The following is a 115,343-nucleotide window of genomic DNA, read 5'->3' as shown; positions in this document are numbered from 1 at the left end:
CGTTCCTCATCTAGATAAGTTATATATTGAGATGGGTCGTCTGTGTGTAGGCAGACAAGAAGACCCTCACAAATGGATTAACCCAGAGTTTCACGGTTGGTATGTGGGGCGTGAATTCATGATTGCTGTTGACGTGCAGACAGGTATGTTGAAGGCGTTTGATCAGTTTATCGAGCGTTTCTATAGTCGCTACCACCCCTACTATAACGGCAATATACCAGTCATTCATCCCCAACCCGTAGGCATTGCCGTGACCAATAGCCAAGGGGTATTTGTGGGCTGGCACGCCATTACCTTGATACGCATCGCTCTCGATCAAGACAGCATCATGCGCGTGTATTTTTATAATCCCAACAACGATAGCGGGCAGGATTGGGGGCATGATGTGGTGGTATCAACCCAAGGAAAAGGAGAGCAATACGGCGAAGCTTCCCTGCCCTTTGAACAGTTTTTGTCGCGTTTATACCTATACCATGACGACTCTATTGCAGTAGGCACCTCGGCCGAACTGCCTGACGATGCGATCGGTCGCATCAAGCAACTCGCACTCGATAGCTGGGCAAAAGACAGGCATGTCGCCTCTGCCTCACCCGCTGCTGCGGCACCACCCTATTGAAAAGCACATTCAATGGCTTTTTCTACCTAAGCCACAAACGGTCAATAATTAGACAGCAACACCTTTAATTCTGTCGATACCGCCCTCATCACGTTTACTAGGCTTAGAAATAAAGGTGAGGATATTGAATGAAAACGCACACATCACGACTCACCCAACCACCTCGGGAGCACAATGCGCAAGGAGAGGCGCGTCGAGTCGGTGTAGAGCTTGAACTAAGCGGTATGGAGCTCGACGAAATCGCACGTATCGTCGCAGATAAGTGGTCGCTTACGGTTGAAAAAGGAGGCCGTTACGATCGCCATCTAACTGGGGATGACGCGGGCGATTGGGTTGTTGAGTTAGATTATGCCAAATTAAAACGCCTTGGCCAGAGTGATAGAAGCGAGAAAACACTGGCCAATAAACTCGACCAGTCCGCTGAAGACGTCTTAGCGTGGGCTGCCAAGCTGGTCGTGCCGGTAGAAATTGTCACGCCACCTCTCCCGCTAGACCGCCTCGATAGCGTCGAGGATTTAATTGCTTCACTGCGTCAACAAGGTGCCGAAGGAACTGAAGACAGTCCAGTTTATGCATTTGGCATGCAGCTCAATCCAGAGCTGCCAGATCTAAGCGCCAAAACGATTTGCGCGCACTTGAAAGCATTTTTATGTTTGTATGACTGGCTTTTAAAACGGGCCGACATTGATCTGTCGCGGCGCCTAACCAACTATGTCGACCCTTTCCCGAAAGCATATATTGAACGCGTGCTAGCGGCTGATTATTGGCCGGATCTGAATACTCTGATTGATGACTATCTTGCCGATAATCCCACGCGAAACCGTGCGCTTGATATGTTGCCCTTGTTCGCGCACCTCGATCCTGAGCGCGTCAATTCGGCCGTCAACGACGGGCTGACTAAGGCGCGACCCACTTTTCATTATCGGTTGCCAGACAGCAAAGTCAGCCAACAAAACTGGGGCATTCACGAAGCATGGAACGACTGGGTGGAGGTAGAAAAACTCGCCGCCGATCCTGCGCGACTGGACGCATGTTGCAAAGCCTATTTGGGCTATCTCAACGATCCATTAGCGCGTATCGTTAATAACTGGGCGGAAAAGGTGCACAATTTATGGATAAACCGGTCATCGCAATAACCGGCCCGAGCAAAGGCGCAAGGCTGCCACGTTTTTTTGTCGCCGCGGCAGTCAAACTTTATGGTGGCAAACCGTTACAGTTGCACCCCGGCACCGCCTTAGATCCAGACGCCTATCATGGCGTAGTGATTACTGGCGGGCACGATGTCGAGCCTGTTTTGTATGCTGCGGAGCCCGAGGTCAAACCCAACTACGACTCTGAACGCGATGCCTTGGAAAGCGCGGTTATCAAAAGCGCGCTGGCAAGCCAAAAGCCCTTGCTGGGGATTTGCCGTGGTGCGCAACTTCTCAACATTTGCTTAGGCGGCACCTTGCACCAAAGCTTGCGCGAGCAACGTAAAAAAACCTCTCATCGCTGGACAGTGTTCCCGATGAAAACCTTGTGTATATTGCGTGATGTCAACGGCCATATACAGCAACGGTTGGGGCAAGGCAGACGCAAAATAAATAGTCTACACAACCAAGCGATTAACGCGTTAGGCGAGGATTTAACGGTAAGCGCACGTGATTTAGATGGCATTGTACAGGCCATTGAGTCGCCTAACCGCCCTTATACACTGGGGGTACAGTGGCATCCAGAGTTCTTGCTTTATCTTCGCTGTCAGCGTGCACTGTTTAAGGGCTTAGTCGAGCACGCAACGTGCTTCCAGCAGCGACAAGCGGCATCTCAGTAAAGATGTTTGTTAGTTGGTGAAAAACAAAAACGCCGAGGCACATTCGCTCGGCGTTATCAGGTAGCGACTAACGCTTTGACCGCGCATTTAGTCGCTTCTCTATCTGACGTTTTTCCCACTTATCACCAAAAAGATCGACAATGCCCAGAGCATTAACACCGTGGCTGACCACTGTAACCCCCCATCCCATTGCCACCCACCATGCCCAATAATAGCCGGGGCTAGTTTGCCAGTTGATAATAAACAAAATCGCCATTACGACCACATAGTGCGTCAAATGAGAATAAAACCCGCCGAGGGCACGGACGCGATTGGCAATCGCTCTTTCTTCAGGACTGATTGAAGTATCTGCCTGCATGTCTGCCTCCTTTTGCAAATCAGTAATATCGATATCAAACACAGCAGCCAACGATTTCAGCGACTCCAATCCGGGTTTGTGGCCGCGCTCGATACGTTGAATCGTTCGAACACTTAACCCACTAAATTGTGCTAATTGGTCTTGCGACCACCCTTTTTGAACTCTGAGTGCTTTCACGTTCATCCTTGCTCCTTTGTGCTCTTCCCTATCGACACTATGCAAAATGGGGGCGACATTACCACGACAGCACCCCGACACCTTAACGACAGTTATTTAAAATCAACAGCTTACAAACAAAAACCACCCGATAGCCAATCTGCATATTTTACCCTTAGCAAAAGGTATCAATATACAAGGCTTCGACCTTATCGCGCGCCCACTGCGTTTTACGCAAAAATTTCAACGATGATTTCATCGAAGGATCGTTAGAAAAACAGTTCACATTGATATGCTGGTAGAGGCCTGACCAACCATAGTGTTCAACCAAACGGGTCAAAATGGTTTGTAGGGTTAACCCGTGCAGCGGGTTATTGGGTTGTGTATCCATAAGGGTTCTCAGCAACTCGAGCACGCGCTCGTCAATAAAAGCGCTACTTTACGTGACGATATTGCAAAACGCGAATTTAACCACGGTAGCTCGCCAGCTTATAATCAAGGTTTAGCTTAATCGCCGGCCATTCGCTTTCGATAATCGAGAACACAACGGTATCACGGTATACGCCATTCACGATCTTGTGGTTACGCAACACACCATCTTGTTTGGCCCCTAAACGGGCAATGGCCGCACGCGATGCCTGATTCAACCAGTGGGTGCGAAACTCAACGGCAATCACCCCCAAGCTTTCAAATGCATAAGCGAGTAATAACCGCTTACACTCGGTGTTTACCGACGAGCGGTGATAACTGCTGGCGTACCAAGTGTAACCAAGTTCCACGCGCTTATTGGCGGCATCCGCATTGGCCAATCGTGTTGACCCAATCACTCGCCCCGATTCTTTCTCAATCACGGCGAACGGCAATGCTTTATCTTTCGCTTTTTCGTCCAAGGCGCTAGCGATGTAGCCTTCCACCGATTCCGCGTTCGGGACCGAGGTATACCAGAGCTCCCAAAGCTTGCCATCGGTAGCGGCTTCGACTAATGCATCCGCGTGCGAGGCAGATAAAGGGATCAAGGAAACCGTGTCACCATGCAACATGATGTCATCTTGGATAAAAAAGCGTTCCATGCTCATGATTTAGTCCTTATGGTTGGAAGTCATAATGAAAGGTTATGGCTGCTTGTCGTAAACGGCGACACCCTCTGGGATTTGAAACCACTCTTGTTTCTCGCTAACCCAGACATGAGCGGTCGGTTGAATCAATCGAGTATCCGATAAGGTTGAAGGCTTGAGTTTTATCTTGTCGGGTTCATCGGGGTTAAAATGATAAATACGGTTGCCGCACGTTGGACAAAACTTTGCACCGTTGACGTTGCCGCTATCTGAGAGTCGACGCCACTCTGCCATTTCACCCTCAAATTTTACCGAGTCTGCACGCACTACCGCAGTAATACTAAATGCACTTGTGGAGAGTTTTTGACAGGCTTTACAGTGGCACGCCACGACCATTAACGGCGCAGACAATAACTGATAGCGTACGCCGCCACATTGGCATTCACCCGTGATTGGATATGTCATAAGTCCTCACTATTTTTCATTCCGCCACTTTGGCGTATACCACAGTGCTAGAAATCGCACCGCTCGGCAGGATACGGTCATTGATAAGTATCGCTTCTTGATGATACCCACAGCGCTTGGCTACCGCTCGGCTGCGGGTATTTTCGTAGGCAGTTTTGATTTCGACACGCTTGGCATTAAGGTCATTAAACGCGTACTGCTCTAGCGTTCGCACCGCTTCACTCATATAGCCAAGGCCTTCTTTGGAGCTCCGCAGCCAATAGCCTATTTCAAAATAAGGAATCGCGATGTTGCGGATGATTAAGCTGATCACACCCACCAATTGCCCCGTCGATTTTTCAAAAATCGAGTAGCGTAGTTCATTGATAAACATGTCGAAGTCATCAATCGCTTGTTGGGTGTTTTCAATCGAGCTCGATTCGGTCAACGCGTGCGGAAGCCAATCCATAAAAGGCGCAAGGGTGTGCTGACTTTCCAACACGGCTTCTAAGATGAAAGGCTGATGGGTCATATTGGGTGCCACCAGCAACAGACGATCGCTGTCGAGTTGGTCTACGCGCGGGGAATCATCCATTAATGTCCACCCAGTACCGCGCCAATGATTCATTGAACACTTCACCATTGATGATGTTTTCCAACGTGCCGCCATTGGCTTCAATTACTTTGCGCGATGCCATATTGTCTTCATTCGCGGTAATTAGAGCGCGAGTGATCCCCAGCTCTCTTGCCTTGGGCAGCGCTAAGGCTAACATTTGCTTGCCGCATCCGCGTCCACGGTATGACGGCGCAATATCGTAACCAATGTGTCCGGCTTCTTGAGATAGAAATGGCGTATTAATGTGATGGCGGATCCGAATCGCGCCAATGATTTGTTGCTCAGCATCAAGCAGCCAAAAATGACTACACGGCACATAACCTTTACGAAGGTTTTTACCCAATGCCTCATCCGATAACCGAGTCACGTAAGTGGGGAAATCGTCTTTCCCCGGCCGATAATAATCGGCATTGTCGGGGTCAAACTGAGCAAAATCATCATAAAAACGTGTAAAGGCTGCTTGGTGATTGAGTGCGGGGCCGACTAATTCCATGTGCTTGTTCCAATTCCTGTCATAGAATAAGGCTATCTCATTGATATTGAGAAATAAACCCTTATTGATCGCCTTTCATCTACCGCCTTAGCGCACCCCACACGCCACCCAAAAGTGATTGAATGGTTGATTGCCGCGCATCATTGCCAACGCATCACCGCATCAAACGTTTGACAATGTTGAACCGCTTGCTCCGCCTCTTGCAGATAAACTTGTTGGGCACTTGAGGTTGGATAGGTTAAATACTCGGAACATTTCGCACTTTGACCGTTACCCACCACAATCTTGGTGCCCGGTTGCAAGGTGCACTGCACCAATTTATCGAGCGGCGACCATTGATAACAAATCTCATAATCTTGGCGATAATCCGCCACCAAGCCAGACGGTTGTGATAACGCCCACCAGTGACCAAACTGACTATGCGGGTTGGTGCTATTCCACGCGCGATATACTGTCACCCCTTCAGTCGCCTGATATACCTTGCCTTGGCAAAGCTTCCCTTTCAATGGCTGACCCAACGACGACGCCAGTAACGCAGGATCGTCCACAGCGACAAACTTGTCTGCCCATGCGCTTGGCAACGCCGTACTACCGACACATTCTGCAGCGTCGGTCGTTTCATTATCAACGGGCGCACTGGTACACGCTTGCAGTGTCACCATCAGTGCGCCAAGCAGTGCTTTTTTCATCATCCTTGCTCCCATTCGTGTTGTAATATGGCGTAAACCACCGTATCCCACCACCGTTCTTTAAAGAAACGATGCTGATGAAAATGGGCCTCTTGTCGCATGCCAAGTGAACGACAAAGCTTGGTTGCAGCAAGATTATCGTAAATGGTCTCAGCGTATAACCGATGCACACCCAGAGACTCAAAACCAAAGTCGGCCAGCGCGACAGCCGCCTCTCTCATTAGCCCCGCGCCTTGCGCCTCTACAGCTAGGCCGCATCCGATGGAAGCTTGATGGTTGTCCTCAAGCCTTAAACCGACGGTGCCTATACATTTTTCTGATTGCTTGCAGATAACCGCTAACTGATAAGCCACGCGTGGATTTGTGTTGGCTTGTTCGATAAAGCGCGCGTGTAAGTCTCGGTATGTCTCCGGCTGGCAGTCCGTTTCGCTATAAAAGCGCTGGTACTTCTGGTGTTGCGTTAAGTGAACAAACGCCTCTTCATCGCTCGGCTGCATGTCACGCAGCACAAGTCGACGTGTTTCAATCATAAACATCCTTGTCTCTCTCGTTGTTTTAGTTCAGCGCCTTAACCATGGTGGTGGCGCCTGAAAAGCCGACTAACCATTTTAGGTGCGGAAAGCGCTCTTCTTTAGTGGCGACAAAGCCTTTGGCTTGATAAAGCTTGCGGGCTCTGGGGTTGCTATCAATGACATCTAATCGAACGCTTTCAAAGCCATGTGCTTGGGCATAATCCATAATGGCATCCAATAATTGGGAGCCAATCCCCTGACCACGTATCGCGCTATCAACAGCAATGCCATCCATCACCAATTCATTGTGTGCCGCTTTACGCTCAAACAGCGCCAATATCGCGCAGGCCCAAATGCCTTTGATGGGCCCCAAACTATCGATCAACTGTTTCGCGTCCATGCCCTGTGTCAGTGCGCCGGTTTGAGTTTGAAACCCTGCCAACCCCACCACCTTGCCGTTTTGCATAGCGGCAAACGAAAAGTCTGGGACAAAACACTGAGACAACACCGCCACGCGCACTGCCTGATTGGGGATTACCCGTGCGAACTTCATCCCAAACGCCTGCTCATATAACTCAGCGACGTTTTGTGCTTGCTCAAGCGGCCATCCTTGCCGGATCGCTATCTCCATTGGCTCCCCTCTGTCTTCTTCAATAAAAAAACATCCACACATTTATCTTGACGTGAAGATTTTTGGTATTTATCTTTACATCAAGATAAATGGTTAATCACAACTTAATCAGTTCAGCATGGTTTAACCACAAGCGTATGACAGCCACCTTTTTACTGGCTATTGCGCGGCATAAGGACACACAGGAGTCATAACATGGAGACTAAAGTAATGAATATAATCGTATTTGGTGCCACGGGCGATATTGGTAGTCGAATTGTATCGGAAGCGTTGCAACGCGGCCATAAGGTCACGGCAGTGACACGTAACGAGGCAGCATTCAGCAAGCTACCCGACGGCGTAAAACCTGTCGCCGCCAATTTGAGCGATGCGGACAAGGTGGCATCGGTAATGGCTGGTCATGATCTTGCCATTACGGCGTTACGCCCACCGACAGGCGAAGAAGCGCAATTACCGGTGTTAACCCAAGCCGTCGTCCAAGGCGCAGCCCACCATCAAATGCGCGTTCTGATTGTCGGCGGTGCCGCTCGACTGATGATTCCGGGCACTGACGGTGAAACCGTGCTAAACGCCGAAGGATTTCTCCCTGCTTCAGCGGTTGAGATTGCACGCGCGTGCCAAGTGCAATATGAGCAGTGCCTCGCCAGCCAAGATGTGATTTGGAGTTATCTCTCGCCTGCCGCCATGATCGCACCCGGTACTCGCACCGGTCAGTACACATTGGGGACAGACACCTTAGTGACAGATAGTGACGGACAGTCTCGCATTTCAATGGAAGACTTCGCGGTCGCCATGCTTGATGAGGCCGAAACACCTAAGCATCTGCAGCAAGCATTCACGGTGGGCTATGGCACCTAACAGGTGCTAGATCGTAAACGTAAAAAAGGAGCGCTGCGTTGAGCGCTCCTCACTATTCGATCTTTTCTTACCAGCTTAAACCACTGACAGCTCGACCTTAATATTGCCGCGCGTGGCATTGGAATACGGGCATACCTGGTGCGCTTGCTCGACCAATGACTGCGCGGTCTCTTTATCCAGATCACCGACAGAAACCGCCAACTTCACGGCAATGCCAAAGCCGCCATCACCATCGGAACACGAGCCTTTGATTCGCTTATTTGTCACATCGCCAAACTATTGCTTGGTCCTGCCACCCTTTATTGAGACAATCGTTGCTGTTACTTCGACAATTACGGACAACAATGAAATTACTAGCTCGCAATCTTGCTCGCACCACTACCGAACACCAACTTCGTCAGCTGTTTTCTGAGTATGGTGATGTTACCGAATGTAATCTGGTGCTGGACCAAGAGACTGGCGAATCCAAAGGCTTTGCTTTCGTGACCATGCCTGATGACACACAGGCGAAAGCCGCGATGGCGGCGTTGCACTTAACCAGCGTTGCGAAAAGCAAAATCCGCGTTAAAGTCGCAAACTAAGCAAAAGGCTCCCTTGCACTTACATTGGCTATGAGGCGAGAGCGATAGCCAGCACGATCACACGTGTTGGCTTTTGTTTATGGTCGAAACTTCTGTCCATGGGCGAATACTATTCAGCTGATCTTCGAGCTCATGTTCAGTAATTTCAGTATCATAGGCCACTTGAGCACGCAGCCAATAGCCCTTCGACAATCCAAAAAAACGGCATAAACGCAGGTCTGTATCAGCCGTTATAGCCCGTTTACCAGCAATAATTTGACCAATACGCTGTGCGGGCACTCCGATTTCTTTAGCCAAACGATATTGCGAAATCCCCATCGGGGTCAGGAACTCTTCTTTTAGTAACTCGCCAGGTGTGACAGCTTCTACAGTACGCATGAGCGACCTCTTAGTGATAATCAACGATTTCGACATCTTCCGCACCACCTTGAACCCAGCGAAAGTAAATGCGGAACTGATTATTGATTCGAATGCTAAATTGCCCTTTACGATCACCCTTTAGCGGCTCTAGTTTGTTACCAGGTGGTATTTTGAGATCATCTAAATCGGTTGAGATTTGTAGCTGGCGCAATTTTCTAAGCGCGACTCGCTCAAAATTGACGAAGCGCTTTACCCGCTTTCCCTGTGCTAGCTTTTCAGTATCTTTGCAATTAAACGTTCGAATCATAAACCCAATAGTAACGGATAACGTTAATAACGTAAAGCGTCATTAAACGATAGCTAATTGACAGCCTACGCCCGACTCGTCACTATCAAGCTTTCGGTATCTAGTGACGCTTGATCAATCAACATGGCAAAGCCAAATAAAAAAGGGCCCACCAAAACCATCGATATTTTCTGTAAACGCTGTAATGCACCACTGTTTAAATACCGCAAAGGCGGCAAAGGTGCATTGGTGAAGTGCTTTAAAGAAAGGATTGTTGAGGATGCCACCACCACGCCGTGTCACTGCCCCCAATGCGAACAGCCCTTTGCGCGTGACACCTTGGTGCGAGGCACACCAGCCTATAAATTTATTGGCGGTAAGGTATGGTTCAAATGAAGATAACCCCTTTAGGCAATACGTTAGGGGCGCAAATCGATAATATCGATTTATCCCAGCTTTCCGAGGCTGAGTTTGCGGCGCTGTACCAAGCATTTTTACGCTACAAAGTGCTTTTCTTTCGCGAGCAGCCTCTATCTACCGACGAACATGTCGCACTGGCAAAACGCTTCGGCGAGCTTGAGCCAGCTCACCCGTTTTTTCCGCACCTGCCCGACAACGAGCAAGTGGTTGTGATTGAAACCAGCCGCGGTAATCCACCCAGCCAAAGCTATTGGCACACCGACATGACATGGCAAGCGGTGCCGCCCAAGTGCTCGGTTTTACACGCGCAATATGTACCAGAACATGGCGGGGATACGATTTGGTGTGACATGGCAGCAGTATGGGCCGATCTCACCGACGAAGAAAAAATCGAGCTACGCGAGCTCGACACCATTCACGCACTGCACGCCTTTGAAGGCAGTCGTTACGATCATCAAGACGCCGAGGGCCAGAGTGTGGTCTCGAAACGCGCTCAAGACTACCCACCCATTCGCCGTGCCATGGTGCAAACCCACCCAGAAACCGGCCAAGAAGTACTATTTATTAACGAGCAATTTACTCGCACGATTGCCGACTGGCCAGAGGCTGACAGCCAACAACGGCTTGCGACACTGTTCAGTCAAGCACGCCAATCGAAATATCACGTTCGTTTTCGCTGGCAAAAACACTCGGTGGCAATCTGGGACAATCGCGCCACCCAACACTACGCAGTAACCGATTATGGCGACACACCCAGACGATTACACCGCGTCACAGTTCAGGGTGAGCGTGCTCAATAACACCTAACGGCGTTCAAGTGAGGGTATATTCATACAGATTGTTGCTATGCCCATACAGTATGATTTGGTGTTGTAGCTGAAACCCGAGCTTTTCGAGCAAGCGGTTGGAGGGTTGGTTGTCCGGTAAGGTCACCGCCTGAACCGTAGTCAGTCCGCTCGCTAACAGAGTTGCTTCAAGCACCGCCTCGGCGGCTTCTGTGGCATATCCCTGCCCGGTATAACGCGATAAAAACGCGTAGCCTAAATCTGGATATGCCAACTCATCGCGCTTGAGCACACCGCACATGCCGATGGGCTCACCATCTTCCCGCCGTTCTACCAGATTCAGGCCAAAGCCATATGCTTGATAACTCGCAAGCGGCCCGTGACGGAGATACTCGATCGCATCTTGCTCAGTACGCACCTTTTTATCTGCGATATAGCGTATAAACGACGCATCATTAAGCAGCTCCACAATAAACGGCGCATCGTCGAGATGAAACTGTCGCACATTGAGCCTTTTTGACCGGCATATCAGTGTCATAAACCACTCGCCTACTGAAACATTCTATCGCGCCATAATCGCATATTGGCGCGAATAAGTATCTACGCCGGCAACCAACACTGATAAAAATCGGTCTTCGCATGTTTGGGGTTAGCGCGAACAAATTCCCAGCCGTGCTGGCGATAAAAGGCTAACGCACGATGGTTATCACGGCTCACAGAAAGCATTGCTCGCCGACACCCCGCGTTTGTTAAGGTGGTTTCGATATAGTGCTGCAGCAAAGGGGCAAACCCTCGACCACGAAAAACAGGTGCAAGGTAGATGAGATGCACATAACCAGTCTCAGGCTCCGGCGACGTACTGCGAAATTCAAGCTGCCCAGCCCATTCTCCATCGACAAAAATATGCCGATAAAACCACTCGGGCTGATTCATGCGTTCACTCACCCGTTCATAATAGCCCGTTAGAAAGTCTTCAAACCCCTCATCGGAGCCAAAGCTACACACAAAAGCGTCCCGACGTGCAGCTACGCAATTAGCAAAATCGGTTTCAAGATTGATGGGACGGAAAGTCAGGTGCATGGGGGTATCCTTACTCAAGATAATCTCTATCTCCATGACGCGCGCAAAAGTTAGTGCTAGATAGCACGGGTCATCGTTAACTCATCAACAGAATGACCATCGATTCGATAACAATCCGACATATTGCCAATCACTTTAAAGCCACATTTTTCGTATAATTTTTGAGCGGGTAGATTATTAGAGAGCACGTTCAAGTCAAGCCATCTGACATGCTCTGTGTGTTGACAAAACACCACCACGGCATTAATTAATGCCGCCCCTACTCCTTGTCGCCTAATACGACTTTCAACTCCCATCCCAAGCATAACGCGATGAACCTTGTACGGTTCGTTATACTGACGCAAGTCAATATGACCAACAATGGTATTATTCTCTTCTTTAGCCAACCATAGTTTTCTCCAGCCTGTCTGCCCCACCTCAAACTGAAAGCCATCTTGAAACTTCGCTTTTAACTCTTCGGATACATAGCTACATGCTTTAGAAAGCGGCTGGAAGCTTGGCGCACTGTTGGTGTTATTTTCTTCAAGCTGAGCATTCAGATAGACAAAGAATGCTTCTAAATCTGCTGTCGTTGCCTCAACGATTTTCACTGGCTAGTTTCTCTGTTACATAAGTAATAAAAAACATGGCGATACTCGCTCGATGTTAGGTTTCGAACATTGATTACAAACCACCTTTTTCTTTCTCTCCGAGGAATTGACTAAAGCGTAATAAATAGCCATCGGGATCTTGAACCAAAAACTCTCGTTGACCGCAAAGCACTGTCCCTTCGTCATACCAGTTTTCTTGTTGATCTTGATAAAGAGACGTTTCAGACGCAACCAAGCGTTCTAGAACCGGCGAAATATCACTTAACTCTATTTGAAAATTAACACCTCGTCCGAGTGGGTAGACGAGTGCCCCTGTCTCCCATCCGGCGTCGTGCATTTGTTCAATCATAATATGAACCTTCTCATACTCTAAGTAAGCGAATTTTGGTGTGGTGCGTTGATTTCTAATTTTGAACCCAAGCAAATCCTGATAAAAATGGAGTGACCTTTCGAAATCACTAACAGTTAACTCTGGCACCATTGGGTTCCAATATTCTTCCATAAAATCCCTTTATATAATAAACAACGAACTTTTTACTCTTAATCACTTGACGAGCTTACTTGCATCAAACACTAAGTGACGTTTGGTTTACTAACATCACTTAACGAATGTTTTTCTTCAAAGTTATTACACTTGATATCTACTTCACGAGATAATATATCTGCGATTTTTGATGGTTCATAAAAGCTCGCTGACGGAATACGTATCAGTTTATGATGACCATAAAGCGCTTCATTTACGTACAGATCGCGTTCCTGTCTTTTCTTCCATTGATGCGTCGCATCATCTAACTCAATCACAGCGAGTATTCTTGTCGTTTTGTCAGTTATCACAAAATCCATACGCTTTGCCCATGTACGAGAGTTATGTCGGAAGTTGACGGGCTTAACGAGCGCCATAAGGGACACTTGGCTGTGAATGACATAGTCAGAGGGAAGTGCCTTTTGGAGTGCAAAATAAAGTTTCTGCTCGTTTCTAGTCGCAAGGTGTGATTGGCGTTTATGTTCAACTCTCTCAAATCGGCGTTTATACGGATTATTATCATCTATTTGATTATCAGCGTATTTTGAGCTCTCCATTTCTTGACTAAGAGACGGCTCCTTTCTCTTCCAACGAGTATCCGTTGGTTGGCTAGCCTTTGTAAACTTCCACACCAGATAGATAAAAGCGATAAAAATACCGAGGTATACCATTATCAACACCCCATAATTGTGCACCGAAGAAGTAATTCCATTGTAATTTTATTGAAATGACAACTCGTTGACTTTTTCCCTTGCTAACTCTTCTTGTTTGCTCAAAAAATCAAAAAAGTTAGAATTGCTTATAAATGGATTTTTCGCCGGATTAGCACTTTGCTTTTTATGGTTTAAAAACAGGTCGTTTTTGTGTGGATGATTCGCCAAGTTAACTGTCACAGCGGGAGGCTGTGATGCAATAGCTCTAATTCGGTCCATACTTTCGAAGAATTGCTTAGCAAGCTTAGAATCTTTGGCATTGATACTATGCCCACCAACAACAAATGCGCGATGCGCCACGCCTTTATCCTTAACAAAGAAGTCTATCGAGTAATCTCCGGCCGTATGGCCTGGTGTCGTATAAAACGTAAACGTTTCTTCACCAAGTCTTAGTACCATATTGTCATGTACAACAACATCTACGCGTGGAGGTAAAAATGAATTTATTCCATGACTTTTTCGTGATTGCTCAATAACCAGATCATGACCGCTCTTTGTCATCAATACCTTTGCACCATAATGAGACTGAAGGTACTGAGCTCCGCCAGCATGATCTGAGTGACCATGAGTGACAAAGATATGTGTTACCTTTTTATCCTCAAGCCCTAATTTACTGAGATTGATAGGAATCCATTTTGAATAAGGGAAGTCTAGCGTATCAATGATCACTAAGCCTTCACCTGTTTCAATAGCATATGACGAAACCCATTTATCTCCAACATAATAAACATTGTCGAACATTTTAAAGGGCGCAACATAGCCGTTTTTATCATTCATTTCAGGAGCCGCATCACTTGCATACGAGTTTAAAGTAACAAGTAAAAATAGTATTATTAATTTTTTCATTTCTCTTCTTATAAGTTAAATAGCAAAAAATAAATATTTAATCAGTAAAATAAAACACTCTTCTCATTCATCAAACAGGCCCACGAAGCCCAATGAGATTTCCAAATGGATCAGTGATTTGGCACATCGATAGTCCATGCTCGATCGCCATTGGACCGCGGTATAACTCAGCGCCGATTGCCTTAAAGTGATCTAGAGCGCTTAACAAGTCATCAACCAGCCAATACAGCACAGTTCCGCACTTACCATTGCGGACTTTTTCATCGGCTTGCACAATTTCCAACTGAAAACCATTTAAGTCGAGGGCGGTAAAATCAAAGTCTGGATAATACATAGCCGTTGCATTAGGAAAAGCCTTGCGATACCACTCTAGCCCTTCATTAACGTTAGGTACATGTACAAGCAATGCAGAAGGGTAAACGGACATACCATTGGAATAACCTTGTCTAGTATTCATTGAAAGTGACTCGCAAACTTCTCGATAAAAGATTAACTGTCGTAACCCAGTAATTCATAAAGTCGTCTCAGCAATCAGCCGACGCCGCTATCGTTAGTGTGATTTAGGCTCAATTAACATGATCTTACATGTGCCCTTTGAAAGTGGTTTGTGCTCAACATCTTTCGGAACTACTAGCATTTCTCCAGTGTTAATCGTTACCAAACCATCTCTAAACTCAACTCCCATTACTCCTTCAATAACGATGAACACTTTGTCGGCTGGGTGAACATGCCAAACAAACTCATCCTCTATTTTTACCAGTTTGAACTCACAATCACCCATTTCAGCAACTAAATTAGGTGACCAGACCTCCGGCATTTGCGAGAATTTTTCTTTAAAGTTAATCGGCTTAACATTCATTTTATTTCCATCCTTCATTCAAATGTGTATATTTATAGCTAAAGGTTTTAAGCGAATTACCATTTACCACATACTAAGCCGTTTTCTATCGCAACATAAAGCTGATGCTTCGTTCGACTTGAAAACTGCGAAAACCATTCTTGACGGTTCTCTACTGTGAACGGATCTACCTCAAATCGAGCATTGGTATTTTCGATATAATAATTAAAAATGTCGGTAATAGCCGACACATCTGTATGCTTGCCAGTCCTAATTTCCATGCAATATCCTTACTCTATATCGTCGATGTTCACCATCACTCGAATTATCAAGACGACACTGTCTAGCTAGGCACTGTTTTAGGAGAAAAAAGTTGAGCTCGCTAAACACCACTTTTCTCTTTATTCAGAGATTAATTACAAAAAATTGCCATTATTGCCTGTGAACGTGAGATGATGGTGAGCTTAGGTTCAATGCTCAGAGACGGCGTGATGTGGGATAGAGATCTCACCAAAATTTAACGATTGACGACATGCTCGTTTGTTAGCTACTGATTGCACACTTAAAGTTTTGATATCTCGTCAGAGCAAAACTCAACTAGCAGACCATCCTCGAGCCAAACCTCATACAAAGGACCACCAAAGTGTTTTCTAAAGCGATGAGCTAATTGATGTTTCTCTGCTATTTCGACTAACTCATCTACCGTTTTGTTTGCTTCGAGCATAAAGTGAGAAGCATGAAAATTTTGGTTTTTACCTTGATCTTCATAAATTGCAGCTAAGTCACCGAACGTCAGTTTATACTGCGCTAGAATGAACTCTATTAGCTCATTATCACTCTCACTCCAAACACATATCCATGCTCCAGTCATTGTCTTTGACGGAAATGCTTTAGCCTCTCCATTAGTAAGCTCAGCTAAAATCTCAGAGCTGCGCTTCGGTTGGAGTGAGTTAATAGATAAATGCTTAATTTTATTTTCATTAAATTTCTCGATCTTCCCTAAGATAGCCAGCGCCCGCCTAAGGCGCTGACAACGCATTACCACTAAACTCAATCACAACAACCATAACCACCACGGCTCAATGGGACTGGAAACGCCACGCGTTGCACTTCCATTGAGGTGTTTGTTATCAGGATTTTGCCAGCTTATTCAAATCATTACCTTCAAATCGGTAATACTCTTTTTCTCTAATCAAATTGGCTCCGATTGATTTGTAAAACTTTCCTGCTGTCGGATTCGTACTTTCTGCTGTCCAATCTAGGCGCTGACAGTTATGAGTAATAGCGATAGTAGCCAAGTGTTTCATCAATTGAAGTCCGATACCTTTACCACGAGCAGAGGAAGATACAAACAGGTCTTTCATATACATCTGGCCTGATAATTTTGGTGCCGGAAACATTATTGTGTAAGTTGCAAAACCCAAAACCTTATCGTGGTCAAAGGCTGCGATCACTTTTACGCCTGAGTGCTCAGAAAATAATTGATGACTAAGATAGTTGGCTAAGTCCCGTTCTGGCGCAGCCTTATCCCCGAAATAGTACTGCTCAAGTTCAATGAAGATCTCAACTAAATCAAGGCAATGGTGTTTATCAACTCTTTTGATTTCTACAGACATTTACATCCCTATAAAGAATGACATGACGACATGAACTCCCCCTCTTGAAGATCTGCCACACCTAGTTGCGGCCTTTAATACCGGAGGCAACCATGTCTACTCAATTCTTTTGTGGCGTTGATCTCGCTAAACACCACTTTTTTCTTTATGCAGTTATTAACTACAAAAAATTCGACAAAGTTTTACGATTGACGACATAGTCGTTCGTTATGTAAGTGGTTTAAACTTTTTTGTCATACCTTCGCTGGATGGAGAGACTAGCTTGTAACCTAACTTCTCGTAAAATGCAGGCTCATCTGCAATCATTGATACATAAGAACCTTCTAAAGCAACTGATGATAAATAGCTGTCTATATACTCCATAACTTGCCGACCAAGCCCTCGACCTTGGTAAGACGGATCAACTGCAACGTCCACTACCTCAAAATTACATGCACCATCGCCAACGACACGCCCCATTGCGATTAGATCATCGCCATTTCTTATTGAAATACCGTATAAACTATTTGGTAAAGCGATTGTGGCCGCTTTAAGAGATTTTGGAGAGAGACCGGCTTTTACACGCATATCACAGAATTCTTTGGGGCTAGGTAATTTTTCTTCGAATTTTATTGTCATCATTATGCTCCTATTGATTCACCTGAAGCATACACATTACCACTGTATAAATAAACAGTTTTACGATCACTCTGTTAAGCACGTATAACGAATGGCATGATATCGCTATTGAATAGGTACCATACGTGGGTACGGTTTTTATGGCATTGAACTCATTAAGTATCATTTTTCTCTTTACATGGTGGATGACTACCAAAAATCGCCATTATTACCTGTGTAAGTAAGATGGTAGTGGTCTTACGTTCGATGCTTATAGACGACGTGATGTGGGATAAAAACCTCGCTAAATTTTAGGATTGACGACATACTCGTTTGTTATAACGCAACTTCACCTATCATTTTAACCGCAAGCAAGGTCAATAAAGCCTGGATTATTTTAATAATATAACCATTTTTTGTACTTAGTCGAAGCTTCGTTCCTATAAACGAGCCTAAAATAGCGCCCAAAACCATATAAACAATAAGATCTAAATCAGAAAACATGCTCTCAGTGAACGACAAGTACACGGGGACTTTTGCTAGGTGACTAATTGTCATAAATAACGCGCTTGTTGCTATGATTTCATCTTTAGATTCCAGTTGTTTTGTTAACACGCTCAAACTCAACGGTCCAGTTGCACCTACTACCAACCCTAACCCTGTTTGCAAAAAGCCGATCAGATAAAAGCTTTCGTATCGACTGACAGACGCTGAAAACTTTGGGCTCCATAGGTTGAGTAAAATATACAGGCCAATTGCAGCTGGGACATACTCCATTGAAATATGAGACAAGCCATACCCGATCATCAACGCACCGATGACTGAACCAAGTAAAAAGCGAGGAACAAGCTGCCATCTAACATGTTTCAATGAAAACAGCATACGTGACGAGTTACTTGCCAATTGAACCAAGGCATGAATTGGTATTATCAAAGCAGGGCTTAGGAAGACAGGAAGGACTGAAATTAGAAGCATTCCACCGCCAAATCCAACGATGCCAGCAACCATGGACGTCAGTAATGCTATTAACCCCAATAGATATTCGATCTTCGATTTCTCCTTGCGCTATAACGCCGCGCACAGCGGCGAGCGACGCGAGTCCGGCCGCCACAGGTGGCAAACTGCTGCGCTTTGTTATGAAATTTGATTACTTGCATTTGTAGAACGAGCGATTGCCAATCTTCTTGAAATCGACCTTTTCTTTGTCTTGTAAATGGCGAGCTAGCGTTGCAAATAGCCAACCAGTTTCGTTGTCTATTTTGTTCCCTTGTGGGTAGGCAGATTTTTTCAGCTGTAACTGGTCTTTGATATAGGTTGCTGGCACCCAGCCTTCGCTAAAACTGCCTTGGGACTCTTTAATGAAGGCGGCCATTTCGCTAGCCATATCATCAAAAAGCGTATGAATGTTTTCTTTATGGCTCATAGCTTCCTCTAGTTTCATAACAATGTATTAGTGCGCATGCCGCCTATCCCAACTAAGGCGTTTACATTATCCCCTAGTGATAAAAACTAGCCCAGAATTCGTTGCCACGCAGGAGCGTGGGAACGAGATATAATGTCTAATAGCCCTGTCACATGATTGGCAGGCAGCGGTGAGACCGCAGTAAGAGACCCTCTATATGTGTTTACCGTAAGCAATGACTTAATGGCGGAAATGACCGAACGAAGTAGACGACTTTGTTGTTCGAGAGCATTGGCTGCTGCGCAGCCAAAAAAATGCTATTGCCTATTGACCGGAGAAGGGCTCATATGTGTTATAGCCCGGCTTGAGGCGAGTACTTTTGCAGTAGTGCGGCTCTAAAATTTTGCAAGCTTCCTAAAAACGGAGTATGTACCTCTGTAAACTCATCCACTTCACTTTTTTCAACGCCGGTTTGACCCATAGCAATTTTCAAGACAAAAGTTAACACTGGATAGTATGCGCCTTGCAAGTCCTTTAGCTCCTCCGAAACCTCACAGAAATAGATAGCTTGATACATTTCAATTTTGGACAAAGGGCTATCATTGATGTCTGGCGAAATTTTTTTGAAAGCCTCTGTTCGTGACTTCTCAAGCCAAAGTTCTAGTTCAAATGTATGGCTAAATATGGCTTCTAACTTTTCTCTTAGCAACACTTTATGTCCTAGTTGCTCCTGAAGCTCTTTGGCGACTACAGCTTTTACTTTTTCTGCAGCCTCAGTAGTAACTTCTAGATGAGCGACAATATCTTGTTGATTTGCTTTTGTTGCCAAATCCTCACCACGTTTCTTGTAGTAAGATGAAACCAACGAAGTGATCGCAGCGGAAATGACTGATATTGCAATAATCACTACGTATATCTGGTAATTGTTGAATATAGTGTCGCTGACGATTTCTTGCGCTATCGCTTTGATTAAATCTTTATCCATAACCTATTTCTCTTCGGGGCTATAACATTGCATTAGTGCGCGTGCTCGATTTTTCAAACCCGTTATACGCATCTCTTATCGCCTAAGCTACTGTTATTAATATCACTTTTAACGCTCTAAGCAATCAACTCGTCTACGAAAGTGTGCATGCCGCCTATCACGGCTCAGGCGTTCACACCATCCGAAACGATACCAACTAACTCATAACGCGTTACCACGCAGGAGCGTGGGAACGAGGTGACCAGCCCGCAGTGACAATGAATTGGCTTTAACCCCCACGCTACCGCCCTCTGGTTGGCGGCGTCCAAAAGGCCATGTATGGGCGAGAATTTTAGGGGGCTTAGATTATCAAACGCTGGGTAATGTGTTTAGACAAAGGCGTCTAAAATGTTGGCGTGGTCAGGGTTTTGGGGATTTGTGGGGGCATAAATGCAAAAAAGCCGCTGAATAATCAGCGGCTTTTCAGTATGTGGCGGAGAGATAGGGATTTGAACCCTAGAAGGGCTATTAACCCTTGCCGGTTTTCAAGACCGGTGCTTTCAACCACTCAGCCATCTCTCCGGAACGCGGCGTATATTATTGGGTTCGCTGTGGCTTGTAAACCCTTTATTTGCCGCTTTTGGTCTGTTCGCTCAAGCCGTGATCAGGTTGGCGATATTGCTAGCAAAAGGCGATTAGCTTGCCGCCAATCGCCCTACTTTACTGAGACACTTTAACCGAGTCTCGTTACCGCGCAGTACTTATAGCGCGATAAAAATACCCGCCAGAGCCGCACTCATTAGGTTAGCAAAGGTGGCGGCAATCACTGCGCGCACGCCTAAGCTTGCCACATCTTTGCGACGCTCCGGCACCATCGCACCGATAGAGCCGAGCTGAATGGCAATCGAGCCGATATTCGCAAAGCCACACAAGGCAAAGGTCACAATGACTTGGCTTTGCACCGACAAGTTCGCTTTGATATCAGCAAACGATAAGAAGGCAACAAACTCGTTAAGCGCAATTTTCTGGCCAAGTAAGTTACCCACGGTGAAGATCTCGTGCACCGGTACACCGGTGAGTAGTGCCAGCGGTGAGAACAGGTAGCCAAACAGCATTTCTAGGCTTAGACCGTCAATATCGACCAACTCACCTAAACTACTCAGCCCAGCGTTTAGCATCGCAATCACGCTGATAAAGGCCACCAGCATGGTGCCCACAGCCACCGCGACTTTCATGCCGTTCATCGCGCCGCTGGCGAGGGCGTCAATCGCATTGGCTTGGTCGCTGTCACTGATCTCTACATGGTTTTGTTCTGCGGGCGTCTGTGTTTCCGGCACAATGATTTTTGCCATCAAAAGTCCGCCGGGGGCAGCCATAAAGCTCGCGGCAATCAGGTATTTCAAATCCACACCCATCGCCGCATATCCGCCTAACACACTACCGGCGACCGAGGCCATGCCTCCCACCATCACAGCGAAGAGCTCAGAGCGTGTCATTTGGCTAAGAAAAGGGCGAACTACCAAAGGAGATTCGCCCTGAGAAAGAAAGATGTTGCTGGTTGCCACCAGAGACTCTGCTCGGCTGGTACCGAGTAATCGCTGTATGCCACCGCCGAGAAGTTTAATAACCCACTGCATAATGCCGAGATGATAAAGGAGGGATATCAGCGCACTGATAAAAATGATTAGCGGCAGAACTTTAACAGCGAAAATAAACCCATCGTTGGCGAGAGGGCCAAATACAAACTCAATGCCTTCGTTGGCAAATGAAAGCAGCTTCGCCGCGCCATTGCTCATAGAGCCCRGCATGGCTTGTCCTACTGGAATGTAAAGCACCAGTGCGGCAAAACCCGCTTGTAGGCCAAATGCCCCAAGCACTGTACGCCAGTTGATCGCTTTACGGTTAGAGGAGAACGCATAGGCGCACAAAAACAGAGCGACGATGCCGGCCGCACTATAGAGAAGTTGCATAAATAGAATACCTTGCCGTGTTGTGTTGCACTTGCGGTACAGATGAGTACGACACGCTGCCAAGGTGGCAAGAGGTTCCATCATGCGTTTCATCGTACCGCGGGTTCGGTGAAGGTGGGCCCAACCTTGGACACTTTTTCTTCAGCCGCGAATCGCGACACAGCCACTCTTTGCCTTTGGGCTGGCGAAGAGCGCATGTTGGGCGGGCATTCTATTGTGATTTGAATCGCATTTCCAGCTAAATTTGGCCTTTGATCACATTTTATTCTCAGCCGCTCACTGAGCGCTACGACGATGGTCGGATAGGCTGCGAGACGGTTTTTTGGCAAGATTGATTGACACAGATCGCTCATATGTTATTGATAACCTGCTATTGACAATAAAATTAATCAAATAGCGATAAAAACAAACACAACAACGCAATTATTATAAAGGAAACAATCATGCAAACCGTCTCTCCTCATGAGGCCGGGTCGCGTTTATCTGTGATCCAACGTGTTCGCGCCTTGGGGCCGGGCATTATGATGGCCGCTGCCGCCGTGGGTGGCTCTCATCTGGTTGCCTCAACCAAAGCCGGTGCCATTTATGGTTGGCAATTGGCCGCATTGATCCTGCTGGTAAATCTCTTTAAATACCCTTTTTTCCGCGCAGGCGTACAATACACAGCAGGAACCGGCGAAACCTTAGTAGAGGGCTATGCCCGCCTTGGCCGCGGGTATCTGTGGCTTTTTATCGTGCTCAGCGCGGTATCCGGCGTGATCAATACAGCCGCACTGACTTTATTTAGCGCCAGTCTGCTGAGCTATTTTGTGCCGTTTGATCTCTCCCTGACCGCCCTTTCCATCATTATTGTAATGACTTGTTTGGTCATTCTAATTGCTGGCCATTACAAGGCATTGGATTGGCTATCTAAAGTGATCATGGCGACGCTCACCTGTGCCACCTTGGTCGCGGTGACTGTGGCAATCGGCAACCCTGTCGCGGTTGAGTCTAATTTTCAGGCTCCGTCCATTTGGTCAATCACGGCGATTGGCTTTATCGTGGTCACCATGGGTTGGATGCCCGCCCCGATTGAAATTTCTAGCATCACCTCGGTGTGGCTAAAGCGTAAAGCGCAATCTGAGCCCATTAATGCTAAAGCGGCGCTGTTTGATTTTAACGTCGGCTATATCGGCACCGCTGCATTGGCGATTGTGTTTCTATCGCTCGGTGCCCTGCTGTTGCATGGCAGTGGGGTTGAATTAAAGCAATCTGGGATTGGCTTTTCGCATCAATTGGTTGGCCTGTATGCCGCCACGATTGGTGAATGGTCCCGCTACTTGATTGCGGTGGTCGCTTTTTTCTGTATCTTCGGCAGCACCATTACCGTAATTGACGGGTATGCGCGGGTCGTGTCTGAATCGCAGCGCTTATTGCGTCGCCAGCCACAAGCCTCGCCACTGGTGACTCAAGGCTGGATGTTAATCACGGCCGTGTTAGCGCTCGGTATTGTCGCGTTTTGGACCGGTGCATTGCTAACCATGCTCGATTTCGCCATGATTGCTGCATTCGTGACCACGCCGTTCTTTGCATTGCTCAACTATATTTTGGTGACCAAACACCGCTTACCGCCTGAAGTGACCATGAGTAAGTCGATGCGCGCACTGGCGATCGTGGGCCTGATATATTTATTCGGCTTTTTAGCAGTATTTATCTGGTGGAAGTGGTTGATGTAACAAAGTTTACCTTGTTCACGCTTAAAGGGCTGGGTTAACATCCTTTTACAACTTCACCATCGGCGTTGAGCACGGATAAGGTATTATTTGCTTTATAAAAGCCAGTCATGGTTTAGGTTAAGGACGTGGGTAGCTTGAAAAAGTGAACGACTGCCCACATAACTGTCGTATTAAGAAATGGATTGTTAACCCAACCGGGAGAACGTTATGAACGATCGTATCGTTTCGCACAGCCAGTCACAGCAGAGTGCGTTATCTACTAACAAAGTGCTACGTAACACGTATGCGCTGCTATCGATGACACTGATCACCAGTGCTATCGCGGCCTTTATCGCTATCGCTGTCGGCATCGGCCCAATGATGTCGCTAGGTATGACCCTAGGTGCGTTGGCGATCGTGTTCTTTGTGCTACCTCGCACCATGAACTCCTCCGCGGGTATCGTGTGGACCTTCGTGTTCACCGGCCTTCTGGGCGCCTCGTTAGGCCCAACACTGACCTATTACCTGAGCCTGTCGAGTGGCCCAGGGATTGTGATGCAGGCGCTTGCTACCACAGGTATGGTATTCCTTGGCCTGTCGGCTTATGCTATCACATCGAAGAAAGACTTCTCTTTCATGGGTGGTTTCTTGGTTGCCGGTGTGATTGCCCTATTGGTGGCGATGGTTGCGAACATCTTCCTACAGATCCCAGCGCTGAGCTTGGCGATCAGCACCATTGCGGTACTGATTTTCTCAGCCTTTATTCTGTATGACACCAGCAACATCATTAACGGCGGCGAGACTAACTACATCCGCGCCACCGTGTCGCTGTATTTGAATATCTTCAACATCTTCGTTCACCTGCTGAGCATTCTTGGCATCATGAACGACGACTAAGTGCCACACAAAAATTGTGTATGCACCACCAAAGCCGGCTATTGCCGGCTTTTTTTATAGCAGCACGCACAAGCGTGATGAAGAAACCTGTCCGCAATAAACGTCAGTTGCACTCATTCCAGTCGCTCGCTATGCTTTGCAGCCTTATCAACGGCGAGAACATCCGCTGGGATGACGAACAAAGGCAAGACTATGTTGGTGTATGAAGGTGAAACCGTTGCAACGGATGCGCAAGGGTATTTAAAAAACGTAGACGATTGGCACGAAGCGCTGGTTCCCTTGTTGGCTGAGCAAGAAGGCATTGCACTGACCGAGGCCCACTGGGAAGTGATCCACTTTGTCCGCCATTTTTACCAAGAATACAACACCTCACCGGCGGTGCGTTTATTGGTAAAATCGATGGAAAAAGAATACGGCCCAGAAAAAGGTAACAGCAAATACCTGTTTAAGCTCTTTCCGAAAGGCCCGGCCAAACAAGCGACCAAATTGGCAGGCCTCCCCAAACCCGCCAAATGTTTGTAACTAAGCCGCTTTAAAGACTGTCCTATGACCTACTGAATGGCAAACCCATCCACGGAACGCCATTCAGTATCTTCGTGTTTAACCTGATTCACGCTCGCGGTGGGCGGCCCTTGATCTAACCATGCAATAAGGGCATCAACCGACTCTTCGCGGCCACATGCCAACACCTCAACACGTCCATCTGGCAAGTTCTTCGCGTACCCAGTCAAAGACAGTTTTAATGCCTCGTGCGCGGTGTGATAACGAAAGCCAACGCCCTGAACGTGACCTGTGACATAGGCCTTGACGCATTTTTGAGACATCGGTCACCTCCACTGTATTTCCATTGCATAATGACATCTGTATAACGCTACATGAGACAGTCGTTTGACAGGATTACGTCATGAAAGAAGTAGCGTTTCGATGGATTGATAAATACCTCATCCACCTTCGGCTCCAAGAAAAATTTTACCTTATCTTTTTCCTTCCCCTCCTCGCAATGATAGTGATAGCTCTGACACTCGATGCAGCGTCGGACACGCGAGTGGCAACCAACATGCAGGCGGAAGGCCAAGCCATTCAGGCCCTAGTGGCGAAATACGATTTGCCAGCGCAAGAAGTACGCACGGTACTACAAAACCAGCAAAGCGGGTTTACACTCACGCCGTCGGGACAGCTTGACTATCAGCCAGATGGCACCTTGTTTACCTACCTTGGCACACTCGATTGGAGCTTGCTGCTTGGCATGGTGGTGGTGATTGCGCTGTTGACCTATTACATCATGACCTTTATCGGCGGCGCGATGTACACCATGAACCAAGCTCTCTTAAAGCTAGCAGATGGGGAACTCAGCTACCGAATGAACTTCTTCCCAGTAAGGGATGAGTTCAGCCAGATCGCGATTACCATCGACAAAGTGCTTGAGCGTGAGCAAAACATGGTGAAAGCCATTCAGCAAAGCGCAGAGATGATGGATAGCTTGTCATCGAGCCTGCAGCAGCGCAGCGACGAAAGTGAATCACTGGGTGAAAGCCAACGTCAGTATCTTGATTCACTCGCCAGTGCCACCGAGCAAATGGCGGGATCGATTCGTGAAGTGGCGAGCCACGCCACCGATACGTCTACTCAGACCCAAGAGGCTACCGAGGCGGCTCAGCAAGGGCGTCAACAAGTTCAGCAAACCATGACGGCGATTAACGCGCTGGCCAGTGAGATTGCTCAAGCCGCTGATAAGGTGACCGAACTGAATCAAAATGCTGAGCAAATTGGCAGCGTGGTGACCACCATCAACGCCATCAGCGAGCAGACCAACTTATTAGCCCTGAATGCGGCGATCGAGGCTGCCCGTGCGGGCGAGCAAGGGCGTGGCTTTGCGGTAGTCGCCGATGAGGTGCGCACCTTGGCAAGCCGCACTCAAGAGTCCACGGTCGATATTCAAACCATGATTGAGTCGCTGCAAACGCATACCACTGAGTTGCGTCGCGTTATGGAGGGCACCGTCGAAAATGCGTCTGCCAGCGAAGCTGCAGTGCAAGAGATTGATGCCGAGATCAGCCAAATCGCCGCTCGTAGCAGCACGATTTCTGATCGCAGTACCGAAATTGCAGCCGCCGCCGAGCAGCAAGGCAACGTGGCGAGCACGATTTCACAAGATGTGGAACAAGTGCGCAGCCAGTCCACGCAAGTCGCACAAATGCTGCGAGATTCTGCTACCGAAGTCAGTGAACTTGGCACGCAAGCGCAGCAATTGAAAACCTTGGTGGCAGGGCTTCGTACCTAACCCCCTTGGTTCACGCCCGCATGCTTCCTATTACGCGCCCGACTCTGGGCGCGTTTTTATTGCAATGACACCAGCCTTGCTCGACAATACCCGCCCTTTTTTGCTTTATCCGCAAGTCACGTCATGATGCAGGTGCCTTACTCAGCATTTTGACGTGTTTTGCACCACCAAATTGTTAGGAACGTCCATGACTGCCACTGTGTATCTCGCCAAAGGCCGCGATAAGTCCATCAAACGCCTCCACCCTTGGATTTTCTCGCGCGGCATTGCCCGTATCGAAGGGAAACCTGCTTTAGGTGACACGGTCACTGTTTGTGATCATCAAGGTGAGTTTTTAGGGCTAGGCGCCTATTCACCCCAATCCCAAATTCGAGTTCGCATGTGGTGCTTTGAAAAAACCACCATCGACAGTGACTTTTTCCTAGCCCGTATCCGCGCGGCAAAACCGCTACGCACCATGCTCGCTGAGCGTGATGGACTCACCGGTTATCGACTATTGGCCGCTGAGTCTGATGGCGTCCCCGGCATCACCGTCGACAAGTACGATAACTACTTGGTGTGCCAATTGCTTAGCGCCGGCGCGGATGCTCAGCGTGATAACCTCGTCACTGCCCTGCGCACCGAGTTTCCAGAGTGCCATATCTACGAGCGTTCCGACGTTGCGATTCGTAAAAAAGAAGGCCTTAAACCGCGCACCGGCGTTTTACACGGTGAGGAGCCACCTGCGTCCGTCATCATCGAAGAAAACGGCGTAGCGATTGAAGTCGATATTGCCAATGGCCACAAAACCGGTTTTTATCTCGACCAACGGGATAGCCGAGAACAAGCGGTGAAATACATGGATGGCAAACGGGTCTTAAACTGCTTTTGCTACACTGGCGGTTTTGGTTTGTATGCGCAAAAAGGCAATGCTAAGCAGGTCACTAATGTGGATGTGTCACAGCCCGCGCTCGACAAAGCGAAAGCCAATGCGGCGCGAAACGGCTTTGATCTCACCCGTGCTGAGTTTGTGAATGCCGATGTGTTCAAGCTGCTGCGCACTTATCGCGAACAAGGCGAACGCTTTGATGTGATTGTGATGGATCCGCCTAAATTTGCAGAGTCGAAATCTCAACTGACCGGCGCATGTCGCGGCTATAAAGATATCAATATGCTCGCTATGCAGCTTCTTAATCCGGGCGGTGTGCTGCTCAGCTACTCTTGCTCAGGTTTAATGGATGCGGGTCTATTCCAAAAGATACTGGCAGACGCGGCATTAGATGCCGGTAAAAACGTGCAGTTTATTGAGCGCTTTGCACAAGCGGCGGACCACCCCACTCACAGTGCATATCCAGAAGGTTTTTACCTCAAAGGCTTTGCGTGTTTGGTGCAATAACACACGGTCTTTAACTGGTGTGCGGACGGGCGCAAAGCGCGTCCGCACTTCTGGACATATCTGTCTGATGAATCTACGTTTAAGTAAGTAGCGACTCGACAGGAGTGTTCAGATGCTAAGCCCCATTAAGCCCAACGACGAAGCTCAACGCCTCAAAAAATTACAAGACACTGGCGTGCTTGATACCGAAGACGAAGAGCGCTTTGATCGCATCACTCGCTTAGCCAAACGCCTTTTCGATGTCCCTATCGCCCTCGTCAGCCTCATTGACGATGATCGCCAGTGGTTTAAATCCTGCTTTGGCCTTAACGTGCGCCAAACGCCACGCGATATCTCTTTTTGTGGTCATGCTATTCTGGGCGATCAACCCTTTGTGGTGAAAGACGCCAGCCTCGATCCACGCTTCGCCGATAATCCCCTCGTTGCGGGCGAGCCACATATTCGCTTTTATGCTGGATACCCGCTCTCGCTTGGCGACGGGAGTAACATGGGCACCCTGTGTGTGATTGATGATAAGCCGCGCCGTTTTAGCGATGAGGACTTGCGCTTTTTGAAGGATTTGGCCCTACTCGCCGAGAGTGAGCTCTCCTCAGCGCAAACCGCATATACCGATGATCTCACGGGAATATCTAATCGACGCGGCTTTATGCAGCTAGCCAGTCGCGCCGTACAGCACTGTCAGCGCATGAATTCGCCGTATTCACTGGCATTCATCGATTTAAACGATTTTAAAATCATCAATGATACTTATGGTCATTCCGAAGGGGATATCGCCCTTCGCCATATGGCTAATCTGCTGCGCGCCAACATGCGCGAGTCCGATGTGTTTGCGCGGTTTGGTGGCGATGAGTTTGTGGTATTTCTCTCTGGCGCTGGGCGTGAAGCCGCCGAGCAAGCACTCGAGCGTTTTGCCGGTGTTGTGGAGCGGTTTAATCAAATCAATCGCCACACCTACCCTATCTCATTCAGTTATGGCGTGGCGACCAGTTCCATGTCGACGCCGCGCAGCTTGGATGATCTACTGGATGAAGCAGACACCAAGATGTACCAGCAAAAAAATGCCAAGGTGTAAGCCAAAAAGCGGGGTGTCATACCCCGCTTTCGGTTAATGCCCGTGCGAATACCAGCCTATCCCTCTTAGGAAGAAGACAGCGCCGCTGCAATGGTCTCCAAACTGCTCGGATCGTCAATCGTCGAGGGGACTTGGTAAGATTCGCCATCCGCCATCTGACGAATAATACGACGCAAGATTTTACCTGAGCGTGTTTTAGGCAACTTCTCCACGATAACCGCGTGTTTAAAGCAAGCTATCGCGCCAATTTGATCCCTCACACGCTGCACCAATTCCCGTTCTATCTCGCCACCCACAGAGACAAAGCCATCTTTCAACACCACTAAGCCGAGCGGCAATTGGCCTTTGAGCTCATCGTGCATGCCCACCACCGCACATTCGGCGACCGCGTCATGGCTTCCCAGTACTTCTTCCATTTCGCCAGTCGATAAACGGTGACCCGCGACGTTAATCACATCGTCAATCCGTCCCATCACAAACACATAACCATCTTCGTCCATGTAGCCACCATCACCGGAGACATAGTAACCGGGGAACTGGCTGAGATAGCCGGCTTCAAAACGATCGTGGTTGCGCCACACCGTGGGCAGGCAGCTAGGCGGCAGAGGACGCTTCACGGCAATGTATCCTTGCTGGTTTGGTGCGGCAATCTCGCCCATTTCATCGAGGATACACACCTGATAGCCAGGACTTGGCATGGTTGCCGAGCCGGGCTTGGTCGCAAAGCAGGTTAACCCTAATGGATTGCCTGCAATCGCCCAGCCGGTTTCGGTTTGCCACCAGTGATCAACCACGGGTCGCTGGGTCTTTTCTTCTACCCATTCCAATGTGGGCGGGTCAAGCCGCTCGCCGGCCATAAACACCGTGCGTAAAGATGCCATCGGATAGCGCGCAAGGTGCTCACCGTTTGGGTCTTGCTTTTTAATCGCTCGAAAGGCGGTAGGTGCCGAAAATAAGATGCTGACGTTATACTCATCACACACGCGCCAAAACGCACCCGCATCCGGTGTACCGACGGGTTTGCCTTCAAACATCACCGTAGTGCAGCCGTGTAGCAAAGGGGCATACACAATATACGAGTGCCCCACGACCCAGCCGACATCCGATGCGGCCCAAAACACTTCACCGGGTTTGACGTTGTAAATCGCGCTCATGCTGTACTTCATCGCCACCGCGTGGCCGCCATTGTCGCGCACTACGCCTTTGGGTTTGCCCGTGGTGCCGGATGTATAGAGGATATATAAAGGATCGGTGGCATTGACGGGCACCGGCGCCGCAGGAGTAGCTTCAGCCAATAGCGCCGCCCAATCAGCATCACGCGGATTGTCTAAATTAGAACGACACATCGCACGTTGATAGACCACCACATGGTCGGGTTTGTAGCGACTGTCCATGATGGCCTGATCAACCATCGGCTTATAGGCCAAGGTTTTCGCGCCCTCAATGCCGCATGAGGCGGTTAGCACCACCTTAGGCTCCGCATCTTCAATCCTTACGGCCAGCTCGTTCGGGGCAAAACCACCAAACACCACCGAGTGGATTGCCCCAAGCCGTGCACAAGCGAGCATCGCCACGGTCGCTTCTGGGATCATGGGCATATAAATCACCACGCGATCCCCCTTTTCAACCCCTAACCCTGCCAGCATGCCCGCAACTTTCGCAACGTAGTCACGCAAGGCCGCATAGGTATAGGTGGTTTTTTTGTTGGTAACCGGTGAGTCATAAATAAGTGCAGTTTGTTCGCCCCGACCTTGCTCGACATGGGCATCGAGTGCCATATAGGCGGTGTTCATGCTGCCATCGGCAAACCAGCGCTCAATGCCATTATCGTCTTTGCTAAGAATGGTTTGTGGAAAGGTAAACCAATCGAGCTGCTTGGCCTGTGCCTGCCAAAATCCCTCGGGGTCACGACTGGCCCAATCCGCATGGTGTTGGTAACTTGCTTCTTGCATAAGCGGCTCCTTATCGCCCACCCTTGGCAGGCGATACGTTTGCAGGCAATGGATTCATTCCGCGTGCTTAGTTAATCACAAACAACGACATAAACTCATGCACCGGGGTTTTCTCCAGCGCGGCCTGATCGCTACACAAGGCAACGATTTTTTCACTCTGTGCTCGCGGGAAACGAGTCGCCAAGTTGGTGCGGAATTTTTGCTCCAGCACAGGGATCCCTTCTTCACGACGGCGGCGATGACCAATTGGGTATTCCACCGCGACTTGTTCAGTACTGCTGCCATCGGTAAAGAAAATTTGGATCGCATTGGCAATCGAGCGCTTGTCAGCTTCAAGGTATTCCGCGCTATAACGCGAGTCTTCTTTGATCACCATTTTTTGCCGTAGCGCATCAATACGCGGGTCGGCCTGATGGAAGGCGTCTTCGTAGTGCTCGGCCACTAGATTGCCGTATAGTAAAGGTACTGCCACCATGTATTGCAGGCAGTGGTCACGGTCAGCCGGGTTAGCCAATTCCCCTTCTTTGGAAATGATGCGGATGGCCGATTCATGAGTGGTGATTTCAATACGTTCAATCTCGTCAACACGGTCTCTCACCTGTGAATGTAAAGTCACCGCCGCTTCCACCGCGGTTTGGGCATGAAACTCAGCAGGGAAAGAAATCTTAAACAGCACGTTTTCCATTACGTAGCTGGCAAAGTCTTGTTTGACACTAAAAGCGTTGCTGTTAAACAGCACATCGTAATAGCCCCACTTAGGTGCGCTGAGCACCGACGGCAAGCCCATCTCGCCTTTCATGGTGATCATCGCCAACCGCACCGCGCGAGAGGTGGCATCGCCCGCTGCCCACGATTTGCGTGAACCGGCGTTCGGCGCATGGCGGTAGGTGCGCAGCGCACAACCATCTACCCAAGCTTGTGAGACGGCATCAATGATCTGATCGCGATTACCGCCCAACATTTTGGTAACCACAGCCGTTGATGCCACGCGCACCAATAAAACGTGATCGAGCCCGACGCGGTTAAAGCTATTCTCAAGGGCGAGAACGCCTTGGATCTCATGGGCTTTGATCATCGCGGTCAATACATCGCGCATGGTAAGCGGCGGTTTGCCTTCGGCCACGGCCACGCGGCTTAAGTAATCGGCGGTGGCCAAAATTCCACCTAGGTTATCGGACGGATGGCCCCACTCGGCGGCGAGCCAAGTATCGTTAAAGTCGAGCCAGCGAATAATACAGCCGATGTTAAACGCGGCAGTGACCGGATCAAGCTCGTGGGAGGTGCCCGGCACACGCGCGCCATGGCGTACTGTGGTGCCCGGCACCAGTGGACCTAGGTGTTTGGTACATTCAGGGAAACGTAGCGCCAGCAAGCCGCAGCCAAGGGTATCCATCAAACAGTTACGCGCGGTGTTGTAGGCTTCTGCCGAGGCAATCGGCGTGCTATCGACATAATCAGCAATTTGCACCAATAAGGCATCGGGGTCGGGGCGCTGGTTCAATTCTACGTTGTTGCTCATGATCAATTCCTTCTGTGGTTTCAATCGGGTGAATGCGCGCTGATTAGGGGCGCTGATCGATGGGTAGCCAATCTTGGTGTTCAGGACCGTCGTAATCGGCACTGGGGCGAATAATGCGGTTATTAGCGCGCTGCTCAAACACATGCGCCGCCCAGCCCGTTACTCGGCTCATAACAAAAATCGGGGTAAATAATTTGGTCGGGATCCCCATAAAGTGGTAGGCCGAGGCGTGATAAAAATCGGCATTGGGGAACAAGCCTTTTTCGCGCTTCATCACTTGCTCAACCCGCTCAGACACGTCATAAAGCCAAGCGTCCGGTGCGTTTTCGGCAAGCTGTTTCGACCAATGCTTAATAAGCGCATTGCGGGGGTCTGATTCACGGTAAATTGCATGGCCAAAGCCCATCACCTTGTCTTTGTTGGCGAGCATTTGCATTAGCCCTGCTTCAGCGTCGTCAGGCGTGCGCCACTGCTCGAGCATCGCCATCGCCGCTTCATTGGCACCACCATGCAATGGGCCGCGCAAGCTGCCGATGGCCGCGGTAATGCAAGAGTGCAAATCAGACAAAGTGGACGCGCACACACGGGCGGTAAAGGTCGAAGCATTGAACTCATGCTCGGCATACAGCACCAGCGAGCAATGCATCACGGATTCATGTAGTGGCGACGGCGTTTCATCAGTGAGCATTTTGAGGAAGTAACCGCCAATGCTTTTCACCTCCGGCTGATAGGTATCGACTCGTACACCATCATGCGAATAGCGATACCAATAGCAGATAATGGCCGGCAACATCGCCAACAGAGTATCGGTTTTATTCGCTTGCTCACTAAAGTCGGTTTCTTGATCCAAGTTACCCAGCATCGAGCAACCAGTACGCATCACATCCATGGGGTGCGCATTGGCAGGAATTCGCTCCAGCACGGCCTTTAAGGCGTCAGGTAACCCCCGCTTGCCGACCAAGGTTTCTGTGTAGTCAGCCAGCGCTTGGCGATTGGGGAGTTGGCCTTTGAGTAGCAGGTAAGCCACTTCCTCAAATTGGGCGTGATTGGCTAAATCGGTAATGTCGTAACCGCGATAGGTTAATCCAGTACCGGTTTGTCCCACCGTACACAAGGCGGTGGTACCGGCACTTTGGCCACGAAGGCCTGCGCCAGAGAGTATTTTGTCTTTGGGTGCGACGGCGACATTTGTCATGATTGGCTCCTTTCCTTTGATGCCATCAGATTCAACCGCTGCATGAATCCGTGAACGTGGCGATAATTCCAGTGTGGCGTAACCGACGTTTTCACACCGAGGGTGTGCGTTCGTGATCACTCTTTTCCAAATAAGCGATCCAATTGTTGTTCGTAGGCGTGATACCCCAAGAAGTCATAGAGGGCATCACGGGTTTGCATGGTGTCGACCACGTTTTTCTGGTGGCCATCATCCAGCAAGTGTTGATACACATTGAGAGCGGCTTGGTTCATGGCACGAAACGCAGAGAGCGGATACAGCACCATGCTGACCCCGACGCCCGCCAACTCTTGGCTGGTAAACAGTGGGGTTTGACCAAACTCGGTGATATTCGCCAGCACCGGCACCTTGACTTGCTCGACAAAGGCTTGGTACTGCTCGAGTGTTTGCATGGCTTCGGGGAAAATCATGTCCGCCCCTGCTTCTACGTACGCTCTGGCGCGGGCGACGGCACTGTCCATGCCTTCCACCGCCAAGGCGTCGGTGCGCGCCATAATCACAAACTCAGGATCGGTCCGCGCGTCCACCGCGGCTTTAATGCGGTCGACCATTTCAGCTTGGCTGACAATTTCTTTATTGGGACGATGACCGCAGCGCTTTTGCGCCACTTGATCTTCCATATGTATCGCGCCTGCACCGGCCCGCTCCATTTCGCGAATGGTGCGAGCAATATTGAGCGCGCCGCCAAAGCCGGTATCAATATCCACTAGTAAGGGCACGTCGGTTGCTGCGGTGATCCGGCGGACATCTTCCAACACGTCGTTGAGAGTCGTGATCCCCAAATCCGGTAAGCCGTAAGAGGCGTTAGCAATCCCACCTCCGGATAGATAAATGGCTTGATGCCCCACCTGCTCTGCCATCATGGCGCAATAGGGGTTAATTGTGCCGACGACTTGCAGCGGAATATTGTTGCGCACCGCTTGGCGAAAACGTGCACCTGCACTCATAGTATTCTCCTTGTGAACTCATGGCTTAGCGGATTAGTTAATCGGCAATTTGCTGTTCAATCAGTTGGCGACTGCGCTGAATATGCCGACGCATCAGCATTTCGGCCAACTCGGCATCGCGCTCTCGAATTGCCGCTAAAATTTGTATGTGCTCTTGCAACGCTTGCTTTGGACGAGAGTGTGCCCGCGGCGATTGAAAGCGATACATTCGCAGCAAGTGGTACAACTCGCCACACAACAGGTTGATCAGTTTCTGGTTATGGCTGGCTTTGATGATGCAATAATGAAAATCAAAATCGCCTTGTTGGTGAAAGTAGGCCGCCCCTTCCACCCGTTCGATATAGGCATGGTGAGTGTCGAGCACTGCACTTAACTGCTCAATTTCCGCATCGGTGATGTGCGCGCAAGCCAGTCTTGCGGCCATACCTTCTAACGCTTCTCGCACCGCATAAATCTCAGCCAGTTGACGATGGGTGAGAGTCACCACCCTTGCCCCCACATGTGGCACACGCTCTACCAATCCCAGGGCTTCGACCCGCATCATGGCCTCGCGCAGTGGCCCTCGACTGACGCCAAATGCGGTAGCCAACCCCGCTTCCGATACCTTGGTGCCCGCTGGATAGGTGCCGGTGACAATCGCTTCGATAAGCTGCTCGGTCAGGCTGGCTGACTTGGTGGGATCTCGTGGCTTAGCTGGCGACGATTGAGCGTGCTGCGCGAGAAATTGGTCACTTGTCGACAATAAAGACATAAATACCGCCTAAAAACTTCAATATAGCCAGAATAGAACAATATTGTAGACAATGTAGATTAGACTTTGGTCTGTAGCGGCGCCTTTTTATCGTGATCAAAACCACAACGTAAATGATAATGTACGCATTGGATTGTTATTCACTTGTTATCAAACGGGCGTTTGACTCGACCTATTGCGAGAGCGGCGTATGGTAGTGCGGTCGTTTTAATAGGGATAGAACGCAAATATGGATAGAAATCATTCCAAGCGTGAAAACGTATTAGCACTGCTTATCGGCAGTAGTTTGGTGTCACTCGGCATCTTCTTTTTTAATCAAGTAGGATTACTGACCGGCGGTACCGCTGGATTGGCGCTGTTTTTACAGCGGGTCACTGACTTCAGTTTTGGTGAGCTTTTCTTCGTGATCAACCTGCCTTTTTATTGGCTCGCCTACACCCAAATGGGGAAACGCTTTACCTTAAGTACCTTGGTTGCGGTCAGCATCGTCTCATTTTGCGCCGATCATTTAACCGCAGTGCTCACCATCAACACCATTCATCCTGTCTATGCCGCGCTATTTGGCGGCGGGTTAATCGGCATGGGCATGCTAGTGATGTTTCGCCATCAATGCAGTTTGGGAGGATTTAACACCTTAGCGCTGTTTTTGCAGCAGCGGTTTGGCATCCGCGCGGGAAAAGTGCAAATGGCGCTGGATTGCTCAATTGTGGTGCTGTCGCTGCTAGTGGTCGAGCCTTGGCTAATTGGCTTATCGGTCGCTGCCGCAATCACGACCAATCTTGTCCTTGCCATGAACCATAAACCCGGACGCTACCAAGTTCAGCCGCCCCAAGCCGCATAGCGGGCGTGAATGACACGGAAAACACAGATAAATATAGATAGAGGCGGCCTTCCGCCTCTTTTTTCAATCACTTCCTCTGCGACACCTTGTCCCCAATCGTTACGGTAGCGCCTCGACATCTAAATACGAATCACTCTTACAATTGATTGCTGCACATGCTAAATTTCGCCTTTTAGGCGCCAATCATAAGGAGTGTTGATGAACGCGGCCGATCCTAGCTTTGAAGTACCACAACTGCCTGCCGCGGTTGCACTGTCCCCTTTTCCCACTGCTTTAGGCTTGTCAGTGATCCCTGATGATGTGCAAGGCGTGTCGCTTCGGGAACAACTCACCACACCACAAGGTCTCGCACAATGTTTTGCCGCGGTAAACTCGACCTATGGCGATGCCGATAGCCGCGCTCAAGGCACGCTTTTTATCGGTGCCTATGCCTATGAGTTTTTGCTTCCGGTGCTGGCTAGCTGGTTTCAGGCTGGACAGCTCCCCTCGCTAGACTTAGATAACTGGCACGTTAAATACCAACCTACCCGCGTCACTAAACCGAATGGCAAGGAGCTGGTGTATCACAAGCCACATTTTTATCTCAATGCCTTGATTGGCTGGAAACAACCGGCGGCAGAAGAGTGGCTAACTATTTTGCACGGCGCGTTATTACGCCACTTTTCACCTATCGTCGATGCGGTCGCGGAACAAAGCGGTATGCGTGAGGGACCACTTTGGAAAGTGGTTGCCGATTCAATCTGTATTGCCTTTTTGATGGTGGGTAAACATCGTGATTGCGAGCAGGCCGCACGTGAAGCCGCGCTGTCGATCGTCCATCAACGTGGCACCCCGCTTTATAGCAAGCGCAGTGGTTTTCACGATGTGACCGTCTACGACCCGAACGACACGCAAACCGTATTACAAACCCACAGCTTCCGATTGCGCGGCGGCTGCTGCCGGATCTTTACCGTGGATGAACACAGTTATTGTTCAACCTGCTGTTTTTTAAAGCCTGACGAACAAGCTAAGCGCCTCGCAGAAGTTGCGTGTCAGCGTGAAGGCGTGGGGCTGGACACACAGCCTCGCTAACTCAGCGCCACATCGACCCAAACAAGACGATGATCGGAGTGAGCACGCGCATGCTCTTGGCCGTTTTTATCACAAATCAGTGGGTAGTCGGCATCATCAGGCGCAGGCCAAAATACGCCGGTGGCTAATACCGCGAGCTCTCGCGAAGGTAGGACGTAATCGAGACGTAGCCCGCCGTTGTGGGTGGCGATTGCCCTCCCTTTACCATTGATAAAGCGAAAGGCGTGAGACTGGGCCGCCTCACTTTTTGGCACCTGTGCGCCGACAGCGACCTCGGGGTGCACACGCGGATGATTGAGCAAAGCGCCAATGGCTTGCTTATCCCCATCGCCGTAGCTCGGATCTGCATTTAAATCGCCAATCACCACAAACGGCGTCTCGGGGGAAAGACCGCCGTGAGTGCCCTTGTCGTCCACCAGCCAGTCGGCGTTATCCAAAAGGCCAATTAGTTGGTGAATTTCATCACTGTTGCGCCGCCAATTACGCTTTTCCGGTCCATCAAACACCGGTGGTGTGGGATGACAGGCCACCACTTGTATTCGTTCATCACCAACCAGAATCGGCACTGACACCAAGTTTTTCGAGGCGAGACGTAGCGCCTGTTGTGCTTGTTCGGTGTAATAGTCAGCTGGGAGTTGATGGTGAGGTAATTGATGCCACGCAAAGTGCTGCCAAGTGCGAATCGCATCGTTTTCGATGGGATAACGCGATAAAATCACATAGCCAAATTGACCATGATAGTCGCCAAAGCCATGACACTGCTGGGCATTCGTTAAACGTTGATGCTCACTGACCGGCACCGTGAGCTTTAACCCTGTGTTGGTGGCGGGCAAGTAGCGATACGGATAGTCAATCGGCATTTCACCGTGTTGCGATTCAGCCAGATGCCGCTCACAAAATGCGGCGAGCGCACCATCGTCGCCACCGTTGCCCGGATGATCAAACTCGCAAAGCACCACCACATCGGGGCGCACTCGTTGTATGGTTGCCGCGAGGTTTTTGATTTGCCGGCTAGGGGTGGGCGCTAACATCTTTGCTTTGATCTCGCCGGCCTGACGTCCCGCTAGAGACAGGTTGAATTGTGCCAACCTAAGGGTTGAAGGTGCTGTCATAACATCCCAACAATGCGCTACATGATGGGTTATTTTAACAAGCTATCGAGGGCACGACGAATTTGTCGCGCATCTTCTTCAGCACGATGCGGTGCCGGCCCCAATGCCTCCATTTCGCGGCTAAAGTCACGCCGATCGAGATCACTGTGCTTTTTTAGCCATTGATTCACCTCCATTAGGGTGAATGAAGGACGCATGTAGCAGGCTTTGTAAAGCCGCCCCATCCAAAACAGATCCCATTGACTGTCGCACAAAACATGATCAAAAGGCGCGAGGGTCTGGTTGAGATGCTGGCATACATCGAGCACACTGATGCCTTCGCTAAAAAGGCGTTCACGCGAGATCCCATGTATTCGGGTTTCGGCTTCTTTGTCCCAATGGTGCCAATGGCCACTGGCGGTGGAAGGGTCAATCAAAAAACTGTTGCTGTCGCCACTTGGCAACACGTATCCCACTTCGATGGGATAAGATGATAACGACAAACCGGATGCTTCAAAATCCAGTGTCACCCACATACGCGTACTCCTTGCTCATAAACTCTCCTGCATGACTAGGCACTTCCTTTGCCTTGTTAGTTAACTGTAGCCTTTTTGTTGCTACTTCGGTGGGTTGTCGCGCTACTTTTGCGTGCTTGGTTAACTTGTGACTGAAAATCCTGACGTTTTTCATTGAATGCGTCAGTTTTTTCTTATTATGTGACACTATAAACAGTGCTGTGCCAAGGTTTTGTCAGCGGTACGCTATATTTCACTACCGGATTGAATTAGGCTTCGATAACACCCTGCTAAACGCAGTTTGACGTTAAACCGCCATGTTTTAAATAGGAAGCAGCATGAAACAAACGTCTCGCACCATGTCCGCGCGTAAACACGTTGCATTAGTGGCGCACGATCACTACAAAGACGCCTTGAGTGAGTGGGTTAAAAAACACCAAGATGTGCTGAGTCAGCATGAGCTTTATGCGACCGGCACCACCGGGCATATTCTTGCGCGCGAAACCGGATTAACGATCACCCCATTGATCAGTGGCCCGATGGGGGGTGATCAACAACTGGGCGCCATGATTTCTGAACAAAAAATCGATGCGATGATTTTCTTTTGGGATCCGCTCAATGCCGTGCCGCATGACCCGGATGTTAAAGCGCTACTGCGTGTCAGCACCGTATGGAATATTCCCGTTGCCACCAACCGCGCCACCGCAAGCTTTTTGATTACCTCACCGTTATTTGGTCAAGAAGTGGATATTCAAATCCCTGATTATCAAGCTTATTTAGACGAGCGCTTATAATCTTTTACCCCGCACTGTCCGTCGATGACTAATGTCGTCTATGGGTAACAGTGTGGGGACTGTCTCACTGATACCCTTTCAGTTCCGCCACAAACGATGAGGCACGGCCTTTTTGGTGTACTAGCCACACTTGTTTTTGGGCACGCGTCAAGGCGACATAAAACAATCGCCGTTCTTCCGCGTGCTCAATCGGCTCTTCATTTTTTCCCAGTAACGCCTCATCGAGTGAAAGCGAGCGTGGTTTGGCGGGAAATACGCCTTCATCCATGCCGAGGATGAACACATAGTGCGCTTCTTGCCCCTTACTGGCGTGTGCAGTGGTATAGCGAAGCGTCAATGATGGATAAGCTTTTTGCCAGCTTTCTAGCGCGTCAGGACGAAGGGCGTGGGTGCGACCTAGCAGCATCACACTCACCGCGTGCTCTGCTTTGACGTGTTTTTTAGCCAAACTTGCCAGCGTTTTTTCCAACGTATCGTCCGTGATCACCTTGATCGATTTGGGCGTTTTCGCCGATGCCTTGTCTCGCGCGTAATCCAACTGTTTACTGAGCTGCTTGGGGTTTTTCTCAATGAACTGCTGTGCCACACCCCCTAGCGTAGACGGATAGCGATAACAGGTGGTCAGCCAGCAAATTTCACTGTCACCGAAACGCTGTGCAAACTCTGTGGTTAAGCTAACATCGGCACCGGCAAAGCGATAAATAGCTTGCCAATCATCCCCCACCGCATATAACGAGGCGCGCGGTGATTGGGTTTTAGTGTCTGTCTTGCCATGACACAGTGCCTCTAACATTGCCAACCGTGCCGGCGAAATGTCTTGGTATTCATCGACCATGACAAACTGGATGGGCGTGGTGAATTTTCGCTGCTGAAACAGCTTGGTGGCTTGGGTAATCAAGCCGTCAAAGTCAACGGCGTTGTCCGCTTTTAGCACCTGTTTGTAGGCTTGGTACAACGGCCAAATCACGGCAAGTTCATTTTTTAGGGCGGCTTGCTCCTCAAAGCTTGCCAGCTTATCGGTCAACGCACGCTTGGTGGTATTGGCTTGGATCACCCGTGAAAGGCGCGACCAAACCCAAGTGTGCAACCGGCTGTCATGGGCACACGCAGTCAGTTCAGCGTTCTTATCAAGTGGCAGTGTTTGTTGCTGATGCAGTTTATCCCATGCTTTACGGGGAGAGGGCTGTTGCCACTGTTCGGCAAGTGTTTGAGTCAGCCACGCCGCTTTGGCGGTATCATCACTGGCGAGTGGAGAAATCATCGGCGCCTGCCCTTGGTGATCGGCAAGTTGCTGGCGGGCAAAGCCNGTAGTGACATTCACCTCATGACCGGTTTTGGTCTTTATCCGCATTTTCAGTTCTTCAGCGGCATCACGACCAAAGGCCAGCAGCAATAGTTGCTCTGGTTTGGCTTGACCACTTTCAATCAAGTAGGCGGCGCGTGCCACCAATACGCTGGTTTTGCCGCTACCGGGCCCCGCCACCACTAAGGTATGAGATTCATCGGTAAGCACGGCGGCTCGCTGCCCGTCATTCWATGGCGATGATTCGATGCGATCAAACCAAGTTTGCCACTGATTGAGCATCACCGCTTGCCATTGCTGATTGCGCGCCTTGAGCCACTGTTTATCTCCCTGCAAAACGGGAGCCAGTGTCGTCGCCATCACTTCATCTAAGTTAGCCAAGAATGAGGCTGGGATCCCCTCGCCTTCTAGCTTGTCGACTAAAACTTGTTGCGCCTCGCGTAGTTGCGATAAGCGAACATAAGCGGGTGCATTAACCAATTCATCATACTCTGCCAGCAAACTGGGCCGGATCATCGCTAGCCGTTTTTGATAACGGGCAATATAGGCTTGATAACTGCGATAGATGGTTTGCCCTGCCTGCTGGGCACGGTGCCAAGGCAAGCCAAAAACCTCAAAAGGCAACGGATCGCCCTCGTCGGTATAACCGGTGAGCGAAATCGTTCCCCACAGCAACCCGCGCGACACCGTGAGCTGCCCATCCCATGCCGAAAAAGGAATATATTGCCGATGGTGACGAGATTCGAGCAGTAAGCCGTCATCTTCGAGCTGCAAGCTGTAATGGTCGCCATAGACAAGCCATTGTGCCCAGCGGTTTGCGGAGAGTTTCATGCTCATGAGTCAGTGCGTAAAAACGCGCTTTCCAGCCTTGATAAGATGACAGGCATGCTACTGCGCAACTCTCGATAAWTCAATTCACTAGCAATGTGGCTTTCCGCCGCATTACCTATAGCACGCCATGGATTTGACTTGTCGCAAGCTATTTCTAAAAAGCGCGCTAAAACGCGCGGATGACGCTTAGTTTTTCAGTGTCTTTCTGCTATCTTGCCCTCATTGTTGGCTTAATCCGTGTTTTTATGTCCTTTTCGTTGCCACGCTTTCCTTCGATGCCACTGACGCTACGCGAATACTGGGCGAACCATCGTATCAATGACAGTATCCGCGTCCTAATCGCTTTAATGGGGGTTGCCTTTTACGCCGGATACGCCGGTCGTACCGATATTGTCACGCCACTGGTGCTCGGGGTCATCGCTTCAGCATTAGCGGAAGTCGATGATCACCTATGGGGTCGGATAAAAGCCTTGGGCGTGACGCTCACCTGCTTCGCGGTCGCCTCTTTCTCGGTTGAATTGCTTTACGATTGGCCTTGGCTGTTTGCATTAGGGCTAACCGTTTCCAGTTTTGGCTTTATCATGCTGGGGGCCATTGGGGAGCGTTATGGCACCATCGCCTTTGCCTCATTGCTACTGGCGGTATACACCATGTTGGGGATGGAGCAAGGCAGTGATCTGTGGCTTCAACCCATGATGCTGCTCTCAGGCGCATTTTGGTACGGGTTACTATCACTGGCTTGGATTGTGATTTGGCCGCACCGTCCCGTGCAGCATCGGCTCGCGGCGGTCTTTCGCCAAACCGCCACGTACATGGAAACCAAGTCCAGTTTGTTCCATCCGGTCGCCGAATTGGTTCCGCAACCTACCCGCATCGCCGCCGCCAACCAAAATGCGCAAGTGGTGGCCGCACTCAACCAAGCCAAAGCATCATTACTGGCGCGAGCACGACGCGGCCGTCTGACACAGCGGCATCAAACCTTGCTGCAAACGTATTTTATTGCCCAAGACATTCACGAGCGGGTTAGCTCCTCCCATTATCGTTACCAAGATCTTGCCGCCCACTTTTTCCACTCGGACATTTTGTTTCGCTTCGAGGCGTTGCTCAATGTACAAGCACGCGCGTGTCGTGAAGTGGCACAAGCGCTCTCGTTAGGGATCGGCTATCAGCACCATCATGCGGGACAGCAAGCATTAACGGCGATCCAGCAATCAATGGCTTATTTGGCTGAACACGAAGACAATCAGACTCGCATAGCATTGCTGAATCAGCTGCAGTTTTTATATAAGAACTTGGAGACGGTTGAGCAGCAGTTGGCGAGTTTGAGTAACCTCGCAGTTGATAGCCGCGCCCAAGAAAATGAATTAGCTGATCCTGATGCGCGCTCTGTTGGTGAGATGCTCTTTCGCATTCGCCAACAACTGACGTTTCGTTCGTTGCGTTTTCGCCATGCGGTGCGCTTGTCGTTATCGCTCCTCGCAGGCTATGGCGTGATTCAAGGCCTCTCGCTTGAGCATGGCTTTTGGATCTTGATGACCATTCAGTTCGTTTGCCAAACCAATTACTCAGCCACGCGCAGTAAGCTTAAAGAGCGGATTGTCGGCACCGTGGCAGGCTTGCTACTCGGGGTGCCAGCCTTGTACCTGTTTCCCGATCCCAGCAGTCAATTGGCCTTGATGGTCGTCACTGGGGTGCTTTTTTTCGCGTTCCGCACCGTTCAGTACACCCTAGCCACCTTGTTTATCACCTTATTGGTATTGATGTGCTTTAGCCAGTTCGGGGAAGGTTTCGCAGTGATCTTACCGCGTTTGGGCGATACCGTCATTGGCTGTTTAATTGCCGTTGCGGCGGTCCGTTATGTGTTGCCGGATTGGCAAGCGCACCGCCTTCGCGGGATCATGACAGAAGCCTTGCAAGCCAATCGAGACTATTTAGCCCACGTGATTGCCCAATACCGAGTAGGTAAACGCGACACCCTTGCCTATCGGATTGCGCGGCGCCAAGCGCACAATGCGGATGCGGAGCTGACTACCGCGATCAGTAATATGTTGGCGGAGCCCGGCCGCTATCGCACCAACATCGAAGAAACCTTCCGTTTCTTATGTTTAAACAACGCGATGCTAAGCTATATCTCTGCCCTTGGCGCGCATCGAAGCCGGATGGATGATGAGGTCAACCATCAAAAAGTGGCCCAGCTTCACCGTGATATCCACCAAGGGTTAACCCAATTAACCGAGCTACTGGCCCAGCCTACCAACCATGATGCACTGCTGGCGTTACAAACCACTGATGACATGCATCAGACTCACGGCGGCTACGTAGAGCCTGTCGATAACACACCGCTGACGATGGTATTGCAGCAATTGCAACTGATTCAGCGCATGCTGCCAGAGCTTAACCAGTTGACACTTACGCTACGCCAACAAGCTCTGAAGCAAAGTCGCGCATAATTAACGGCGGGGCCGAGCTCCCGCCTTCGGTGACTCACCTTGTGTACCAATACTCACGTTGCGTGCGAATACTCGGTTTGCACGCCAACGTTAAGTCAGCGGGATGTCAATTTACAACAATTTACGTTGTTGACGGTTGAAAGCCCCAGTCGCAGACCGGATATTATTAATACAGCCACCTGAAGTGACTTAACGCTATACCCAAATGACTCGTTTGGAAGCCAGGGTATACACTTATATTTTTAGCGGCTCGTTTAGCCGCATCGCCCGCCTGGAGCAATTATGGCTATTCATGTAGGAATCATCGACTCGGACCCAGTCCGATTGGTCACCCCCGTGTTACACCAGCAACTGCCGGTGAGCAAGTTGGTGTTAATAGGCACCCTTGAGCAAGACCTAGAATTTGAACGCCTCACCCGCGTACTTGCGCCAAAAGGCATCGAAACCGAGTTTTTTGAAATCTCCGATGATATCAATATCCGTGAATTAAAAAGCCAAGTGAAACAACTGGCCGAACAGCTTAGCACCACCTCTGAAGATATCCTTTTTAACGCGAGCTGTGGTCTGCGTCATCAACTGCTGTCTGCTTATGAAGTTTTTCGCACCTATCAATGGCCCAGCTATGTCATTGAGCCTTATAGCGATGAATTATGCTGGTTGTATCCAGACGGGTTGCCACAACAGCAAGTCGAAGACCATATTAGCTTGACCGAATACCTCACGATTTTTGGCGCCCGTTGTGAGCGTCATGATGAAGATGTAGTGGGTTGTTTAACCGATGATATTTATCGTTTGGGCGAAAAATGGGCCAGTAATGCTTATGAATTAGGACCCGGCTTGGCGACACTGAACTATTTAGCCACCACGTGTCGCAAGGAACAGTGCCTTGATGTGACGTTAAGCGAGAAACAGCAAGGCTACCGTGAACTCGGTATGCTGCTTGACGATCTGACTGAAGCTGGGCTCGCGACATACCAAAATGGGGTGCTAACCTTTAGTTGCGAGGAAGCACGTCGCTTTGCCAATGGTGAATGGTTAGAAAGCTACGTGCATTACACCGTCACGTCCATTCAAAAAGAGATGCCAACCATTCAAGATAATTCACTCTCCGTACAAGTATATCGCCAAATTGGCGAGCGCGAAGTGCGTAACGAGCTTGATGTGGCTACCGTGGTCAATAACAAACTGCATATTATTGAGTGTAAAACCAAAGGCATGTCGAGCGATGGCGATGACACCTTGTACAAGCTAGAGTCGCTGCGCGATCTGCTTGGTGGTTTACAGGCGCGAGCGATGTTGGTGAGCTTCCGTCCGTTGCGCCATCACGACATTACCCGAGCTACCGATCTGGGCTTAGCACTGATTGGTCCAGATCAACTCGGTAATTTACGTACCCATCTCTATGATTGGTTTGTCGCCGCCGGTGGCACCGTCGCGATTCGCACTAGCTAACTCGCGTGCTCAGATTGGCCATCATAAAAAAACGCGGCGCTCATGATGAGCACCGCGTTTTTTTGATACCGCAATGTCTGAATTACAGCAGTTTACGAGCAGCTTCAACCACAATCTTGATCGAGCGCGCTTCGGTTTCTTTAAGCGTTGCGTGGTCAGGGATCTCTTTTTGGGTACGATTAATAATCACACCTGCTACACAGCCCGCACGCAGACCGGAGCTAGCACACATGGTAAGTAGCGTGGCGGATTCCATTTCAAAGTTCAGCACGCCCATGTCTTGCCACTCTTGCATCGAGCCTTGGAAGCGACGTACAACACGACCACTGAAGGTGTCGTAGCGCTCCTGGCCAGGATAGAAAGTATCGCTTGATGCAGTCACACCGGTATGAACCGTTGCGCCATCTTCATCAACCGCCGCTTTCATGGCCGTTGCCACATCAAAGTTAGCCACGGCTGGGAATTCCATCGGTGCAAAATGGGTGCTCGCGCCATCAAGGCGAACAGACCCTGTGGTGACGATCATATCGCCGACATTAATGTTAGGTTGAATGGCGCCGGTAGTACCGACACGCAAGAAGGTGCGCACACCCAATTGCGCCAGTTCTTCAACCGCAATCGAGGTTGATGGGCCACCGATACCGGTTGAGCAAACCACCACAGGCTTGCCGTCTAACCAACCTAGGTACAAGGTATACTCGCGCTGAGAGGCAAGAAAGGTTGGGYTGTCCATCAGGTTGGCAATTTTTTCTACTCGCGCAGGATCGCCTGGAATAATCGCAGTAGTGGCGCCTTGTAGGTCGGCATGGTTAACGCCAAGGTGGAATACAGGGGTATCAGACATAATCAGTCTCCTCGCTGGATGCTGTCAGCAGCATCTTCAAATGATTAAAGGCCTGCCAAAGCAGGCCTGAACTCGAAGTTGTTATGCGTCTAGGATACCCAATTCTTCGGGTATTTATGTGACTTTTATCGACCTATTACACTGTCATTCCTTACAGATTTCAGAGTTTAGAGATCGCTATCACTTTATGACAGCATATGCAGACAAGCGCTGTCAGCTTTATTGGCGCTTATCTCGCAACAGCCGTAATGCGTTCAACGTGACCAGCGCCGTCGCGCCACTGTCCGCTAACACCGCCACCCAAAGCCCGGTGATCCCCAAGACACTCGTGACCAGAAAGACACCTTTTAGACCTAACGCAATGGTAATGTTTTGACGGACATTCGCCTGCGTTGCGCGCGCCAGCTGTAAAATCCCGGGCAATTCAGTCAAACGGTTATGACTTAATGCCGCATCAGCCGTTTCAAGCGCAACATCCGTACCACTTCCCATCGCTACGCCTAATTGCGCCGCTTTCATCGCCGGTGCGTCATTAATACCATCTCCCACCATAGCAACACGATAGTGTTTCGCTAGGGCTTCAACAGCATGAACTTTATCTTCCGGCAATAAGCCTGCGCGAAAGTCGATACCCAGCTCTCCTGCAATCTCTGCTGCCGCAGCCGGATTGTCACCGGTTAGCATCACCGGATGAATACCTAAATCACGTAATTGGTTGACGGCTTGCTTGGCATCGCCCCGCAGGGTATCACGCCAGCCAATCAGACCATGCGGCGCACCCTCGACCATGACGACCGCCACCGTGACACCTCGCTGTGCAATCTCACCGGCTTGGTGTCGCTGATTCGGTGTCAGCATGTCATCCGTCAGTCGGTCGAGTGCGATCAGACTAATCCGACACCCATCGACATCCCCTTTCACACCCTGTCCCGCTTGCGCTTGGATGTTGTGTGCGTCTGGCACTTCAATGCCTCGTTCGGCGGTATAAAGCACCAAGGATTTGGCCAATGGATGATGACTACCTCGCTCGATTGCGGTGGCATACTTAAGTAAGTCCTTCTCGTCACCTTGCCATGTCAGCACATCGGTAACGGTCGGTTTCCCCTCTGTGAGCGTGCCGGTTTTATCAAAAGTGACCGCATTGACACTGGCGAGCATTTCTAACGCAGCACCGCCTTTAATCAGTGCGCCTCGACGCGCTGCCGTCGCCAGACCTGATGTGATCGCTGCCGGTGTTGAAATCACCAAGGCACACGGACAGGCAATTAATAGCAGAGCAAGGCCGCGATAGAGCCACTCTTGCCAACTGGCAGCAAAAAACAACGGCGGGACCACGACGACTAATGCGGCAAGCGCAATCATAGTCGGTGTGTACCAACGGCTAAATTTATCGATAAACCGCTCAATCGGTGCTTTTTTCGACTCAGCCTGTTCGATTAAGCGTAAGATCCGGTCAATCGCATTTTCGCCTTGTGCGGATGTGACTGTGAGCTGGACCGTTTTATCAGTCGCAAGGCTGCCTGCCATCACGGCATCACCGACCTCAATATCAACCGGGATGGGCTCTCCCGTTAGCGCACTTTGGTCAAAGCTTGCCATTGCCCCCATCAACTGGCCATCTGCAGGCAAACGCTCACCAGCGCTAATTTCGATCACATCGCCCGGTTGCAGTGCGCTCGCCGCCACGGTTTCACGCTCACCGGATGAATGAACGCGAGTCACTGTCTCAGGAACCAAGGCCATCAGTGACTGAATGCCATCTCGTGCTCGTGAGGCGGCATAACCTTCTAGCCTTTCACCAATCAGGAACAGTACCAGCACCATCGCAGCTTCGGTGGTCTCACCCAAATACAAAGCCCCGAGCGCAGCGATACTCATCAATGTTTCGATAGAAAAAGGTGACCCGCTTTTGACCAGTCGTATCGCTTTGCCCACGATCGGCGCCAGTCCAACTAAGGTCGCCAAAGTAAACAGCGCTCCCGATAAAGGTTCAGACCAATAATGGAGTCCCCACGCCACTATCATGACCGCAATTAGCCCGAATAACAGCGCATCTTGCCGCCACTTTTTCCATCCGGTTAACTCAGGTTGTGTTTGGTTGAGAGCGACGAGAGGAAAGCCCGCTTTTTGGGCGGCTTGTTCAACAGCACGCTCGGTAGAAGCCTGTGCATCATCGGTAAAAGTGACACGCAGTTTCTCCGTCGCAAACATCACCTGTGCTTGCGCTACGCCTGACGTTGCCAGAATGGCTTTTTCGAGTTTCGCGGCACAGCTTGGACAGTCCATACCGGTCACGCCCCACTCGTGCGCATTCACTGAATCGATTGATGTGCGCTCAGAAGGGGTGTCTGCATTTTGTCGCTGAGCATGCGCGTGGCAATGCTCATCCGGATCATCATCGCCGGCGTTACCCTCGCCCTCCGCATGACTGCTGCAACACCCGCTGTCTGGTGCACATTGTGTGGTTCCAACCGCAGAAGTGGTCGGATTCTGATGGTGATGGGGTTGATGACAATGATGCGATCCACAGTGTTTACACATAGTCGGCTCCTTACTGACGGTATATCGAACGTTTATACCTACTATAAGGGTTGGAGCCCACTCCAGAGTCAAGCGATGATCGAAACTAATCGCATTTGTCTTACGTTGTGGGTCGGGGAAAGTGCTTGAATAAAGGGAAAGCGCTGTGATGTGGGGAAAGAAAGAGAGAAAAGTGCGCTCAGTGATCAGCACTGAGCGCGTTCGGCTTACTGAATAATAAAAATGTAGCCCTGCAGAATGATAAGGTTGACAATATCGATGAAGAAAGCACCGACAATGGGCACCACCATAAAGGCTTGAGGCGCTGGGCCAAACCGATTGACAATCGATCCCATATTCATCACGGCTGTCGGCGTGGCACCTAGTCCAAAGCCACAATGGCCACCGGCGATAACTGCCCCAGTGTAGTTACTTCCCATCAACTTAAATGTCACGTAGTAGCTAAATACACCGATCACGATCGACTGAATGGTAAGAATAATCAAAAAAGGCACAGCTAGGTCGAGAATATTCCAAAGCTTCAATGTCATCAGCGCCATGGCAAGGAATAATGACAATGATACTGTCCCGACCATATCAACCGTTTCTGATTCCAACTTTCTAAATTTAAAGATCTCAAGGGTATTAGTAACAATCACACCCAAAAACAAGGCATATACAAAGTCCGGGATCATTAACCACTGAATATTGAAACTATTAACCCATTCTGATAAATAACGCGCGCCCGTAATACAAAGCAATAAGATGAATAAGACTTCGATCACTTTCTTCGCAGTTACTTTGTCTTCTTCATTTTCGTTATAGGTCACCAACTCAGGATACTTCTGATGTGTCGTCGTGCCACGACCATATTCTGATTCCAATTGGTGCTTATTAATCAAGCGTTGAGCAACCGGGCTGCCGATAATGCCACCAATGACCAAACCGAGTGTGGCGGAGGCCATTGCAATCTCGAGCGTGCTCTGGATACCGTATTCATCGGTCAATATCTGTGCCCATGCCGCACCTGTGCCATGCCCACCAGACAAGGTAATGGAGCCAGCCACAAGGCCCATCAGTGGATCCAAGCCAAGCATCGATGCAAAGCTCACCCCAATCGCATTCTGAATAATAATGTAGAAAGAAGCGATAGCGAGGAACCAAAATACTTTTAACCCACCTTTCACCAATTGTTTATAATTAGCCGCTAAACCCACAGTGGCAAAAAACATTAGCATAAAGGTGCTTTTTAACGGCAAGTCAAATTTAAAATCTATACCGTTTGAATGCAGCACTGCAATAACACAGGCAATAATTAATCCGCCGACAATAGGCTCGGGGATATTAAATTTACGTAATGCAGGAATTTTTGAATTAACAAAATGGCCTAGAAAAAGCACACCAATGGCGATCAAAAATGACTCTAGTGCACCAATAGAATTGAGTTGATACATATAACCTCTTTGTTTCTCTCATCACATCCTCCCTGATAATCCAATTTGACCTTTGTCTTTTACCTCATGTTATTCACGTTGAAGTCAATGCTGGCTTCCACATCCCAACGACATCTCAGCATCCTGCTTATCGTTTTTAGTTGTTTGACACTGCGAGTATCTTCAACAGTTACGTGACGCCTCGGTATGTCTGATTCGCGGCACAATAGCAGAAATCTGTGATTTTGGCACCAAGTATCGAACTTTATGCGTCAATATCGCTGCTAATCATTGAATTAACGATGTTATTTACCTCACAGCCAGTGAGTAATGTTGTCGACATTTTCAGCAAAAATCGCCTACATTCGCATCTGTTTGCGACAAATTACGGAGGCGGCGTCGCAGATCGATCGCTAACAACACACCTACAGGTATTGCCAATGCCAAATTAGAGGCCGGATAGGCCAGCCAAACCCCATCCAATTGCCAATATGACGCAAAGAGAAACAAAAACGGAAGTTGCAATGCAATATTGCCGATACTGATCATCAGCGCGATACGTCCATGATGAATGGCTTGAAAGTACGCGGCGGCAACGACAATAAAGCCGTCGAGAAACAGAAGGATCAGATGCAACCTTAGCCCACTGACCGTGCTGTCCAATAAAGCCGGATCGCCACTACCGACAAAGACGCGCGCTAAGGTGTTGGGTAAGCCATTGATCACTGCCACAAAAACAACACCCGTCACTAAGACACAAGACAACGCCATCAATAAGCACCGCTTGATCCAGTGTGGCTGACTGGCACCTGCGTAAAAGCTCACTAAAGGTTGCATCCCATTGGCCACCCCTTCGGCTAGCAAGTAGTACACAATGACCACATAGCCGATCACGGCATACGCCCCTACCGCCAATTTTCCGCCGTGCAGCATTAAAAGGTGATTGTGAACCGCCACCATCACAGCGCTATAACCGTACATAATCCAACTCGCCGCACCAATTGCACAGATATGCCGTGTGATTGACCAAGCCTGTGACCATGACGGCCAAATAACTTGCAGCCGACTCCGCCGAGAAAAAAAGTAGCTGACGCCCACCAGCGTCACCGCCGCTTGCGCTAACGCGGTTGCAATTGCAGCGCCGGTTAATGCCCACTCAAGCCAGACGATAAACACCAGATCAAAACCAATATTGAGCAACGCGCCTAACATCATCAATCGTGTCGCCAAGCCGGGTTGATCGTCGTTACGTAATAAAATGGGCACCGCCATCGAACCGAGGGTAAACACATTGGCCCAAACCAGTACATCTAAGTATTGCACCGCAAAAGCCAGCGGTGCCCGCTCCGCGCCTTGAAGTGCTAGTAAATATTCGCCCCACGCGACCAGTGCGAGGCTAAGAAAAACACTGAAAAGTAGCACTAATCCGATCGCGACCGCGAGCGTGTGATCTCCTGAGGGATCATGCCCTTTTCCTCGTGCAGCACTTATTTTTGCCCCTGCGCCAACACCGACCATCAAGCCTACCCCCAACATGCCTGCGATCAATGGCCAAATTAGGTTAATTCCTGCCAAGCCATCAGCACCCATAACCTGACCGATAAAAATGCCATCAATGACTTGATAAAGACCATTGACCAACATAGCTGCTACGGTAGGTAACGTATAGCGCCAGAACTGGCGTGACAGTGAATGAGGTTGTGCTGGCATTGTCAGATGGTGCGATTGGGTATGATGGCGAGTATCATACCCAATCGCCGATACGGTGCTGAGTTGGGATCAGCACAGTTTGGTATAGCGCACGTGCTGGTGATATTGATAAATTACATTGTTTCTTGGCACGAAAGCACGCAAAGATGAACGCCTTAGCCGCTTCTCCCCTCAAAGAAGCGGCATAAGACGCTTTAGTCTTTCATTTAGACGGGATGCGTGAGGCACTCTCCCATTTGAGTACTGATCGCACGGAGCACGTCTCGCCGAGTGATAATCCCCACCAGTTTACCGTCATCGACCACTGGWTAAAGCTTGGGCTTGGTAGGCATCATCATTTCGGCCAGCTTAATGATGCTGTCTTCTGATTGCACCGCGAGTGCATTCTGCGTCATACAATCAGACACAGAGTGAGAGTCTTGACAGTGATAACTGTCTCTGAGCAATTGCTGCAGCATATCTTGCTCAGAAATAAAACCGACTAGATGCTTGTTGGCATCAATCACAGGTCCACCGGTTTGTTGGCTCCGCAGCAATTTTTCCAGCGCACTGGATAATGGCATATCTGGCGAGAATGTCACCGGCCGCTTGTTCATATAATCTTTGACTTTGATCGACTCCATGTCGCCCCCTCTTCAATGCTTAACTCACGCCATATACCTGCTAACCACGTCATGTCGAAAAGAGTATGCCGCGCAGCACAGCTATGGTTATCCCGTTCTTTAAGTGTTGTCTAAGTTGGCGAAATGTCTAAATCACTTTGAGCAATTTGTGTGATTGGACAAAGCAATGATATGACGTGATTGCTTTATACCGGCTTCACACGCCTCTCAGCCTCACTTGCAACAAGACAAGCTCGCACGCCCTTCTCTTTTTGTTTTGTCACAAATTGTTAAATAAAACAGCCATAGGGGTAGCTAGGGTTTCATCGATTTCATACCGTATCAAAAATAAATGGATGGTATTCAAAATGATGGCGATTCACGCATGGGGATGGGAAAAAAACGATGAAAATTATTGCGGTTTACAGTAACAAAGGTGGTGTGGGCAAAACGGCGACGTCGGTGAATATGGCACATTTGATGGCAGAAAGCGGCTATCGCGTCTTACTTTGCGATCTCGACCCGCAAGGCGCGTCATCGTTTTACTTTAAACTCAAGCCATCCAAGTATTTAGGACAAGACAGCTTCTTTACTCGTGATAAGAAGTTTAAAAAGTCCATTCAACCCAGTCACTACCCTAATCTTGATGTGGTGCCAGCGCACCATGATTTTAAAGACTTCGATATTTTTCTAGCCTCACAGAAAAGCGGGTCAAAAAGTCTCTTCAAACGTCGATTTAAAGCGGTCAAGGATGACTACGATATCGTGATACTCGATTGCCCACCCACTCTATCCGCTCTGTCTGATGCGGTATTCCGCCATTGTGATGAACTGCTTACCCCCGTGATCCCGACGACGCTCTCTGAACGCACGCTTGAGCAGCTTTATCAATATTTTATCGCGCATGATTTTGATGTGGCGCGTATTCACCCCTTTTTCTCGATGGTGCAGAAAACAAAGCGCTTACACGTCGACACCATGCATCGGATGCAGAAACAATACCCTGCTATGTTGGATTCTCATGTGCCCTTTAGTAGCGATGTAGAAAAAATGGGCGTGACCTGTGCGCCTGTCACCGATATCGGCAAGGGAACCGCTGCAGCCATGTATTATCGTCGATTATGGCGGGAGTTCGCAGCGCGCGTGCTTTCCGATCAACACGCCGCATAGACGAGTAGAATGAACGCGGAGCCATTCCACATCACCACCCTAATAACTGATACAACTCACCGGTTCTCACGGCGCGATGGGCATGCTCAATGGTCCCTTCGCGCGCCCACGACTCAATGACCGGCGCAATGATTGGCTGCACTTGGCTCCAGTTTTGTCCGGCTTGTATGTCCGGCAAGTACAAGAGCCGCAGTAACAAGCCGTCTAAGCCCGTTAATAGTTGTTCCGGCGTGCGATCATTAAAAATGGAAGGAAACACGTTATCGTCGTCATTGGGTAGTCCCATGATCTGGGTCAGCTCTTCAACCACACAGGCAACTAACTTACCTTTTGATCTTGCCAAATCAACCGGGATCACAACGGCTGCACGCCGTATCCAGCCGTTTTTATCAACGGCAAAGTTAGCCGCACAGACCGCTTTGCGTAATGGGGTGACATCGTTGGTTTTAAAGTATTGCCGCGCATCGTCTAAAAAGCGTTGGTGGTTGGTAAATACAATGGTCAGATTAGCGGCTTTAGGGTGCGAAGCCGGTATAAAGTTTATCCCCGTCAAGCTTTGCAAATGATCAAGGTGGTAGCGGACGAGTTTATCGTGAAGCTCGCTGTCGCTGACGACATGCGACACGGTATAGCGCACAGAGTCCTTCCACTTACGAATACCATGTTCACCTTTCACATATTCACTCTTCAGCGCAATTCGGTGAAAAGCATCAAGTATATAGTTAGGCTGCTGCCAAGGTTGACTTGTTGCAAAGGCACTCAGTGACATGCCCCATAAAATTATCCCGATACCAAGTCGATAGATCCAAAACAAAGTAGATCGCTCCATGATCATGCTAAACGGCCAAGACAGCGTAGCACAGCGCTTATTATTCACTGAAAAGTAAGTTGTTAAATTTATGTTTCGTCACTCAATGCCTGCTTTTTCTTACCTTATCTGTTGAACATGGAATGGGCGTACCATTTTTCTAGACATTTTTTGAACCAGATCCTCAATTTGATAGCGATCACATTTTTAGTTATTGAGTAATGTGGATAGTAACAGGCGATTTGACTCACTAACTCGAGGATTCTATGCGTAAAACACCGCTCGCACTCTTGCTCCCCTTTGCGTTTTCCGCTCAAGCCGCCACTATCGTTGACGCCTCTGATTTGGATCTTAGCCAAGCACTAGACGCCAATACGGCACGCTCAGCAATGACAGCAGCCCCTGCACTCAGTTTTCGTGAAAAGTCGCGTCTGCAAGTGGGCAATCAATCACTGGTCCGTAAACAGCAACTGCACCATGGCATCCCGGTTTACGGTTATTCCGTGGTGGAAAACACCGCCGCACGAGGCTTTGCGCCAAGCGTCAAAGGTGACGTTGTCACTGATATCGAACAAGATATTGGTGGCACACTCCCCATGATTAACCAGCAGCAGGCTATTGCGATTGCTCAAGGCCAGACAAGCCAAGGCGCTCGTCATTTTCACCAAGCGAATGCAAATACGGAATTATTGATTTGGTTAGATGCACAACAAACAGCGCGTCTCGTCTATAAAGTTGACTACCTTGCCAGTGATAACGGTCATCCTTCTCGTCCGATGAAAATCGTCGATGCGAAATCGGGAGATATATTAGATAGCTGGGAAGGCATCGCCCACCTAGAAGCTGGCGGCCCCGGCGGTAACCAAAAAAGTGGACGCTATACCTTCGGCCCTAATACCCAACTGGGTGGCTTTGAGGTCAACCGCTACTGTCAAATGGATAGCCCCAACGTTGTGACGGTCAACATGAACAATCAGGAATGGGGCGGAAACGTGCACCAATTTAGTTGCCCCCAGAACAACTACCGTCAAGTTAATGGTGCCTATGCACCCATGAACGATGCGCAGTACTTTGGACAAAAAGTCTTTGAAATGTATCAAGATTGGCTCGGCGTGCGCCCTATCCGTCAAAAGCTCACCATGCGTGTTCATTATGGTCAGAGCTATGGCAATGCATTCTGGGACGGACAACAAATGACCTTTGGTGACGGCAACGGCAGCATGTATCCGTTAACCACTTGGGATGTGATTGCCCATGAGGTCAGCCACGGTTTTACTGAGCAAAACTCAGGGCTCGAATATCGCGGCATGTCGGGAGGCATGAACGAGTCGTTCTCCGATATCGCCGCCGCGGCACTCGGCCAGTATGTTTATGGCGACTTCAACTGGAAAATGGGTGAAGACGTGATGAAATATAGCGATGCGATGCGCTATTTCATCAATCCAAGCCAAGATGGACGCTCCATTGGTCATGTTAACCGTTACTATCCTGGCATCGACGTGCACTTTAGCTCAGGTATCTTCAACAAAGCGTTTTACCATCTTGCCACCAGCGCAGAGTGGAATATTCAAAAAGCGTTTACCGCGTTTGCCACCGCCAACCAATTGTACTGGCAACCTAACTCGAGCTTCCAACAAGGCGCTGATGGCGTATGTGAAGCCGCGAAAGCGCTAAACTATTCTGCCGGCGCTGTCAGCCAAGCCTTTGCCGAAGTTGGCATCCAAACCCAAAGCTGCCAAGGAACCGGTGAAACCCCCACCCCAAATCCAGATCCGCAACCGACGCCTGACGTCGAACCACTCACTTTCGATCAGCCGGTGGAGCTTCACGGCTACGCAGGCACGGCTCACCAGTTTGTGATTAAGAATGCGCCACGCGGTACGGTATGGCTGCAAACGTATCGTGGTCAGGGTGACGTTGAGTTATATACGGCGGTTGGCCGTCCTGCGAGCGCCGAGGATCATGACTGTGCGTCTACCAACGCGGGCAACGAGGAATACTGTGGCTTTAGTGAGATTCAGGGAATGGATCTATATGTCACCGTCACCAGCAAGGTGGATTACTCCACAAACGTGATTGCACGCCTTGATGACCGTGGTATTGAGCAAAACCGCTGTAGCAACGTCCCTAGCTGGGGAACCTACAACTATTACTACTCCGGCGTCAGCGTTCAATACCAAGGGCATCTGTTCCAAGCGGCACAAGATAACTGGGGCATTGATCCGTTCTCGAATCAATGGGTTTGGCAATATCAAGGAAGCTGCCAAGGCTAATATCGCTGTTTTGTTGATTTGCGGCTAGCCACGGCTGGCCGCTCTTTTATGAGAGTTTCGCACACCATTTCCTCACGACTGTGATCACTCCAAGATTCTGCCCTCTCCCTGAAAGTGACATTCGCATTACTGCTTCTTTACATCTATGTTAATGATTATTGGTGATAATCAGATAATTGGGCAGATTGAATGCATCTGACGATTTTTTCTAACACATTTCGCGCCAAGCTTGTGGCGCTGCTGTTCTTATTGTGTTCCCCACTCGTTTGGGCCATGCAAGGCAATGCTGAGAACATTCAGTATCCTAGCATGATCATGGGATTACTCGGCGGGCTGGCGCTGTTTCTCTATGGCATGGACAAAATGTCTAATGCCCTCAAAAGCGCCGCTGGTAGTCGATTAAAAACCTTACTCGCCAAACTAACCACCAATCGCGTGGCTGGGGTGCTCACCGGTGCCGGCATTACCGCCACGATTCAATCATCTTCCGTTACCACGGTATTGTTAATTGGTTTTATCTCAGCAGGCCTGATGTCACTTGCCCAAGCGACTGGGGTCATTATGGGTGCCAATATTGGTACCACGGTTACTGCGCAAATTGTTGCCTTTAAGATCACCAAAGCGGCGTACGTGATGGTCGCTGCGGGCTTTCTCACCCAATTTATCGCCAAAGCGGACCAAACCAAACACTACGGTAATATGCTGTTCGGCCTTGGTTTGATTTTTCTGGGCATGAATGTGATGAGCGATGCCATGTCACCGCTGCGAGATTATCAGCCCTTTATCGACGCGATGGCAACCATGGATAACCCTCTGCTCGCGATCTTACTTGCGGCGCTGTTCACCGCATTAGTTCAATCGTCTTCAGCAACAACCGGGATCGTGATTGTCCTTGCAGGACAAGGCTTTATTTCATTGGAAAGTGGTATTGCCCTTGCGATGGGCGCCAATATTGGTACCTGCGTGACAGCACTTCTCGCCTCTATCGGAAAATCCCGAGAAGCCAAACAAACCGCCAGCATTCATATTCTTTTTAATATCATCGGCGTCATGATTTGGCTGCCACTGATCTCGCTATTAAGTGATTGGAGCGTCGCGCTCTCTCCAAGTCACCCACAGCTGACAGGAGTTGACCGTTTAGGTGCTGAACTGCCGCGACAAATTGCCAACGCCAATACATTGTTTAACGTACTAAACACACTGATCATGCTGCCATTCGCTAGTGGTTTTGTTTGGTTAGCGAAAAAGATTGTACCACGCTCGAAAAAACCACTCAGCAGCGACCAGCCCATTATCACGCCCAAATATCTGGCGAAAGAGTTATTGATGACGCCGGATATTGCGATGGATCAGGCGCAACTTGAGATCGGCCGTATTGGACGGCGGGTCTGTAATATGATGAATACCTTGCCGCCACTTACCTCAAAACTGGCAAGCCAGCCACAACGCGACGCAGCGATCGCCGCATTGAAACAAATTGATGAAATCGAAAATCAGGTCGATGCCCTGCACGGACACATCTTGTTTTATTTAGGCAGGCTGCGTAAAGAACCACTCAGTCACGCGCAGAGCCAACGACAAATGGCGTTAATTAGCATGACCGACCAACTGGAGAGCATTGCGGACCTGATTGCTAATACGCTAATCCCGATAATGGAAAAATCTCTCAACGCTGAAATCACGATCAGCAATAAAATGCGTGCAACCCTTGATGTGATGCAAGAAAAAGTGACCCATGCGTTGCTGGATTGTGTCAATGCGATTCGGCGAGGCGACGATAAGCGCGCTAAGCACGTCTTGCATGCGAAGCGCGAGCTGAACGCCCTGCTTGATAAAGTTCTCGCCCATCAAGCTGAGCGTCTGGTGGAGGATGATGCCAACCGCTTACAACTGTTTAGTATTGAGATGGAGTGGACCGAGTCTCTCAAACGTGTTTATACCGTCACTAAACGGATCGCGAAGTTGCATCTGCGCGAAAAAGAAGCTTAGCGCTTTATCGATTGGGCAATATTGATGCATGAATAGCAGAATAGACAAAGAAAACGGAACCAAGCCCTAACTTTTGGGCTTTATAACCCAAGCATGTCGGTAAAATCGTTATAACGGCTCCGCCTAATTATATCTAGGAGCCTGAAATGTATACATTATTCCCTTCCCGACCTAAACCTTTATCAGCACTGATGGCCCTCGCCGCATTCAGCAGCACCAGTGCATGGGCTGATGTTCAATGTGACATTGYCGATTTAGCGGCCAGCAACACGCCACTCCAAGTCATTATGAGTGCTGAACGCAGTTGCTTTACCAGCTGGTATGACACCACGTCTATTCGATACAGCAACCTCTACCAAGAAACTTTTGTAAGCAAAGTGGCACAGCGTTTATCGCAGACCATTGCCAATTATCAGGGTGAGGACGACCAAGCCCGCCAAATTGCTAACTTAGCTGAGTATGTACGTGCAGCCTACTATGTTCGCTTCTATGGTGACAAGGCGAGTCCTGACTATTCTGATTCGCTAGATGATCGTCTTGCGGATGCCATCAATAGTTTCTTACGCTCGCCTTACGCCACGGCAAAGGGCAGCGCCCAAACCGATGCTTTACATGGTTTAACGCTGATGGCCGACAGCATCAAGCGCTTGCCGCAAACCCTAGACCTACAAATTCAACTGCTTGAAAATCTGAAACAAGACCGCTTAGACGAACGCCGTTACGCAGATGCACTCAATAACCTTTTCCGCGCCATGGCGGGCCACCAATCTCGTCAAGCCTTTTACGATGTGCTCGCTGCTGATCTTTCCTTGATTGACCGCCTTTACCAGTTCGTCGTCAATCATCCTCAGCTCTCCAACAGCGACCACGGGGCGTTATTGGTATCAAACACTGTCCGCGAAATGGGACGACTATTGATGGCGCCCCAAGCCAGCGTGCGAGATCGTGTGATTAGCCATTATCGTGATCTATTACCCCGTTTCCCACTGGGCGGAAAAAATGACGCTGTTTGGGTGGGCATGGTAGAAATGGTGGATGCTTATGCGCCCGATAAGATGGCCGAATTAGGTTTGTCTGATGCCAAAGCCACGCTGGAAGCCAAAGTAATGCCTTATCGTCACCAATGTGACGGTCCGGCGATCATTCGTTCACAAAGCATGACGCAAGCGCAATCACAACAGGCATGTGAAAGCCTGCACAACAAAGAAGTGGCTTTCCACCAAACCGTTAACTCAGGTTATCAAGCGGTCGCCGACGATCTGAACGACAGCGTTGAAGTTGTGGTGTTTGATAACCCGTCCGACTACAAAACCTATTCCTCATTTTTGTTTGGTAACTCGACGGATAATGGTGGTCAATACTTAGAAGGAAACCCTGCCGCCCCGGACAACCAAGCCCGTTTTATTGCTTACCGTAATGATAATGGCCAATCGCTTTCCATTTGGAACCTTGAGCACGAGTACGTTCACTATCTGGATGGCCGCTTTAATATGTACGGCGATTTCAATGACGTGCTTCGTCACGGTCATACCGTGTGGTGGCTAGAAGGCTTTGCGGAGTATATGGCCCATGGTGATGACTATGCCGAAGCAATACGCTTGGGCAAAGAAGGCGGCTACTCACTCAGTGACGTTTTTGCCACCAGCTATCAGAATGATGTTAATCGCATCTATCGTTGGGGCTATTTGGCGGTACGCTTCTTGTTTGAAAAGCACCCAGAGGCTGTGGAAGCTTTGCTTGATGCCGGTCGCACTGGGAAATTCGAGCAGTGGGCAAATTTAGTCAAAGACTATGGCCATCGTTATGACCAAGAGTTTGCGCAGTGGCTGACCACCTTGGAAGACACCGATGGCAGTGAACCACCGCGTCCAGACCCTGATCCCGAGCCCAAGCCAGAACCAGAAGTAACAACACTGTCTCTCGGTCAAACCGTCACCATTAGTGGGCAAGCATACAGTGAGCACCTGTATCAAATTGATCTAGCCCACTCTGCCAGTGCGCTGACATTTAGTATCAAAGGACAGGGCAACGCGGATCTGTACGTGGCGAAAGGCCGTCAAGCGCACTATTACGATTTTGACGCTACCGAGTGGAACCAAACCAGTAATGAAACCGTGACGCTTACTGATGTGAAACCGGGTCGGTATACCTTAAGTGTCACAGGGCGCGGTGACTTTACCGATGTCACTGTCAAAGTGAATGCTGAGGGCCAAGTACAACCTGACCCAACCCCAGAACCACAGCCAGAAACACCGGCTGGCACCGATGACTTGCGCCCGACGCAACTTAACGTTGCTAGCCCGAACAGTATTAGCGTTTATCAACGTCGCTATCTCTATGCCGATGTACCAGAAGGCGCCACCAAGGCGCAAGTGTGGGTCATGGCTGATGGTGACGCTGGAGATGTGAGCGTATTCGCCGCCGAGGACTATTGGCCAACGCAAGCACAAAACCAAGCGGCCTCAGACGTACCAGGCAGCAACCAGTACATCGAAGTCGACTTGAGTGACCAGCAGCGTCTGCACTTGCTACTTGCAGGTGACGGAAGTCGTAGCCAAACCGATGTGCGTGTTTATTTTCGTTAAGCGTTAAGCACCATGTTATTAAGCGCCACCGCCGAGTGGCGCTTTTCTTTGATAGCCATAGAAATGGAAAAAGAATAGAAAGAGGAAAAACGCTTAAGGGATGATTTCTGTTTTCTCGCTCCCACAAACTGAGATAATGCCGCAATGACTCGCCTTGTATCACGGTTAACGAATAATAAGGAGAAACCATGACCGAATGGGAAAAAATGTGCCAAGGACTTGTGTTTGATGACAGCGATGGCTCCATTGATATCCGGCGAGACCATGCCACACGAACCTTGCAAGCATTCAATCAAAGCGTAGAGACTGCAACAAGAAAGCAACTACTCAACACGCTATTACACACCATCGGCGAAGGTTCGGTGATCCAGCCGCCATTCTATTGTGAATTTGGCGAGACCATCCAGGTTGGCAGCAATACCTTAATCAACATGAATGTCACTATGTTGGATGGCGCTCCGATCACGATTGGCAACCATGTGCTAATTGGCCCCAATACCCAGTTTTACACTCCCACCCACTCTCTCGATTATCGAAGCCGTCGAAAATGGGAAACATGGTGTAAACCCATTGTGGTCGAAGACGATGTATGGATTGGCGGTAACGTGGTAATCTGTCAAGGCGTCACCATCGGGGCTCGCAGCGTCATCGCCGCCAATGCGGTGGTTAAGCACGACGTGCCACCTGACAGCCTTTACGGTGGCACGCCTGCACGCTTGATAAAGTCGCTTAATCACCACGATTAATCAATATTGCGCCAGCCACTTGGCGCATTAAGCCCCCAGCGAGCAAACTCGGCTCCACTGTATATGGCGCGTCCTTGTTTGCCATGAATCACCGAAATAGAGGACGCCTCTTCGCCAGCCAATATTCGATTGACGTACTCTCCCGCCTGAATCCCTTGCGATTCACCAAATAACACTACCCCTCCTGCGGTTTGGCCTTTACCCACTGAAAAGTCCCAGAAGCCAAATAAAGGGATCGCACTATGTTGGTTGGTCCAAGCTAATACCTTATCCGGATCGACGACATTGCCATCGTTATCACGGATAATTTGATAGAGCCCCACAATGATGATGTCATAGCCATCGCTGTCTTTGACTGAGGCTTTCCACGCGTCAAACGTCTCATGGTTTTCAATCGTGGCATCAATCCCCAGTTTACTCTTCAAACTTTGATATTGGTTACTGATATGGTCGGTGGCGATGGTCGCGGTCGTCCCTGCATCAAACATGATTTTGACGATGAGTTTGTCTTTACCCAACATTTGCCCAATCTCTCGCATACTGCGCGCAAATAGCGGGCGCTCGAGCACACCGGTTACTCTCGCCTTACCGCTATATTTGGCCATCAACCGACGTGGGTTAGAATTGATACCTAAAAATACAATATCGATATCCTCATTTTGTAAACGCGGTAACATGTAGCCCAACGCATTATCGTCACCCAGTACCACGACATCTGGCGCGACCTGTTGATACATAGCGAAGGCTTTGTCAGCTTGACTGTCATAATCGGCTTTCGGTAAGCGTTTAGTATCCATCTCAAAGGTATGTAAGGTCACATCATCGCCAAGCGTACTTTCGAGCCCACGAATGTAACTTTCATCCCAGCCGTATTCTTTGTGATAGCTCTCAATCAACAGGACGTCGGCAGCCCATAAAGGACCCACTGAGGCAGCATAGAACACTATAACCAGTAGCCAGTTTTTCATACTCACACTCCGTCTTTTTGTTCTTTCACGTTATTAACCCTAGTCAAAGGATGGATACCGAGAAAGCACATAACAGGAGTGAGAGCGCAGTCATGAATCAAAAGGGAAAAAAGCCGCCACATTCGTGACGGCGGTAGATAAGTGCTTATCGAGGGATAAAGGTATTTTTGTAAAATCCTTGGAAGCCCGAGTTCGGCACATAAAATTCGACCCCACCGAATAAGCGCAGCGCTTTACCCTCGCCTTGGGTCTGTTGCTTAGGTTCGATAGCTCCAAAACGTTTATAACGACTTTGCGACACAAGAATAAATTCGTGTCTACCATCATTGTCCCCTGCTGGTGGCGAGTAGTGACCGACAATATGAAGTCCCACACTATGAGCTCCCTCAGGTAGCGGCATATCTTGCAGTAAACGCACCTGAGTAAAGTTGTGTTGTTCATCACGCTCGATAATTGTTTGATATAGGCGACGATCTTCTTCTGCAACACCATCCAGATCAAGCGTATAGAAGATACTCACCATGTCGCCAGTACAAACGAGCGTTAACGATGGGAAGTAGTCATCCGGGTATCCATCGGTAAAATCTTCGCTGATGAGTGACACCTGTCCATCTTTGATTTGATACACATGCTTGTCTTTGCATACCACAATAAAGATGCATGACTGCTGCTGGTGCACCGCAACAATATCAATAACGTCCTGTGTGCGAGATGAAGGAAGCTGAATAATGTCGCTACTTTGTGGGGCATTTTCGATGCCTTGAGTAAAATACAGATACTTCGAATAACTCTTTTCGCATAAAAATAATGCTTGGCTATTCGAGTGACGGTCAACACATTCACTTGCTATTGTGCAGCGATCTATTTGCCAATCTGGGTTCCATTGTTCGTAGCTTAGGCTATCAGTAAACCCATCGTTGAAAAATCGATCGGTGCGGCCAAACTCAGGGTAATCGAAATTACGGCCGAAGTAATAAGTACGGCCCGTTATCTGAGATGACACCATCGCGTCTAGATAGTTGCGGGTTTCACGATCTTCAACTGATTGAATGTGCTCCCAGTCAGTATTCATTGTCTTGACATCAAACGGCCTAAAGCAGGTATGCGCATCCCAATATATCCGAGTGCGGCAAATATACTGACCAACATCGGCATGAATGAGGTCTGCAGGGTGCACCACTTGATTGGTATAACGCTGTATTGGCGAAGGTTCGGGCTTAGGCTGACGTAATGCATCGAAAATCCATTGTGCAATCGCGATCACGATCCCTACGATGGCGACCACAATACCTAGCGGTCCTGCCAACACACTCCCCATCAGTGCCGCGACCGCGAGCCCAAATGCAGCGCCCGATATCAAGAAGTTAACTGAAGCCCACACAATATCCGCGGTATCACCGCTGGCAATCGCTTGACCGAGATTCCATCCAGCAATGCCGACCGCAATAAAGGCGAGCCCCACAAAACATTTACTCACCAGACTCGATACTTTGCCGAGAAATAATGACTCCGCAATTCGGCGTTCAACGTTCACAAACTTGGCAACCCGGCCGGTCAGTTTACCCAGAAACTGACTAAATTTAGACATGACTTTCGCGAGTTCATCGGTTATCGGTGTCCCATTACCGAATAAGAAGTGTGTCACTTTAGTCGCAAGGATCTCATAGCTAATTTGCAACGAGGTTTCGATAAATGCGGCGCCCAGCCCGATAAGTTCAACGGGACTATCCCACTCTTCTCTGTCTGTCGCGGATGCCCAAGTGAAATGTCCCACACCCAGCAACAAGGTCAACGAGGATAGAACAACGTCAGTCATACTTCGCTGGCCGCTGACCGGCGTTGCCAATTCAGGGTATTGTCTCGTCAACGCTTGCTGAGTAGCGTCGTTCCCCAAGGTCTCATCGCGTAACCCAAGTCCTTTAAACGTATTCCAAACGGTTTGCACGCCACCATTATTGCTAAAGAATTGCCGCCAGAACTGGCTTTGAGTCGACGAGTCATTGTTCTGCAGAATACTGGCAACGGCGAAGAAATTCTCCTCATTGGCGAGCACGGAATATTCATCACTCTCACTCCCCCAGCGCAAACTAAACGCGACACCGTTGATTACAGTGCCGAATAGCACTCGCTCGATTTCACGCAGGGCGTCCTCGGTTTTGGGTCGGCCTGCCGCAATGTTTAAAGTGCGTATTTTTGCACTCGTCGCATTCACCTTTTGAACCGCAATATTGAAGCGGTTATCGGCATTGTCGTTTACCGCACAATCGTTAAGCAGCGACTCAAGCGTGCTATCTTGCTGGTAGTATGCGATCAGCTCATCTAACCAATAAGACGCATTTTGTTTGTACTGACCCAGTGCATTACCTTGACAATAATTTGTCGCGATCGCGTAAAGCTCATCAATGATTTGTTTGAAGATTTCCCCTTTCTCTGCCAAGTCGATATTGGCATGCGCTTTGATCATGTCCCAACTGTTGTAGGCAAGGCGATCATTAACGTCCACATTCTCTTGCCCTTTGTAGCCATACTGTAAATATTGACTGATGTATTCAGCCATATAGTCATTAAAGTAGGTTTGATAGCGCGCATAAACATCACTCACTGACTGTTGATTATCATGCATGGCTAGTACATCGTCATTTGGCTCAACCGCACCGCCTATGTCGGCGCTCAGACCACCGTGATGGATCCGAAAGTTATGCTTCATCATATTCTGAAACATCACATGCGCGAGGTAGTTAGCTTCGTCTGTGGACGTCTCGAAATCCACTCGGTCTAACCCTAAACCGCGATGTTCTGAGGAATCCGTGTAAAAACTGATCGCATCAAGCTCACTGAGCCCTGCTGAAGTGGTTGGTGCGATCCACTGTGCCGCTTTGACAGATTTTGGTAACACGGCACCCGCCGCTATGGTTAAAACAGCCGCCGACGAATGGGTTAAAAAACGACGACGACTTTGGGAGCGAAGCCCTTCCCAGACATTGCATTTGCTTTTCATGATTGTCCTCTTCTTAATCGGGATTATCTTGAATGGATAAAAAAACCCGCATCTTCGGATGCGGGTTTGAGGTTATTTAACCGGTTTGATGGTCAACTCGGCATTGTCGAAGCCGAGGCTCGCAAGTTCATCGGGGTCAAAGTTAGAAATCAATTCCACCCCATTTGCCTCGCCAGTCGTGGTCATTGGCGAGATGGAACGCTTAACGCGAGTGGAAGCCGCTTTGCCAATCGGCTTAGCTTGGCCAAGTTCAATGGTCCCTGCATACTGGGATTCCGCATAAAAATCACCCGACACATAGGAATAGAACGGACGCAAGCTCTTCCCTGTTGCCCACTGCATGCTTTCTAGGCCAAATTTTTCAACTGCCCAGCTCCAGTCCCACCATTTCACTTCGCCAGGAATGTAGCGGTGATGCCATTGGTATGCGATATCCGCAGACGGCTCACTACTACGTCCCATCGTAAAGGTGTGGCGTACTGTAGGACGACTTTCAGGGTGCGAATGCCACGCGTTACCGCTCCAACGCAAGAAACCGTCAAAAGTCACGTCATAACTAATATCGGCGCCAAAGCGGTACGGGTAAGAAATGCTCGACCGATAAAGCTCAACGCGAATAGGTATCTCGGAGTTCGCCGGGACAAATGGACGTGCTTGTAACGTCACCTGCTCACTGCTCGAGCCACCATTGCTGTTAGCAAAGCTTTGATTCGCCTCAATTGAGATAGTGAGCTTGGTTTTACCTACCAATGGCCACTTAAATTCGTTTTCTGTTTGTACTTTTTGCGCAAATCCATAGGTGTTGGTTTTCGACCAATTGGTGGCCTCATCGACTTTGAGATCAACCACCACTTGTTGAGGCTCGTCGAGGTTGTTGCGGGCGACAGCAGAAATCGTTTTGACTAACTGTTTATCGGACTCAACCACATCACCATGCCAGAAATCACTGTCATTTAAGGTATAAGCAAAGTTATCCACTTTAATGGTGGTCTTATCGCCACAGCGGTAGCCATCACACCCGCCATCGTTGTTACCGCGGATCAACCATTGGTCGCCAGAACGCCAAACGTTCATATCTTCACCGACGTAATCACTGTGATTACCACCTACCCATGCGTAACCAAGGTAATGCGCGAGATAGCTCAGCGGTTTGACAAATTCGCTGCGGTTATTGACCAATGAATATTGGACATCGAGCTCAGTCCCTTCTGGTACGCTTTGAGCGGCGTAATCCGGAATCTCGCCCTCATCATTGATGGGGTAACACCATGTATCTTTCGTTTGGCCGTAGTGTTTGATTTCACCGTTATAGCCGCTACCCATGATCGCCCAATCGCCTTCGAGTCCAGCGATTTGCCATTTCCCCATGCGATCCATCAAAAAGTGGCGATGGGTACTTGCCTCGTCTGCCGTTAAGGGCCGATAGTTGGCTCGACATTGATCATCGCCTAAGGTATCGAGCACAATTTGGTCAGGATAGACTCTCGCCTGTGCAACTCCCGCACTGACGAGTACTGCGATGGTGGAGAGAGTCAAGGTTGTTGTTCGTGAGATTGTCGCCATTTGACGTCTTCCTTTTGTTAGGTGTTATTAGAGTCTGCCGGCCATTCGAAAGCTGACCCTTTGACCTTTCCATAGCCAATAACAAAAACAAAATGAAAAACGATGATTTAAATTCCCTTTATAGTTCATTACGTTAAGCTGAATTCACATTTATTCTCATAACGTAAAATGTGATATTTATTCAGGAACAAAACTCACCCTAAAAAAGCACAGAAAGCCAATTAGAGTTAATACACTATTATTTAGGTATGGATATCTATGATAGGAAGTAGAAATAATAAGACGTTGCAAAATCTACTCGACAAGGCTTAAAAAAATAAAGCAAATACTCTATTTTTATTCCCCAGCGAGAAATTGCTCAATTTCATGAGTGGCATGCTCAATATTGAAAGGCGAATATCGGATAAGCACACTGCGATTCGTCTTTCTTGAGACAAAATGAACAGTGGCGTACTTGTGCTTTTTTTCTATGTAAACGAGACAATCACACTGACTGTGGGTTAAAAATTGCTCCATTGGAAAATCAAGTCGCGTTTCTTGCGGATAAAAAACGTAAAGGCTTCCTACACGTTTCTGCGTCAGCCCGCCTCGCTGAACCACATCGCTCCAACGCCAGCCATTGATTTTTCCTACCACAAAAACGCTGCTCGCCACACATGCCAATAACATCAACGCCATCATGACACACTGGCGTATCGGTTTACTCGATACTGCCTTATTGTCAGCGCCCTGCCTCGAGTCGCTAGCAGAAATACCCGTTGCAGCATTCGTCGTGGCAGATGCTACTTTAGTTTGCTCTATGGTTGCCTGAGACTCACTGACAGTCTTGGTTTCTACCATGCCCTCGACCATGCGATAGCCTAGCTTGGGCACAGTGACTACCAACGTCGGATCCGCGCTAATCGCCATTAGGCTTCGTCTTAGCGCACTGATTGATTTGGCTAACGATGTTTGACCAATGTATTCATTTCCCCACGCGTAACAAATCAAGGTTTGCTTACATACGGTCTCAGGGGCATGCAGCAACAGGCACTCCAACACCAAGGCTTCGCGGAAGCCAAGTCGGGTAGATTTGTGGTCTTGATGAAGTTTCCTAGCAACAGCGTCGAAGTAAATCATAGGATTTTTCTTTTTGATTATAAAAAACTCAATAAATCATTGCGATAGTAAACATTTTAATTAGAAACAAGATCACATTTTACATAAAAGTGAGACCCACCCTATTAATATAAAAAATAATAACCGCAATAAAATTAGGCGATTAGACGTATAAAACCGATAAAAGATCGCCAATAATTGTTTGTTTCCCATACAAAACAGATAAATAAATCAGACACAAATTTTGCAACGATGTCAAATTATTGATTAGTGAGAGTTATTGCATAGTGAGCTATATAATACTGAGTGTTTACTCAAAACAGGTTGGCAACAATAATGAAATATATTTATAAGATAACGATGGCAATCGCCCTACTTATGATGTCTTCAACAGGCTTTGCTGCCATCGGACAATACAACATTGTGTTAGTGCATGGTTTTCAACCCGCACAACTAAAAACACGTCCCGATCATGATGAGGTCGTGCGCGATGGCGGCGACTATTGGCAAAACTTTTGGCTACAGCATGCTGATGCTCGGATTGACTGGCCTGCCCATGAGCGCATTGAAGGGAAAATAGCCTCCGATTATCTTTGGCCTGCGTTGAAAAACCTTTCCGAGCAAGAAACCTGTCTGTCCGGCTGTATTTTAGTCACCCACTCTACCGGCGACCTAGTAGCACGCTATCTGCTCGATAACCAAGAAAACTGGCTGAGCAACGCAGGGCTAGAGCCCCTCAATATTGTCGGCACCTTTGATTTTGCTGGCGCAGGTGGCGGTGTTGAGTTAGCTAACATAGCAGTAAACGTTGCCGAAGGTGGTGGCTGGCTAAACCATGCGATGAAAAAAGCCGTGTCACTTTGGATGGGACAAATGCCAACCAAAGACAATATCGGCGTACTGAACGACTTAAAAGTAGCCAATGCACGCCAATTGGCGATGTGGCCAGATAACCGAGTGCCGCGTATCCGCTTTGTGGGGAATGGCTCTGACTTCTTAGGCGCCACGTCTCCCTTTATTCCGGGTAGTGATGATGGCGTGGTCGCCGCCCACTCAGCCTGTGGCGCCGCGGATGCCGATGAGTTTGATAGTTGCTCCACCAAGATAGAGTTTGACGGTAAACTGGATTACGTCCATAAAGGCGTTAAACGCTTTATGCCGTTGCACTATCCGCTGTTGATGGGCGATAAGTATAGTCACCTCACCATTTTTAACCCTTGGCACAAAGGGAAGGTGACAGCGACAGATCCAGAGCTTGTGCTCGGCGATAATTCGCGGATTACCGTCGAAACCGTGGATAAAGATGGCTGGTTTGGTAAGAAATATCGCTTTGTCCGTGATTCCGACCGCGACACCTTGTCCGAACTCGTTCACGCCCTTCCGCAATAATCTCGGTCAAGCTGTGACCTGACCAACAAAGCTGCTCTTTTGTTTAAAAAGAGCAGCTGGTCAGATTTATTCGCTTTTATTAGCTGTGTTAGTTTATTCGAGAATGATTAATTAGGGATTGCTATGACTAGACTGCTACTCGCAGTAACCTTGGTGGTATCCATTGGAATTACTGCCTATTTATGGCTTGATGTTCCCGACGCTCCGCCCGCCACACTGACTGCTGAGCAGAACCATCAATTGCCGTCGCCCGACACTGCCAAATACGAGTCACCGATTCGAGAATCTAAACCTCGAAATGCGCAATATCGTCCAGAGGAACCCGATATCGTGCAAACCTCGATGACACCAACACTCAGCTATATAGCGGCCGATTATGCGGAGCAAATCCAGCACCCCTCCTACTCGATCCCTATTCCATCGAAGCAAAGCCCTTATCTACACTGGAATCGATATGTTTCAACGCCGATGCCGATTCTCGATGGCTCGGTGAAAGCGGCATTAAAGCTCAACCAATATCGCTATTTTTATCCGGAAAACATCCAAGCCTCACTGGTCACCCCAGCCTCTCTTAATCACGCGACCTTATCGGTCATTGATGTCCAGTCCAATCAGGAATTGACCCGCCTCGATGTTACGGATACCCAGTGGAGCATTGAGCCTGAAACCGATTGGCCTATTGAACTTCGCCTCAAAGCGGCACTCAGTTTTGATGGTGGCGACGATGTGCTCACCGCCGACTTCCGCCTCTACCAACCCATTGCGGAAGTGAAAGGCGTTAAACCAGTTTTCGGGCGCGGGCCAGATATGGTTATTCCACTCGTTTTAGATATCGATAAAGGCGGTATTTATCGAGTGCGTGCCAATTTATTTACCGCTGACGATCAACCCGTTGCGGTGTTAACCACCAAGACACGCCTCAGTGAGGGAGAACAATCTCTGGAGCTGCGCGCATTTCGGGCTTCAATGAGCGGCTATGGTGATGAATGGCAACTGAAAGACGTCGTTATTGAACGTATGTCCGGCTATCCCGGTGAGCGGGCACAATTTGGCATCAGCCCAGAAGACCATTATTTCCTCGGCATTTTTGATACTGGGCAACTATCTGACGAGCCCTATCAAATGACTGAGCAAGAGCGGAKGCAGTTAGAGTTTTTACAGCATGCCGCTCAACGGTCTTAACGGCTCAACTTTCCATCTGAGTGACTTGCTCTCGTGCGGTATGAATACATCGACGCACAACATGAGCGGTATTAGTCCGCTGCCACGCCAATACGACGTGACTCACTAAGGGCATGTCTTCAACCGCGACCACTGCGACATGGTCGCTCAGTTGCGTAGTCAATGATTCAGGCACTAGGGCAATCCCAAACCCCGCAGAAACCATCGCCGTTGCCGAATGCAATTGTGGCGCTAGCGAGGCATTCGATGGCGCCAATCCTGCCCCTTTTAGGGCATCCACTAAGGCATCATGTAATCCTGGGCCAATATCACGCGGAAACAGAATAATCGGGTCACCGCCTAATTGTGACAACGTCACGCTTTGCTGCTTAGCAAAGGTATGATTAGCAGGTACCACCAGCTTAAATGGATCAGGAAACAACGGCGTATGTGCCACGTGTTCACTGGCATAACATGGTAAGCGTAGAAAGGCGAGATCGACATCCTGCTGACGTAAGGTTTCCACCAACGCTGGCATGGGCAACTCTATCGGCTGAAAATCAATCTCTGGATGGGCCTGCTGTAATCGCCGAACCAGTTCTAACACGGCTTGGCTCACCACCGTGGAGCTGGCAAATCCAAGCCGAAGCTGATTCCGCTCTCCTCGCGCCACTTGTTTGACCCGCTGCACCGCATGATCCAACTGCGCCAAGATTTTCACCGCATCATCATAAAGCACCTGACCAGCGGGTGTTAACGCCACCCCGCGGGATAAGCGTTCAAATAAAGGCACACCCACCTCTTGCTCTAGCTTTTTAATTTGTTGACTCAGTGGTGGTTGCGCAATGCCCAATTTTTCGGCTGCGCGGGTGAAGTGTCGGCACTCTGCCACCGTTACAAAATACCGTAAATACCTTAGCTCCATGACCCTACCTCTGAGAAGTCTCTGATATTCAGTATCTTACCACGTTTTTTATGTGCCATATCTTTTCGATATCAAAGCCAACCTTTTTTGTATTGGATGCTATCCACGTCAGCTCGCATCATAACCATAGGTTTCACGCAACGAACCGTTTGGTTATCAGAACGGTCGTTAAACACGGTTAACGAGGACGCTTTATGAGCACCCAAACCTGCCACTGTGCCGAGCACATTGCGGCCGCCTACGTTGAACATCACCAAAACACGGGGGAAGGCGAAATCTATCAAACCTCCCTGATGAGTGCCTTGATTGATGGCATCTACGAGGGCGACACCACCATGGCCGATCTCCTCAAACATGGCGACTTCGGCCTCGGCACATTCAACCAACTCGACGGTGAGCTCATCGCCTTTGATAAAACCATATTTCAGCTGCGCGGTGATGGCTCGGCGCGTCATGCCGACCCGGACCAAAAGACCCCCTTTGCGGTCATGACCTTCTTCAAGCCAGAGATCAGCCAGTCTTTTGATCACCCCATGTCGCGCCAAGAGCTGCATGATGTCATCGATAGCTTGGTGCCAAGCGATAACATTTTTTGTGCGGTTCGTATCGATGGTGCCTTTGAGCATGTGCGCACTCGCACTGTGCCCAAACAAACTCCGCCGTACAAACCTATGCTTGAGGCCATCGCTGCACAACCTGAGTTTCGCTTTGACCATGTTAATGGCGTGATTGCTGGTTTTCGCAGCCCACAATATACCCAAGGGATCAATGTCGCTGGCTATCACGAGCACTTTATCACTGACACACGCCAAGGCGGTGGCCATGTCCAAGACTACGAATTGGCTTGTGGCACCTTGCAAATTGGACGGGTCTCTAAACTGGTCATTGATCTTCCGACCAATGCCAGCTTCCTCGGCGCGAATTTAACGCCGGACAACATACACGCCGCTATCGAACAAGCAGAAAAATAATATCACCTCCCATTGGGAGGCAACCTCACGAGGAGCCCAACATGACTAAAAAAACACAGTGGGACAATGGCGCACAACTGATCGCAAATCACCTAGAGCGCCAAGGTGTGGAATACATTTTTGGTATTCCTGGCGCCAAAATCGACCGTCTCTTTGACGCGGTTGAAGACACCAACATTAAGATGATTCCCGTTCGTCACGAGGCGAATGGTGCTTTTATGGCAGGCGTCGTCGGCCGTCTAACCGGTAAGGCGGGTGTGACTATGGTGACCTCTGGCCCAGGCTGTGCCAACTTGGTCACCGGTCTGGCAACCGCAACCTCAGAAGGCGATCCCTTGGTCGCATTAGGGGGCGCGGTAAAACGGGCCGATCAACAAAAACAAACCCACCAAAGCCTTGATACAGTGAGCGTATTCCGCTCCGTCACCAAATACAGCGCCGAGGTTCAAGCCAGCACTGCTGCGTCTGAGATCCTTGCCAATGCCTTCCGCTCAGCAGAAAGCGGCCGCCCCGGCGCTGCCTTTGTCAGTCTGCCCATGGACATTCTCAACGAACCCGTTGAAAGTGATATCCTCGCACCGACCTTCCCCGCGCAGCCCGGCATGGCAGATACGCGAGCCATCAGCGAGGCAGCCAATAAAATCAAAGCAGCGAAAAATCCTGTGTTTCTCCTAGGCTTACAAGCCAGCCGCCCCGAGAATGCCGCCGCTATTCGTACTCTGCTCAATCGTACCCAATTACCCGTTCTCGGCACCTATCAGGCGGCAGGTACTGTTGATATCAGCTACTACCAGCGCTTTGCGGGTCGGGTGGGTTTGTTCAACAACCAGCCCGGTGATCTATTGCTCGCAGATGCAGACCTTATCATCACCATTGGCTTTAGCCCGATTGAATACGATCCTGAACTTTGGAATACCCAACACACAGACATCGTGCATATTGATGTCGAGCCTGCGGAAATCGAGCATTACTATCGCCCCAGCGTTGAGCTCGTTGGCCAAATTGAGCCTACCCTGAAAGCACTCACCGAGCAGCTCGATCATCACTGGCTGATGCCATCTACCACCGTCGATGTGCTCGAAGAAGTCGCTCACCAACGTCAAGCGATTCGTGCTTATAGCCATTCACACCAAGAGTTTGCTTTGCATCCGTTACACCTAATCAAAGTGATGCAGGATGTGATCACCCCAGACACAACCTTGTGCTTGGACATGGGTAGTTTCCACATTTGGATTGCTCGTTACCTCAACTGCTTCCGTTCCCGTCAATTGTTGGTCTCGAACGGTCAACAAACCATGGGCGTCGCCCTTCCTTGGGGAATTGGTGCTAGCTTGCTCAATCCCGATCGCAAAGTGGTGTCCGTTTCCGGTGACGGTGGGTTTATGCAATCAAGCATGGAGCTTGAAACTGCTGTGCGCCTCAAATGCAACTTGCTACACATTATTTGGGTGGACAACGCCTACAACATGGTAGAGATGCAAGAGGTCAAAAAATATCAGCGCTTTTCCGGTGTGAAGTTCGGCCCGATTGACTTTAAAGCCTACGCCGAGGCGTTTGGTGCCAAAGGTTTTGCGGTCACACGCCAAGAAGAACTTGCCAGTCAATTGAAGCAAGCCATGGACACCGAAGGACCCGCCGTGATCGCGATTCCCGTCGATTATAGTGACAACTACAAGCTAATGGCCCCTCGTGAGGCCGGCAGTATGGATCCGGTATTCGCCTAATAGACAAGTACTTTTTTCAAACAAACGTGCTCCTGCCGAGCAGTATCGTGCGAGGAGCCATATTAAAACCCAAAGATGCGTGGTTTAGCGCCGTTTAAAACAAGTCTCTTATTGAGCCCTATATAATATTCGAGTCAGTTCAAATATTTAGCACATAGGGCTCATTGCTTAAATCAACACATTTCTTAACATGAAGAAACTATCACAACGAGAATGGAGTTCACTATGGCAACGACCCCTCGCACGGTAACGTCTCCGAAAAAATTCATCATCGGAACCGGCCTACTGGCACAATTACCAGAAAGCATTCAAGACTTTGGTTCTAACGCTTACATTATTTGCGATGAGTTCTTTCTCGATCAGGTGAATCAAACATCGCTTCCTGCCATTGAGCGCGCAGAAGGCTTAGCGGCTCATGTCGAGAAATTTCAATACGAATGTACCCAGCAAGAAATCGACCGCAACCTTGGCATCGCTGAACAACAAAAAGCCAATGTTATTGTCGGTATTGGTGGAGGGAAAACCCTAGATTGCGCCAAAGCCGTCGCGTACGAGCGTAAAGTGCCGGTGATTTTATATCCGACCATTGCCTCAACCGATGCCCCCTGCACCGCCTTGTCAGTGATCTACAAACCTGACGGTGAGTTTGATCGCTACTTATTCTTACCACAAAACCCAGATGCGGTAATTGCCGATACGGGCATTATTGCCAACGCGCCAGCACGCTTCTTTGCGGCAGGCGTAGGTGATGCATTGGCTACCTACTTTGAAGCACGCGCCTGTTATCGTGCTGACGGCGTTAACTTGGTCCAAAAGCGCCCTTCACGCACGGGCCTTGGCCTCGCTCAGCTTTGCTATGAGTTACTCAGCGAAAACATTGATGCCGCCATGGATGCCTTAGCCAGTAAAGTCAGCACTCCAGCACTTGAGCAGATGATCGAAGCAACGATTTATCTCAGTGGTGTGGGCGCAGAAGCTGGTGGTCTTGCCGCCGCGCACGCGGTGAATAATGGAATGACCGCGGTGGCCGATTTGCACCATGCCCAACATGGTGAAAAAGTCGTCTTTGGCTTACTGACGCAATTGGTACTGGAAAATGCCCCTAAAGAAGAAATGGATAATGTGGTTAGAATTATCAAAACAGCGGGTTTGCCACTCACGCTCGAACAAATGGGACTAAAAAACTTTGTTGAAGAAGAGTGGCGTCAAGTTGCACGCATCGCATGTGCAGACGGTGACACCATGGGCAATATGCCAATGACAGTCAGCGAAGACGATGTCTATCACGCCATGTTAGCCGCGAATAATATGGCAAAGCGGTATTCCGCGGCCTAAACACATCAACCAACTGACTCACCAAGCGTCCGTTTTACCGGGCGCTTTTTTGATGGCGCACTGTCAATCCACGCGCTGCGAAAAAGCACAGGACGTTACGCAAGGTGGAAGTCAATCACAAACAACGGCGGGCGTTCTGGGTAGATTTGCAAAATCAGCGCTTTCAGCTCAGTCAGCGACATCCCTTCTTGTTCAGCATGGCGGGCATTAATGTCCTCGAAAGCAAGCGGTACAACGCTGTCGATAATAATGTCGCAAACATAATCATCGGTTTCTAGCTGATGCACCGCGACGCGCGAACCGGGTTGATAGTGACTTTCGGATTCATCACGAATGGTGATGGTTTTAACACCGGCGGCCACCATGGGCGTTAAGGTGGAGAAAAAGGTGATTTTGGTCGGGGCAGTCATGTTGTTTTCATCCAAAACTGTGGTGGCCTATAGTGCGATAGGATTAAAAAAGCCCGCGCGCACTTGCACGCGGGCTTTCCATGCCTTGCGACGTTACGCCATCATCGGCACCAATACAAGCGTGCCAATAATCACAGTAATTAACCCACAGATAACTGGCACCGAGGTGCGTTTAACCACTTCAAACGGGCTGAGTTTTGCCATCCCTGATGTCGCCACAATTACTCCCGACACAGGCGAAACCGTGCGGCCTAAATTAGACGCTTGCAACATGGGGATAATCAAAAACGCTGGGTTAAGCCCCATCTTCGCGGCTAACGAGGGTGCGAGTTCAACAAACGCATAGAAAGGTGCATTGCCCGATCCGGTCGCAATCGCTGCCGCTACAGTGAGCAGGGTTAGCAATAACATCAGCGCGATGCCACCGGCGCCGGCGCTTTCCGCTAGGCCCAATAAGTTGTCTATCGCACCAATCGACATCAAGCCTTGGGCGAATACGCCGGCAGCCACCAACAACATCACGACGCCTTTGAAGGCATCCGCCATGCCTTCATAGCAGGCATCGAGATCTTCTAGCGTTCTTCTACCATCAAATTTCTTGGTCGCAAAGTCTACCAATGCCCCCAAGAAGATCGACAAGACCACGATGGTATAAATATCAAGATACAGTCCCTCGATAGTTTTCCCATTGAATAGGAACACCCCGATAATGGGTAAAAACGGCAACACTGCGTAATAGGCAGGTGCGTGGGTTTCTATCTCAGAGACATCCACACGTTCCATCGGCGTGTTTTCTTTTTTATCCAGATATTTATTCCAAAAGTACGCCGCGGCTGCCATCACGATGATCGCACAAATAGAGACTGGCAATACGGTTTCAACCGCAAACACATGGAGAGGCAACCCGGATTTTTCCGCCGCAATCACCACATCGCCCGACGTGGGTGACAAGATAATGGCAGCAGGTGACGCACACACTGCGGTGGCAGCAGGACGAGAAATGCCCATCGCGGTCATCATCGGGAACAAGGTTGCCATCAGAAGGACACCTAACCCAGTTGCAGAGCTGACAGCCAGCGACATCAAACACGCCACGATGTAAGCCGCTACGAGCAGCACATAAGGTGACTTAATCACCGAGAGTGGCTTAGAGAACTGTTTCACCACGACGTTGTTGGCACCAATGTGCGACATATAGGCCGCAAAGCCACACAACAACATAATTTGCATCCCAAGGCCGCCACCCCGGTATTGCAGCATGTATTTCACGTATTCAAGCGAGTCGGTAAACAGGTTGCCCGTCGACGTTAGTTTAGCCGGCAGCACACTGTGCCCGATTAACCCAGTGATAATCAGTAATAAAATCCCTGCGGTAAGCAAGGTACTTGCAGCACGATAACCTTTGACAATGAAGTAGCCCACAGCCACTGTTACAACGAGCCCAATGAGCAGTTCTAGCATAATTCACTCCGCCAGATGATAAAGATAAAAGAATGGGATGGAATTTACTCAGCTCACTGTACTAAACCCCTGCCTGTAGCACGACAACAACCAAACCCGAGCTTGATTTAAGACAAATAAAAAGCCGCCTCTCAATGAAAGGCGGCTTGGCGATCACAGTTTATCTTGATTCGGTTATCGACTAGTGGTGAAGATCAAAACGGTCCGCGTTCATCACTTTCACCCACGCCGCGACAAAATCATGCACAAACTTGGCTTGGTTATCATCTTGCGCGTAAAACTCAGCGTAAGCGCGCAATATAGAGTTTGAGCCAAACACGAGATCGACGCGACTTGCCGTCCACTTCACCGCACCAGAATCGCGTGCAATGATTTCATAGCGGTTGCGACCAACAGGTTTCCATTGGTACGCCATGTCCGTCAAGTTGACGAAAAAGTCATGACTTAGCTGACCCACACGGTCAGTCAACACACCTTCCTGCGTACCACCATGATTGGTGCCCAGTACGCGCATACCTCCCAGTAGCACCGTCATTTCAGGGGCCGTGAGTCCCATCAATTGGGCACGGTCGAGCAGTAACTCTTCAGGCTGGACGGTGTAGTCTTTTTTCAGCCAGTTGCGGAATCCATCTGCAACCGGTTCTAGCACCTCAAACGACGCCACATCAGTCTGCTCAAGCGTGGCATCACCACGACCGGGCGCAAAGGGAACGTCGACGGGGACGCCAGCCGCTTTTGCCGCTTCTTCGATGCCTTGATTGCCTGCCAGCACGATGGTATCGGCCAAACTAATCTGATGCTTCTGGGCTATATTGCTCAGCACGTTGACTACCTTCGCCAAACGCTCCGGCTCGTTCCCTTGCCAATCTTTTTGCGGCGCTAGGCGGATCCGCGCGCCGTTCGCCCCACCCCGCTTATCGGATTGACGATAAGTCCGCGCACTATCCCATGCGGTCGTCACTTTCTCTGCCAGTGTCAGGCCACTGTTGGCAATATCCGCTTTTACCGACGCGACGTCATAATCGGTGCGTCCTGCCGGTACAGGGTCTTGCCAAATCAAGTCTTCACTTGGCACATCTGGGCCGATGTAACGCGATTTAGGCCCCATGTCGCGGTGCGTCAGTTTGAACCAGGCTTTAGCAAAGGCATCCGCTAACTGCTCGGGATGTTGATAAAAACGCTCCGCAATGCTGCGATAGATTGGGTCCATTTTGAGTGCCATRTCGGCATCCGTCATGATGGGATTACGACGAATAGAGGGGTCTTCCACATCGACAGGTTTATCTTCTTCTTTGATGTCGATGGGCTCCCACTGCCACGCACCTGCTGGGCTTTTCTTCAATTCCCACTCGTAGTTAAACAACAGATAAAAGTAGCCGTTATCCCATTGCGTGGGATGGGTGGTCCACGCCCCTTCAATGCCACTGGTGACCGTATCGCGACCAATGCCACGCGCTTGATGGTTGTTCCACCCTAAGCCTTGCTCTTCAATCGCTGCACCTTCCGGCTCGGGGCCGAGCTGTTCCGCATCGCCATTGCCATGACACTTACCGACAGTATGGCCACCTGCGGTGAGTGCAACCGTTTCTTCATCGTTCATCGCCATACGCTCGAAGGTGACACGCATGTCTTGCGCGGTTTTAAGCGGATCGGGATTGCCATCCACCCCTTCTGGGTTGACATAAATCAGCCCCATCATCACCGCTGCCAATGGGTTTTCCAGATCGCGTTCACCAGAGTAGCGGCTGTTTTCAGCATCACTTGGCGCCAGCCATTCTTTCTCTGCGCCCCAGTAGGTATCTTTCTCAGGGTGCCAAATATCCTCGCGGCCAAATGCAAATCCATAGGGTTTTAAGCCCATCGATTCATACGCCATCGTCCCCGCCAGCAAAATTAAATCTGCCCAGCTTATTTTGTTGCCATATTTTTTCTTAATCGGCCACAACAGGCGGCGGGCTTTATCGAGATTGGCGTTATCCGGCCATGAGTTTAAAGGCGCAAAACGCTGGTTACCGGTCGCACCGCCACCGCGGCCGTCGGCAATGCGATAGCTCCCCGCGGAGTGCCATGCCATGCGGATCATCAAGCCGCCATAATGTCCCCAGTCGGCGGGCCACCAAGACTGACTCTCGGTCAGTAACGCTTTCACATCCTTTTTTAATGCATCGATATCGAGAGTTTTAAGCGCGGCGTGATAATCAAAATCATCATCAAAGGGGGAGGTTTTACTGTCATGTTGATGAAGAATGTCGAGGTTTAGCGCGTTTGGCCACCAGGTTTTGTGTGCCATCGCTTCCGAGGTTTTGCTGCCGTGCATGACAGGGCACTGCCCTCCCGACGTTGAGCGTTGTTGAGACATTGCTTTCTCCTTGCTCTTATTGTTCGACAAGCTTTCTTCACAGGGAATCAGCTTGCGTATTGCGTTAATAGGCAATCAGGCGAAGTGTCTGATTGTCCCGACTAATACAACGTTAATAGGCATTAGACATCCGCGCTAATCTGTTTTGCCAATTACTGTGATTGCTGACACCAGAGTTACCAGTCAGCATACGCTTAATGCCACACCGCTAATGCATTGATAAATAGACACTACTTTTCCTAACACCTTGTATGGCCACCAAAACACAATGGCAGCATGACTTCGTCAAATCGACGTCAAGAAAAAAGCATTATATTTCAGTGTGTAACGATTAAACTCCATCCCCCACAGAGAATTGTCTTCATCGACTGATGGAAAATAAAACAAAGCAAGCTAGCCTAGTTTTGCAGGCAGAATTTTGTTGTTGCCCTAGCGATTGAAGATCATTCAATCACGATTCACATTGTCGCAATTAGGAACACAATTATGAACGCTTCAGATGCACAAAACCTGACATCCCAATTTGATACTTGGCTGAATAACCACCAAAATTTGGTTTCTAACCAACAGCAATTGCAGCACAGCGCGCTCTTTGCGGTACCGCGCGATGGCGACAGCACAGTATCAGGTCAAAATACCATCGGTGCCGGTAAAAATGCGCAAACAGAATCGGCGCAAGGTAAGAAATTGGATGATGCCATTAGCGCTGGCAATCACAGTGAGATTGTTCGCTTGCTTACCGAGTCTACCGGTAACGCGGTATCGAGCATTTTAGGCTTAGCTCAAAGCCGCACCGGCTGGAATCCGCTAGACCCAGATAATGACAAGAATGCCGAAGGGTTTCAGGAGTTTGTGAGCTCCATTCTTAAAGTGCCCTTTTTTAATGTCACCCAATCAGAGCGCACCACGGTGCATTACGAAGAAGAGAACTACAACTCTCTGATTGATAAAGTCGTTGGCCTCTACGACGGGATCACTGAGCAAGATGTTCCGCTGATTAAAAACAGTATTGTGAACCTTGCCAAGGCGTGTACTAGCCGAGTGAATACCCAAAACACTAAAACCTTGTTTGTCCAAAACACCATGAACGCGACTGGGACGGACATTGTCGTCGGTATTCAGCAAACCTTTATGATGATGGAGCGCAGTCACAGCTCAGGTAAAGGTGCGCCTAAAGATCAGTACAAAACTGAGATCACTGTGAATGTGATGGAACTGACCTTTAAAGGTGGACTGTGGAATGAAAGTGCCGCGGAGAAGCTCGCCGATAAATTTGTGAAAAGCTGGGATGACTGGCTGGATGGCACCACAACACCCGCTTCACCGAGCGCGGACCAAATTCAGTTCTGCTTTGGTCCGGCACATCGCGCACGTCAAAAACAAGAAGCGGACGCGATTAAGTAATCATCCTCTGCTCCCTTCATTAAACGCGGGAGTATTGGCCCACTAACAAGCAGTGACGTAGCGGTACAATCAAAAACCGCTATGTTACTGTTCAAGCATACTACGTCGAGCTAAACGTATTAATCGCCTGTTGTGGAGGCGTTATTAAAGCTTCCTCGGTAGACGTTTGCACTGTATACGTACCACTTTTCTTCAATTTGATGGCAAATATACAAAGCGCGAAATTCTATATCTTGGCTTGCCGTTCTAATGCGCCAACCAATAGTGACAGCGACCTGATCAGTATCCAAAGAGTGCTGGTTTAGTATGTTGAATTTTGCTTCTAGGTATCCGAAGCTAGCCATATCTTCACAATTTTTTGTCAGTTTTTTAGTCAGTGAAAGATTGTCACAAAAAACATTTACCCCATCTGAATCTGATATTGCACAAGGAAGCCGATATAGATCGGCGATTGCACGTGGATTGAGTGCATCCCATGCAGCATTATATTTTTTAAAAAGTTCTTCCATGTTTTTTACTCTGTCGCACAAAAAACGTCAATTAGATAGACACACGGCAAGGCTAAGTTTTTAATACGCCCACTCACGGTTTTGTAGTACCACACGATAACCGTCCAGATCTTCAAAGGTACGCCCGTCTTTATCCCAATAGCTATTGTAACTCGGCACAGGTTTAAACCCAGCGGCTTCAATTTGTTGACACGCAGTCTGCCATGCAGCGTGATCCGGCAAGTAAAAGACCAACAGGTTTTCCTGTGACGGTGCTGGACCGACATGGGTGCCGCGATGATGGGTAAATTCAAGGTGATAGTTATGATGTGGGTGACCAATAATGGCGCCATCAAAATCATTATGGCCAGAAAACGTCGCCAATAGCTCAAACCCTAGCCCATCGCAATACATGTTGGTAATGTCGGCCAAATTGTCGGTGGGTCGTGCCACCCGCATCACGGTGTCTTTATCAATCATTGTGCTGGCTCCTCCGGCTCGCAATTCAATGTTTGCATCATGGTGATAGAGTCTGGGGTAAACCCCAGCGCATGGTAAAACGCCTGCGCATCCTGATTAAACGTCATCACTTCTAGTTTAATCACAGTGGCATGATTGTCTTTCGCCCATTGGGTACAGGCCGCCATTAACGCTTTACCTGCACCGGTTCCGCGCGCATCACGGTCAACCACAATGGTATTCACATGACACATGGGATCGTCGACCAGATGAGGAATGTGTTCAAACGACTCCAGCCTTGCCGACAAAAAGCCAATCACTTTGTTTTGATGCTCTGCCACCCAAAAGTACTTATCCGCTTCTTGCAGCGCTTGCTGCAAAAACGCCCGACCGCTTGGGCCAGGCGTTGCAAACAGATGCGGCGCATGTTGATGGTGCATGTCACCAATTTGTACATTCAGGGCGAAGATGGCATCCAAGTCCTCAACCGAGGCACGTCTCACTTGCATCCTTGTGTCCTTTAAATCCTTTTGTGTATTAGGCGATAAAAATCTGCCCTAATACATAACCGAGCGCACAAGCGCTCACCACGCCAATTAAACCGACCGCCATAAATGAATGGTTGAAATACCATTTACCAATTTTGGTGGTGCCGGATGCATCGAAGTTCACAGTCGCAATATCAGAAGGATAGTTGGGAATAAAGAAGTACCCATACACGGCCGGCATAATACCGATAAGCAGCGCAGGATCGAGCCCTAACCCAAGACCCACCGGCAACATCATCCGTGCGGTCGCGGCTTGCGAATTAACAACCACTGACACGATAAACAAGGCAAGTGCAAAAGACCACGGATATTGAGTGACCATCTCCACAATTCCCGACTTAAATTGCGGCATCGCGTATTGGAAGTAAGTGTCTGACATCCAAGCAATCCCGAAGATAGCAATGGCCGCCACCATCCCAGATTTAAACACCACGCCATTCGGCACATTACGCGGATCTGTTTTGGTCGCCAGTAAGATGATCCCGCCAAAGCAGAGCATCATCATTTGAATAACTACCGACATGCTGATGGCCTTACTCTCCCCTGCCACTGTGCGGATCTCTGGCCACATCGCGATAATCACAATGGTGACGATGGCACCAATAAACAGCAATACCGCATTGCGCGCGGAACGGGGTAACACCTCATCAAGTGACGTCGCTGTAGTATTTTCGATTCGCTCACGCCATTCGGGGTCTTGCAAGCGCGCTTGGTAATCCGGATCGTCATCCAGCTCTTTGCCACGGCGCAAGCTGTACAGAGACATCAGCAAGGTACCAAACAAGGTGGCGGGGATAGTCACCAACAAAATCGAGACTAACGTAATGTCATGTTGAATATCGGCAAGCTGGGCTAGGTAATAGACCACGGCTGCAGAGATCGGCGAGGCTGTAATCGCGATTTGAGAGGCAACCGACGCCGCCGCCATTGGGCGCTCCGGACGAATACCATTTTTCAGCGCGACATCACCGATAATCGGCATAATGGAATACACCGCGTGACCAGTACCAAGCATAAAGGTCATGGCATAGGTGACAAACGGCGCAATCAAGGTGACGCGTTTTGGATTTTTACGCAATAATCGCTCAGCCACTTGCAGCATATACTTAAGGCCACCAGCCGCCTCCAAGATAGAAGCACAGGTGACGACCGCAAGAATAATCAGCATCACGGTCACTGGCGGTGACGTTGGCGGCATTTGGAAGATAAACACTTCAATGACCAAGCCAATCCCTGAGACCACGCCCAGCCCAATGCCCCCGTATCGGGAGCCGATATACAGCATTAGCAGTAAGAACAAGAACTCTAAATACAACATACCCTCACCTCTCTACCCGACTACGCAGGCTGTTTTTGTTATGCGGTTAGCCTAGAACTTGTGTCATGCCTGCCAAGTGGTGCCAATAGCCGTTGCAATCGTGGTTGAGCGGTTGCGGGTTATTGCCTGCTTGGTTAGCACGGAATTTGTCTACCCAGCGCAAAGTGTCAAGCGACAGTGGACTTAACCGCACCACGTCCACCAGCCCTTGCATCGACGGTAAATCGTTAATGAGATTGGCGCACTGCCCGGACTGGGTTTGAATGCCGTTTAGCACAAATACGGCCTGGCCCTCTTGGGATTCCGTTAACCGCCCATTGGGGTAGTTTAGGCAGCACAGCTCGCAGTCATCTTTGGCGCGGTTTTCTGAGCGCGCGGTAAAACAGCGTGCCGAGTAAGCCAGTGGTAAGTAACCATAACCAGTGACTTCCACCTCAAACCGGTCGCGAATACCCAGTGCATCGCAGCCGTTTAACATATTCACCAGCCAGTCGCGCGAAAGTTCCACCGGCATCACCCAGCGCGTCATGCCAAGGTCAACAAATTGCTTCAGTGTTTGTGGGTTATAGCAATTGATGGCGGCCCCCACCACAAAGGGCTGCCGACGCTCACTTAAAAACTGCACCGCGCTCACGTCATTCGCTTCAATGCGAATATCATCGTTGTCGCAGTAGCGTTTCAGCATGGTCAGCTCTGAGGGCGCTTCAATCAGCGCCATGGTTGAGAGCACCACTTGTTTGCCAGATTGGACCAGCTCACGTGCAAGCCCGATCCAATCTTTGGTTTTCAGCTCTCGCCGCTTGGCACAGACAGTTTCACCGAGGTAAATCACATCGGCTTGGCTGTCAGCCGCTGCTTGATAAAAGGCTTCAACCTCAGACTTGGGCCAGTAATACAGGATCGGCCCGAGAGAAAATTGCATCATAATTCCTTATTGCCACTTGCGATGGTAAGCACCCAAACTGGTTTGCACCCCTTCAGAAAGACTATCGAGCGAGAGCGCCCAATCCGGTGCAATGTCAAATGCCTCGGGGTTTGCGATACAGCGATCAATCGCTTGACGCCATACCCGTGCAACTTGCTCCACATACGCCGGGCTGCGCTGACGACCTTCGATTTTGACCGATTTGATCCCGGCGCGATAAAGCTCAGGCAGAACACTTAAGGTGTTCAAACTGGTGGGTTCTTCCAGTGCGTGATAGCGATTACCGTCGACACAAAAACGACCTTTGCAAAGGGTGGGATACCCCGCTTTTTCATCAGCTTGGTACCGATCAATCAAGACCCCGTTTAAGCGCGACTCCAACCCTTGCTCAGTATCTTGCCAACGCACGAATGCCGCCGGTGAGCAAGCGCCCACGGTATTGGGCGATTGGCCGGTAAGATAAGACGATAAATAGCAGCGCCCTTCGGCCATAATGCACAAGCTGCCAAAGGCAAATACCTCTAAGTCGACATCGGTATCGCGTGCTAGCTGTTTAACCTGATGAATAGACAGCACCCGCGGCAATACCACTCGCTTAACGCCATATTGCTGCTGATAAAAGCGGATCGCCCCAGTGTTAGTGGCGGATGCTTGAACAGAAAGATGTATATCCAAATCGGGATAGGTGTTGGCGGCATACTCCAAGCAGGCCATATCGGCAAGGATCAACGCATCTGCGCCATTTCCGGCGGCGCTATCAATCGCATATTGCCAACGGCGCCAACCATCAGGATGGGCAAAGGTATTAATGGCAACGTGCAAGTCTTTGCCGTGGTCATGTACATACTGACTGGCACGCTGCAATTTGCTGTCGGTAAAGTTCAGCCCCGCAAAATGGCGCGCATTGGTGTCATCTTTTAAGCCGACATACACCGCATCGGCGCCATGTTCGATCGCTTTTTTAACCGCCGGAATATTGCCCGCCGGACAAAGGAGCTCCATAACATTGCATTCCATTTTATGATTGTCCGGCTAAGATAAGGGCGTTGCCAATGTGGGGGGTTGATGTGTATCAAGCTCACTTCTCCATGATGACAAAAATCGCGATAAATGACGCTGTTGGCACAAAAAATCCTCTCATTTTTGACTCGGATCCAATGGCGTAGCATTCAACCTCGCTACTCTAGTGGCATTCAACCATTGGCACCAAAGGAAAGCCAAATGCTCGTTAACCCAATCACCCAACAACCCCTTAGTCTTCCAATGCCCCAACCAAACCTGATTACACCGGGGCTAAAAGCCATCACTCAGTTACCACATGGGCTGCAAGCTCAGATGCTGACCAAAGTCATGAATACCGCTTTTGCGGTGCCTCTGGCAGAGGACGAGTTCGACTTTCTTGCTGGCCGTACCATTCGCATTGGATTGCGCGATCTCAACGCGCATTGGTTCGTGTCGCTGAACGAAGACAACCAATTATTGGTCCGCTTGTCTGGGGAAGAAGACGCCAGTATCGAGGGAGATTGGTTAGCGTTTTTGAAAATGGCGACCCACTATTGCGATCCGGATACGCTGTTTTTCCAGCGCCAACTCAGTATCAGTGGTGATACCGAACTTGGGCTGCATGTGAAAAACCTGCTTGATAGCCTCGAAATCGACACCCTGCCCAAGCCGCTGGCACGCTCACTGACGTTAAGCCATCACTACCTCACTAAACTCGCGTTGTAGTGCACGAGCGGCTGGGGTTGCAGACGCCCAGTCGCCTATTATATAGTCTTATTTCCTTTCTTTAGCGGAGTCTGTGGCAATGAACAACTAACACTCATTACACCGTTTTTATATTCGGTATCTTGGGGTTAGTCGGTATTCATGGTCACTGGGCTTACGTTTTCTCTATTGCCAAACTGTCTCTACGCAGGTTTTCTGTGTAGCACATACCGCCGCCCCTTTGTGTTGCTTTACATAAAGGAGGCCTTATGCCTTACCTTATTACACATGATCTCAGCGTGACACTGCCCGATGGGCGAGTCTTATTTGAGCCTATCTCTATCACCTTTGAGCACGGCCCCATTGGCCTTGTGGGTGACAATGGCACCGGCAAATCACTACTCCTCGCGTTATTGGCAGGTCAAACGTTGCCATCTCCGCAAGGAATTCATTATTCAGGCCATGTACAACGCGATGGTGATATTGCTTACCTATCGCAACATATTACCGCGCCAAAGACACAAACATTGGCTGAAGTACTGGGCATTGCCGAACAGCTTCATGCGTTGGCGGCTATTCAAGCAGGAAGCATCGACCCAACGCATTACGAGCGAGTAAATGATGACTGGGATATCGCTGAACGCTATCAGGCAATACTGACCCAGTTGGGTATTGATGCCGCTTTATCAGCGCCTTTGCATGTGCTTAGCGGTGGTCAATTGACGCTGCTGAGTTTATATCGCGTTTTTCACTCCCAAGCGCATATCGTATTGCTCGATGAACCAAGTAATCATCTTGACCGAACCACACGACATAAGCTCGTAAGCTGGATCGAAAACTATCCTGGGTTAGTGATCACGGTGAGTCACGACCAACAGTTACTTCGCCATATGCGAGCTATCTATGCATTAACACCACAAGGTATCGCAAAATACACGGGCAACTATGACGAGTTCGTTCGCGCGCAACAGCAAGAACAGGAGGCACTCATCGCGAAACGAACGCACCTGAATAAACAGCACAAACAGGTATTACGTCAACAGCAACAGAGTACTSAAAAGGCACAGAAGCGCGAATCAAAAGGTAAACAATTACGTAAAAAATCCAGTCAGGCAAAGTCGATTCTGGATGGCCAAAAAGAAAGTGCGCAAGACGCTAAGTCTCGAGCGAAAACACAATTTTCTCAGCAACTTAAGCGTTACCAAAAGCAACTCGACGCGCTGGATACGCAGCTTCCGGAAAACAACCCGACGTTGTATATGCATCACTCCGAGCCAATGAAACGGCGACGGCTGATAAAGGCTAGTCAGTGTCAGTTGCCATTCGGACACACTGAGCCACTTGATTGGTCTGTCTACGCGGGAGAGCATTGGCTACTAACAGGGCAAAATGGGGTAGGAAAATCCACATTACTGCGAACGTTAATGGGTCATCACGCGCCTGTCAGCGGCTCAATCGACGTTGTCGGTGACTGTGTGTATTTAGATCAACACTTCTCACTACTGGATCCCAAACAAACACTGCTATCTTGTTTGCGCCATCATAGCGACTTGTCAGAGTCGGATGCTCGAACCTGCCTTGCTAGCTTAGGGTTACGTGGCGACCGCGTTTATCAAACGGTTGATAGTTTAAGCGGTGGCGAGAAGATGAAAGTAGCGATGTTAGTGGTATCTCACCAACACGCCCAGCCACTGTTACTGTTGGATGAGCCGGACAATCACCTCGACATCTCAGCCAAACACGCACTGGTCGACGCGCTTAATCATTATCAAGGTGCCTATATATTGGTCAGCCATGACGATGCCTTTATTGATGCGCTGCATCTGACCCATCAATGGGAGCTTGGATATCATGCTGCCAGCAGCTTGCTAGGTGATCGATAAAGTGGCGTACGACAGGCTGTTGATAACTACGCGATAAATAGACCGCCCACAGTGCGCTGGGCGGTAAGCGATAATCGGTCAGCAAGGGTATCAATTCCCCTTGCTTCACATAGGGATTGGCTAAATCACATGGCACACGGACAATCCCTTTTCCCATTCGCGCCGCATTGACCAAGGTGCCTAAGTCGTTGGCGTGAATCGGCCCACTCACTCTTACCTCTTCTCGGCGATTGTCTTTAATAAATTGCCAATGATCACCGCTGACATGAATTAAGCACGGGTGATCACTGAGATCGCTCGGATAAATAGGCTGCGACGCGTGGGCTATATATGCCGGTGACGCACACACTATAGAATCGATGGCCATGAGTTTGCGGGCAATTAAATGCTCATCCGGCTGAGGCGTGAAGCGCAGCGCAATATCGACCCGCTCATCCACTAAGGGCGTAAATTGGTCGGAGGCAATCACTTCAATGACGACCTCTGGATGCGCATCGGTAAATTGCGTTACTGGCGCAACAAGGATCCCTTGCGCTAACCCGATTGGCGCAGCAACTCGAATACGACCGGTTAAGGCGCCCTGTAATCGTCCAGTCGTCAACGTTAACGCCGCCGCTTCGTCCAAAATACGCTGGCAATGACCATAGGCTTGCTCACCGGCATACGTTAAGCTGACTTTACGCGTTGTCCGATGCAACAGACGCTGCGAAAGCCATTGCTCGACTTCTTGCACATGCCTTGAAACCTGCAAACGCGTTAGCCCGAGTTGTTCGGCCGCCCGCGTAAAGCTTTTGCAATTGGCCACCTCTACAAAACTACGTATTGCCGTTAGCCTATCCATATTGTCTCTATAATTGATACAAACTGTATCTATTATGATTATTTATCCAATAAATGAAAGCTAATAAGCTACATCCATCCAAGCAATCACAGCATGAGGAAGACAATATGAAAATCGCAATTATTGGTGCAACAGGTTGGATCGGTAGCCAAATCGTCGAAGAAGCGCGTCATCGTGGGCATGAGGTTATTGCTCTTGTCCGTCAGCCAGAAAAAGTGACCCGCGACGATGTCGAAGTACGTCAATTCGACTTGCTGGATAATCATCACTCTGTACAACAGGCCGTTGCTGACGCTGATGCAGTCATTGCCGCCGTGGGCGGGCGCGCTGCAGGCAACCATGAGATGGTGGCAACCAGCGCTAAGCGCTTAATTGACGAATTACCCGCCGCTAATGTCAAACGTTTACTTTGGGTCGGCGGTGCTGGTTCGCTAGAAGTTGCACCGGGTGTCGAGCTGGTCAGCCTGCCCGACTTCCCTGATGCTTATAAAGCAGAAGCGCTCGCTCAAGGCGACGCTTTGAAGGTATTCCGTGAGCACGCCCATACCCTAGATTGGACGTTCGTCAGCCCTGCTGCGGAGATTTTCCCGGGCGACAAAATAGGCCGCTATCGCGTTGGCGCGGATACCTTGCTTACCGATGACCATGGTGACAGCAAAATCAGCGTTGCTGACTATGCTATCGCGATGATCGACGAACTGGAAAGTGGCGCCCACCGTCGCCAACGTATCGGTGTAGCTTACTAATCCAAGCTCATTGCCCAGCGTGCTCACCCGCCAACCAAGGTTGCGTGAGTGAGACCGTCTGGGCATCAAAATCAATACAGGCTTGGGCCCCCAAAGGTGTAGTTAACATCGGATGCGTGTGGCAACTGTCAAAGCCATTAACCACAGCGAGCGGCTGCCCATCGAGTATTTCTTCAAGAACATCATAGGTTGAACGTCCCGCTCCTTTGTCATCAAACAGCTCATGTTTACCAAGTAACACCGCGCCTACTGTATCAAACACTCCGGCCAGTTTTAGGTGTGCGAGTGAGCGCTCGACCGTGGCAATATCCAACAAAGAGTCCTCAATCAGCAGAATATCGTCTGTTTCAATCGCTGGCATATAAGGCGTTCCCCAGATCCCATTCAGCGTATTGAGATTGCCTCCAATAATACGGCCATTTACCTGACCCTTACCCATAAATTGCCATGCATTCTCATAGGTCGGTTTTGCCTCTGTCTGTTCGCCCCAATCGACCATGACATCCGTCCATTGGACAGGCATCTTATAGATCATCGGCAGCGTTACATTCTCAGTTGTTACCGCTCGAAACGCGTCAAAGGTTTCATCGACCAGTGGCGGGAACTCCCCTAAAGACGCCACTAAGGCTGGTCCATAAAACGTGATTAATCCCGTTTTGGCATAGATACCGAGCAGTAAAGCAGTGAGGTCCGAATAACCCACGATAATCTTAGGATCATCAGCCAAGGCGGCGTAATCGATGTAGGGAAGTAAAGCATTGCTGTTCATTCCACCAATCGTCGACATGATGCAGCGCACATTCGGATCACGGATCAGCTGGTTGAGCTCTTCCGCACGCGCCTTGATCGAGCCTGAGCGATAGTGATCCGATTGCCCTGTCAATGCCCCCGCCTTAAGACCAAAGCCTTGTGCGTTGACATAGTCCACCGCGCGTTCAAATCGTTGGGGCGCAAATACGGTGGCAGGAGATGATGGCGAGAAAAAGCCAACTGTCTCGCCTTTTTTAAGAGGAGGTGGCAGTAACATATTGTCTTCCTTGATATTTAATCTCCCCACCATTAAATCATCTGGACAAGACAATCACAATATTCACCGATTAATCGTTGTGAGGCGTACTGATAGTCTGACAAATGTGTTCGGCAATTGGCATGGCTGAAGTCGCGGCTGGCGATGGGGCGTTACACACATGGAGACTGCGTGCAGATCGAACAAACAGGAAGTCTCCCACCAGCTCACCACTATTCAACACCGCTTGGGCACGAATACCGGCTGGGTAAGGGTGTAAATCATCCAATTGAATTGACGGACAATACTTACGAACCAGCTTGAGGTATCCCGGTTTATAATGCGCGTTCCACCATTCTTTTACACCGGTGCGCAGATTCGCTGCAGTGACTCGCCAAAATCCGCGAAAACGCAGCATATCAAGCGTATCACGCCAACTAAAATTGTATGTGGCATACCCCTCGCGTTTCCAGCCCTGAACGGCATTTGGGCCTACCGTCAAACCACCATCAACCATCCGTGTGACATGGACGCCCAAGAAAGGCAAATCTGGATCCGGCACTGGATAGATCAAATGCGACACTAACTCCCGATGCTTTTTCGCTAGTTGATAGTATTCGCCACGATAGGGGATGATTTGAAACGATGTCGCTAACCCTTGCAGCTTCGCCATGCGATCTGCCATCAAACCGGCACAAACAACTAAAAATTCTGCGTGATAACGGTGCGACTCTCCCTGCGATTGGGTATCAATCAGCACACCGTCGTGGTCTTCGTGTAGCTTCGTCACTTGAGTATTTAGCACAAGGTGCCCACCAGCTGCGACAAAGCGTCCGGCCATTTTTTCTGTGACTTGCGCGTAATCAACAACACTGGTCGCTTTGACATAGATCGCGCCCAAACCGCGTACATTCGGTTCAGCGCTGGCGAGTTGTTGGGCATCCCAACACTCACACTCGATCTCATTGAGCAAACAACGTTGATACAAATCATGCATCCGCGCCAATTCTGTCTCTGTGGTCGCTACGATTAACTTGCCACACTGCTTATAAGGAATACCCTCTTGCTCACAAAAAGCTTTGGTCGCGGCAGCGCCACGCTTACAAAAATCCGCCTTCAAACTACCGGGCGGATAATACACGCCAGCATGGATTACGCCGCTATTATGGCCCGTTTGATGTTGGGCCAAAGCAGGCTCTTTTTCTATCAATAGAGTGCGTTTGTTTGGATATCGCTGTTGCAACTGCCAAGCGGTGGCTACGCCGACGATACCGCCCCCAACGACCACAAAATCGTACGCCATTAGCTACTCCTTTCGTCACCCGTTAATCGGTCACGTCCAGAAAATAATACTGGCTAACGTCGCAAATAAAACCAAAAGATTCAAAAAGATGATGAGCGGCATGGTTGCTTTGATGAGTTTGTAGCAATAAGCAAGCGGCTTGGCGGGCACGAGCCTCCTTGAGAGCGTGCGAGATTAACGCCCGCGCGACACCTTGTCGCCGTGAATCCGGCTGCACGTACAAATCGTTAATAATTAAGCCACGGCGCGCCCTCGCCAATGAATACAAAGGCGTTAGGTGGACAAATCCCACCATGGAGGATTGGTAAGAAGCGGTCAATATACAAGTATCTTGCTCGCGCAATCGTTGCTCAGTAAACGCCCTTGTTTGGCTGAGCGGCGGACGAATCGCAAGCCAGCGCTGGTATTGGTCAAATAACACGGTGAGGGTATCTAGATCATTTAACTCCGCTTTTGCTATATGCAACATTCTTTCTCTACCGCAGCGCTATGGTTACTTTTCAGTGTAAGCGCCATCACGACGTTCTGCTGCCAACACCTCAACAGACGAGCATAGAGAGCAAAATATATTTCTTCACACTACGTTGAAATCGCCCACAGTATCTGGGTTGATATGAATACCAACATAAAAAGTTATAGTGCATAAGGTGACATAAATAAGGCGGCTAAACGCCGCCTCAGCATCTATCGACCCCTGCACGGATATAGGATCGTTTGACTAGGTCCGTGTTGCGTCGTGTTCTGATTACGCCAATGAGCGGGTGCGATACCACTTTACCGTGACAGGTGCGAGCTCTTTTAACGCGTTACGCACCATGACAAATGGTACTTTGATGAAGTAGAACGACATCAACACCATCATCACAGGATCTGCATAAACCGCATAATCCGACCAAGGTGAATGCGCCACTAACCAAGCACCTAAAAAGCCTAAGGTGACCGCCAGACTTAACAAGGTATCCATTTGCCACTGGCGCGATTCCGCCTCCACCAACTGGCTTTGCCCTGCTTGGTTTTTGCGTGCAATCATCCACCATCCGTAACCACAACCCACCACGTTGACAATACCAAACAGCACCGCCAATGACGGGTTAACCGCACGTCCGCCTTCGACTAAGGAGGAGACCGCTTCATACAGAGAATAACTCACCAATAGCATAATCACGGCGCCTTTAATGGCGACAACAAGCGGTGTCAGCAGCGCACGTGCGATCGGCCTTGCGTAACGCGAGTGGATATACCACGACGCGCCCAGTGACAACAAAGTTAACACTAGACTAATCAACGAGTAGATACCGTCGAACATAATCACTAAAGAGCCAGCGATCCATCCAACGGCAAGGCCGGCGATGGCAAACCCCAATGCGAGAAGGGCCGAAAACACTAATACTGACTTTTCATTGATCACGTTTTGAGAAGACATAAAACACCAAAAGTAGAAAACACGCACATATTCTTGGTGCTACTGCGCCGCTTTACAAACACGAACTTGCTGACATTTTCACCACCCTGCTAAGGGGAAAATGAAAGGCGTTTTATTTCAATAGTTTATGCATAAAAATAACTGTCAATATTTCTGACAGTGAGTGTTCTAAACAAATTTTAGTTATGAGATAGCGCTAAATCGCATTTTGCTTGCATATAACTTTTACGCATACTAAATCTAAATTTAGATTCTTTATGGACTAACAAGATGAGAAAAGGCGTGTTACTCGCGGCAATTAGCTTGCAGCTTTTCCTCGCGATGACCAGCACCGGATGGTGGCAGTTTGGTGCGGCACTCAGTGCGTTTCTGTTGGTCGCGGTATTACGTTTGCCTCAGGACACGCCGCATGAGTGAACCTGAGGCAACGACGGAGACTAGGCAGCTAGCAGCAGCCAAGCAAGCGATGTACAGGAGATAATCACCCACAGTGCGACACCAAACAATAAGGGTTTGGGTCCTGCCGTGCGTAGCTGGGTGACAGAAATACTGCAGCCGATTAAGAATAAACACACCACTAATACTTGCTTTGAGATGGCGAAAATCACCTCATAGATGGGTTGCGCTTGGACAAAGACATCACTGATACCAATCGCCAGACAATAGAAAACGATAAAGTACGGAATCGTGATTTTTTTAGCGTGGCTGCGAAACATGAGTGCGCTGACAAACGCCACAGGCACAATCCATAATGCGCGCGCAAGTTTGAGGGTGGTCGCAGTGGTTAGTGCTTGCTCACCATAAGCGGACGCCGCGCCCACCACCGATGATGTATCATGAATCGCGATCGCCGCCCAGGTTCCAAACGTGTGCTGATCTAAGCCCAGCGCATGCCCAACCATAGGAAACACAAACAGCGCCAATGAATTCAACACAAACACCGTGCCTAACGCGAGACCAATTTGTTTATCATCCGCATTGATAGCGGGCGAGACAGCTGCGATTGCACTGCCGCCACAAATGGCAGTGCCTGAGGCAATCAGGTGACCAGTCTTTTTATCCAGCCCCATAAGTTTGCCCAGTAATGTGCCAAAAATCAGCGTGCCTGCAATGGTGGCAATAATCAGCCCTATCCCATCGCCTGTCACGGCGAGCGCCTCTTGCAGCGGGATACCAAACCCCAGACCCACAATCGAATAAGCCAGTAACTTTTTGGTGATTTTCGTGAGCGGAATTGCACTTGGCACCCAGCCTAGGGAGGTCAGCAAAAAACCCAATACCAATGCAATCGGCGAGCTCACCCAAGGGGTTAAACAGGCTAACACAGCCAATGAAAAAGGAAGATAACGCGTGTATGCGGTCATAATGATGCTCGGTGAAATTCAGTGACGGCATTGTAGCGCTCAGTGATTGTTCAGAAAATCTTAAACTTTTTAACCTAGGTTAAGTTTTGCTTAACATGTATTGCAAGGCATTGAAAAACAATCATCGAGGCGCACATTTAGAAATCAAACAAGTAATTGGTAATGCTATCACTCAGCCATTGGATCCCTGGATGCTCGGCCATCCCTGAGGCGGTGAATAGGCAGTAGTCTTCTTGGGTTAAGCCATAGGTGTGTTTGATCACCGCTAAGCGCTGTTCTCGCAAGTATTGCCGGATCAGCGGCTCAGGCAACACGCCCCACGCTTCTTCTTGTAAGATGGTATTGAGCATATATTCAAAGCTCGAAAAGCCAATATAACGGCGTGAGAAAGGCTGCAGCTCGGGATTGTCTTTTTCATTGAGATAGACCATTACCGCTTGCATGGCATTACGCAGTTGATCATCACTGACCCGACGCAGTCGACTCAACGGGTGCTTGCTGTTGCACACCGACATCATGCGAATTTTACCCAACGGCTGATAGTTGATGCGCGGATCGTCAATGCGCTCGTAGTCCACTCCAAACGCAAAGTCGACTTGTTGGGTTTCAACCAAATTGGCCAAATCACCGCTCGAGGCCAAGACTAGGTTGAAGGACGTCGCCGTAAAGCGCTTATTGAGCTGATGCGCCCAGTCCTGCCAAAGCTGATCGGGGATCGCATCATCACGCGCGATCCATACTTCGGCATTAAAGCCCGCGTTCGCTTGATCGCACGTGCGACGAATGCGAGCCGCGGTGACCGATATACTCTCGAAATCTTTGTACACAGCTTTGCCGATTTCCGACAGTGTTAGACGGTTACCGGTGCGATCGAACAATTCGGCGTTGAGTGATTGTTCTAGCGCTTTAATCGCCATGCTCAACCGTGAACGATTCACATCCAGCTGACGTGCAGCTTCAGACACCGAGCCAGTCTCTGCGACTGCACAAAACGCATCAATTTGGGTTAGATTCATGCCGCCCTCCTCACGCTATCCTACCGGAGCGCGGCAAAGACACAAAGCGCTATTGCCGCTTGTCAGCGCGATTGAACGCTCAGCGATTACGCATTCAACCCTTTAAACGCGCTGACTTTTTTAGTGAGCTCTTTCATACGTAAATCAAACCCACTCACCGCCTGTTCACTTTGCTCAAACACTTCTTGAGTGCGGGTACCCTGCTGAGCAAGCTCTTCAATGCTCTGATTGATTTCATTCACCGCGCCGCTTTGCGTATTGGCCCCCTCGGCAATCCGCTCATTATGTTCAAACAATTGCTGCAAATGGCTATCCAAGGTGCGCATATTTTCTACCGCTTGTTGGTGCGTGTCGAGACTATGCTGGCTATCCTGACTGACTTGGTTGATTTGGCTGGTCACATTATCTGACGCCGAGCGTAGCTGATTGATAATTTCTTGGATCTCACTGGTCGACTCGCCGGTGCGTTGTGACAGTGAGCGCACTTCATCAGCAACCACCGCAAAACCACGGCCATGTTCGCCCGCTCGCGCTGCCTCTATCGCCGCGTTTAGTGCGAGTAAATTGGTTTGTTCCGAGATAGTGCTGATCACCTCAAGCACGCGAAGAATATTCTCTATATGGTGATTCAATTCATCCAAACTGCTCTGACTCGAGGCCATGTTTTCGCCTAGTTGTTCAATATGCCGCAGGCTGGTATTCATGCCATTTAAAGCATCTTGAAGCGCCGCATTCCCAGCTTGAGACAACTCGCCAGCGTGATTAGCCGAATCCGTCACGTCGGTGGTGATTTCAGTAATGTCTTGACTCGCGGCAGAAATCGTTTGTAGCGACTGCTGCTGCACCATGCCGGCTTGGTTCACCTCGTGAGCTTGCTGCTTGAGGACACCAAATGCAGACTGTGACTCGTCAACTGTCTGGTTTACCGCTTGCAACGCATCTCGAATGCGCGCTAGCAAACCATTGATCTTATTCGCTAAGCGACCGACTTCCGCTTGGTCGTTCACGGCAATCTGGTGGCTAAGGTCGAGTCGACTGGCAATTTCATCGACCTCGGCGGAAAGCTTTTTTATCGGCTGCGTCAAACTACTGATCACCCAGTGGGTAACAAGGAGTGCAATGGCAATAAACACCAAGGTCACTAATAAAGATTGGATAAATTGATCCAGGATGGGCCCTGTAATTTGTGCTTTGGGAATCTCAACCACCACAAAACGGTCCAAGTCAGCGAGCCAATAAGACCCCAGCAGAAACGCTTCATCACCGATGGTCACTTCGCTGATCACCGGTTTGTCTGTCCCCTTGGTTACCGCTTGACGAAATGCGCTTGCATTATCCGCATTCAGTGCCGAATCGGTCGGTGCGACCTGTACACTGCCATCGCGCGCGGCAAGCATAGCTCTTCCCTGCTCACCAATGCGAAACCCCTGCACTAGATTCACTAAACTACTTACATTAAACCCTACCCCCGCTACCACATACGGCTGACCCGTCGCAGGGTTTTCTGGCACGCTGCGATAATTAATAAAAATCACATACTGATTGCCATTGGGATCTTTGTTCATGTTCAGCTCATAGGGCTGATTCTTACTCAGAAAATTCGGGTAAAAATCTTTAAACGGATAGGTGGTCATTGATGCGCTGCGATGCTCGCCGTCATAAGTAAAAATATACTTCCCTTGGCTACTATCGAGCGTTGCAAATGCGTTGTCTGCGCCCAAGCGCGTCTTAGCATTCGAAAGCGCTTGATGAATCGGCGCGAGATTGGTCAGATCGCCGCCATTATCCACCCAATCAATCAGTCCAGAGTGATGGGCAAGAAAGTTAGAACCGGTGGTCGCAGGTTGTAGCTCATTACTAATTTCAAACGCCAGCCCCCTCAGCTGGCTGGGTAAAATAATATTCTTGAGATCATCGAGTTGCTTGTTTGCTGACAACATCGCTTGTTGCACCATCGCGATCAAAGTGCTGAGCACTAAGATAGTCGAAAGAACAATATAAATTCGCTTTCTGATTGAAAGAGTTTGCCAACGCATACGCCGTCCTTTTTATTATCATTACTAACCAACATATCAATATTAGTCAGCAAACTAGACAAGCATGACGGGTTAATGACAAACGACATAATATTTGGTGCTTTGGTGAGATCACTGAGTAAAAGGAAGGATGGCGTCTAGAAGATCAGTACATTTACCCTACATTTCTAAACAAATGCGCCATTATTCAACCCTGTTTATAACAAGGGAATTGGATTGAAAGGTTTCAAAACATTAAAACAGGCACTGAATAAGTGCGAATAAAAAATGGAAGTAAAAAACAGATAGGATTATAAGAGTGCTATGGTGCCCCGGGCCGGACTTGAACCGGCACAGCGCGAACGCCGAGGGATTTTAAATCCCTTGTGTCTACCAATTCCACCACCAGGGCAACGCAGTTATGCGTGGTAGCACCATAGTCCGCAGATTGTGCTGCGAACGAGAGTGTACTTTAATGAAATTTAACCCGAGGTCAATAGCCCTTTTATTCTTTTTGATTCAGGTGGTTGAAAAGCAGACAGACTCAATAGCCTAACATCGCGTATGACACCTTATACCGGTTTATGGGCAAATTGATGTTTCGCTACTTTTTTAAGAAACCCTAATTCCACCATGGTCGACATGTAGCTATGTGGCTTGCGCGTGACTTGATCTTGAATCAGCTCAATCATTCCGGCCTGACAGCCTTGATTGTGATAAGTATCAAGCACTTCGTGCAGCGTCTTTTTATGAATATCTTCAATCCAAAGCCCAGCCACATCGGCCCCCGCACCGAAATGCAGTAATGCGATTTCTGGATCGCATTGATGTGCTACGCCCACAGAGTTATGCAATGCCACCATTTCATGAATGAGATCGGCCTGCTCCGTCGACAATCCCTGCTCTATTGCAAACGAGTGTGCAGCAATGGCGCCTTCGACTTCGAAGGTGTCTTGCTGAGCGACATAATCGGTTAAGCCAATGTCATGTAAGATTGCGCCAACAAAGAAGACTTCTTTATCAATGCTTCGTTTTACTTTGTGGCTCATCGCCAAACCAAACGCGTAGCTACGTAAGGAGTGATTGACTAAAAATTCGGGGCTAAATTGTTTAACCAGCGCTAATGCCTGCTGACAGGCTTGGCTATTGGGGACAGTATAATGCGCCGGTGAGACATAAGGCACAGTGGTGCGCGTAATGCTCCGCTTCACTCTCTGCACTGCGCGGCTCATATCACTTTTGACAAATTGGCACACCATACAAGGCTTGGATGGTCTTGGTTTAGCCTTTGTTAGCTCTCGCGACATGGTACTTCCTGTGGTCATTGGCTGACACTCAGCCAACAGCCATGGCGTGAGCGCACTATATTGATGATTGTCGGACACTTTTGATTGCAGCAATCACGGTAGTATCTAAACTATCACCATAGGTATGTTTTTTGTAGCCAACCGATACGGGAATGCTGGATTCATTCAATTCATGTGCAATACGCTCAACCATTACCGCAATTTGATCTTCGGTTTTATTGGCACAAAGCATGGTGTAAATATCTTCGCCTAAACGTGCGATATACCCCTCATCATGCAATATTCCGTTGAGCGTAGACACAAACAGAGCGGTGAGTGCGGCATCTTTTGAGTGAGTCGCTTTTCGGCTTTGAGATAAATCGATGGCTACCACATGAACCGGGGTGCCCACAGAGCGAATATTGCTTTCCTCTTTTTCTAAATACAGCGACCAGCCCAAACGATTGAGAAAACCGGTTTCGTTATCTTTCAACTGTGAGGGCAAGAAACTGATCTGCTTGCGTGATAGAGCAATATTTTGCAGTTCAAGCTGTAAAAGTGTTGAGAGTAATTTGGAGACGAGTTCGATAGTTTCTAATCCGTCAGGCGGAATGCGATCAACCGGCTCTTTATCAATAGCACATAAGGTGCCAAACAAATTACCGTCAGCAAAACAAACCGGAATACCTATGTACGACTTAATCGTTTCTGCATGATAGATAGGCGCATGAACATAGGCAGGCACCATATCAACATCCGGTGCCCATCTCGGCCCCTCACCGCGCACCATACGACTGCACATGGAATCGCTCCAAACCAACGTTGTCAGTTCTTCAATTCCATATTTTTCCCCTTCCACTTGCAAAATCACCCACTCATTCTCATGTTTGCGAGTCATCATCCAAGTGCCATAGCCAAACTTCTTGTTTAAGTATTTGAGCGTGTCACGACTTGCTTTTTCAAAATGCTCAAACGGAATTTGATCTTGTGTGCTGATATGTATCACATCACGCCTCTCGATGATTATTCGATAATTTGATCTTCGCGTAAGTCCGTCTCGATCGCTGTCATCATGGCACTCAACTCAGTAAAGACTGTTTTTACGTGGTCGATATCAGTGCTGTTTTTTTCGATGGCCCGAAATAGCTCGCTCAACCTCATTGCCCCACTTGACGCCGCAGCGCCTTTTGCGCCATGAGCAAGTGACTTTATTTTACCGCTATCTTCATCAATAACAGCTTGCTCTAGTTCGTGCATATCGGCAGTCACGCTATCCCAAAACATCGAAAGGACCGCCCTCTTCATCTCTGCGTCATCACTACCAATAATTTTTTCAAGTTGTTGGCTATCAATTAACGGCGCTGTTTCACTATTCTCCTGTGCTTGTGTACTTAACGGGATGGTAGCTGCACCATGTCGTAAAGCTCGTCCTCTGAGCCTCAACGCCAGCACACGTTTTAATGTCTCCAATTCGACTGGCTTCGAAATATAATCAYCCATGCCAGCCTGTAGGCAGTGATCTGCTTCGCCAACTAACGCATTGGCTGTGATCGCTATAATTAGAGTACGTGACTTTCCTTCTTCCGCCTCAGCTCGCCTGATTTCTGCGGTCAGCTCAAAGCCATCCATTTCAGGCATATGGCAATCTGTCAGCAGTAATGCATAATCGCCCTGACGCCACTTCTCGAGTGCGGCTTTACCATCCGAGGCCATTTCATATTGATAACCAAGCTGGCTAAGCTGCTTCGCAAGTACTAATTGGTTCGTTGGTTGGTCTTCTGCACATAAAATTGTGCCACAGGCTTCTGCATCTATTTGGTTGCTATAAGAAAATGCATCGCCATTGCTAATCGCTTCGCTCCAGTCAACGTCAGGACTCTCCAATCCGCACATGACAGCGGCAGCAAGTGAAAAATCACTCGGTTTAAGAGGCCGTGTACTTATCCAGTAAGGACCGGGATACACATAACTGCCGTTGTCTGTTGGGCTATCTCCTAGCATGATGCAGCGAATGCCAGTGTATTCAGCCATGATGGCTTCGTTAGCCGTCACGGCAATCATTGCATCACGATCCCAATCGGACCAATCCATCGTCGCACCTTCTATGATTCGGGCAGGGTTGAGCTGACTGATCAGATCATGACAAATGGCATTCAAGCTCTTGTTTTCAACAAACAGTACAAAAGTGAATGTTGAAAAATCGTACTTCCGACTCATTTCATGCGTCTTTTCTCCGCTGGATGCGGGGACAGTAATTGTGAACGTACTCCCTTCGCCAAACTCGCTCTGGACATCAATATCCCCTCCCATCATATCGACAAAGGATTTCGAGATACTGAGTCCGAGACCCGTTCCGCCATAACGTCGCGTCGTCGAGCTATCTGCCTGCGTAAAGGGCTTAAAGAGTTTGCCGATTTGCTCATCAGTCATACCAACGCCCGTATCTTGAATACTGACGGAGATTGTCTGGTTGCTATGGTGATAATGTGTTCTCACATACACATCGCCACCACCTTTTTCCTTACTGGTAAACTTGATCGCATTACCCAGCAAATTAAGCAATACTTGCCTGATTCTAACTGGATCGATAACCACAAAATCAGGTGTGGTATAGTCATGCGAAAAATACAAGTTGACACCTTTTTGGTAGGCATTCACCCAAAGTGCTTCAAGCGTCTTTTCGAGTAGGTCGAGCAGATTCACCTCGGTAGGATCAAGCTCCATCTGTCCTGATTCAATTTTCGAAAAGTCGAGAATATCGTTGATAATTTCCAGGAGTGAGAACGACGAGTCTCGAATTGTCGACACCATCTTGGATTGCTCTCTATCTAGCACGGTTTCTTTGAGTAAATCCACCATGCCAATAACACCATTCATCGGTGTTCTAATTTCATGACTCATGGTGGCTAAAAAACGCGACTTTGCATGATTCGCTTTCCGTGCTGCGATGCTTTCTTTTTCTAGCTTGGCGAGAATGCGTCGCTCTTCAGTGATGTCTAGGTTAATACCAAATAAAACCTCTCGACCACTATCATTGTCCTTAGCGACATTACCGGCCGCTTTAACCCAGTGTGTTTTACGTGTCATTGGGTTGATTATCCGGAATTCGGCGTTAAAAACTTTGCTCTCGTTAAGAGCCGTTTCAACTTCTTGGACCGCAGCATCTCGATCTTCTGGATGAAGAATATCCCGCCAAACTTGATAGTCAACCTCACTACCAGGCGAGACACCGTACAAACGATACATATTATCGTCCCACTTGAGCTGCCCCGTGGCTATATCCATTGACCAGTTACAAATTCCCCCTGCATCTGACGCGAGCTGCATACCACGAAGTAACTCATCTCTCACGGTCTTCGCTGAACGCAGCTCACTTTCGATCGCTTTGCGGCGCTCAATATCTTCTAGAACAGCAATAAAGTATTTAGGTTGATCATCCTCATCCAATACAACAGACACGGAAAGGGTCGCCCAAAATACGTCACCATTCCGCTTGATGTAGCGCTTATCCATCGAGAATGTTCGAGCGTGACCAGAAAGAAGCGAGCTGACGTTTTTTTTGCTTTCTGATAGAAAGTCGGGATGTGTAATATCGTGATAGCTAAGTTGTAATAACGCATCCTCACTGTACCCTAGGATATCGCACATTTTGTCATTCACTTCAATAAAATAGCCTTCAAGATCAACACGACAAATACCGACCGCCGCTTGGTCAAACGCAGCTCGGTAAATTATCTCTCGCTCTCGCAACTCGTTTTGTAGCTTCTGCTCACGATCTTTCACTTCCTCTTCAATGGTAATGTCCTTAATAATCCCGACAAAACCTTGCGTGTCTCCAAACCACGTCTCACCAATCGACACTTCAATAGGGAATATGCGACCCGATTTATGCTGACCAGTCAGTTTCCTTGGTGTCCCTATCAGTTTTTTACTTCCTGTTAATAAATATTGACTGATAAACCCATCATGAACTTTCGCATAATCATCAGGCATCAAAATTACCACACTCTCACCCAATAACTCTTCTCGAACTCGGCCAAAAATAAGTTCAAGGGCTCGGTTTACCTCGATGATAACCCCAGTATTGTCAATGACCACCATGCCATCTAAAGCGGTGTCAAAGACCGTTCTTAAACGACTTTCAGAGTCTTGTAGATCTTGCGTGCGATGTTTGATTTCATTTTCTAACTTGAGCTTAGCTTCATCCTCTGCGAGCTTTATGTCAGTAATATCAGACTGAACACCAATGTAATGCGTGAGCTCCCCATCATCATTGAATACCGGGTCGATGCGTAAGTTATTATAAAAAAGCGATCCGTCTTTCTTATAATTTCGTAGAACAACCGCGCAAGAGAGAGTATTCTTTAGGGCGTAACGGATCTTATCTGCATTTGGCTGATCGCGATCATCTCCTTGTAAAAAGCGACAATTCTTCCCCATTACCTCTTTCGATGAAAAACCTGTCAGCGTCTCAAAGGCTTTATTGGCATAAACAATCGGATAATCCGGTAACCGGATATCACTAACAATGATCCCTGTTGCGGTTGCATCAATGGCACGGCTTTGAATATCCAACTGAAAACGTTGCTCTTCCGTTTCCTTTACGAGCTTTTCGCGTTCCACCACAATATTTTTTAGACTCGCAAGTTCGGCTATCATCAAACCAATTTCATCGGACCGATTAGCTTCCGGCAACTCAAAATTTTGTTGTCCATTCGCTAATTTCTTAACTGCATTCGTCAACTGACTTAACGGGCTTGTCACTTTACGGGTCAAATAAAATGCAATAATCAAAATTGCACCCAGCAGTAGGCCTGCCATTGAAAATGAATTCTTGTACAAACTATTGGGGGCAAGAAACGCTTCATCCACTTCAACTCGGATCATTGCTGACCACCCTAACCCAGGATAATCATAAGCCCCACGGGTGTGTGCATAGCCCGTCACTTGATCCACTTGCTTGCGGTAATGTGTCGATATATTCGAGCCACTCCGGCCAGAAACGGCGAGGCGTGCACCTTCAACGCCGTTAGCCGCTAGGTTAAGCTGACCCAATACTTGAAAATCTCGCTCGTAAGAAGCTTCGTTTTGACCGACTGGGTCGTAATCAACAATGATCCGTCCTTCATTGTCTAAAATCGTGAGCTCAGAACTATCGAAGCCACGATTCGCTAACAAATCGTAAGTCTCGCCGACGATCGATTCTACCGCAGAGAAATCCACAACATTGACCCAAACCCCTACTTCACGACCCGCTTCATTATGAATCACAGATGCGAATATCATGTCATAGGTCGTTGGTTTTTCTCCAAAGACAAAACGTTCAGGCCCTGTGACATAGGCGCTGCGAGGCTGGTCTGGGACGAGGGTATTCCCATTCACAATTTCATTGAACCAAATTGAGTTTCTGACTTCTACCTCAGATAAATCCAAGACGGGTAAAACTTTGCCATGCTGGTTTTTACTGCTCGCTGCTAACAATTTCCCGTTCATATCAAAAATAGCGATGCGTCGATAAACTTTATAGCTTTCGACCAAATTATTTAAATTACTTTCTATCAATGCTTTGGATTGACTTTCAATTGGGTTATCGCCTTGTACTCTTCCGAGAGATAGCGGAAATGTCTGCGCATCTTGATAACGTTCAAACAAGTTTCTCTCAATTAAGCGGATTAGCAATGTCGCTTCTCGCTCGATATTGGTCAAGATTGTATCTTGAAGAATATCTTTACCTTTCAGCGAGACAAAGGTGACAGACGCTAGCATTAGCACCCCTAGCATCAATAAAATGATGGGAAGCTTTATGGAAAATTTCATCGTGAATGCCTTTGCATATTGAGTCGCTCATCCAAAAGAAACCGCGCCAACGGTGCAGGTTTCGCATAGAAATAGCCTTGGCCAGCGTCACAGTTTAATTGCTGAAGAAAGTCACATACTGCTTCGTTTTCAATGCCTTCAGCAACCACCGTGAGACCCATCGCGCGTGCCATCTTAATGCTCTGCTCTACAACTGCCGCAGACTTACTATTTGTTAAACAATCAAAAATAAAACGCTTGTCGATTTTTAATTCATTGAAAGGGATAGCATGCAATTGCGCAATAGAGGAATAGCCGGTACCAAAGTCATCGATGGATAACTTGAATTTTAGCATGCGCATACGAAGCATTTGAGCATCGACAATGGCCTGCTCTTCCTGCAGGGCCGTTTCGGTCAACTCGCAGACAATACTTTCACAAGGACTGCTATATTGATGGCAAGTTTCTTTCAGCCAGCCAGGAAAGCTATTGTCCTCTAATACTTTTCGAGAAATATTAAACGAAAAGGTTTTTTGAGAAATTTTCGGCCATTGGAATTGAATATCATCAAAAGCGCGTGTAATAACGCTTTTGGTTAGCCGTATGATAAGTAGAGGGTCCGACTCGGCTGAGGGGATGAATTGATCCGGCATAACGAAGCCATGCGTCTGACTTTCTACACGCGCTAATACCTCAAACCCTTGTATTTCACCACTGCATAGCGCAATTTGAGGCTGAAAGTAGGCTCTTATTTCCCCTCGCTCTATAAATTGTGCGACCTGTTTAGGTGAGTAAGCTTTCAGTGAATTATCGTGATTCTCACCCTGAACCTTACATCCCCCCGCTCCAGAATAGTCAGTTAACGCCTGATTTACCGTGTCGAATGTTAACGGCTTTGCTAAGCATTCAATAATGTTGAGATGATATTGTTTTGCGAGCTGGGAGGTTGACTCGAGCACTTCTTGCTCTTCACTACTCATCAAAACAATGGCGCCTTGATAATGACTGGCACCTAAGTACCGCAGTACCTCAAAGCCATCCTCTACAGGCATATTTAAGTCACAAAAAATTACATCGACTTTCTTCTCTTCAATGACTTGTTTGGCTTCCTTACCATTACTCGCTTCATAACAGTTCTCATAGCCTAAATTACGTAAGCAAAGCAATAAGGTATGTCTGACCACCTTTTGATCATCAACTATGAGTACCTGACATTGCGTCTCAGTCACTTGATTAACCTCATCGTCCTTGCTGGCGTTGACGCTCCGAATCGTCAACAGCCAGCACTACAACTAAAGCATCAAATGTAACTGTAGCTCATCGTCAAGTTATTGAGTGACTGTAAGACCAAAGTATGGCTCAGTGTTAACCCGTTGAAAATCGGCTTGTGCTAGCGCCTTTAAAGATCCGCCAGCACCCCTTTCACAAAGGGCGCTTTGTGCTTAACGTAAGCATCTTGATCACGTACACCTTGAGCGAGTATGGCGCGCTTTTCGTTTTCGTATTCAGTGCGCACATCAGGGTTATTGAGCAAATACTGCTTGTATGCAATTTGACGATGATGTTCATCACTGTCTCTTTCAATTACGTGGGCATGCACCAAAAAGCGCTCATCTTGATAGATTACAGAGGCATCTTTACGAGGGCGGTGTTCGGGAAAAGGCTGATCGCTATGTTGGTCTTGGAAACCGAGGGCATAGAGGTGAGCGACAGCATCGTCACGCTCGCCAGAACGATAGAGAATGGATAAATCAATAATCCCCTTGCCTCCCACTTTGGCAGACGTAGAGCCAAAATGTAGTACCTCAATACGAGGTGTCGAGATATGGTCAGACAGGGCTTGGGCAACGTCTAAGTAAATAGGACGCCAAGGAGAGAAACTGGCGTCAACTAATTGGTAGGGCTCGAGTGTGATCATGTGGCACCTTGCTGGAAAGAGGAATGCTGATAAATACGAGTGACTCGCTACGAGCAGCCTATCGACTGCCATCAGACGATGGTGTTTATCGTACCAGCAGTTCCTATGCAAACAAATCACACCTCCGTGCTAGACGCCTTCCGCGAGCTTAGGATTAGAACCGTACTGATTGCTGTTTTGATCGCCTTCTAGCGCACAGAGTACCAGTATGACCGCCATCCCAAGCAGAGGTATGAACAAAAGCAGTAGCCACCACGCTGAACGTCCTGTGTCATGTAGCCGTCTTGATGTCACCGCCAAGGTTGGCAGCAGCAAGGCTAATGAATACACCATGCTCAACACAACCAATCCCGAGAACTCTGCGACAATATTAATCGCCAACGAGATACAAAAGTTAACCAGAAAAAACATCCAGTATTCTTGGCGGTGCGCACGTCCAGAAAATGTAGCGTACTGGCGCAATACTTTTAAATACCATTCCATACGTTAATCACCTTTTAGCAATAAAGCCGACAATACGTATCTTAGAATGAGGAACGCCGTTAGGACCATGTCAGTGATAAGACATCTGACTGTTTTATCATCAGCTTGGGAGCCTTATCACTGATTTCTTACACAAATAGAAGACGGTTAGCTTTGCAAACCGGCAGCGTGCATCAAAAGCTTAAATAGCCAAGAGACAGCCCCCAATGCCGCTACACTGACTCCCCAGATCGCGATTAACCAAAGCCAACGCTGCCAAGTCGGTTTTGTCATACCAGCCATCAGTGATAGGCCTCGTCCGGATTCACTTTGCCACTAAAGACACGGTAACTCCAATAGGTGTACATCAAAATAACCGGGATGATAAACACCGCGCCAATCAGCATAAATTGCAAGCTTTGTTGTGGTGAAGCAGCCTGCCATATTGTGATGCTGGGCGGAATGATATGCGGCCAAATGCTGATGCCGAGGCCAATAAACCCGAGCAGGGTGACACACAACGCCATAATAAATGGACGATGGTGAGCCTGATCGGGACGGGTACGCCAGAGACGGAGCAAACAAAAAGCCGTCAATAAAGGAACCGGAGAGAGAATGAGCAAATTTGGCAGACTAAACCAACGGTCGGCGATGCCCGGGTACGCGAATGGCGTCCAAACACTGACTATCGCGATACTTACCGCCATCAACACAACCAGTCGACGACTCAGGTGGTACATACGCATTTGCAACGCATGCTCCGTTTTCATGATCAGCCAAGTGGCCCCCAGTAAACCGTACGCAATGATCAGTCCTATGCCGCAAAAGAGAGGAAACGGTGCCAACCAATCGAGCCCGCCACCAGCAAAAGCACGTCCCTCGACAGGAAAGCCTTCAATCACCGCACCCACAGTCACCCCTTGGAAAAAGGTGGCAAAAATAGACCCGGCCATAAAGGCGGTATCCCAAAAGCCATGATGCCCGGGCAACGCTTTGAAACGGAACTCAAACGCCACGCCGCGAAAAATAAGCGCTACCAACATCAAGGTGAGAGGGATCGTTAACGCATCAACAATCACGGCATACGCCAAGGGAAAAGCACCAAATAATGCCGCCCCACCAAGGACTAACCAGGTTTCATTACCATCCCAAACCGGTGCGACACTGTTAACCATCAAATCGCGCTCTTCGCGCTCAGTAATAAACGGCATCAGGATTCCGATCCCCAAGTCAAATCCGTCCATCACGATGTACATTAAAGTGGCAAACACGATGATGCCAAACCAAATCATTGCTAAATCCATGTTTCCCCCTTACACACGGCCAGAGACAGTTAACGGTTCATGCGGTGTATCATCATGCTGATCCGGACCTAATTTAATTTGATGGATCATATAGATGTACCCCAGCCCAAAGACCAAACCGTACACCACAAAGAAACTGATCAAGCTAATACTCATGTGCAAGTCACCGTGGGCAGACACCGCATCTTGCGTGCGTAAAAGGCCATGTACTACCCAAGGCTGGCGCCCTACCTCAGTGGTTACCCAGCCAGCAAGAATCGCGACCAAACCTGCGGGTCCCATATAGAAAGCAAAACGGAGCAAACCTTGATGTTCATAAAGGCGACCTTTATAACGCTGCCATGCCGCCACTAGCCCAAGTGTGATCATCAATAGCCCTAAGCCCACCATCAAACGAAACGCCCAGAAGACCACAGGCGAATTGGGTCTGTCTTCCGCAGGGAATTCGTTGAGCGCTGGGATTTGCTCGGTCAAACTATGTTTTAAGATCAGACTCCCCAAATAGGGAATTTCTACTTTGTAGCGGGTGGTTTCCGCCTCCATATCCGGTAAGCCAAATAAAATGAGCGGCGTCGGCTCGCCGTGGCTGTTGTCCCAATGCCCTTCCATCGCTGCTATTTTGGCAGGTTGATACTCCAAGGTGTTCAAGCCATGCAAATCACCAATAAACGCTTGAATAGGCGCGGTGAATAACAGCATCCACATTGACATCGAAAACATCCGCTTCACGGCTGGGCTGCGCTGCCCTTTGAGCAGATGCCACGCCGCCGACGCACCAACAAATAAGGCACTGGATAAAAACGCCGCGACCACCATGTGCGCTAAGCGATACGGGAAAGAGGGATTAAACACCACCGCGAACCAATCTACAGGTACTACTTGACCATTGACCACTTCATGCCCTTGTGGCGTGTGCATCCAACTGTTGGAGGCTAAAATCCAAAAGGCAGAGATCACGGTGCCCAGCGCGACCATGGACGTGGCGAAAAAGTGCAAGCGATCACCAACACGCTGCCAACCAAACAGCATGACGCCGAGAAAACCGGCTTCTAGAAAGAACGCCGTAAGTACCTCATRAGTCAGCAGTGGGCCAGTAATACTGCCCGCAAACTCGGAAAAGCCACTCCAGTTGGTCCCGAATTGGTATGCCATCACCAACCCAGACACCACGCCCATCCCGAAGTTGACCGCGAAAATTTTCGACCAGAAAAGATAAAGGGTTTTGTACTCCTGCTCGCGAGTTTTAAGCCATAGCCCCTCAAGCACCGCAAGGTAGCAGGCAAGGCCGATCGTAATCGCAGGAAAGATAATGTGAAAAGAAACCGTAAACGCGAATTGGATACGGGCCAACATAAAGGCATCAAGACCAAACATACGTGAAGTCCACTTTAGTAATTAGACCAACGCGCATGGTAGAAGCCCATTTTTAATGTGCCCATACACAGACGATTCAGATTAACCTATAACAGTTTGATCTTTTCAGTGTTATAGTCTGGTTTACTTGTTGGCGATGAAGGTAAGAAGATGTCTAAGTATCAGCAGCTTAGTGAGCAGATCAAACAACAAATTCAAGCCGGCATTTGGCATGTGGGAGAAAAGCTCCCCTCGCTGAGAAAACAGGCAGCTTATTCAGGGTTGAGTGTCATGACGGTACTCCAAGCCTACCAACTGCTAGAAAGCCAAGGGTGGATTGTTTCTCAGTCCCGCTCAGGTTACCGCGTCGCTCCCCATGCCGAACTCGACGATAACGGGCCAGACAGTGCAATTCATCCTGCTGAATCAGTCGATATTAATGACTATATTTTCGATGTCTTGCAAGCCAGTCGCTCTCCCGGCATGGCAAGCTATGGGCATGCCTATGTTGATCCCCTACTCGCTCCTCGCCATCAAGTAAACCGTTCGCTCACCACTGCGGTGCGCTTTATGTCGATTCATAGCGTGGTCGACAACCTTCCCCCGGGTAATGCCCAATTACGTCACCTGATTGCCCAACGCTATGCAGCGCAGGGCATGCAAATCTCACCCGATGAGATAGTAATCACAGCAGGCGGATTGGATGCGCTAAATCTTAGCTTGCGCGCAGTCACGCAACCTGGCGATTGGGTCGCAGTCGAAAGCCCCGCGTTTTACGGCGCATTGCAAGCCCTTGAAAATCGTGGACTCAAAGCGATGGCAATCCGAACTCATCCGACGGAAGGTATTGATCTTGATGCGCTTGAACGCGCCTTGCAAACGCATCCAATTCGCGCTTGTTGGCTGATGAGCAATCATCAAAATCCGTTGGGATATTCGCTGTCAGAAGAGAAAAAGACACGTCTTGCCGAGCTCGTCAATCGCTATCAGGTGTACTTAATCGAAGACGATGTCTATGGCGAACTCTACGATGGCGAACACAAACCGAAGCCCATCAAAGCATTTGATAGTAGCGGTCATGTTTTGCACTGCTCGTCTTTTTCAAAAACCTTAGTCGATGCCTTTCGCCTCGGGTGGGTAGCCGCTGGCGATCAAGCCCAGAAACTACAAAAGCTGCAGCTGATGAGCACGGTGACCACCAGCGTCCCCATTCAACTTGCTGTAGCCCACTACCTGCATAACCGAAACTATGAGCACCATCTAAAACAACTGCGTCGCACACTGGCTGAACGAAAAAAGGCGACCTATCAGTTTCTGATGACCCACTTGCCGCAAGGCGTTGATGTCATCAACAGCCAAGGGGGTTATTTTTTATGGATAGCTTTGCCCAAAGGCAGTGATACCACCGCGCTTTACCACCTTGCGCTCAAACACCATATCAGTATCGCGCCGGGCAATATGTTTGCGACACACGCACAGTTTACCCATTGCTTTCGGTTGAATGCCTCTTACCCGCTCGATCATGCACATAAAAATGCGCTGGCAACCTTATGTGATTTGATTGCACAGCACATTCAAGCCTTGGTGACGCACTAAGACTGGTTGAGTAACCAAGTAAGGATGGCTTTCCGAGAGGTAGGGGTCGCCTGCTGATACCAATATCCCATCATCTGCAATGGCTGACTCTGAGTGGTTAGCACTACACCGCCACCATCACGATGCGCAAACGCCCAATCCGCGAAAGCGCGACGTTCGGCGTCACTTGCTTGCTGATACCAGTAATCCACCATTTCTTCTGGTTTCTCTTTCGTGTCTTTCACTGAGGTTGACTGACTCGCGGATACAACGGGCTGGTTTTGTTGCCCCAATACTCGCGAAGCCTCATCGTAGGCCGCAAGAAAGTAAGCTTTCGGAATCGACAATTGCACCCGATCCCCGCCCCCAGAACTGCTAAAGGTATAGGCTACCTGTGGTTCAGGCCAATTGGTGACAGTATCTGGGGATAATGGAAATGATACATATTGCGTCGTCACACAATGCTCTGTGCAAATCTCTGAGGTTACTTGGGTATTTTTAAGCGGCACCGTTTCACCATTGATGGTGACGGTTTCATACTCTTGATAGTTTTTGAAATACGATACCTCGGTCATCAATCTGGAAGGAGCCACGTCGGGGCCTGCCGACTTATCAACGGGGTAATTAGCCACATAGTTAGCACTTGCTTTAACGACATTCGTACCAGACAAAACCCGAATATCTGGCGTGATCGATTTTGTCACCACCTGTACGTAATGGCGACGCTCTTTCACTGAACTTGCGACATCATCGAACTGACTCGACGAATCAAAGCTAGTACAACCGACCACGAGCAAACAGCCAGATGCGGTCATAAGACGGAAAGTTGCTTTCATACATTCCCCTTACTGGAAGTGAAAAAACCGGCCATCCTGGCCGGCAAAAAAGAATAGAAAGGCAAAGTGTTACGATTAGAAGCTATATTCAATACCCAAACGAGCAAATGCTTTTTTATCTTCAAGGTTACCCGCATCATGCTGGCCAATTCGAAGATAAGGAAGGAAACCATTCTTCGAGTACATCAACTGACCAGCAATGACGGAGTCGCTATCATCGACATCTACATTGTTGTCAAGATCCGAATCACCATTCGCTGCATAACCCAGACGGAATCCCCAAGGGCCGTTCCAATAATCACCTACAACTGATATTTGCTCTTGTTCAGACTCTACACCGTTATAAGTTTTCAACGGGTCTGAATCACCGACTTTATATACGCCGTCATTGTATTTATAGGCCGCTGAAATCTTAAAGCCCCCTGGAAGTGGTACCTCAATACCGGCTAAATAGGCCTTCGTATCAACTTCACCTTCATAGTTGGAGTTGTATTCATAGCCACCATGGAGGGTAAATGCATCCGCCAATGTATAGTGAAGGGCTGCGCCAAAGTGGTTGGAGCCACTCACATCTTTATCGCCACGTCCAACTGATAAGTCAAAGCTGAAGCCACTAAAGTCTGGTGAATCATAGCGCGCAATATCACCTTTACGGTCATAGTGAGACTTTGTATCCGCCCCCCAGTCAAAGACACGGCCCAATCCTGGGTTCGAATATGGCCAATCAACGACCTCGTACATTGGTGTCAACATGCGACCAAAGCGTATTTGGCCCCAATCGCCTTTCATACCAATGAAAGTATCACGATTACCCAGTGTTGCACCTGTGCCATCTTCGCCAACATAGCCCGACTCGATTTGCATGAAGATGTAAACATCATCATTGAAGGCTTTGCCTGCACGAACCCCTACGCGGGATTCATTCTCATAGTCGTAACCGTTGCCATCTTCTTGGTTGAACGCTGAAATGGCTGCAACACCATATAAATCAACGTTATAGTCAGTTAACACCCCAACTACACCATCATGGTCGGCGGCCATCGCGCCAGTTGATCCTAATGCAACCACTGCACTGATAAGCGAACGCTTAAAAATCTTATTCATGGAAAACTCCTGCTTGCCTCCAAGATTTTTTGGTTTTGTCTCTGTGCTTTATTAAGTGTTGTAGAGTTCAAAACCGATTTGAAAACCGAGCTTACGCTCGTGCTTTCGCCCCGCTGCTTACACATTTCGTGTAACCACTCATCCAGACTAAATACGCATAGAGAAATATCAATACAATCTTATTTTTTGATGCGAATAATATGATGACAGGCAAGATTTTAATGTTTTTATGACAGATGTCTTATTATAGTGAAATCCTATAAATTCTATATATTTCAATGCAATAAAAACACAAAAAGACAAAATCTGTGTTTTTATAGCTAAAATAATACAATATTACAA

At 49.0% G+C, this 115,343-nt stretch carries 107 protein-coding genes, 2 tRNA genes and 4 pseudogenes (1 of these 113 running past the window's edge); 35 read left to right on the top strand and 78 right to left on the bottom strand.

Annotation, left to right across the window (positions count from 1 at the left end):
• The 3 genes from BZJ19_RS13580 to BZJ19_RS13570 form a co-directional block, all read left to right on the top strand.
• Nucleotides 1-616: the 3' end of a hypothetical protein gene (locus BZJ19_RS13580; protein ID WP_077676014.1), read on the top strand. The gene continues 1,373 nt to the left of window position 1, outside the view; 616 of the gene's 1,989 nt are visible here — the last part of the coding sequence; its start codon lies beyond the left edge, outside the window; its stop codon occupies nucleotides 614-616.
• A 128-nt stretch (nucleotides 617-744) separates the two neighbouring features.
• Entirely contained in the window at nucleotides 745-1,752 is a 1,008-nt protein-coding gene (locus BZJ19_RS13575) for an amidoligase family protein (protein WP_077676013.1), read from the top strand.
• Nucleotides 1,728-2,426 carry a gamma-glutamyl-gamma-aminobutyrate hydrolase family protein gene (locus tag BZJ19_RS13570; RefSeq protein ID WP_077676012.1) on the top strand — a complete coding sequence of 233 codons (699 nt, stop codon included), beginning with the start codon at nucleotides 1,728-1,730 and terminating at the stop codon, nucleotides 2,424-2,426. The genes BZJ19_RS13575 and BZJ19_RS13570 overlap by 25 nt, the downstream gene beginning before the upstream one ends.
• A 67-nt stretch (nucleotides 2,427-2,493) precedes the next feature.
• On the opposite strand, the gene BZJ19_RS13565 is transcribed toward BZJ19_RS13570, so the two are convergent.
• The 9 genes from BZJ19_RS13565 to BZJ19_RS13525 form a co-directional block, all read right to left on the bottom strand.
• Complete coding sequence (locus tag BZJ19_RS13565) at nucleotides 2,494-2,967, bottom strand: 2TM domain-containing protein (protein ID WP_077676011.1); 474 nt, start codon at nucleotides 2,965-2,967, stop codon at nucleotides 2,494-2,496.
• Nucleotides 2,968-3,115: 148 nt separating this feature from the next.
• Entirely contained in the window at nucleotides 3,116-3,331 is a 216-nt protein-coding gene (locus BZJ19_RS13560; RefSeq protein WP_046073336.1) for a VF530 family protein, read from the bottom strand.
• A 76-nt stretch (nucleotides 3,332-3,407) separates the two neighbouring features.
• Nucleotides 3,408-4,016, bottom strand: coding sequence for a GNAT family N-acetyltransferase (locus BZJ19_RS13555; protein WP_077676010.1), 609 nt, complete (start codon nucleotides 4,014-4,016; stop codon nucleotides 3,408-3,410).
• Nucleotides 4,017-4,052: 36 nt separating this feature from the next.
• Entirely contained in the window at nucleotides 4,053-4,460 is a 408-nt protein-coding gene (locus BZJ19_RS13550) for a GFA family protein (RefSeq protein ID WP_077676009.1), read from the bottom strand.
• A gap of 16 nt (nucleotides 4,461-4,476) precedes the next feature.
• The gene (locus BZJ19_RS13545; protein WP_077676008.1) at nucleotides 4,477-5,034 is read right to left on the bottom strand and encodes a GNAT family N-acetyltransferase; all 558 of its coding nucleotides are present in this window, start codon (nucleotides 5,032-5,034) and stop codon (nucleotides 4,477-4,479) included.
• A complete protein-coding gene (locus tag BZJ19_RS13540; RefSeq protein ID WP_077676007.1) occupies nucleotides 5,027-5,548 on the bottom strand; it encodes a GNAT family N-acetyltransferase in 522 nt (173 codons plus the stop codon). The genes BZJ19_RS13545 and BZJ19_RS13540 overlap by 8 nt, the downstream gene beginning before the upstream one ends.
• Before the next feature lie 140 nt (nucleotides 5,549-5,688).
• The gene (locus tag BZJ19_RS17290) at nucleotides 5,689-6,237 is read right to left on the bottom strand and encodes a hypothetical protein (protein WP_077676045.1); all 549 of its coding nucleotides are present in this window, start codon (nucleotides 6,235-6,237) and stop codon (nucleotides 5,689-5,691) included.
• Entirely contained in the window at nucleotides 6,237-6,773 is a 537-nt protein-coding gene (locus tag BZJ19_RS13530; protein ID WP_077676006.1) for a GNAT family N-acetyltransferase, read from the bottom strand. The genes BZJ19_RS17290 and BZJ19_RS13530 overlap by 1 nt, the downstream gene beginning before the upstream one ends.
• 19 nt (nucleotides 6,774-6,792) lie before the next feature.
• Nucleotides 6,793-7,380 (bottom strand): GNAT family N-acetyltransferase, encoded by a 588-nt coding sequence (locus tag BZJ19_RS13525; RefSeq protein ID WP_077676005.1) that lies wholly within the window; start codon nucleotides 7,378-7,380, stop codon nucleotides 6,793-6,795.
• Between the two features lie 210 nt (nucleotides 7,381-7,590).
• On the opposite strand from BZJ19_RS13525, the gene BZJ19_RS13520 reads away from it, so the two are divergent.
• Entirely contained in the window at nucleotides 7,591-8,238 is a 648-nt protein-coding gene (locus BZJ19_RS13520; protein ID WP_077676044.1) for an NAD(P)-dependent oxidoreductase, read from the top strand.
• A gap of 75 nt (nucleotides 8,239-8,313) precedes the next feature.
• Here BZJ19_RS13520 and BZJ19_RS13515 read toward each other — a convergent pair.
• A pseudogene (locus tag BZJ19_RS13515) lies at nucleotides 8,314-8,466 on the bottom strand (OsmC family protein); the annotation flags it as partial.
• A gap of 116 nt (nucleotides 8,467-8,582) precedes the next feature.
• Between BZJ19_RS13515 and BZJ19_RS13510 the strand changes: the two are divergent.
• Complete coding sequence (locus BZJ19_RS13510) at nucleotides 8,583-8,819, top strand: RNA recognition motif domain-containing protein (RefSeq protein WP_069587544.1); 237 nt, start codon at nucleotides 8,583-8,585, stop codon at nucleotides 8,817-8,819.
• 57 nt (nucleotides 8,820-8,876) lie between these two features.
• Here the strand turns inward: BZJ19_RS13510 and BZJ19_RS13505 are convergent, their stop codons facing one another.
• Complete coding sequence (locus tag BZJ19_RS13505) at nucleotides 8,877-9,197, bottom strand: HigA family addiction module antitoxin (RefSeq protein ID WP_077577889.1); 321 nt, start codon at nucleotides 9,195-9,197, stop codon at nucleotides 8,877-8,879.
• Between the two features lie 10 nt (nucleotides 9,198-9,207).
• Complete coding sequence (locus tag BZJ19_RS13500; RefSeq protein ID WP_077676004.1) at nucleotides 9,208-9,486, bottom strand: type II toxin-antitoxin system RelE/ParE family toxin; 279 nt, start codon at nucleotides 9,484-9,486, stop codon at nucleotides 9,208-9,210.
• Between the two features lie 123 nt (nucleotides 9,487-9,609).
• Here BZJ19_RS13500 and BZJ19_RS13495 point away from each other — a divergent pair, with 123 nt between their 5' ends.
• Together BZJ19_RS13495 and BZJ19_RS13490 are read left to right on the top strand one after the other, a co-directional pair.
• The gene (locus tag BZJ19_RS13495) at nucleotides 9,610-9,861 is read left to right on the top strand and encodes a hypothetical protein (protein ID WP_025739952.1); all 252 of its coding nucleotides are present in this window, start codon (nucleotides 9,610-9,612) and stop codon (nucleotides 9,859-9,861) included.
• The gene (locus BZJ19_RS13490) at nucleotides 9,858-10,685 is read left to right on the top strand and encodes a TauD/TfdA dioxygenase family protein (RefSeq protein WP_077676003.1); all 828 of its coding nucleotides are present in this window, start codon (nucleotides 9,858-9,860) and stop codon (nucleotides 10,683-10,685) included. The genes BZJ19_RS13495 and BZJ19_RS13490 overlap by 4 nt, the downstream gene beginning before the upstream one ends.
• A 13-nt stretch (nucleotides 10,686-10,698) precedes the next feature.
• On the opposite strand, the gene BZJ19_RS13485 is transcribed toward BZJ19_RS13490, so the two are convergent.
• The 9 genes and pseudogenes from BZJ19_RS13485 to BZJ19_RS13445 form a co-directional block, all read right to left on the bottom strand.
• Nucleotides 10,699-11,208, bottom strand: coding sequence for a GNAT family N-acetyltransferase (locus tag BZJ19_RS13485; RefSeq protein WP_077676002.1), 510 nt, complete (start codon nucleotides 11,206-11,208; stop codon nucleotides 10,699-10,701).
• Nucleotides 11,209-11,270: 62 nt separating this feature from the next.
• Nucleotides 11,271-11,750, bottom strand: a complete 480-nt coding sequence (locus BZJ19_RS13480) for a GNAT family N-acetyltransferase (protein WP_077676001.1) — start codon at nucleotides 11,748-11,750, stop codon at nucleotides 11,271-11,273.
• 56 nt (nucleotides 11,751-11,806) lie between these two features.
• Entirely contained in the window at nucleotides 11,807-12,340 is a 534-nt protein-coding gene (locus BZJ19_RS13475; protein ID WP_077676000.1) for a GNAT family N-acetyltransferase, read from the bottom strand.
• A gap of 73 nt (nucleotides 12,341-12,413) precedes the next feature.
• Nucleotides 12,414-12,842: a bleomycin resistance protein gene (locus BZJ19_RS13470; RefSeq protein WP_077675999.1), complete on the bottom strand. Its 429-nt coding sequence runs from the start codon at nucleotides 12,840-12,842 to the stop codon at nucleotides 12,414-12,416.
• Nucleotides 12,843-12,913: 71 nt separating this feature from the next.
• Entirely contained in the window at nucleotides 12,914-13,534 is a 621-nt protein-coding gene (locus tag BZJ19_RS13465) for a DUF2726 domain-containing protein (protein ID WP_077676042.1), read from the bottom strand.
• A 48-nt stretch (nucleotides 13,535-13,582) separates the two neighbouring features.
• Nucleotides 13,583-14,422: an MBL fold metallo-hydrolase gene (locus BZJ19_RS13460; protein ID WP_077675998.1), complete on the bottom strand. Its 840-nt coding sequence runs from the start codon at nucleotides 14,420-14,422 to the stop codon at nucleotides 13,583-13,585.
• 70 nt (nucleotides 14,423-14,492) lie between these two features.
• Nucleotides 14,493-14,879: a VOC family protein gene (locus BZJ19_RS13455; protein ID WP_235608239.1), complete on the bottom strand. Its 387-nt coding sequence runs from the start codon at nucleotides 14,877-14,879 to the stop codon at nucleotides 14,493-14,495.
• 93 nt (nucleotides 14,880-14,972) lie between these two features.
• On the bottom strand, nucleotides 14,973-15,281 hold the full coding sequence (locus tag BZJ19_RS13450) for a cupin domain-containing protein (RefSeq protein WP_077675996.1): 309 nt from the start codon (nucleotides 15,279-15,281) through the stop codon (nucleotides 14,973-14,975).
• Between the two features lie 65 nt (nucleotides 15,282-15,346).
• A pseudogene (locus tag BZJ19_RS13445) lies at nucleotides 15,347-15,541 on the bottom strand (N-acetyltransferase family protein); the annotation flags it as partial.
• A 138-nt stretch (nucleotides 15,542-15,679) separates the two neighbouring features.
• On the opposite strand from BZJ19_RS13445, the pseudogene BZJ19_RS17285 reads away from it, so the two are divergent.
• A pseudogene (locus BZJ19_RS17285) lies at nucleotides 15,680-15,781 on the top strand (IS110 family transposase); the annotation flags it as partial.
• 41 nt (nucleotides 15,782-15,822) lie between these two features.
• On the opposite strand, the gene BZJ19_RS13440 reads toward BZJ19_RS17285, so the two are convergent.
• The 8 genes from BZJ19_RS13440 to BZJ19_RS13405 all read right to left on the bottom strand — a co-directional run bounded on the left by BZJ19_RS13440 (nucleotide 15,823) and on the right by BZJ19_RS13405 (nucleotide 21,809).
• The gene (locus BZJ19_RS13440) at nucleotides 15,823-16,305 is read right to left on the bottom strand and encodes a hypothetical protein (RefSeq protein ID WP_235608243.1); all 483 of its coding nucleotides are present in this window, start codon (nucleotides 16,303-16,305) and stop codon (nucleotides 15,823-15,825) included.
• A gap of 85 nt (nucleotides 16,306-16,390) precedes the next feature.
• Nucleotides 16,391-16,876, bottom strand: coding sequence for a GNAT family N-acetyltransferase (locus BZJ19_RS13435; RefSeq protein WP_077675995.1), 486 nt, complete (start codon nucleotides 16,874-16,876; stop codon nucleotides 16,391-16,393).
• Between the two features lie 207 nt (nucleotides 16,877-17,083).
• Nucleotides 17,084-17,494: a GNAT family N-acetyltransferase gene (locus BZJ19_RS13430; protein WP_077675994.1), complete on the bottom strand. Its 411-nt coding sequence runs from the start codon at nucleotides 17,492-17,494 to the stop codon at nucleotides 17,084-17,086.
• Between the two features lie 315 nt (nucleotides 17,495-17,809).
• Nucleotides 17,810-18,508 (bottom strand): sulfite exporter TauE/SafE family protein, encoded by a 699-nt coding sequence (locus BZJ19_RS13425; protein ID WP_268794314.1) that lies wholly within the window; start codon nucleotides 18,506-18,508, stop codon nucleotides 17,810-17,812.
• Between the two features lie 112 nt (nucleotides 18,509-18,620).
• Nucleotides 18,621-18,914, bottom strand: a complete 294-nt coding sequence (locus BZJ19_RS13420; protein WP_162274224.1) for a hypothetical protein — start codon at nucleotides 18,912-18,914, stop codon at nucleotides 18,621-18,623.
• Nucleotides 18,915-19,227: 313 nt separating this feature from the next.
• Nucleotides 19,228-19,860: a hypothetical protein gene (locus BZJ19_RS13415; protein ID WP_077675993.1), complete on the bottom strand. Its 633-nt coding sequence runs from the start codon at nucleotides 19,858-19,860 to the stop codon at nucleotides 19,228-19,230.
• A 470-nt stretch (nucleotides 19,861-20,330) separates the two neighbouring features.
• Nucleotides 20,331-20,421, bottom strand: a tRNA-Ser gene (locus BZJ19_RS13410).
• A gap of 179 nt (nucleotides 20,422-20,600) precedes the next feature.
• Nucleotides 20,601-21,809 carry a NupC/NupG family nucleoside CNT transporter gene (locus tag BZJ19_RS13405; protein WP_077675992.1) on the bottom strand — a complete coding sequence of 403 codons (1,209 nt, stop codon included), beginning with the start codon at nucleotides 21,807-21,809 and terminating at the stop codon, nucleotides 20,601-20,603.
• 443 nt (nucleotides 21,810-22,252) lie between these two features.
• Here BZJ19_RS13405 and BZJ19_RS13400 point away from each other — a divergent pair, with 443 nt between their 5' ends.
• The 3 genes from BZJ19_RS13400 (at nucleotide 22,253) to BZJ19_RS13390 (ending at nucleotide 24,922) form a co-directional block, all read left to right on the top strand.
• Entirely contained in the window at nucleotides 22,253-23,524 is a 1,272-nt protein-coding gene (locus tag BZJ19_RS13400) for an NRAMP family divalent metal transporter (protein WP_077675991.1), read from the top strand.
• Between the two features lie 207 nt (nucleotides 23,525-23,731).
• A complete protein-coding gene (locus tag BZJ19_RS13395) occupies nucleotides 23,732-24,400 on the top strand; it encodes a Bax inhibitor-1/YccA family protein (protein WP_069588355.1) in 669 nt (222 codons plus the stop codon).
• A 192-nt stretch (nucleotides 24,401-24,592) separates the two neighbouring features.
• Nucleotides 24,593-24,922, top strand: a complete 330-nt coding sequence (locus BZJ19_RS13390; RefSeq protein ID WP_069588353.1) for a TusE/DsrC/DsvC family sulfur relay protein — start codon at nucleotides 24,593-24,595, stop codon at nucleotides 24,920-24,922.
• Between the two features lie 29 nt (nucleotides 24,923-24,951).
• Here BZJ19_RS13390 and yccX read toward each other — a convergent pair whose 3' ends face one another.
• On the bottom strand, nucleotides 24,952-25,224 hold the full coding sequence (gene yccX, locus BZJ19_RS13385) for an acylphosphatase (protein ID WP_069588352.1): 273 nt from the start codon (nucleotides 25,222-25,224) through the stop codon (nucleotides 24,952-24,954).
• Nucleotides 25,225-25,304: 80 nt separating this feature from the next.
• Here yccX and BZJ19_RS13380 point away from each other — a divergent pair, with 80 nt between their 5' ends.
• From BZJ19_RS13380 to BZJ19_RS13370, 3 genes are all read left to right on the top strand, one after another.
• Nucleotides 25,305-26,681, top strand: a complete 1,377-nt coding sequence (locus BZJ19_RS13380; RefSeq protein ID WP_077675990.1) for a methyl-accepting chemotaxis protein — start codon at nucleotides 25,305-25,307, stop codon at nucleotides 26,679-26,681.
• Nucleotides 26,682-26,868: 187 nt separating this feature from the next.
• Entirely contained in the window at nucleotides 26,869-28,056 is a 1,188-nt protein-coding gene (locus BZJ19_RS13375; RefSeq protein ID WP_077675989.1) for a class I SAM-dependent methyltransferase, read from the top strand.
• Nucleotides 28,057-28,168: 112 nt separating this feature from the next.
• Complete coding sequence (locus BZJ19_RS13370) at nucleotides 28,169-29,128, top strand: sensor domain-containing diguanylate cyclase (protein WP_077675988.1); 960 nt, start codon at nucleotides 28,169-28,171, stop codon at nucleotides 29,126-29,128.
• A 65-nt stretch (nucleotides 29,129-29,193) separates the two neighbouring features.
• Here the strand turns inward: BZJ19_RS13370 and BZJ19_RS13365 are convergent, their stop codons facing one another.
• The 5 genes from BZJ19_RS13365 to BZJ19_RS13345 form a co-directional block, all read right to left on the bottom strand.
• On the bottom strand, nucleotides 29,194-31,101 hold the full coding sequence (locus tag BZJ19_RS13365) for a propionyl-CoA synthetase (protein WP_268794313.1): 1,908 nt from the start codon (nucleotides 31,099-31,101) through the stop codon (nucleotides 29,194-29,196).
• A 46-nt stretch (nucleotides 31,102-31,147) separates the two neighbouring features.
• Nucleotides 31,148-32,599, bottom strand: a complete 1,452-nt coding sequence (locus tag BZJ19_RS13360; protein ID WP_077675986.1) for a bifunctional 2-methylcitrate dehydratase/aconitate hydratase — start codon at nucleotides 32,597-32,599, stop codon at nucleotides 31,148-31,150.
• Nucleotides 32,600-32,642: 43 nt separating this feature from the next.
• A complete protein-coding gene (gene prpC / locus BZJ19_RS13355; protein ID WP_077675985.1) occupies nucleotides 32,643-33,794 on the bottom strand; it encodes a bifunctional 2-methylcitrate synthase/citrate synthase in 1,152 nt (383 codons plus the stop codon).
• 116 nt (nucleotides 33,795-33,910) lie between these two features.
• Nucleotides 33,911-34,780 carry a methylisocitrate lyase gene (prpB, locus tag BZJ19_RS13350; RefSeq protein WP_077675984.1) on the bottom strand — a complete coding sequence of 290 codons (870 nt, stop codon included), beginning with the start codon at nucleotides 34,778-34,780 and terminating at the stop codon, nucleotides 33,911-33,913.
• A gap of 37 nt (nucleotides 34,781-34,817) precedes the next feature.
• Complete coding sequence (locus tag BZJ19_RS13345; RefSeq protein WP_077675983.1) at nucleotides 34,818-35,531, bottom strand: GntR family transcriptional regulator; 714 nt, start codon at nucleotides 35,529-35,531, stop codon at nucleotides 34,818-34,820.
• Nucleotides 35,532-35,760: 229 nt separating this feature from the next.
• On the opposite strand from BZJ19_RS13345, the gene BZJ19_RS13340 reads away from it, so the two are divergent.
• Entirely contained in the window at nucleotides 35,761-36,372 is a 612-nt protein-coding gene (locus BZJ19_RS13340; RefSeq protein ID WP_077675982.1) for a YitT family protein, read from the top strand.
• 198 nt (nucleotides 36,373-36,570) lie between these two features.
• Complete coding sequence (locus BZJ19_RS13335; protein ID WP_077675981.1) at nucleotides 36,571-37,443, top strand: ferric iron reductase; 873 nt, start codon at nucleotides 36,571-36,573, stop codon at nucleotides 37,441-37,443.
• Here the strand turns inward: BZJ19_RS13335 and BZJ19_RS13330 are convergent.
• Together BZJ19_RS13330 and BZJ19_RS13325 are read right to left on the bottom strand one after the other, a co-directional pair.
• Nucleotides 37,440-38,555, bottom strand: coding sequence for an endonuclease/exonuclease/phosphatase family protein (locus BZJ19_RS13330; RefSeq protein WP_077675980.1), 1,116 nt, complete (start codon nucleotides 38,553-38,555; stop codon nucleotides 37,440-37,442). The two genes, BZJ19_RS13335 and BZJ19_RS13330, sit on opposite strands and share 4 nt — an antisense overlap.
• 29 nt (nucleotides 38,556-38,584) lie before the next feature.
• Entirely contained in the window at nucleotides 38,585-39,070 is a 486-nt protein-coding gene (locus BZJ19_RS13325) for a 3'-5' exonuclease family protein (protein ID WP_077675979.1), read from the bottom strand.
• 317 nt (nucleotides 39,071-39,387) lie between these two features.
• Between BZJ19_RS13325 and BZJ19_RS13320 the strand changes: the two genes are divergently transcribed.
• Nucleotides 39,388-39,843 (top strand): methylglyoxal synthase, encoded by a 456-nt coding sequence (locus BZJ19_RS13320; protein ID WP_077662925.1) that lies wholly within the window; start codon nucleotides 39,388-39,390, stop codon nucleotides 39,841-39,843.
• 64 nt (nucleotides 39,844-39,907) lie between these two features.
• On the opposite strand, the gene helD is transcribed toward BZJ19_RS13320, so the two are convergent.
• Nucleotides 39,908-41,977 carry a DNA helicase IV gene (gene helD, locus BZJ19_RS13315; RefSeq protein ID WP_157891198.1) on the bottom strand — a complete coding sequence of 690 codons (2,070 nt, stop codon included), beginning with the start codon at nucleotides 41,975-41,977 and terminating at the stop codon, nucleotides 39,908-39,910.
• Between the two features lie 275 nt (nucleotides 41,978-42,252).
• On the opposite strand from helD, the gene yccS reads away from it, so the two are divergent.
• Nucleotides 42,253-44,427, top strand: coding sequence for a YccS family putative transporter (yccS, locus tag BZJ19_RS13310; protein ID WP_102136140.1), 2,175 nt, complete (start codon nucleotides 42,253-42,255; stop codon nucleotides 44,425-44,427).
• Nucleotides 44,428-44,709: 282 nt separating this feature from the next.
• Entirely contained in the window at nucleotides 44,710-45,879 is a 1,170-nt protein-coding gene (locus BZJ19_RS13305) for a Card1-like endonuclease domain-containing protein (protein WP_069588325.1), read from the top strand.
• Between the two features lie 82 nt (nucleotides 45,880-45,961).
• Here BZJ19_RS13305 and udp read toward each other — a convergent pair whose 3' ends face one another.
• From udp to BZJ19_RS13280, 5 genes are all read right to left on the bottom strand, one after another.
• Nucleotides 45,962-46,723, bottom strand: a complete 762-nt coding sequence (gene udp, locus BZJ19_RS13300; RefSeq protein WP_077675977.1) for a uridine phosphorylase — start codon at nucleotides 46,721-46,723, stop codon at nucleotides 45,962-45,964.
• A gap of 219 nt (nucleotides 46,724-46,942) precedes the next feature.
• Nucleotides 46,943-49,264: a zinc/cadmium/mercury/lead-transporting ATPase gene (locus BZJ19_RS13295; protein ID WP_077675976.1), complete on the bottom strand. Its 2,322-nt coding sequence runs from the start codon at nucleotides 49,262-49,264 to the stop codon at nucleotides 46,943-46,945.
• Between the two features lie 206 nt (nucleotides 49,265-49,470).
• Nucleotides 49,471-50,697, bottom strand: coding sequence for a sodium/glutamate symporter (gene gltS / locus BZJ19_RS13290; RefSeq protein WP_077675975.1), 1,227 nt, complete (start codon nucleotides 50,695-50,697; stop codon nucleotides 49,471-49,473).
• 324 nt (nucleotides 50,698-51,021) lie between these two features.
• Entirely contained in the window at nucleotides 51,022-52,386 is a 1,365-nt protein-coding gene (locus BZJ19_RS13285; RefSeq protein ID WP_077675974.1) for an MATE family efflux transporter, read from the bottom strand.
• 206 nt (nucleotides 52,387-52,592) lie between these two features.
• Entirely contained in the window at nucleotides 52,593-53,009 is a 417-nt protein-coding gene (locus tag BZJ19_RS13280) for a CBS domain-containing protein (protein WP_077675973.1), read from the bottom strand.
• Between the two features lie 384 nt (nucleotides 53,010-53,393).
• Here BZJ19_RS13280 and BZJ19_RS13275 point away from each other — a divergent pair, with 384 nt between their 5' ends.
• Entirely contained in the window at nucleotides 53,394-54,158 is a 765-nt protein-coding gene (locus BZJ19_RS13275) for a ParA family protein (protein WP_077675972.1), read from the top strand.
• Between the two features lie 31 nt (nucleotides 54,159-54,189).
• On the opposite strand, the gene BZJ19_RS13270 is transcribed toward BZJ19_RS13275, so the two are convergent.
• Complete coding sequence (locus BZJ19_RS13270; RefSeq protein WP_162274223.1) at nucleotides 54,190-54,972, bottom strand: DUF2927 domain-containing protein; 783 nt, start codon at nucleotides 54,970-54,972, stop codon at nucleotides 54,190-54,192.
• A 260-nt stretch (nucleotides 54,973-55,232) separates the two neighbouring features.
• On the opposite strand from BZJ19_RS13270, the gene BZJ19_RS13265 reads away from it, so the two are divergent.
• From BZJ19_RS13265 to BZJ19_RS13250, 4 genes are all read left to right on the top strand, one after another.
• Nucleotides 55,233-57,239, top strand: a complete 2,007-nt coding sequence (locus BZJ19_RS13265) for a M4 family metallopeptidase (protein ID WP_077675970.1) — start codon at nucleotides 55,233-55,235, stop codon at nucleotides 57,237-57,239.
• 189 nt (nucleotides 57,240-57,428) lie between these two features.
• Nucleotides 57,429-59,228 (top strand): Na/Pi cotransporter family protein, encoded by a 1,800-nt coding sequence (locus BZJ19_RS13260; RefSeq protein ID WP_235608238.1) that lies wholly within the window; start codon nucleotides 57,429-57,431, stop codon nucleotides 59,226-59,228.
• A 146-nt stretch (nucleotides 59,229-59,374) separates the two neighbouring features.
• Nucleotides 59,375-61,813, top strand: coding sequence for a M9 family metallopeptidase (locus tag BZJ19_RS13255; RefSeq protein WP_077675969.1), 2,439 nt, complete (start codon nucleotides 59,375-59,377; stop codon nucleotides 61,811-61,813).
• Nucleotides 61,814-62,001: 188 nt separating this feature from the next.
• Nucleotides 62,002-62,559, top strand: a complete 558-nt coding sequence (locus tag BZJ19_RS13250; protein ID WP_077675968.1) for a sugar O-acetyltransferase — start codon at nucleotides 62,002-62,004, stop codon at nucleotides 62,557-62,559.
• On the opposite strand, the gene BZJ19_RS13245 is transcribed toward BZJ19_RS13250, so the two are convergent.
• The 4 genes from BZJ19_RS13245 to BZJ19_RS13230 all read right to left on the bottom strand — a co-directional run bounded on the left by BZJ19_RS13245 (nucleotide 62,556) and on the right by BZJ19_RS13230 (nucleotide 69,207).
• Entirely contained in the window at nucleotides 62,556-63,527 is a 972-nt protein-coding gene (locus BZJ19_RS13245) for an ABC transporter substrate-binding protein (protein WP_077675967.1), read from the bottom strand. The genes BZJ19_RS13250 and BZJ19_RS13245 overlap by 4 nt on opposite strands.
• Before the next feature lie 145 nt (nucleotides 63,528-63,672).
• A complete protein-coding gene (locus BZJ19_RS13240; protein ID WP_077675966.1) occupies nucleotides 63,673-66,525 on the bottom strand; it encodes a twin-arginine translocation signal domain-containing protein in 2,853 nt (950 codons plus the stop codon).
• A gap of 72 nt (nucleotides 66,526-66,597) precedes the next feature.
• Entirely contained in the window at nucleotides 66,598-68,088 is a 1,491-nt protein-coding gene (locus BZJ19_RS13235) for an aerolysin family beta-barrel pore-forming toxin (protein ID WP_077675965.1), read from the bottom strand.
• Nucleotides 68,089-68,424: 336 nt separating this feature from the next.
• Nucleotides 68,425-69,207, bottom strand: coding sequence for a transcriptional regulator (locus tag BZJ19_RS13230; protein WP_077675964.1), 783 nt, complete (start codon nucleotides 69,205-69,207; stop codon nucleotides 68,425-68,427).
• Nucleotides 69,208-69,522: 315 nt separating this feature from the next.
• On the opposite strand from BZJ19_RS13230, the gene BZJ19_RS13225 reads away from it, so the two are divergent.
• Nucleotides 69,523-70,575, top strand: coding sequence for a hypothetical protein (locus BZJ19_RS13225; RefSeq protein WP_077675963.1), 1,053 nt, complete (start codon nucleotides 69,523-69,525; stop codon nucleotides 70,573-70,575).
• Between the two features lie 123 nt (nucleotides 70,576-70,698).
• Complete coding sequence (locus tag BZJ19_RS13220; protein ID WP_077675962.1) at nucleotides 70,699-71,757, top strand: hypothetical protein; 1,059 nt, start codon at nucleotides 70,699-70,701, stop codon at nucleotides 71,755-71,757.
• Between the two features lie 4 nt (nucleotides 71,758-71,761).
• Here BZJ19_RS13220 and BZJ19_RS13215 read toward each other — a convergent pair whose 3' ends face one another.
• Nucleotides 71,762-72,661: a LysR family transcriptional regulator gene (locus BZJ19_RS13215; protein WP_077675961.1), complete on the bottom strand. Its 900-nt coding sequence runs from the start codon at nucleotides 72,659-72,661 to the stop codon at nucleotides 71,762-71,764.
• Nucleotides 72,662-72,855: 194 nt separating this feature from the next.
• Between BZJ19_RS13215 and budA the strand changes: the two genes are divergently transcribed.
• From budA to BZJ19_RS13200, 3 genes are all read left to right on the top strand, one after another.
• The gene (budA, locus tag BZJ19_RS13210; RefSeq protein ID WP_077675960.1) at nucleotides 72,856-73,632 is read left to right on the top strand and encodes an acetolactate decarboxylase; all 777 of its coding nucleotides are present in this window, start codon (nucleotides 72,856-72,858) and stop codon (nucleotides 73,630-73,632) included.
• A gap of 41 nt (nucleotides 73,633-73,673) precedes the next feature.
• Complete coding sequence (gene alsS, locus BZJ19_RS13205) at nucleotides 73,674-75,356, top strand: acetolactate synthase AlsS (protein WP_077675959.1); 1,683 nt, start codon at nucleotides 73,674-73,676, stop codon at nucleotides 75,354-75,356.
• A 225-nt stretch (nucleotides 75,357-75,581) separates the two neighbouring features.
• Complete coding sequence (locus BZJ19_RS13200; protein ID WP_077675958.1) at nucleotides 75,582-76,691, top strand: glycerol dehydrogenase; 1,110 nt, start codon at nucleotides 75,582-75,584, stop codon at nucleotides 76,689-76,691.
• 95 nt (nucleotides 76,692-76,786) lie between these two features.
• Here the strand turns inward: BZJ19_RS13200 and yqfB are convergent, their stop codons facing one another.
• The 3 genes from yqfB to katG all read right to left on the bottom strand — a co-directional run bounded on the left by yqfB (nucleotide 76,787) and on the right by katG (nucleotide 80,921).
• The gene (gene yqfB / locus BZJ19_RS13195) at nucleotides 76,787-77,101 is read right to left on the bottom strand and encodes a N(4)-acetylcytidine aminohydrolase (protein WP_077675957.1); all 315 of its coding nucleotides are present in this window, start codon (nucleotides 77,099-77,101) and stop codon (nucleotides 76,787-76,789) included.
• 93 nt (nucleotides 77,102-77,194) lie between these two features.
• The gene (gene dcuC, locus BZJ19_RS13190; RefSeq protein ID WP_069590198.1) at nucleotides 77,195-78,562 is read right to left on the bottom strand and encodes an anaerobic C4-dicarboxylate transporter DcuC; all 1,368 of its coding nucleotides are present in this window, start codon (nucleotides 78,560-78,562) and stop codon (nucleotides 77,195-77,197) included.
• A 181-nt stretch (nucleotides 78,563-78,743) separates the two neighbouring features.
• Nucleotides 78,744-80,921, bottom strand: coding sequence for a catalase/peroxidase HPI (gene katG / locus BZJ19_RS13185; RefSeq protein WP_077675956.1), 2,178 nt, complete (start codon nucleotides 80,919-80,921; stop codon nucleotides 78,744-78,746).
• A gap of 486 nt (nucleotides 80,922-81,407) precedes the next feature.
• On the opposite strand from katG, the gene BZJ19_RS13180 reads away from it, so the two are divergent.
• The gene (locus BZJ19_RS13180) at nucleotides 81,408-82,325 is read left to right on the top strand and encodes a hypothetical protein (protein WP_077675955.1); all 918 of its coding nucleotides are present in this window, start codon (nucleotides 81,408-81,410) and stop codon (nucleotides 82,323-82,325) included.
• Nucleotides 82,326-82,444: 119 nt separating this feature from the next.
• On the opposite strand, the gene BZJ19_RS13175 is transcribed toward BZJ19_RS13180, so the two are convergent.
• From BZJ19_RS13175 to ubiU, 6 genes are read right to left on the bottom strand one after another with little or no spacing between them, the layout of a single operon-like run.
• On the bottom strand, nucleotides 82,445-82,834 hold the full coding sequence (locus BZJ19_RS13175) for a hypothetical protein (RefSeq protein WP_077675954.1): 390 nt from the start codon (nucleotides 82,832-82,834) through the stop codon (nucleotides 82,445-82,447).
• Nucleotides 82,835-82,894: 60 nt separating this feature from the next.
• Nucleotides 82,895-83,293, bottom strand: coding sequence for a VOC family protein (locus BZJ19_RS13170; protein ID WP_077638971.1), 399 nt, complete (start codon nucleotides 83,291-83,293; stop codon nucleotides 82,895-82,897).
• Nucleotides 83,290-83,781: a GNAT family N-acetyltransferase gene (locus BZJ19_RS13165; RefSeq protein WP_077675953.1), complete on the bottom strand. Its 492-nt coding sequence runs from the start codon at nucleotides 83,779-83,781 to the stop codon at nucleotides 83,290-83,292. The genes BZJ19_RS13170 and BZJ19_RS13165 overlap by 4 nt, the downstream gene beginning before the upstream one ends.
• A gap of 28 nt (nucleotides 83,782-83,809) precedes the next feature.
• Nucleotides 83,810-85,138 carry an anaerobic C4-dicarboxylate transporter gene (locus tag BZJ19_RS13160; RefSeq protein ID WP_046073405.1) on the bottom strand — a complete coding sequence of 443 codons (1,329 nt, stop codon included), beginning with the start codon at nucleotides 85,136-85,138 and terminating at the stop codon, nucleotides 83,810-83,812.
• 46 nt (nucleotides 85,139-85,184) lie between these two features.
• Nucleotides 85,185-86,060 (bottom strand): U32 family peptidase, encoded by an 876-nt coding sequence (locus tag BZJ19_RS13155; protein ID WP_077675952.1) that lies wholly within the window; start codon nucleotides 86,058-86,060, stop codon nucleotides 85,185-85,187.
• 9 nt (nucleotides 86,061-86,069) lie between these two features.
• Nucleotides 86,070-87,065 (bottom strand): ubiquinone anaerobic biosynthesis protein UbiU, encoded by a 996-nt coding sequence (gene ubiU, locus BZJ19_RS13150; RefSeq protein WP_077675951.1) that lies wholly within the window; start codon nucleotides 87,063-87,065, stop codon nucleotides 86,070-86,072.
• Nucleotides 87,066-87,284: 219 nt separating this feature from the next.
• Here ubiU and ubiT point away from each other — a divergent pair, with 219 nt between their 5' ends.
• The gene (ubiT, locus tag BZJ19_RS13145; protein WP_157891196.1) at nucleotides 87,285-87,791 is read left to right on the top strand and encodes a ubiquinone anaerobic biosynthesis accessory factor UbiT; all 507 of its coding nucleotides are present in this window, start codon (nucleotides 87,285-87,287) and stop codon (nucleotides 87,789-87,791) included.
• Nucleotides 87,792-88,039: 248 nt separating this feature from the next.
• Nucleotides 88,040-89,653 carry an ABC-F family ATP-binding cassette domain-containing protein gene (locus BZJ19_RS13140; protein WP_077675949.1) on the top strand — a complete coding sequence of 538 codons (1,614 nt, stop codon included), beginning with the start codon at nucleotides 88,040-88,042 and terminating at the stop codon, nucleotides 89,651-89,653.
• Here the strand turns inward: BZJ19_RS13140 and BZJ19_RS13135 are convergent.
• The gene (locus BZJ19_RS13135) at nucleotides 89,577-90,494 is read right to left on the bottom strand and encodes a LysR family transcriptional regulator (protein WP_077675948.1); all 918 of its coding nucleotides are present in this window, start codon (nucleotides 90,492-90,494) and stop codon (nucleotides 89,577-89,579) included. The genes BZJ19_RS13140 and BZJ19_RS13135 overlap by 77 nt on opposite strands.
• Nucleotides 90,495-90,601: 107 nt before the next feature.
• Between BZJ19_RS13135 and BZJ19_RS13130 the strand changes: the two genes are divergently transcribed.
• Nucleotides 90,602-91,240: an NAD(P)-dependent oxidoreductase gene (locus tag BZJ19_RS13130; protein ID WP_077606326.1), complete on the top strand. Its 639-nt coding sequence runs from the start codon at nucleotides 90,602-90,604 to the stop codon at nucleotides 91,238-91,240.
• A 7-nt stretch (nucleotides 91,241-91,247) separates the two neighbouring features.
• On the opposite strand, the gene BZJ19_RS13125 is transcribed toward BZJ19_RS13130, so the two are convergent.
• The 4 genes and pseudogenes from BZJ19_RS13125 to BZJ19_RS13110 form a co-directional block, all read right to left on the bottom strand.
• Nucleotides 91,248-92,267, bottom strand: a complete 1,020-nt coding sequence (locus BZJ19_RS13125; RefSeq protein ID WP_077675947.1) for a S66 family peptidase — start codon at nucleotides 92,265-92,267, stop codon at nucleotides 91,248-91,250.
• Between the two features lie 70 nt (nucleotides 92,268-92,337).
• Nucleotides 92,338-93,549 (bottom strand): L-2-hydroxyglutarate oxidase, encoded by a 1,212-nt coding sequence (gene lhgO / locus BZJ19_RS13120; protein WP_077675946.1) that lies wholly within the window; start codon nucleotides 93,547-93,549, stop codon nucleotides 92,338-92,340.
• A gap of 22 nt (nucleotides 93,550-93,571) precedes the next feature.
• Nucleotides 93,572-94,018 carry a GNAT family N-acetyltransferase gene (locus tag BZJ19_RS13115; RefSeq protein ID WP_077675945.1) on the bottom strand — a complete coding sequence of 149 codons (447 nt, stop codon included), beginning with the start codon at nucleotides 94,016-94,018 and terminating at the stop codon, nucleotides 93,572-93,574.
• A gap of 321 nt (nucleotides 94,019-94,339) precedes the next feature.
• Nucleotides 94,340-94,972, bottom strand: a pseudogene (locus tag BZJ19_RS13110) (cation efflux transmembrane domain-containing protein); the annotation flags it as partial.
• Between the two features lie 270 nt (nucleotides 94,973-95,242).
• Between BZJ19_RS13110 and BZJ19_RS17125 the strand changes: the two are divergent.
• Nucleotides 95,243-95,389 (top strand): hypothetical protein, encoded by a 147-nt coding sequence (locus BZJ19_RS17125; protein WP_157891195.1) that lies wholly within the window; start codon nucleotides 95,243-95,245, stop codon nucleotides 95,387-95,389.
• Nucleotides 95,390-95,409: 20 nt separating this feature from the next.
• Here the strand turns inward: BZJ19_RS17125 and BZJ19_RS13105 are convergent, their stop codons facing one another.
• The 13 genes from BZJ19_RS13105 to BZJ19_RS13045 all read right to left on the bottom strand — a co-directional run bounded on the left by BZJ19_RS13105 (nucleotide 95,410) and on the right by BZJ19_RS13045 (nucleotide 111,507).
• Complete coding sequence (locus BZJ19_RS13105) at nucleotides 95,410-96,336, bottom strand: YeiH family protein (RefSeq protein WP_077481661.1); 927 nt, start codon at nucleotides 96,334-96,336, stop codon at nucleotides 95,410-95,412.
• 137 nt (nucleotides 96,337-96,473) lie between these two features.
• Nucleotides 96,474-97,352 (bottom strand): LysR family transcriptional regulator, encoded by an 879-nt coding sequence (locus BZJ19_RS13100; protein ID WP_077675943.1) that lies wholly within the window; start codon nucleotides 97,350-97,352, stop codon nucleotides 96,474-96,476.
• 86 nt (nucleotides 97,353-97,438) lie between these two features.
• Nucleotides 97,439-99,388, bottom strand: a complete 1,950-nt coding sequence (locus tag BZJ19_RS13095) for a methyl-accepting chemotaxis protein (protein ID WP_077675942.1) — start codon at nucleotides 99,386-99,388, stop codon at nucleotides 97,439-97,441.
• A gap of 304 nt (nucleotides 99,389-99,692) precedes the next feature.
• Nucleotides 99,693-99,779, bottom strand: a tRNA-Leu gene (locus tag BZJ19_RS13090).
• Nucleotides 99,780-99,939: 160 nt separating this feature from the next.
• Complete coding sequence (locus tag BZJ19_RS13085) at nucleotides 99,940-100,587, bottom strand: HD domain-containing protein (RefSeq protein WP_201249196.1); 648 nt, start codon at nucleotides 100,585-100,587, stop codon at nucleotides 99,940-99,942.
• A 142-nt stretch (nucleotides 100,588-100,729) separates the two neighbouring features.
• Nucleotides 100,730-101,659: a GGDEF domain-containing protein gene (locus tag BZJ19_RS13080; RefSeq protein WP_077675941.1), complete on the bottom strand. Its 930-nt coding sequence runs from the start codon at nucleotides 101,657-101,659 to the stop codon at nucleotides 100,730-100,732.
• Nucleotides 101,660-101,676: 17 nt separating this feature from the next.
• A complete protein-coding gene (locus tag BZJ19_RS13075; RefSeq protein WP_077675940.1) occupies nucleotides 101,677-106,470 on the bottom strand; it encodes a PAS domain S-box protein in 4,794 nt (1,597 codons plus the stop codon).
• Nucleotides 106,467-107,678 (bottom strand): EAL domain-containing response regulator, encoded by a 1,212-nt coding sequence (locus BZJ19_RS13070; protein ID WP_077675939.1) that lies wholly within the window; start codon nucleotides 107,676-107,678, stop codon nucleotides 106,467-106,469. The genes BZJ19_RS13075 and BZJ19_RS13070 overlap by 4 nt, the downstream gene beginning before the upstream one ends.
• A 170-nt stretch (nucleotides 107,679-107,848) precedes the next feature.
• Nucleotides 107,849-108,367 (bottom strand): GrpB family protein, encoded by a 519-nt coding sequence (locus BZJ19_RS13065; RefSeq protein ID WP_077675938.1) that lies wholly within the window; start codon nucleotides 108,365-108,367, stop codon nucleotides 107,849-107,851.
• A gap of 129 nt (nucleotides 108,368-108,496) precedes the next feature.
• Nucleotides 108,497-108,850, bottom strand: coding sequence for a DUF805 domain-containing protein (locus BZJ19_RS13060; RefSeq protein ID WP_077481315.1), 354 nt, complete (start codon nucleotides 108,848-108,850; stop codon nucleotides 108,497-108,499).
• Nucleotides 108,851-108,997: 147 nt separating this feature from the next.
• The gene (locus BZJ19_RS13055) at nucleotides 108,998-109,123 is read right to left on the bottom strand and encodes a DUF2474 domain-containing protein (protein ID WP_077456798.1); all 126 of its coding nucleotides are present in this window, start codon (nucleotides 109,121-109,123) and stop codon (nucleotides 108,998-109,000) included.
• Nucleotides 109,124-109,131: 8 nt separating this feature from the next.
• Nucleotides 109,132-110,133, bottom strand: a complete 1,002-nt coding sequence (gene cydB, locus BZJ19_RS13050; RefSeq protein ID WP_077675937.1) for a cytochrome d ubiquinol oxidase subunit II — start codon at nucleotides 110,131-110,133, stop codon at nucleotides 109,132-109,134.
• A gap of 9 nt (nucleotides 110,134-110,142) precedes the next feature.
• On the bottom strand, nucleotides 110,143-111,507 hold the full coding sequence (locus BZJ19_RS13045; protein ID WP_077675936.1) for a cytochrome ubiquinol oxidase subunit I: 1,365 nt from the start codon (nucleotides 111,505-111,507) through the stop codon (nucleotides 110,143-110,145).
• A gap of 150 nt (nucleotides 111,508-111,657) precedes the next feature.
• Here BZJ19_RS13045 and BZJ19_RS13040 point away from each other — a divergent pair, with 150 nt between their 5' ends.
• Nucleotides 111,658-113,082 carry an aminotransferase-like domain-containing protein gene (locus BZJ19_RS13040; protein WP_077675935.1) on the top strand — a complete coding sequence of 475 codons (1,425 nt, stop codon included), beginning with the start codon at nucleotides 111,658-111,660 and terminating at the stop codon, nucleotides 113,080-113,082.
• On the opposite strand, the gene BZJ19_RS13035 is transcribed toward BZJ19_RS13040, so the two are convergent.
• Both BZJ19_RS13035 and BZJ19_RS13030 read right to left on the bottom strand, forming a co-directional pair.
• Nucleotides 113,079-113,897 carry a DUF2057 family protein gene (locus BZJ19_RS13035; protein ID WP_077675934.1) on the bottom strand — a complete coding sequence of 273 codons (819 nt, stop codon included), beginning with the start codon at nucleotides 113,895-113,897 and terminating at the stop codon, nucleotides 113,079-113,081. The two genes, BZJ19_RS13040 and BZJ19_RS13035, sit on opposite strands and share 4 nt — an antisense overlap.
• Before the next feature lie 75 nt (nucleotides 113,898-113,972).
• Nucleotides 113,973-115,001 carry a porin gene (locus tag BZJ19_RS13030; RefSeq protein ID WP_077675933.1) on the bottom strand — a complete coding sequence of 343 codons (1,029 nt, stop codon included), beginning with the start codon at nucleotides 114,999-115,001 and terminating at the stop codon, nucleotides 113,973-113,975.
• Between the last annotated feature and the right edge of the window lie 342 nt (nucleotides 115,002-115,343).

This window comes from Salinivibrio proteolyticus (assembly GCF_001996165.1).
GTDB lineage: Bacteria > Pseudomonadota > Gammaproteobacteria > Enterobacterales > Vibrionaceae > Salinivibrio > Salinivibrio proteolyticus.
This window is presented reverse-complemented; position numbering and strand designations above follow the sequence as displayed.

What these genes read in the sequence shown, in the direction of transcription:
- BZJ19_RS13575 (WP_077676013.1), top strand. Translation starts at nt 745, where the DNA reads ATGAAAACGCACACATCACGACTCACCCAACCACCTCGGGAGCACAAT.
- BZJ19_RS13570 (WP_077676012.1), top strand. Translation starts at nt 1,728, where the DNA reads ATGGATAAACCGGTCATCGCAATAACCGGCCCGAGCAAAGGCGCAAGG.
- BZJ19_RS13565 (WP_077676011.1), bottom strand. Translation starts at nt 2,967, where the DNA reads ATGAACGTGAAAGCACTCAGAGTTCAAAAAGGGTGGTCGCAAGACCAA.
- BZJ19_RS13560 (WP_046073336.1), bottom strand. Translation starts at nt 3,331, where the DNA reads ATGGATACACAACCCAATAACCCGCTGCACGGGTTAACCCTACAAACC.
- BZJ19_RS13555 (WP_077676010.1), bottom strand. Translation starts at nt 4,016, where the DNA reads ATGAGCATGGAACGCTTTTTTATCCAAGATGACATCATGTTGCATGGT.
- BZJ19_RS13550 (WP_077676009.1), bottom strand. Translation starts at nt 4,460, where the DNA reads ATGACATATCCAATCACGGGTGAATGCCAATGTGGCGGCGTACGCTAT.
- BZJ19_RS13545 (WP_077676008.1), bottom strand. Translation starts at nt 5,034, where the DNA reads ATGGATGATTCCCCGCGCGTAGACCAACTCGACAGCGATCGTCTGTTG.
- BZJ19_RS13540 (WP_077676007.1), bottom strand. Translation starts at nt 5,548, where the DNA reads ATGGAATTAGTCGGCCCCGCACTCAATCACCAAGCAGCCTTTACACGT.
- BZJ19_RS17290 (WP_077676045.1), bottom strand. Translation starts at nt 6,237, where the DNA reads ATGAAAAAAGCACTGCTTGGCGCACTGATGGTGACACTGCAAGCGTGT.
- BZJ19_RS13530 (WP_077676006.1), bottom strand. Translation starts at nt 6,773, where the DNA reads ATGTTTATGATTGAAACACGTCGACTTGTGCTGCGTGACATGCAGCCG.
- BZJ19_RS13525 (WP_077676005.1), bottom strand. Translation starts at nt 7,380, where the DNA reads ATGGAGATAGCGATCCGGCAAGGATGGCCGCTTGAGCAAGCACAAAAC.
- BZJ19_RS13520 (WP_077676044.1), top strand. Translation starts at nt 7,591, where the DNA reads ATGAATATAATCGTATTTGGTGCCACGGGCGATATTGGTAGTCGAATT.
- BZJ19_RS13510 (WP_069587544.1), top strand. Translation starts at nt 8,583, where the DNA reads ATGAAATTACTAGCTCGCAATCTTGCTCGCACCACTACCGAACACCAA.
- BZJ19_RS13505 (WP_077577889.1), bottom strand. Translation starts at nt 9,197, where the DNA reads ATGCGTACTGTAGAAGCTGTCACACCTGGCGAGTTACTAAAAGAAGAG.
- BZJ19_RS13500 (WP_077676004.1), bottom strand. Translation starts at nt 9,486, where the DNA reads ATGATTCGAACGTTTAATTGCAAAGATACTGAAAAGCTAGCACAGGGA.
- BZJ19_RS13495 (WP_025739952.1), top strand. Translation starts at nt 9,610, where the DNA reads ATGGCAAAGCCAAATAAAAAAGGGCCCACCAAAACCATCGATATTTTC.
- BZJ19_RS13490 (WP_077676003.1), top strand. Translation starts at nt 9,858, where the DNA reads ATGAAGATAACCCCTTTAGGCAATACGTTAGGGGCGCAAATCGATAAT.
- BZJ19_RS13485 (WP_077676002.1), bottom strand. Translation starts at nt 11,208, where the DNA reads ATGACACTGATATGCCGGTCAAAAAGGCTCAATGTGCGACAGTTTCAT.
- BZJ19_RS13480 (WP_077676001.1), bottom strand. Translation starts at nt 11,750, where the DNA reads ATGCACCTGACTTTCCGTCCCATCAATCTTGAAACCGATTTTGCTAAT.
- BZJ19_RS13470 (WP_077675999.1), bottom strand. Translation starts at nt 12,842, where the DNA reads ATGGAAGAATATTGGAACCCAATGGTGCCAGAGTTAACTGTTAGTGAT.
- BZJ19_RS13465 (WP_077676042.1), bottom strand. Translation starts at nt 13,534, where the DNA reads ATGGTATACCTCGGTATTTTTATCGCTTTTATCTATCTGGTGTGGAAG.
- BZJ19_RS13460 (WP_077675998.1), bottom strand. Translation starts at nt 14,422, where the DNA reads ATGAAAAAATTAATAATACTATTTTTACTTGTTACTTTAAACTCGTAT.
- BZJ19_RS13455 (WP_235608239.1), bottom strand. Translation starts at nt 14,879, where the DNA reads ATGAATACTAGACAAGGTTATTCCAATGGTATGTCCGTTTACCCTTCT.
- BZJ19_RS13450 (WP_077675996.1), bottom strand. Translation starts at nt 15,281, where the DNA reads ATGAATGTTAAGCCGATTAACTTTAAAGAAAAATTCTCGCAAATGCCG.
- BZJ19_RS13435 (WP_077675995.1), bottom strand. Translation starts at nt 16,876, where the DNA reads ATGTCTGTAGAAATCAAAAGAGTTGATAAACACCATTGCCTTGATTTA.
- BZJ19_RS13430 (WP_077675994.1), bottom strand. Translation starts at nt 17,494, where the DNA reads ATGACAATAAAATTCGAAGAAAAATTACCTAGCCCCAAAGAATTCTGT.
- BZJ19_RS13420 (WP_162274224.1), bottom strand. Translation starts at nt 18,914, where the DNA reads ATGAAACTAGAGGAAGCTATGAGCCATAAAGAAAACATTCATACGCTT.
- BZJ19_RS13415 (WP_077675993.1), bottom strand. Translation starts at nt 19,860, where the DNA reads ATGGATAAAGATTTAATCAAAGCGATAGCGCAAGAAATCGTCAGCGAC.
- BZJ19_RS13400 (WP_077675991.1), top strand. Translation starts at nt 22,253, where the DNA reads ATGCAAACCGTCTCTCCTCATGAGGCCGGGTCGCGTTTATCTGTGATC.
- BZJ19_RS13395 (WP_069588355.1), top strand. Translation starts at nt 23,732, where the DNA reads ATGAACGATCGTATCGTTTCGCACAGCCAGTCACAGCAGAGTGCGTTA.
- BZJ19_RS13390 (WP_069588353.1), top strand. Translation starts at nt 24,593, where the DNA reads ATGTTGGTGTATGAAGGTGAAACCGTTGCAACGGATGCGCAAGGGTAT.
- yccX (WP_069588352.1), bottom strand. Translation starts at nt 25,224, where the DNA reads ATGTCTCAAAAATGCGTCAAGGCCTATGTCACAGGTCACGTTCAGGGC.
- BZJ19_RS13380 (WP_077675990.1), top strand. Translation starts at nt 25,305, where the DNA reads ATGAAAGAAGTAGCGTTTCGATGGATTGATAAATACCTCATCCACCTT.
- BZJ19_RS13375 (WP_077675989.1), top strand. Translation starts at nt 26,869, where the DNA reads ATGACTGCCACTGTGTATCTCGCCAAAGGCCGCGATAAGTCCATCAAA.
- BZJ19_RS13370 (WP_077675988.1), top strand. Translation starts at nt 28,169, where the DNA reads ATGCTAAGCCCCATTAAGCCCAACGACGAAGCTCAACGCCTCAAAAAA.
- BZJ19_RS13360 (WP_077675986.1), bottom strand. Translation starts at nt 32,599, where the DNA reads ATGAGCAACAACGTAGAATTGAACCAGCGCCCCGACCCCGATGCCTTA.
- prpC (WP_077675985.1), bottom strand. Translation starts at nt 33,794, where the DNA reads ATGACAAATGTCGCCGTCGCACCCAAAGACAAAATACTCTCTGGCGCA.
- prpB (WP_077675984.1), bottom strand. Translation starts at nt 34,780, where the DNA reads ATGAGTGCAGGTGCACGTTTTCGCCAAGCGGTGCGCAACAATATTCCG.
- BZJ19_RS13345 (WP_077675983.1), bottom strand. Translation starts at nt 35,531, where the DNA reads ATGTCTTTATTGTCGACAAGTGACCAATTTCTCGCGCAGCACGCTCAA.
- BZJ19_RS13340 (WP_077675982.1), top strand. Translation starts at nt 35,761, where the DNA reads ATGGATAGAAATCATTCCAAGCGTGAAAACGTATTAGCACTGCTTATC.
- BZJ19_RS13335 (WP_077675981.1), top strand. Translation starts at nt 36,571, where the DNA reads ATGAACGCGGCCGATCCTAGCTTTGAAGTACCACAACTGCCTGCCGCG.
- BZJ19_RS13330 (WP_077675980.1), bottom strand. Translation starts at nt 38,555, where the DNA reads ATGACAGCACCTTCAACCCTTAGGTTGGCACAATTCAACCTGTCTCTA.
- BZJ19_RS13325 (WP_077675979.1), bottom strand. Translation starts at nt 39,070, where the DNA reads ATGTGGGTGACACTGGATTTTGAAGCATCCGGTTTGTCGTTATCATCT.
- BZJ19_RS13320 (WP_077662925.1), top strand. Translation starts at nt 39,388, where the DNA reads ATGAAACAAACGTCTCGCACCATGTCCGCGCGTAAACACGTTGCATTA.
- yccS (WP_102136140.1), top strand. Translation starts at nt 42,253, where the DNA reads ATGCCACTGACGCTACGCGAATACTGGGCGAACCATCGTATCAATGAC.
- BZJ19_RS13305 (WP_069588325.1), top strand. Translation starts at nt 44,710, where the DNA reads ATGGCTATTCATGTAGGAATCATCGACTCGGACCCAGTCCGATTGGTC.
- BZJ19_RS13295 (WP_077675976.1), bottom strand. Translation starts at nt 49,264, where the DNA reads ATGTGTAAACACTGTGGATCGCATCATTGTCATCAACCCCATCACCAT.
- gltS (WP_077675975.1), bottom strand. Translation starts at nt 50,697, where the DNA reads ATGTATCAACTCAATTCTATTGGTGCACTAGAGTCATTTTTGATCGCC.
- BZJ19_RS13285 (WP_077675974.1), bottom strand. Translation starts at nt 52,386, where the DNA reads ATGCCAGCACAACCTCATTCACTGTCACGCCAGTTCTGGCGCTATACG.
- BZJ19_RS13275 (WP_077675972.1), top strand. Translation starts at nt 53,394, where the DNA reads ATGAAAATTATTGCGGTTTACAGTAACAAAGGTGGTGTGGGCAAAACG.
- BZJ19_RS13265 (WP_077675970.1), top strand. Translation starts at nt 55,233, where the DNA reads ATGCGTAAAACACCGCTCGCACTCTTGCTCCCCTTTGCGTTTTCCGCT.
- BZJ19_RS13260 (WP_235608238.1), top strand. Translation starts at nt 57,429, where the DNA reads ATGCATCTGACGATTTTTTCTAACACATTTCGCGCCAAGCTTGTGGCG.
- BZJ19_RS13250 (WP_077675968.1), top strand. Translation starts at nt 62,002, where the DNA reads ATGACCGAATGGGAAAAAATGTGCCAAGGACTTGTGTTTGATGACAGC.
- BZJ19_RS13245 (WP_077675967.1), bottom strand. Translation starts at nt 63,527, where the DNA reads ATGAAAAACTGGCTACTGGTTATAGTGTTCTATGCTGCCTCAGTGGGT.
- BZJ19_RS13240 (WP_077675966.1), bottom strand. Translation starts at nt 66,525, where the DNA reads ATGAAAAGCAAATGCAATGTCTGGGAAGGGCTTCGCTCCCAAAGTCGT.
- BZJ19_RS13235 (WP_077675965.1), bottom strand. Translation starts at nt 68,088, where the DNA reads ATGGCGACAATCTCACGAACAACAACCTTGACTCTCTCCACCATCGCA.
- BZJ19_RS13230 (WP_077675964.1), bottom strand. Translation starts at nt 69,207, where the DNA reads ATGATTTACTTCGACGCTGTTGCTAGGAAACTTCATCAAGACCACAAA.
- BZJ19_RS13225 (WP_077675963.1), top strand. Translation starts at nt 69,523, where the DNA reads ATGAAATATATTTATAAGATAACGATGGCAATCGCCCTACTTATGATG.
- BZJ19_RS13215 (WP_077675961.1), bottom strand. Translation starts at nt 72,661, where the DNA reads ATGGAGCTAAGGTATTTACGGTATTTTGTAACGGTGGCAGAGTGCCGA.
- budA (WP_077675960.1), top strand. Translation starts at nt 72,856, where the DNA reads ATGAGCACCCAAACCTGCCACTGTGCCGAGCACATTGCGGCCGCCTAC.
- alsS (WP_077675959.1), top strand. Translation starts at nt 73,674, where the DNA reads ATGACTAAAAAAACACAGTGGGACAATGGCGCACAACTGATCGCAAAT.
- BZJ19_RS13200 (WP_077675958.1), top strand. Translation starts at nt 75,582, where the DNA reads ATGGCAACGACCCCTCGCACGGTAACGTCTCCGAAAAAATTCATCATC.
- yqfB (WP_077675957.1), bottom strand. Translation starts at nt 77,101, where the DNA reads ATGACTGCCCCGACCAAAATCACCTTTTTCTCCACCTTAACGCCCATG.
- dcuC (WP_069590198.1), bottom strand. Translation starts at nt 78,562, where the DNA reads ATGCTAGAACTGCTCATTGGGCTCGTTGTAACAGTGGCTGTGGGCTAC.
- BZJ19_RS13180 (WP_077675955.1), top strand. Translation starts at nt 81,408, where the DNA reads ATGAACGCTTCAGATGCACAAAACCTGACATCCCAATTTGATACTTGG.
- BZJ19_RS13175 (WP_077675954.1), bottom strand. Translation starts at nt 82,834, where the DNA reads ATGGAAGAACTTTTTAAAAAATATAATGCTGCATGGGATGCACTCAAT.
- BZJ19_RS13170 (WP_077638971.1), bottom strand. Translation starts at nt 83,293, where the DNA reads ATGATTGATAAAGACACCGTGATGCGGGTGGCACGACCCACCGACAAT.
- BZJ19_RS13165 (WP_077675953.1), bottom strand. Translation starts at nt 83,781, where the DNA reads ATGCAAGTGAGACGTGCCTCGGTTGAGGACTTGGATGCCATCTTCGCC.
- BZJ19_RS13160 (WP_046073405.1), bottom strand. Translation starts at nt 85,138, where the DNA reads ATGTTGTATTTAGAGTTCTTGTTCTTACTGCTAATGCTGTATATCGGC.
- BZJ19_RS13155 (WP_077675952.1), bottom strand. Translation starts at nt 86,060, where the DNA reads ATGCAATTTTCTCTCGGGCCGATCCTGTATTACTGGCCCAAGTCTGAG.
- ubiU (WP_077675951.1), bottom strand. Translation starts at nt 87,065, where the DNA reads ATGGAGCTCCTTTGTCCGGCGGGCAATATTCCGGCGGTTAAAAAAGCG.
- ubiT (WP_157891196.1), top strand. Translation starts at nt 87,285, where the DNA reads ATGCTCGTTAACCCAATCACCCAACAACCCCTTAGTCTTCCAATGCCC.
- BZJ19_RS13135 (WP_077675948.1), bottom strand. Translation starts at nt 90,494, where the DNA reads ATGGATAGGCTAACGGCAATACGTAGTTTTGTAGAGGTGGCCAATTGC.
- BZJ19_RS13130 (WP_077606326.1), top strand. Translation starts at nt 90,602, where the DNA reads ATGAAAATCGCAATTATTGGTGCAACAGGTTGGATCGGTAGCCAAATC.
- BZJ19_RS13125 (WP_077675947.1), bottom strand. Translation starts at nt 92,267, where the DNA reads ATGTTACTGCCACCTCCTCTTAAAAAAGGCGAGACAGTTGGCTTTTTC.
- lhgO (WP_077675946.1), bottom strand. Translation starts at nt 93,549, where the DNA reads ATGGCGTACGATTTTGTGGTCGTTGGGGGCGGTATCGTCGGCGTAGCC.
- BZJ19_RS13115 (WP_077675945.1), bottom strand. Translation starts at nt 94,018, where the DNA reads ATGTTGCATATAGCAAAAGCGGAGTTAAATGATCTAGATACCCTCACC.
- BZJ19_RS17125 (WP_157891195.1), top strand. Translation starts at nt 95,243, where the DNA reads ATGAGAAAAGGCGTGTTACTCGCGGCAATTAGCTTGCAGCTTTTCCTC.
- BZJ19_RS13105 (WP_077481661.1), bottom strand. Translation starts at nt 96,336, where the DNA reads ATGACCGCATACACGCGTTATCTTCCTTTTTCATTGGCTGTGTTAGCC.
- BZJ19_RS13100 (WP_077675943.1), bottom strand. Translation starts at nt 97,352, where the DNA reads ATGAATCTAACCCAAATTGATGCGTTTTGTGCAGTCGCAGAGACTGGC.
- BZJ19_RS13095 (WP_077675942.1), bottom strand. Translation starts at nt 99,388, where the DNA reads ATGCGTTGGCAAACTCTTTCAATCAGAAAGCGAATTTATATTGTTCTT.
- BZJ19_RS13065 (WP_077675938.1), bottom strand. Translation starts at nt 108,367, where the DNA reads ATGATCACACTCGAGCCCTACCAATTAGTTGACGCCAGTTTCTCTCCT.
- BZJ19_RS13060 (WP_077481315.1), bottom strand. Translation starts at nt 108,850, where the DNA reads ATGGAATGGTATTTAAAAGTATTGCGCCAGTACGCTACATTTTCTGGA.
- BZJ19_RS13055 (WP_077456798.1), bottom strand. Translation starts at nt 109,123, where the DNA reads ATGACAAAACCGACTTGGCAGCGTTGGCTTTGGTTAATCGCGATCTGG.
- cydB (WP_077675937.1), bottom strand. Translation starts at nt 110,133, where the DNA reads ATGGATTTAGCAATGATTTGGTTTGGCATCATCGTGTTTGCCACTTTA.
- BZJ19_RS13040 (WP_077675935.1), top strand. Translation starts at nt 111,658, where the DNA reads ATGTCTAAGTATCAGCAGCTTAGTGAGCAGATCAAACAACAAATTCAA.
- BZJ19_RS13035 (WP_077675934.1), bottom strand. Translation starts at nt 113,897, where the DNA reads ATGAAAGCAACTTTCCGTCTTATGACCGCATCTGGCTGTTTGCTCGTG.
- BZJ19_RS13030 (WP_077675933.1), bottom strand. Translation starts at nt 115,001, where the DNA reads ATGAATAAGATTTTTAAGCGTTCGCTTATCAGTGCAGTGGTTGCATTA.